Here is a 115,343-nt window from a genome sequence, read left to right as displayed (position 1 = left end):
CGCCACCTCCAGTTCCCCCGTGTGATGCCCCCACTTTCGCCGGAGGCCGTTTCCCTGGTGTTACCCACAGGTGTCGACGCGAGAAAACGCCGTCGTTGCCGGTGCTGGAATGGCGGGTACAGGTCAAACTAGAGTCCAGTGAAGGTCATCAGCAGGCCTATCGCCTCACGTCGCCCAGCATTAAGGTAACTCCACGTGTCGAGGGACGGGGACCCCCCAGTCAACGAGGACTCCGGAGCCGAGCCGGACCCGGTGCCCGCCGGGGACGACGCGGCGTCCGGCGACGAGGCGTTCCGCGCCGACGTCAGGGACGCTCTCGCCGGGCTGGCCGCGCGGCTCGACCGCGAGCACGAGCGCGCCGCGCACCGCGAGGCCGTCATCGACCGGCTGCACGAGGAGAACCAGCGGCTGCGGCGCGGGGAGCTGCAGGCGATGCTGGAGCCGGTCCGGGCCGCGCTGTACCGGCTGCACGACCAGGCCCGCCGCGAGTCGTGCCGGCTCTCCGCGCCGGACATGACCGAACCGCCGGATCCAGAGGGGACGGCGCTGCTGCTGGGGGCGATGGCCGACGACGTCGCCGACGCGCTGGCGCGGCTCGGCGTGGAGAGGTTCACGGCCGAGGCGGGCGCGCCCTACGACGCGTCCCGGCACCGGCCGGTCGCGGTCACGCCCGTCGACGACCCGATGCGGGACGGCACCGTGACGACCGTCCAGTCCGACGGGTTCGAGCAGAGCGGGAGGGTACTGCGCAAGGCGGCCGTCAGCGTCGGGAAGCACCGCGCCGGCGCCGGCGGGCACGACGAGGCGGACGACCAGGTGGGCGACAAGGCGGACGAAGCCCCCGAGACCGGATCGAACGGGGCCGGTCACTCGGTCAGGGCCGGCTCAAATCGCCTGCGCGGGACCGGGCGCGGCGAGACGATGAACAGCGGACTCGGTACCGATAGGTGAGAGGGACATGGCTGTCTACGGGATCGACCTCGGAACCACGTACTCCTGCATTGCCTCCATCGACGATGTCGGGCGGCCGGCGGTCCTGCGCAACCTGGAGGGCACCGACACCACCCCGTCCGTCGTCTACTTCGAGAGCGGCGAGAACGTCGTCGTCGGCGCCACCGCGAAGGACACCGCGGTCCTGGAGCCCGACAACGTCGTCAGCCTGATCAAACGGGACATGGGCCGGGAGGTGGCGCGTCCCATCCACGGGATCGACTTCACCCCCGAGGAGCTGTCGGCGTTCATCCTGCTGAAGCTCGCGACGGACGCGCGCACCACGACGGGCGAGGAGGCCCGCGACGTGGTCATCACCGTCCCCGCCTACTTCGGCGCGGCCGAGCGCGACGCGACCCGCAAGGCGGGGCGGATCGCCGGGCTGAACGTCATCGACATCGTGTCCGAGCCGATCGCCGCCGCGATCACCTACGGCGTCCTGAACCCCGAACAGGACAGGACGATCCTCGTGTACGACCTCGGCGGCGGGACGTTCGACACCACCGTCATCTCGCTGCGCGGCGGGCACATCGAGGTGGTGTGCACCGACGGCGACCACGAGCTCGGCGGCGCCGACTGGGACGCGCGGCTCGTCGAGCACCTGGCCGAGCGGTTCCGCGCCGAGCACCCGGACGCCGGCGACCCGCTCGACGACAAGCAGACCGAGCAGCAGCTCCGCCGCGACGCCGAGGACGCCAAGAAGGCCCTCACCACCCGCACCGCCCACACCGTCCGCGTGATGCACGCCGGGCGGGTCGCGTCGGTCGAGGTGTCGCGGGAGAAGCTGGAGGAGCTGACCAAGGACCTCCTCGACCGGACCGTCGAGATCACCGGCCGGACCCTCGCGACCGCCGCCGACAAGGACGTCGACGACTACGACGACCTCGTCCTCGTCGGGGGGTCCACGAAGATGCCGGTCGTCGCGGCGCGGCTGGAGACCGAGCTGGGCCTCACGCCCCGGCTGCAGGACCCCGACCTCGCGGTCGCCAAGGGCGCGGCGCTGTACGCGTTCGAGGAGACCTACCGGCGGCTCGTCCGGGAGGGCGCCGCCGAGCGCGCCGAGGAGATGGCGAGCCGCGCGGGGCTGTCGGCCGAGCAGCAGAAGCAGATCGCCGGGCGGCAGATCAAGACGGTCGCCTCGCACGCGTTCGGGATCGTGGTGGTCGACCGGGAGACGGGCGCCGAGAACGTCGCGCATCTCGTGCACGCCAACGACGAGCTGCCCGCCTCGAAGACCGAGGACTTCTTCACCGTCTACGACGACCAGACGTCCGCGGACGTCCGGGTGATGGAGCAGGCCGGGGTCGTGGAGTCCACCGACCTGATCGACAACACCGAGATCGCGACCGGGGAGATCCGCGTCCCGCCGGGCAAGAAGGCGGGCTGGCCGATCGGCGTCACGTTCGCGCTCGACTCGTCCGGCCTGCTGAACGTCACGGCCGTGGAGAAGGAGACCGGCGAGCGGCTGGAGCTGAAGGTGGACGTCGGCGGAATGTCGGAGGAGGAGGTCGAACGCTCCCGGAAGGCCCTCTCCCGGGTCCAGGTCAGCTAGCGGCCGGAGGGGCCCGTGGCGTTCGACGACGACTACCGGCGGGAGGTGCTGGAGCCCGCGCGGGCGGCGGGCGATCACCCCCCCGAGGACCTGCGCGTCCGGTACGCGCTGGCCGATCCACCGCCGTTCGGCGGACGGGCTCCGCTCGACGGTCTCACCGGGCCGGAGGTCGCGGCGCGGGTCAAGGAGGTCCGGCAGTGCTGGCGGCGGGCCCGCGGGCAGCTGAAGTACCGCAAGCTCATCGACCGGCTGGAGGCCGAGCACCGGGAGCTGACGCCGCTGTTCACCGCCGCCGAACGCGGTGACCTGCGGCCGCTGGACGCGCGGCTGCGCGGCGGGCGGGAACGCGGCGAGCGGCGCCGCGCCCAGGCGCGCGCCCGGCTCGCCGACGCGGCCGGGACGCTGAAGATGGCGGCGCCCGCCGAGGTCGAGGGCATCGCCCGCACCGCCGGCGTGTCCCGCGCCGAGCTGGAGAGCCTCGCCGCCGGCGACGGCATCGAGATCCGCGAACCGGACCCGCTGCCGTCCGCCGCGCCCTATCCGGCGTACCGGAAGGTCCAGGAGTCGCTGGACGTCCTCGGCAAGCGGCACCTGGCCGACTTCCTGTTCGGGGCGCGGCTGACCGGGCCGGTCCGGCTGCTGGGCGGGTTCGCCGCGCCGGGCGGGGACCTGCCGCTCGACAAGGACGCGGTCGCGGCGGCGGGCGCGGAGTGGGCGCGCCGCAGCCGCGACACCAGCACCACGCACGCCGACACGATCCTCGCCGCGCTGCGGTCGGGGGCGGACCTGTCCGAGCTGGTGCTCTACGACGTGGTGGAAAGGCTCCGCGAGCGGCTGCGGCAGCGGGCGTCGGAGCGGGCGCTGCTGCGGTACGCCGCGGAGGACCTCGGCATCGACCAGGGCGACGCCCGCCGCATGGTGTTCGCCGTCGTCCGGGAGACCGGGCCGGGCGGCGGCCTCGCGGGGCGGCTGCGCGCGCTGCTGGACGCGGGCGAGGTGTTCGCGGCGGCGGAACTGGCGGACGCCGCCGGCGTCCCGCCGTCCTCCGTCGCCCCCCGGGCTTCCGGGGACGCGGAGCCGCCGGAGGAGGAGGTCCTCGCCGCCGAGGCCCGGCACCGCCTCGACACCGCGCTGCGCCTCCGCGAGACCGCCGCCGCCGACCCCGACCCCGACCGCGCCCACCGGCTCCTTGCCGACGCGCTCCGCCTCGTCCGCGACCTCCCCGGCGCCGCCGCCCACCAGCGCCGCCTCCCGCCGCGCCCCGTCACTTCGCTGCGCGCGGACGTGGACATCGCCCCGGCCTGCGCCGGGCCCGCCGATGGCGGACGCCGCGGCGGGGCGTCGGTGCGGCTGTCGTGGGACGGCTCGCCGTCCCCGGGCGGGGAGATCGTCTACCAGATCGTGCGGCAGGTGGGGCGGGCTCCGCGTGATGTCAGGGACGGCACGCCCCTCGGCGGGGCGCTCGACGAGCGGCCGCCCGTGAACGTCCCGGTGTACTACGGCGTGGTCGCGGTGCGCGGGGAGGCGGCCTCCGCGCCCGCCGTGGCGGGGCCGCTGCTGGTGCGGCCCGATCCCGGTGAGGTGGAACTGCTGGCCGGGGACGGCCAGGTGACGGGGCGGTGGCGCTGCCCGGCGGAGGCGGCGCGGGTCGTCGTCGTCCGCGACGGGCAGGCCGTTCCGGCGGGCCGCGACGGGTTCCGCGAACAGGTCCCGAACGGGCGGACGCACCACTACCGGATCTGTGCGGTGTACCTCGACGCGTCCGGCCGGGAGGTCGTGACGGGCGGGGTGCGGGCGTCGGTCACGCCGAGCGCGCCGCCCGAGCCGGTGTACGCGCTGTCCGCCGAGACCGACGCGTCCGACCCGGGGCTCGTCCGGGCCCGGTTCGACGCGCCCGGCAGCGGGACGGTCGAGCTGGTGCTGTCGGAGGGGCCGCCGCCGTGGCCGCGCAGCGCGCTCGTCCCGCTGGAGGAGGTCCGGCGCGAGACGCGGCGGCTGGCGTGCACACCGGTCCCCGGCGGGCTCGCGGCACGGCCCGGCTCCAGCGGATGGCTGCTCGCGGTGACCGTCGCGGAGGGCACCGCCGCGATCGGCGCGTACCACCGGCACGTGAACCTGCCGCCGCCGCGGCGGCTGGTCGCCGAGCGGCGCGGCGACTACGTGCACGTCGGGTTCGACTGGCCGGCGGACGTCGCGGAGGTCGACCTCGTGTACCGGATCGGCGCCGGGCCGCCGCACCTCGCCGAGCCGCCCGCAGGCGAGGTCGTGACCCGCGCCGCCTATGACACGCAGGGCGGGATCCGGCTGCCCGTCCCCGAGGACGAGCCCGTCGAGCTGTCGGTCGCGGCGGCAGGGACCGTGGGCGGCGCCCGGGTGACCGGCCCGCCGGTGACCGCCGAGGTCGCGGCCCGCACGATCGTCCGCTACGACGTGCTGCGGTCGGGTCCGCCGTGGCGGCGGTCGCTGACGGTCCGGTTCACCTCGTCCCGCCCGCTGCGGGTGGCACGGCTGTCGCTGGTGCTGCGGGCCGGGCGCGTCATGCCGCACCGCCCCGCCGACGGGGAGACGCTCGGCAGGTGGGAGCAGGTGCCCGTGCCGGGTGAGCTGTCCCTGGCGGCGCCGCACGTCTCCGGGCCGTACTGGCTGCGCTGCTTCGCCGACGACGCCGCCGTCGAGCTGAGCGACCCGCCCGTCCGCCGGCTCCGGGTCCAGTGATGGCGAGGCCGCTCGCCCGGACCGGGATCCCCGGTGTGCCGTCCCGGCAGCGCACGTCCAAGCAGGGCGTCACCTGCCCGTACTGCTTCGCGTCCGTCGCGCCGCAGCGGATCCTGTTCCGGTGCCGCGGGCAGGCCGGGCGGCGGCGGGGCTGCGCGCCCGTCCTCGACGAGGAACTCGCCGCGTACACGGGGTCGACGGCGGGCGCGTCGCTGCCGCCGGTGTTCTCCGCGTCCGGGCGCGGGGGCCGCGCGGACTGCCCGGACTGCGGGCTCCCGACCGGCAGCCGGGCCTGCCCGGAGTGCCACAACCCGCTCCCGTCCGCGTACTGCGACTCCCCCGGCCGGATCGTCGCGCTCGTCGGGGCGAAGAACGCGGGCAAGAGCACCTACATCGCCGTCCTGCTGCACGAGCTGATGAACCGCGTCGGGACGGAGCTGGACGCGTCGCTGGTGGCGTGCGACGACCGCACGATCGAGCGGTACAAGCGCGACTTCGCGCGCCCGCTGCTCGAGGAGCGGCGGCTGCTGCCGACGACGGCCAGCGCCGCGACCGGCCCCCGCGAGCCGCTGGTGTACCTGCTCACCCGGACGCGGCGGGGGCGTTTCTCGCGTCCCCGCAACGACTCGCTCGCGCTGGTGCTGTTCGACACCGCGGGCGAGGACCTGCGCAGCCGCGAGGTCACCGACCTGCACCTGCGGTATCTGGAGGCGGCCGACGCGGTCATCTTCCTGGTCGATCCGCTGGAGCTGCCCGGTGCCCGGACCGGCGTGCGCGACGCCGTCCCGGGGCCGCGCACGGCCGGTGAGGACCCGGGCAGCGAGCCGCTGAACATCATCGCCCGCGTCACCGACACGCTCCGGCAGCGGCACGGCACCCGGCCCGGCGTGCCGCTGCCCGTCCCCGTCGCGGTCGCGCTCACCAAGATCGACGTTCTGCGGCCGGGTCCGCTGGAGCAGTCGGCGCTGCACCGGTCCCGGTCCGGCCGGGGCGTTCTCGACCTGGACGACAGGGACGCGGTGAACGAGCAGGTCCGGGCGCTCCTGCACGAGTGGCAGGCGGGCCAGCTCGACACCTATCTCGGGCAGCAGTACGCCGAGCACGGGCTGTTCGGCCTGTCGGCGCTCGGCGCCGTCCCGGACGGGGAACGCGTCGGCGCGGGCGGTGTCCGGCCGTACCGGGCCGAAGATCCGCTGCTGTGGCTGCTGTACCGGTTCGGGATGCTCGACGGCGTGCGTCCCGGAGGGTCGTAGCCGTGGCCTGGCAGCTGCACTACACCTCCGCGCGGCGCGGCCCCACCGGCCGGGCGGGTTTCCAGTTCGTCGCGGAGACGCCCGGGCTGCCCGACGGGGTCCGGGCGGGCGTGACGCCGTACCTGTCATACCGTCCGCCGCCCGACGCGCCGCCGTCGCCCGACGACTCCGAGCTGGGCCTGTTCCCCGTGTCGCTGCTGTACGACCGGGTGGACGGCCGTCCGCTGCTGCTGCGCTGCAGCTACCTCGGCCGCGACTACTCGGGCCGCTACGGCAACTTCTTCGCGCACGCGGTGGTGGCCGAGCCGGACGAGCTGGAGGGCGTGCGGCCCGCCGAACTCTGGCACGCGCCGCACTGGACGCACCGCCCGGAGCCGGAGACGCCGGTTCTGGAGTCCCTGGACGAACTGGTCCCCGGCGCGGCGCTCGATCCCGAGGCGCTCGCCGCGTGGCTGTCCGCCTCGGGCCCCGGCGACCCGTACGCGCTGCTCGGCCGTCTCGTGGACGCCGTCGCCGGCGTCCTCGGCCGGGGTCATGGACGGGTCGTGCTCGTCGCCGACGACGTCGAGCTGGTCGCCCGCTGGATCGCGGTCGTGTCGTACTCGCTGCCGGTCGCGGCGGCGGCCCGGCTGTCGTTCGTCACCTACACCGCCGACCCGGACGGCGCGGCGCAGCGCCTCGTCGGCACGACCCCCGCGATCTGGGCCTCCGCGCAGCACCACGCCTCGCACGCCTCCGCGTTCGACCTCCGCAAGGGCGTCCGGGACGGGGACGCGAGCCGGTTCGCGCGGACCGTCGCCGGCTGCTGGCGCGGCCCCGACCTCGCCGGGCTCGACGCCCTCGGCGAGCTGGCGCCGCTGAACGATCCCGCGCAGGAGGCCGCCGCCGCGCTGCTGGCGCTCTGCCGGGGCGACGCGACCGTCACGGCGGCGGAGGAGGGCGCGGCCGCGGAGCTGCTGTCGCGGCGCGGGCCCGGGATCCCCGAATGGGTGTGGCGCGACCTCGTCCCGGGCGTCCCGTCCATGGGCCTGGATCTGGCGCTCGCCCTGCATGAGCGGGCGCGGGCGGCGGGCGCGGCGGAGGTCGCCCGGCAGTGCTCGCTCCGCGTCACCGAGGGGGTGTCGGACGCGCTGGCCGGGGCGTCCGCGCTGGCCGAGATCGCGGCGGCCGCGGGTGTCGCCGGGCGGGCGGGCGTGCCGGTCGACCCCGCGGAGGTGTCCGCGGCGGCGGCGCGGTGCGCACGGCGCGGCGGCGGTGATCTCGGCGCGGCCCTCGCCGGATGCCCCGGCGGGTCGCGCGACGCCCTGCTGGACGGGGTCGTCGCCGGGCTCGCCGGGGCCCGCGAGCGGGAGCGGGCGGCGGTGCTCACGCCCGGGAACTGCGACCTGCTCTACGCGCACGCCGGCCGGCTGCGCGCCGTGCCGGTGATCGCGTGCGCGGTGCTGGCGTCCGTCGGGCGCCGCCGTCCGGGACACCGGATCCCGGTCACCGGCGAGCTGCTGCGGCTCGACGGCGAAACCGGCGGCGAGGTCGACGCCGCGCTGGGCGAGGTGTGGTCGGAGCCGCCGTCCGCCGGTGAATGCGCCGACCTGCTGGACGCGCACGGCGACGCGATGGCCCGGCGTCCCGCGCTGGCGGAGCTGCCGTCCCGGACGTTCACGCGGCTCGCGTTCCCCGGCGGCGACGGCCTCACCGAACCGGCGGCGCTGCGGCTCGCCGAGCGGGTCCGCGAGGTCATGCCCGGCGGCCGGGCGGGACGCGACGCGGCCCTCGTCCGGGCGTACGGGAAGGCGATCACCGCCGGGCCGGCCGGCGCGGCGCGTGCGCTGGCCGACCTCGCGGACGCGGACGGCGCCACCCCGCAACTCGCGGGCGAGGCGTTCGTCGGGGCCGCGCGGCGGCTGTGCCCGCGGCCGCCGGCGTTCCGGGCGGAGCTGCTCGCGGCCCTGTCCCCGTCCGCCCGCGCCCGGCTCGGCGCGCGCTGGACCGCCGAGCTGCCGGGACGTGCCCGCGCCGGGCGCGCCCCGCTGCGCGGCGCCGAGGTCGGGCAGCGCAACGAGCTGGTCGAGGTCGTCCTGCGGCTCAGGGAGCGCGGCGTCACCGAACCCGCCCTGGAGGCATGGGCGCGGGCGGCGGCCACCCGGTGGCTCGCGGCCAAGCAGCTCGACGTCCACCTGGCGCGCAGCCCGCGGTTGCGGGCCTCGCTGCGCGACCTCCTCGGCGACGGCCCGCCCTCTCGCGGGGGGAGGTGAGCCGGTGCATCCCATCCTCGTGCTGCTGCTGATCGCCGTGTGGGGCGCGGCCATGTGGCTCGGGTTCATGTACGTGTTCCCCGTGCTGTTCGCCGCGACGCTCGTCGTCGCCGGGGCCGCCGCCCTGGGCCTGTACTACCTGCACGCGTGCCGGACGCTCGCGCCGTCCACCCTGGAGGGGCCCTCGCCGGTCGCCGAACCGAAGATCGCGTTCCGGCACTACCTGCTGGGGCAGGTGTGGCGGGACTGGTGGACGATCAGCCGCACGGTCGTCCCGCAGGTGTACCGGACGGCCAGGGGCGTCATCGTCCGCCTGACCCGGCTGCTGCTCGGCGGGCTCTGGGGCTTCTTCGTGTTCCCCGTCTGGCTGGCGCTGTGCGCGGGCATCGTGGCCGCCGCCGTCCCGGCCGGCGTGTTCGTGCTGGCGCTCACCTTCCTGTACGGGGTGGTCGCGGCGATCGGGCTCGCCGTGTGGCTGCTGTGCGTGCTCGTCCTGGCGGCGGTGGAACGCGTCTTCATGACGTACGGCCGGATCCTGCAGACGTGCCCGCACCCCTTCTGCTACGAGCGGATCGGCCTGCCCGAGTACGAATGCCCAGGGTGCGGGGCACGGCACGCCCATCTCGCCCCGGGGTCGGGCGGCGCGTTCCGGCACGTGTGCCGGTGCGGGGCTCGGCTGCCCACGACCGTGCCGCTCGGACGGTTCCGGCTGGCCGCGTACTGCCCGCATTGCGGCGGGCGGCTGCCCGAGCGGATCGGGCGGGTCCGCGTGGAGCCGCTGCCGTTCGTCGGCGGCCCGGCCGCCGGCAAGACCACGTTCATGGTCCTCGGCATCCGCGCCCTGCACGCGCGCGTCCGCGCCGTCCACGGGCGGCTCGCGTTCGTCGAGCAGCGGCACGCGCAGGCGTACGCGGGCGCGATCCGCGAGTTCCAGCGCGGCGGGCGGCTCGCCAAGACCGGGCCGGAGCTGCCCCTCGCCACCATGGTGGACGTGGAGCTGCCGGGACGCGCTCGGCGCATCCTCTACCTGTTCGACCCTGCGGGCGAGCACTACACGGGCGCCACGGAGGTGGAGTCACTGCGCTACCTCGACCACAGCGAGGCGCTGCTGTTCGTCGTGGACCCGTTCGCCCTCCCCCAGCTGCGCGGATCCCTGACCGGAGACGAGCGGGAGTTCGTCGACCGGTCCGCCGCGTCGTCGGAGGAGGACCCCGCCGACACGTTGCAGCGGGTCCTGAACGAGCTGCGCTCCCGTCCCGACCAGGGACATCAGAAGCGCGTCGCCGTCGTCGTCACCAAGACCGACCTGCTGGCCCGCACGGAGATCGGCCGCTGCCTGGACACCGAGGCCGGGCTGCGCGAATGGCTCGGCGACGTCGGCCTCGGCAACACCGTCCGGACCCTCGACCAGGTCGCGGGCCAGGTGCGGTACTTCGCGTCCGGTCTGGCCACCGAGCCGGCGGACGTCGCGGACCTGCTCGGCTGGGTGACCGGGCTGGCCCCGGCGGGCGGCGGGGGCGGGCCGGCCGCCGACGCGGCCCAGGAGCTTCCCGGGACGGCGCCGCTGCGCGCCCCGTGGCCGGTGCGCGGCCGCGGCCCGAGCCGCGTCCCCGTCGGCTACCAGGTGGGGCGCTGGGCGGTGCTGTCCGGGCTGTCGGTCCTCACCGTCGCCACCGTGACCGGCGCGGTCGTGGCCGCCGCCGAACGATTCCCCTTCTGAGCGACTGTGACCGACCCCACTTCCTGACATGGAAGATAACGGACCGTCGCCTGATTGAACCCTCTCAGAGCCCCTACCCCGCGGCTCCCTTCCCGACCGAGAGGCGACGATGACGCAGACGGCCGATCCGGCCGCCGGAACGTCTCACGGCCGTGCGCCGGACCGGCGGCTCTGGCTGGTCGTCATGCTCGGGGCGCTGACGGCCGTGGCGCCGCTGTCGATCGACCTGTACCTTCCGGCGCTGCCCGCGCTGACCTCCGACCTGTCGACGGGCGCGGTGCAGGCGCAGCTCACGCTGACCGCGTGCGTCGCCGGCCTCGCCGCGGGGCAGGCGGTGGCGGGGCCGCTCAGCGACACGTTCGGGCGCCGCCGGCCGCTGCTCATCGGCGTCGCCGCCTACGCCGCCGCGTCACTGCTGTGCGCCGCCGCACCGACCGTGGAGACGCTCATCGCGCTGCGGCTGGTGCAGGGCTTCGCCGGGGCCGCCGGGATCGTGATCGCGCGGGCGATCGTCCGCGACCTCTACGACGGCGTGGCCGCCGCCAGGTTCTTCTCGATGCTGATGCTGGTGACCGGGCTGGCGCCGATCCTCGCGCCCGTCTTCGGCGGGCAACTGCTGCGGGTCGTGCCGTGGCCGGGGCTGTTCGCCGTCCTCGCGGGGGTCGGCGTGGCGCTGTTCTTCGCCTCGCTGCTCTGGCTGCGGGAGACGCTGCCGCCCGTGCGGCGCGCGACGGGCGGGCTGCGCGCCACGCTGGGAACGTTCCGGGCGCTGGCGGGCGACCGGACGTTCGCCGGGTACGCGCTGACGATCGGCCTGGCGTTCGCCGCGATGTTCACCTACGTCTCGGGGTCGCCGTTCGTGCTGCAGGACATCTACGGTCTTTCGCCGCAGGCGTTCAGCATCGCGTTCGGCGTCAACGCGCTCGGGCTCGTCATCGCCGGGCAGATCGGCGGCCGGCTCGCGGGGCGCGTACCGCTGCGGCGGCTGCTGGGCATCGGGCTCGGCATCGTGGTCGCGGGCGGGGCGGGCCTGCTCGTCGCCGTCCTCACCGGCGCGGGCCTGTACGCGGTGCTCCCCGCGCTGTTCCTGGTCACCTCCGGGCAGGGGCTCGTGCTGCCGAACACGACCGCCCTCGCGCTGTCGGGCCGCGCGCCCCGGGTGGCGGGCAGCGCGTCGGCGCTCCTCGGCGTCGCGCAGTTCTCGCTGGGCGGGGCCGCCGCGCCCCTGGCGGGGATCGCCGGGCCGGACACCGCCGTCCCGATGGCGGTGTCCATCGCCGTCCTGGCGGTGCTCGCGGCCGCCGCCACCGCGGCCATCACCCGCCCTCCGAGGGTTGCGTCAAAGAACTGATGCCGCGTACGGCCGGCGGTGTGATCGACAGCGAACACAGCGCCGCAGCTTCAGACGCGGCGCTGATCCAGGGCCGCCAGGACGAAGCCGGCGACCTCGTCGGCGAGCTGCTCGGCCGTCTTCGGGCCGTCCGCCCGGTACCAGGACGGCATCTGGTTGACCATGCCGAGCGCGACGATCGTGACGGTCTCGGCGGGCGTCGCGTCGCTGAACACCCCGTCCCGCTGCCCCTGCTCGACGAGACCGCGGAATGTCACGTGGTAGCGGCGGCGGTCGGCGCGGACCGAGCGCATCCGGGCGCTGTCGAGGCGGTGCATCTCGCGGGAGAACACCTTCGCCTCGTCGATGTGGCCGGCCGTGCTCCGGACCAGCCCGGCCAGCACGGCGCGGACGGCCTCGCGCGGCGGCAGCCCGCGCGCCAGCACCTCGCCGAGGTCGGCCAGCTGGCGGGCGATCAGCGAATGGTAGATCTCGTAGAGGAGATCGTCCTTGGAGTCGAAGTAGTGGTAGAGGGCGCCTTTGGTCACCTCGGCGGCCTCCACGATGCCCTGCACGGACGTCCCGTCGAAGCCGCGTTCGGCGAAGAGCGTGAGCGCCGCGTCCAGGATCCTCCGCTCGACCGCGCTCGCCCGCACGGGCGCCGCCGACTCGGGCGCCGGCGGCCCCGGGTCGAGCGTGGGTTCGGTCTTCGCCACGTCGGGCACCTCCCATGGAAAGCTGGGCGTTGACTCCGTGTGCGCCACGCCATAGCTTGCCAGAAAACCGACCGGTCGGTATGCCCCCCGCTGCCCACAGAGCCCGCCGCCTTACAGAGGGAGAGCCCATGCCCGCAGTAGAGACCGTCCGCGGCCCCGTCGACGTCGCCGGCCTGGGACGCACCTTCATGCACGAGCACGTCTTCGTCCTCAGCACCGAGAACGTCCAGAACTACGGCGCGGGCGACTGGTGGGACGAGGACGAGAAGGTCGCCGACGCCGTGGCCAAGCTCCGCGAGCTGGCCGGGCGCGGAATCACCACGATCGCCGACCCCACCGTGTGGGGGCTCGGCCGCTACATCCCGCGGATCCAGCGGATCAACGAGCAGGTACCCGACCTCAACATCATCGTCGCCACGGGGATCTACACCTACCACGACATCCCGTTCCAGTTCCTGCACCGGGGCCCCGGCACGATGGTGGACGAGGGCCCCGACCCGATGATCGCCGACTTCACCCGCGACCTCACCGAGGGCATCGCGGGCACGGGCGTCAAGGCCGCGTTCCTCAAGTGCGCCGTCGACGCCCCCGGCCTCACCTCCGCCGTCGAGCGCATCCTGCGGGCCGTCGCCGCCGCGCACCGCGAGACGGGCGCGCCGGTCACCGTGCACACCGAGAGCTCGATCCACGCCGGGCGGACGGTCGTCGACCTCCTCGGCAAGGAGGGCGTGGATCTCGCCAAGGTGGTCATCGGGCACGCCGGCGACAGCAACGACCTCGACTACCTGATGGAGCTCGCCGACACCGGCGCGATCCTCGGGATGGACCGCTTCGGCCTCGACATCATCAACCCGACCGAGAACCGGGTGGCCACGATCGCGTCGCTGTGCGAGCGCGGCTACGCCGACCGGGTCGTGCTCAGCCACGACGCGAGCTGCTTCATGGACTGGTTCGGCCCCGACCCCGCGACGGTGCCCGCGATGCAGCCGAACTGGCACTACCGGCACATCACCGACGACGTCCTGCCCGCCCTGCGCGCCGCGGGCGTCACCGACGCCCAGATCGACCAGATGCTGGTGGACAACCCCAAGCGCTACTTCACGCGCTGAGGGCCCGGGCGCGGGACGGCGCCCGTCCCGCGCCCGTCCGGCGCCCGCCCGTCCGGCCTCCTCGTGCGACCACCCGGTCATGACCCGCCCGGGGTATACGACTAATCCCCGGAAATCGGGAATCATGGGAGGAACAACGAGGAGGGGCCAGGTGAGCGAGGACACCGTGCGTCGCGGCGCCCGAGCCGCGATACCGATACTCCTGGTCACGCTGCTGTCCCTGCTCGCCCCCGGCTGCCGGATCGTGGAGGGCGGCGCGACCCGGGACGTCCCGCCGCCCGTCACGGCCGCGCCCACCACCACGCCGGCCAAGCCCAGCGGCAGGCGCCCCGGTGTCGTCAACATCAAGACCGAGCAGGACCTGAACGGCACCCGCGCCGCCGGGACCGGCATCGTGCTCGACCCGTCCGGCCTCGTGCTGACCAACAACCATGTGATCCGCGGCGCCACCGAGATCGTGGGCACCGACACCGACGACCGCCGCACCTACACCGCGCAGGTCGTCGGCTACGACCGGGCCGGCGACATCGCGGTGATCCGGCTGAAGGGCGCCTCCCGGCTCAAGGCCGCCGTGTTCGACTCCGCGTCCGGCGTCAACGTCGGCGACCCGGTCACCGCCGTCGGCAACGCGGGCGGCAAGGGCGGCACGCCCAGGGCCGTCACCGGGAAGGTCACCGCCCTGGAGCAGTCCGTCACCGCCCGCGACGACAGCAACGGCACCACCGAGCGCCTCACCGGCCTGATCGAGACCAACGCGCCGATCAAGCCCGGCGACTCGGGCGGCCCGCTGCTGAACACCGCGGGCAAGGTCATCGGCATCAACACCGCCGCGTCCGCCGGTCTGTCGGTGGACGGGGCCGAGGAGAAGAAGAACCACCGCGGGTACGCCATCCCGACCGACCGGGCCCTGGACATCGCCCGGCAGATCCAGCGCGGCGAGGCGTCCACCACCGTGCACATCGGCCCGACCGCCCTGCTCGGCGTCAAGGTCCGCTCCAACGCCAACTCCCCGGGCGCCCGCGTCGCCGAGGTCGTCCCCGGTACCCCCGCCGACACCGCGGGCGTCCCCGTCGGCGCCGCCATCGTCACCTTCGACGGCCGCGCCGTCGACTCCCCCACCGCCCTCACCACGCTGATGATGGCCCACCACCCCGGCGACGTCGTCCAGATGCAGTGGACCACCGCCCAGGGCGCCCACGTGTCCGCGACCGTCCACCTGGGGGAAGGCCCGCCCCAATAGCGCCCGGCGGCACGCGAGCCCGTCCGGCATGCATTGCATTTCCATCCTGCGGATTCGGTCGGGTCCCAGAGGGCGTCCTCATGCGACAGTGGGAGGAATCCAGGCGACCACGAGGATGTGCATGCCATGAGCCGCAAGGCGCCCTCCGGCGACTTCGACGACGCGGGCCTTGAAGTCTCGAAGCCGAAGACGTGGGCCGCGGGCGTGCCCGGTGTCACGGCCGCGCTGCGCCGGTCGTACGAGCAGATGGGGGTGCGGCGCACCGCGCTGACGCTGCTGCGCGTCAACCAGAAGAAGGGCTTCGACTGCCCGGGGTGCGCGTGGCCGGAGGGCGACCACCGGCACACGGCCGAGTTCTGCGAGAACGGCGCGAAGGCCGTCGCCGAAGAGGCGACGACGCGGCGGATCACCCGGGAGTTCTTCGCGCGGCACACCGTCGCCGAGCTGGCGGAACGCTCGGACCACTGGCTCGGGCAGCAGGGGCGGCTGACCGAGCCGATGCTGAAACGCGCCGGGTCCGAGCACTACGAGCCGGTCTCCTGGGACGAGGCGTTCGGGCTGCTCGCGTCCGAGCTGAACGCGCTGGAGTCGCCGGACGAGGCCGTCTTCTACACCTCGGGCCGGACCAGCAACGAGGCCGCGTTCGCCTACCAGCTGTTCGTGCGCTCGTTCGGCACGAACAACCTGCCGGACTGCAGCAACATGTGCCACGAGTCGTCCGGGTCGGCGCTGAGCGAGACGATCGGGATCGGCAAGGGCTCGGTGCTGCTGGAGGACCTCCACCAGGCGGATCTGATCTTCGTCGTCGGGCAGAACCCGGGGACGAACCATCCGCGGATGCTGTCGGCGCTGGAACGGGCCAAGAAGGAGGGCGCCCGGATCATCGCCGTCAACCCGCTGCCCGAGGCGGGGCTGATGCGGTTCAAGAACCCGCAGCGTCCGTCCGGCGTGACCGGGCAGGGCACGGTGCTCGCCGACCGGTTCCTGCAGATCCGGCTGAACGGCGACCTCGCCCTGTTCCAGGCGCTCAACCGGCTGCTGCTGGAATCGGACGCGCCCGACGCCGTCGACCGCGGGTTCCTCGACGCGCACGCCCACGGGTTCGAGGCGTTCGAAGAACACGTCCTCGGCCTGGACTGGGACGACGTGCTGGAGGCGACCGGGCTGACCCGCGACGAGATCTCCGCGGCGCTCGGCGACGTCCTCGGCGCCGGGCGGATCATCGTCTGCTGGGCGATGGGCCTCACCCAGCACCGCAACTCGGTGCCGACGATCCGCGAGATCGTCAACTTCCTGCTGCTGCGCGGCAACATCGGCCGTCCCGGCGCGGGCGTCTGCCCGGTGCGCGGCCACTCCAACGTCCAGGGCGACCGGACGATGGGAATCTGGGAGAGGCCGAAGCCCGAGTTCCTGGACGCGCTCGCCGCCGAGTTCGGGTTCGAGCCGCCGCGCGAGCACGGCGTCGACACCGTCGACGCGATCCGCGCCATGCGGGACGGCCGCGCGAAGGTGTTCCTCGGGATGGGCGGCAACTTCGTCCGCGCCACTCCCGACTCGGCCGTCACCGAGGCCGCGCTCCGCAACTGCCGGCTGACCGCGCAGGTGTCCACCAAGCTCAACCGCTCGCACGCCGAGGCCGGCGAGCTGGCGCTGATCCTGCCGACGCTCGGCCGCACCGAACGCGACGAGCAGGAGTCCGGGCCGCAACTGGTGTCCGTCGAGGACTCGATGGGCATGGTGCACGCCTCCCGGGGCCGCCTCGCCCCCGCGTCCGGGCATCTGCTGTCGGAGGTCTCGATCGTCTGCCGTCTCGCGAGGGCGACGCTCCCCGGCTCGGGCATCGGGTGGGACGCGATGGAACGCGACTACGACGTGATCCGCGACCACATCTCCCGTGTCGTTCCGGGCTTCACCGACTACAACGCCCGCGTCCGCGAGCCCTCCGGCTTCACCCTCCCCCACGCCCCGCGCGACGAGCGCAGGTTCCCGACCGCGACCGGCAAGGCCAACCTGACGGTCAACGAGCTGGAGGTCCTGCGAATCCCGGAGGGGCGGCTGCTGCTGCAGACCGTCCGGAGCCACGACCAGTTCAACACCACCATCTACGGGCTGGACGACCGCTACCGCGGCATCAAGGCCGGACGCCGCGTCGTGTTCGTCAACCCCGCCGACCTGTCCGCCCTCGGCCTGGACGACGGCGCGGCGGTCGACCTCGTCTCCGAATGGTCGGACGGCGTCGAACGCCGCGCGCCGTCCTTCCGCGTCGTGGCCTACCCGACCGCGCCGGGCTGCGCGGCGGCGTACTTCCCGGAGACCAACGTCCTGGTCCCCCTCGACAGCACCGCCGAGGTGAGCAACACCCCGACGTCCAAATCCGTCGTCGTCCGCCTCGAACCGGCACGGCCCTGACCGGGTCCGCCTGGTTTAGGCTCGGTGCATGACGAACCTCCCCGAGCGCGCCGGATCCCCCGCGACGCCGGAGATGCGCGCCGGCGACGCCGACCGCGAGCGGGTCGCGCAGGTGCTGCGCGACGCGGCGGGCGACGGGCGGCTGACCCTGGCCGAGCTGGACGAGCGGCTGGACGCGGTGTACGCGGCCAAGACGTACGGGGAGCTGGAGCCGATCACCCGGGACCTGCCCGCGCCGGGCGCCTCCCCGCCGCCCGCCCCGCTGTCCGGGGCGCCGGACTGGCGCCCGCTGGAGGGCGCGCCGACGTGGAAGAGCGGCATCGGGATCATGAGCGGGTTCCGGCGGGCGGGCGTGTGGAACGTCCCCCGCAGGTTCCGCGCGTTCGCGTTCTGGGGCGGCGGCAAGATCGACCTGCGGGAGGCGCGGTTCGACGAGCCGGAGACGACGATCCGGGCGCTGGCCGTCATGGGCGGCTTCGAGATCATCGTGCCGGACGACATCACCGTGCACGTCAAGGGGCTCGGGATCATGGGCGGTTTCGACCAGCGGGCGAGCGGACCCGGCGTGCCCGGCGCGCCCACGGTCGTCGTCAAGGGGCTGGCGTTCTGGGGCGGCGTCGGGGTGAAGCGCCGCAGGTCGAGCCGGCAGAAGAAGCGCGACAAGGAACTCAAGGGGCCCGAGACCGACTGACTAGCCGTCGGCGATCCGGTCCAGCCATTCGTTGAGCAGGGCCGCCTCCGGCGCGGACAGGCGCGTCGGCGGGTCGGCGGTCAGGGCGGCGCGCAGGGCCACGGCGTGTGCGGCCGCCGGCGCGGCCGCGTTCTCCTGCCCGCCGGGTGAGACGGTGATCGCGCCGAGGATCGCCTCCCTCGTCCGGACCGACAGCTCGCCGTCGTCCCCGCCGGAGATGATCGCGAAGGTGACGCCGACCCCGGCCGCGTGGATCATCCGGGCGGCGGTGCCGACGGGGACGCGCAGGCGCCCGGCGCGGGCGACGGCGCCGACGAGTCCGAGCAGGATGCCGTGCGCCTCGTCCGCGACGGGCGGCGTGCGGGACGTCCCGTACATCAGCGTGTAGAACGCGGGGTTCGTCCGCCCGTACTCGATGTGCAGGTCCCAGCCGCGGCGCAGGTCGTCGACCGGGTCGCCGGTGCCGTCCTGGGCGCGCTTGCTCGCCAGGTACTCCTCGAACCCGTACGCGGCGACGGCGTCGAACAGGCCGCGCTTGTCGCCGAAGTGGTGGTAGAGGGTCGGCGCCCCGACGCCGGCGGCCGTGCAGACGGCGCGTGTGGAGACCGGCTCGCCGCCGGCCTCGGTGAGCAGCCGGACGGCCGCCCGCAGGATCCGGTCCCGGGTGTCGGGGTCCTTCTGAGCAGTCACAACATCGATGTTACAGAAAATTGCCGAGCATCGCTATGCACAGCGATATAGCGACGCTATGTTGGGTGATGTATCGATGCTATGGACGACACACGAGAGGGAGGCTGCCATGCGCAGCGCGCTTCTGTCCGCACCCGGCAAGCCGCTGGAGATCGTCGAGCGGGAGGTGCCCGAGCCGGGCCCCGGCGAGATCCTGGTCGAGGTCACCGCGTGCGGGATGTGCTACTCGGAGGTCAACCACCTGCGGGGCCACTATCCGTTCGGGACGTTCCCGACCGTCCCCGGGCACGAGATCAGCGGCGTCGTCGCCGCGCTCGGCGAGGGCGTCGCCTGGCCGGAGGTCGGCACGCCGGTCGGCGCCGCGTGGCTGTACGGGTCATGCGGCCACTGCGACCAGTGCGTGCGCGGCGACCAGATCCTGTGCACCGGCGCGCCGAGGCCCGTCACCGGGGTCAACCGCGACGGCGGCTACGCCGAGTACTTCGTCGGCCGCGCCGGGTTCGTCACCCCGCTGCCGGACGGTCTGGACCCGGTGGCGGGCGCGCCGCTGATGTGCGCCGGGATCACCGCGTTCAACGGACTGCGGCAGGCGGGCGCGGTCCCCGGGTCGAAGGTCGCGGTCCTCGGCACCGGCGGCGTCGGGACGCTCGCGGTCCGGTTCGCCGCCGCGATGGGCGCCCGGGTCGCCGTGGTGTCCCGGTCGCGCCGCGCCGAGGACACCGCGAAGGGCTTCGGCGCCGAACTGTTCGTGGCGACCGAGGAACAGGACCCGGCCGAGGCGCTGCAGAAGTGGGGCGGCGCGGACGTGGTGATGAACACCGCGCCCGACACCGCCACGGGGCTGGCCGCCTTCGGCGGCCTGCGCCCGGACGGCACCCTGCTCTTCCTCGGCTTCGACGCCGCCAACGTGGACGTGCCGCCCCTCGCCCTCGTCGCCAACCGGCTGCGGGTGATGGGAAACCCGTCCGGCTCCCCGCACGACCTGCGCGACACCCTCGCCTTCGCGGTGGCGCACGGGATCGTCCCCGAGGTCACGCCCGTCACGCTGGACGACGCGCCGCGCGTCCTCGCCGAGATGGACGAGGGCGTCCACCGGAGCCGCGCGGTCATCACGTTCGGGTGAGGCGGCGCTCCTTCCGGAGGACGACGGCCCCCAGCCCCCCGCCGGGCGGCCTCCCCTCCGCTACGGACGCCGCTTCGGCCAGGGACGGGCCTGCTCGTAGGCGTGGCAGGCGGCCATGACCAGGGCGTCGGCGTGCCGGGCGCCGACGACCTGGAGGCCGATGGGCAGGCCGCCGGAGGTGAAGCCGCAGGGCAGGTTCGCGGCGGGCTGCTGGGTCATGTTGAACGGGTAGGTGAACGGGGTCCAGCTCGTCCAGCGCGGGGACGGAGAACCCGGCGGGACCTCCAGACCCGCCTCGAACGCCGCGATCGGCATCGTCGGGGTGAGCAGCAGGTCGTAGCGCTCGTGGAACAGGCCCATGATGCGACCCAGCTCCATGCGGCGCGCCGTGGCGGTCAGGTACTCGCTTGCGGAGTAGCGGTCGCCCTGATCGCAGATCTCCCGCAGCCCTGGGTCGAGCCGCGCGCGGGCCTCGGGCGGCAGGTGCTCGACGACCTTCGCGGCGCCCGCGAACCACAGCACCTCGAACTCCTCGACCGGGTCGCCGCCGAGACCGGGGTCGGCCTGCTCGACCTTCGCGCCGAGCTCGGCGAAGAACTCGGCGGCGGCCGCGACCGACGCCGCGACCTCGGGATCGACCTTCGCGAACCCGAGGTCGGGGCTGAACGCGACGCGCAGGCCGGTCAGGTCGTCCAGGCCGCCCTCGCTGAACGGGACGTCCGGCGGCGGAAGCGACGACCAGTCGCGGCCGTCGTGGCCGCAGATCGCGTCGAGCAGCAGCGCCGCGTCCGCGACCGTGTTCGTCATCGGGCCGGTGTGCGCGAGCGTCCCGAACGGGCTCGCCGGGTAGTGCGGGATGCGGCCGTAGGTCGGCTTGATGGTGAAGATGCCGGTGAACGCGGCGGGGATGCGCACCGAGCCGCCGCCGTCGGTGCCGAGGGCGAGCGGCGCCATGCCCGCCGCGACCGCCGCCGCCGCGCCGCCGCTCGACCCGCCCGGTGTGCGGGACGGATCCCACGGGTTGCGGGTGACGCCGGTGAGCGGGTTGTCGGTCACGCCCTTCCACGCGAACTCGGGCGTGGTCGTCTTGCCGACGAACACCGCGCCCTGCTCGCGCAGGCGCGCGACGGACGGGGCGTCCTCGTCCCACGGGCCCGCCGGGTCGATCGTCGTGGAGCCGCGCAGCGTGGGCCAGCCGCGGGTGAGCAGGATGTCCTTGATGGAGACGGGCACGCCGTCCAGCGGGCCGAGCGTCGTGCCGCGCCGCCGCCGGTCGGCCGCCTCGCGGGCCATGGCGAGCGTGGTCTCCTCGTCGACGAGGCAGAACGCGTTGAGCCGGGGGTCGTCCCGCTCGATCCGGGCGAGGACCGCCTCGGCGGCCTCGACCGGGGAGAGCGTCCCGGCCTCGTACTGCTCCAGCAGCTCGGTCGCGGTCAGATCGGCCGCGTCGGTCCCGGTCGCCTCTGTCTTGGTCACGGTCACTGCTACCCCCTCTGTGTCACAGGTGAGCCGACGTAGCCGAGCCGCTTGTCCACGACGTTGTGGAGCCCGCGGCCGGTCGCGTAGCGGTCGAAGTTGCCCGCGAACAGCCGGACGAGCTCGTCCCGCCAGCCGATCACGTCGCCGGACATGTGCGGGGAGACGACGACGTTCGGCATGTCCCACAGCGGCGACGACGCCGGGAGCGGCTCGTCCTCGAAGACGTCGAGCGCCGCGCCCGCGATCCGGCCCGCCCGCAGCGCCGCGACCAGGTCGGCCTCGGCCACCAGCTGCCCGCGCCCCACGTTGATCAGCCGCGCGGACGGCCGCATCCGGTCCAGCGCGGCGGCGTCGATCATGCCGCGGGTCTGCGGGGTGAGCGGCGCCGCCAGCACGACGTAGTCGGCCCCGGCGAACGCCTCGTCCAGCCGCTCCACCGGGTGGACGAGCCCGAAATCGGGGTCGCCGTCGCGGGCCGTGCGGCCGGCGCCGGACACCGCCAGGCCGGCGGCGGACAGGCGGCGCGCGATCGCGCGGCCGATCGGCCCGGTGCCGACGACCAGCGCGCGGGCGCCGGTGATCCGCTCGGTCTCGCGGTGCCGCCAGTGCCGCTCGCCCTGCAGCCGGACGGTCGTGTGCAGGTCCTTGGCGAACGTCAGGACCAGCCCGAGGACGTACTCCGCGATCGGCTCGTCGAAGACGCCGCGCGAGTTGGTGACGACCGCGTCGCTCTCGACCAGGCCAGGGAACAGCAGCCGGTCGACGCCCGCGCTCGCGATGTGCACCCAGTCGGGGCCGCCGTCCCGCGGCCACGCCCCGGCGAGGGCGTCGGAGAGGAAATCCCACATGAACAGGACGTCGGCGCCGGGAAGGGCCTCCGCGAGCTCCGGCTCGCGCACGTAGCGGACGCGGGCGCGGCGCTCGACGCCGGCCATGCCGCGCGGCGGGACGTCCCCTACGAGCACCACCACGTCGGGCGGCCCACCGGGTGCGGGCGGAACATGCTCCATCGGCGCCACTTTCAGGGAGTCCGGAGTTTACGTGAAGGGAACTCGGGGAGGCATTGACACGCTAGGATCGGTTCGTAGGATTGTCAACAATCAGCGCGGTGCACCGCGGCCCTGGTCACCGCACTGAGATCTCGTGTGCTGCAAGACCGTCGCAACCTGCCCATGCAAGGCCAGGACGGATCCCAGAGCGCTCTAACGGAAGAGTCCTTCGGGTGGCGACGCTCTCGCCCACCCCTGTTCACGGGGAGGTCCGGCATGCCCAAGCTCATGACCATCACTCTGGAGCACCGCGGCGTCTCATGCGTCGCGGAACTGCTGGAGAAGGACGCGCCGCGCACCTGCGAGGCGGTGTGGAACTCGCTGCCCCTCGGTGGCGACGCCTACCACGCCAAGTACGCGCGCAACGAGGTCTACACGATGGTCGAGCGGTTCTCCGAGGAAGAGGTCGGCCTGGAGAACCCCACCGTCACGCCGATCCCGGGCGACGTCGTCTACTTCTCCTTCGCCGGCGGCATGCTCGACCGGCGTTTCAAGGAGGAGAAGGGCATCCACGCGCTGCCCGGCGTCATCGACCTGGCGATCTTCTACGGGCGCAACAACCTGCTGCTCAACGGAGACGTCGGATGGGTGCCCGGCAACGTGTACGCGACGATCGTCGACGGGCTCGACCGCATGGCCGAGGCCTGCAACGACGTGTGGCGCTCCGGCGGCGTCGGCGAGCGCCTGGTCTATGACCGTGCTGAGTCCTAGAGCGGTGGGCGCGCAGATGACGTTCGACCCAACGCTGGTCGTCGGCCCCGAGCTGCTCGCCCAGCACGGCATCGGCGTGGTCGCGCCTTTCGACTTCGCCCTTGACCGCGAGCTGTGGCGGTGGACGCCCGACGACGTGTCCCTGTTCATGACCCGGCTGCCGTACGTGCCGGTGCCGGTCACCGTCGAGATGGCGTCCGCGCTGTCGGACCAGTCCATCGTCCGGCAGGCCACCCGGGACGTGCTCTCCCCCGAGCCGCTCGCCGTCGCCTACGCCTGCGCGTCGGGGAGCTTCATCGGCGGCAAGGCCGGCGAGATGCGGCTGCACCAGTCGATGACGATGGCCGGCGCACCCGTGTCGACGACGACCTCGGGCGCGCTGGTGGAGTCGCTGCGGCTGCTCGACATCAGCCGTATCGCGGTCGTCACGCCCTACATAGACGCCGTCACCGAACGGCTGGTGTCCTTTCTCGGCGAGTACGGCATCGACGTGGTGTCGTCGGTCGGGATGGGGCTCCTCAGCCACATCTGGAAAGTCGGCTACGGCGAGATCGTGTCGGCGGTGTCGACGGTCGACGCCCCGGAGGCCGAGGCGGTCTTCATCAGCTGCACGAACGTGCCGACCTACGACATCATCGCCCCGCTGGAACAGATGATCGGCAAGCCGGTCCTGACCGCCAACCAGGTCACGATGTGCGCGGCGCTGCGCTCGATGGGCCGCTCCGCGGCCGGTCCCGGGCAGTCGCTCGTACAGCTGGCCCCGTCCACCGCAGCCTGATCGCCGATGATCCGCAAAGGTAGGATTGACGACTCCATGCTTGAGAACGGGTTGCGCGCCGGGTTCCTCTACCCCGGCTACAGCGCTGAGGACGACTACCCCGCCATCGAGCGCGCTCTCGGCGGCGTGAGCCTCCCGGTCGTGCACACGCTGATGCGCGAGGACGCCCACAGGGTCGACGCCCTGCTGGACATCGGCGGCGCCGACGTACTCGGCGACGGCGCCCGCGCGCTGCGCGGCATGGGCGTCCGGTCCGCCGTGTGGGCCTGCACCAGCGGGAGCTTCGTGTTCGGCTGGGACGGTGCCGCGCAGCAGGTCGAGGGCGTCCGCGAGGCCGCGGGCGTCCCCGCGTCCAGCACGTCGTTCGCGTTCGTGAACGCCGCCCGCGCCCTCGGCGTGACGCGGGTCGCGGTCGCGGCGACCTATCCGTCCGACGTCGCGGAGCGGTTCGCCGCGTTCCTCGGCCACGCCGGCATCGAGGTGGTGGCGCTGTCCTGCCGGGGCATCGTCACCGCCGCCGAGGTCGGCACCCTGGGCCGCGAGGAGGTCCTCGCGTTCGTCGCCGCCAACGACCATCCGGACGCCGAGGCGGTGCTGGTGCCCGACACCGCACTGCACACCGTGTCCTGGCTCGACAAGCTGGAGGCACGGGTCGGCAAGCCCGTGCTGACCGCCAACCAGGTGAGCGTGTGGGAGGGGCTGCGGCTCGCGTCCGGTCCCGGGGGACTCTCACCGCGCACCGGGCTGGGCCGGCTGTTCGCCGTGCCCGCCACCGTCCCGCCGGGCGTCTTCGAGCACGAACGAGATACCCGGCAGCTATGAGGAAAGGACCCGCGGCATGGGCCGATTGGGTGAGCTGGAACCCGTCCCCCGCAAGTCGACCGTCGAGATCGTCTCCGACGAGCTGCGCGCGGCGATCATGTACGGGTCGCTGGAACCCGGCGCCCAGCTCGGCGAGGTCGAGCTGGCCGGCCGGCTGGGCATCAGCCGCGGCCCGCTGCGCGAGGCGATGCAGCGGCTCGTCCAGGAGGGACTGCTGGTCAGCGAGCCGCACCGCGGGCTGTTCGTGATCACGCTGGACGAGGGGGACGTCGAGGACGTCTACCTCGCCCGGCTCGCGATCGAGCGGGAGGCCTGCCAGCTGATCATGGAGCGGAACCGCGGTGAGGCCGTCGCCCGGCTCACCGAGGCCCTGGAGGCGCTCATCGACGCCGCGAGCGAACGCGACCGGGTCGCGATGAGCGACGCCGACCAGGCGTTCCACGAGGTGCTGGTCAGCTCGTCCGGCAGCCGGCGGCTGGAGCGGATGGCGCACACCCTGCTGGTGGAGACCCGCATGTGCCTGAACGCGCTGCAGGACACCTACCCGGAGCCGTCCGAACTGGTCGAGGAGCACTCGCGGCTGGTCGACGCGATCGGCGACGGCGAGGAGGAGCGGCTGCTGACCCTCATCGAGGAGCACATGACCGACTCCATCGACCGGCTCCGCGTCTCCTAGCCGCGGCATTCGCGGCGGCGCCCCCTCGGCGCTGGACATCCGGGCCGAGGGCCACCTACATTGCAGATTGTCGACAATCTACGAAGGCACCGGAGGGACGACGCATGGCGAAGCTGTCACCCCTGCTCAAGCAGGCCACCCCCGTCCTGGCCGAGCGCGGCGAGGGCGTCTACCTGTACGACACCGACGGCCGCCGGCACCTGGACTTCACCGCGGGCATCGGCGTCACGGGCACCGGCCACTGCCACCCGCGCGTGGTCGAGGCGGCGCAGCGGCAGGTCGGCACGCTGATCCACGGGCAGTACACGACGGTCATGCACGAACCCCTGCTGCGGCTCACCGACGCGCTCGGCGAGGTGCTGCCGTCCGGCCTCGACTCGCTGTTCTTCCTCAACAGCGGCAGCGAGGCCGTCGAGGCGTCCATCCGGCTGGCCCGGCATGCCACCGGCCGGCAGAACATCGTCGTCTTCCACGGCTCGTTCCACGGCCGGACGATGGGAGCCGCCGCGCTGACCACCGCGGGCACCAAGTTCCGCGCCGGGATCGGCCCGCTGATGCCGGGCGCCGCCATCGCGCCGTTCCCGCAGGCGTACCGGTACGGCTGGGACGAGCAGGAGGCCACCCGGTTCGCGCTGCGCGAGCTGGACTACCTGCTCGTCACCGCGAGCCCCGCGTCCGACACGGCGGCGTTCATCGTCGAGCCCGTCCTCGGCGAGGGCGGCTACATCCCCGCACCGGACGGGTTCCTGGAGGGGCTGCGCGAGCGCGCCGACCGGCACGGCATCCTGCTGATCATGGACGAGGTGCAGACCGGGTTCGGCCGGACCGGCCGGTTCTGGGGCCACGAGCACTCCGCCGCGCGTCCCGACGTCCTCATCACCGCCAAGGGCCTGGCCAGCGGGTTCCCGCTGTCGGCGATCGCCGCGCCCACCGAGCTGATGGAGAAGGCCCGTCCCGGCTCGCAGGGCGGCACCTACGGCGGCAACGCCGTCGCCTGCGCCGCCGCGCTCGCCACGCTCCAGGTCATCCAGGACGAGGACCTCGTCGGCAACGCCGCCCGGCAGGGCGCGCGGCTGAACGACGGCCTCCGCAAGGTCGCCGCCGACCACCCGGAGATCGGCGACGTCCGCGGGCTCGGGCTCATGCAGGCCAGCGAGTTCACCACGCCCGGCGGCGAGCCCGACGCGGCCGCCGCGCAGCGGGCGCACCAGGCGGCGACCGAGCGCGGGCTCCTGCTGCTGACCTGCGGCGCGTACGGCAACGTCGTCCGGATGATCCCGCCGCTGATCGTCACCGAGTCGCAGATCGACGACGCCCTCGGCCTCTGGTCGCAGTCCGTCGCGGACGCGGTCGGCTGAGCCGCCTCGGACGCGGAACGGCGCCCGGCGGGAGGATCCGCCGGGCGCCCGTGTTCAGGACTGCGCGACCGCGCCTTCCTTGAGGAGGGTCTCGGCGTCGTCGAAGCCGAGGTCGTCCAGGACGGCGCGGGTCTGGCCGCCGGGGAGGGCGGGGACGCCGTCGGTCTCGGCGGCGGTCCGCGAGAAGCGCGGGGCGGGGGCGGGCTGCGGATGGCCGGCCATCTCGGGGAAGACGTCGCGGGACGTGTTGTACGGGTGTTCGGCGGCCTCGGTCAGGGACAGGACGGGCGCCACGCAGGCGTCGCTGGGGACGAAGATCTCCGTCCATTCGTCGCGGGTCTTCGTGCGGAAGACGGCGGCGAAGCGGTCGCGGAGGGCGGGCCAGCCGGACTGGTCGTGCTGGGCGGGGAGGTCCTCGCCTTCGAGGCCGATGAGGCGGAGGAACTCGGCGTAGAACTGGGACTCGATCGCGCCGACGGCCATGTGGCGGCCGTCGGAGGTCTCGTACACGTCGTACCAGGGCGCGCCGGTGTCGAGCATGTTGACGCCGCGGCGGTCCTCCCACATGCCGCCCCGGAGGAAGCCGTGGATGAAGGTGGACAGGTGCGCGGCGCCGTCCACGATGGCGGTGTCGACGACCTGGCCGCGTCCGCTGGTCTTGGACTCCAGTAGGGCGGACAGGACGCCGACGACGAGGTACATACTGCCGCCGGCGAAGTCACCGAGGAGGTTCATCGGGACCTGCGGCGGGCCGCCGGCGCGGCCGATGGCGTGCAGGGCGCCGGTGATGGCGATGTAGCCGACGTCGTGGCCGGCCGTCTGGGAGAGGGGGCCCTCCTGGCCCCAGCCGGTCATCCGGCCGTAGACGAGTTTCGAGTTGCGGGCGAGGCAGTCGTCCGGGCCGAGGCCGAGGCGCTCGGTGACGCCGGGCCGGAACCCTTCGAGGAGGACGTCGGACTTCTCGACCAGGCGGAGGACGACCTCCTTGCCCTTCTCGCTCTTGAGGTCGATCGCGATCGAGCGCTTGCCGCGGTTGCTGAAGTCGGTGCCGCCGGTCGCCTGGCCCGCCCTGACCGCGGAGGCGCGGTCGACGCGGATCACATCGGCGCCGAGGTCGGCGAGCAGCATCGCGGCGAACGGCCCCGGCCCGATCCCGGCCAGCTCGATCACCCGTACTCCGGACAGCGGCCCCTGGCCCATGTGCGACTCCCTGAATCTCGTTCGGTGACCCTAGTGTGCACGATGAACGTAAGCGCATGCTGACCCGGCCCGCAGCTATCGGGCGGTGAGTTCCACAGGGGTGTCCTTCGAGCCGGTGGCGATGAGGAGACGCTTCCTCGTGGTGGGGCGGCGGACGCCCTCCGCGTGGGGGACGAGGCCGCGCCCGGCGGCGGCCAGATAGTACCGGCGGCCGGACGGGGACCGCCACCAGGTTCCGCTCACCGGGCGGCGGGCGTCGCACAGGCCCGTCGCCCGGTCCTGCGCGGCGAGCAGCGCGGCGCGGGCGGTGGTGGCGCCGCCGGGGTGGGTCAGCCGGGTGCAGACCCAGTCGGCGGGCTTCCCGCCGTGCGGCAGTCTGCCGGACCAGAAGTTCCACGCCATCGCCTCGGAGACCGGGCGGTCCGGCCGGGGCGTCAGGCAGGCCACGCGGTCCCAGAGATCCCGGGCCTTCTCGCCCAGGCGGGCCGGCGGGCCCGCCCGGCCCGGCCGGTAGGCGGGCGAGTGGTAGGTGAGGACGGTGGCGCGCGGGCCGCCCAGGTCGCCGACCGTCCTCGCCCCGAGGTGGAAGAGCGGGCCGCGGCCGCAGCCGGAGCGGGCGCGGGTGGGTGCGGTCACACCGTCCGAGGTCGCGAGGCGGTCCCCGGTGAGGGTCTCGGGGCGGGTGTCCCAGGGGGCGAGAAGGTAGCGTCCGCCGCCGAGCGCGATCGGGGCGGACGGGTCCTGCCCGGCTTCGAGGACCGTGAGGGCGCCGCCGGGCGTGTAGCGGGCCAGCCGGCCGCCGTGCCGCATCAGGGCGACGGGTGTGCCGCCGACGTGGCCCGCGTAGAGGAGCTGCGCGGTGCCGCCCGGGCGGCGCCCGGGCGGCGCGGCCGCCCAGGCGCCGGCGGCCCGTCCGGTGAACGCCCGGTCGCGGGCCAGGTCGCCGCGGGCCGGCCAGGCGTCGAGGGTGCGGGCGCCGCGCGTCCAGGCTTCGGGGGCGGCCGAGACGAGCCGCGGGCCGGGCACCCGGGGGTCGCCGCGCTCCGTCATGACCAGCGCGCCGACCAGCGCGGCGGTGAGGACGGCGGCGGTGGCGAGCGGCAGTACCGAGCGGTTGCGGACGGGACGCAGCAGCGCGGGCTCGAACCGCACGGGGCGCCGGACGGCCGGCGGGGCGACCGCGTCCGCCGCACGGATCACCGGCCACGGATCGCGGACGCGCAGCTCGACGAGCTGGTCGTGGACCGCGTACCGGGGCAGGCCCTCGACGTGGCGCAGGACGTAGGCGACGCGGACATGCGGGTGGAGCTTCGCCAGGACCGCGGTGAGCGCCGGGTCGGGCGGCCGCGCCGGCAGCGCGCGCAGCCACGGGCCGAGCCCGATCTGCAGCCGGCGGGAGGGGCGCAGCGCCCGGCGGAGCACCCGGGTGCGGCGGCGGGCGAGCCCGGCGGGCGAGCGGTCGCGGACGCCGCGCGCGGTGGTGTCCACGATCCGGCGCGCGATCGCCAGCCGGTAGCCGCGCTTTCCCGTGCCGGGGAGAACGAAATATGCCAGCCGGACAAGGTCGCCATAAGCCGATTTCGAGATCGGCGATTCCGTCCGCGTATTCGTCAGGACATCTTCCGTCACGGCGGGCCACTCCCTCTGGGCCGTTCTCTCGTCGCGAACCCCGAGGTTAAGCCGCATCCCGGCGGGAGCGGGGCGAAGTTGGAACAACGATTAATCAGCCGATTGGAAATGTCCCCCTATTTCCATACAGGAGGCGGCGCGGGGCGGGAGGCCGCGGCCGTCGGCCGAGACCACCCGCGACCGATTCCTCCCCGTACTACGCTGTTGACCTCCGGGGGAACCTCCCCGGACCGCAGGACATCGAATGATCGCGCCCCCCGCCGCGACCCGGACGAGCAACGGAGAAGGATCCCCCCACCCATGACCGAGGACGTCCCCGGCTACCGGGTGCTGGAGCAGGTCGGCGAGGGCGGCTTCAGCGTCGTCTACCGCGCCCACCAGGAGCACCTCGACCGGATGGTCGCACTGAAGGTCCTGTCGATCGCCTCGGTCGACGACGCGGCGATGCGGCGCTTCCAGCGGGAGAGCAAGATCACCGGCCGGCTGTCCGGCCACCCCAACATCGTGACCGTGCTGGACACCGGCATCACCCGTTCCGGACGTCCCTACATCGCGATGGAGTACTTCGAGCACGGCGCGCTCACCGACCGGCTCGCGCGGGAGGGGCCGCTGCCGTTCGAGGACGTGCTGCGCATAGGGGTGAAGATGGCGGGCGCGCTCGCCGCCACCCACGAGACCGACGTCCTGCACCGCGACGTCAAGCCGCAGAACGTGCTGCTGTCGCGGTACGGGGAGCCGGCGCTCGCCGACTTCGGCATCGCCCGCCTGGTCGACTCCTTCGACGCGACGCACACCCAGGCGTTCACGCCGCACCACGCGGCGCCCGAGCTGCTGGAGGGCCGGACGCCCGGCGTCGGCGCCGACATCTACTCGCTCGGCTCGACGCTGTACCAGCTGCTGGCCGGGCAGCCCGCCTTCAAGGGCCCGGCCGGCGAGGGCATCGCGCTGCTGATGCTGCGGATCCTGAACGAGCCGCCGCCGCCGATCCCCCGGCCGGACGTCCCGCAGCAGGTCTCCGGCGTCATCGGGCGCGCGATGGCCAAGACCCCCGAGATGCGGTTCGCGACCGCCGTGGAGTTCGCGGAGACGCTCCAGCGCGTGCAAGCCGAGCTGGGGCTGCCCGTCACGGACGTGGCGCACAGCAGCGGCTCGGTCCGGCCCGTCCCGCGGGCCGACGGCGGCGCCGGCTCGCCGTCCTCGGGCCACTCGTCCTCGGGGCACTCGTCGTCCGGTTCCCTGCCGGGGCCGCGGATGTCGTTCCCCGACGCCTCCGGTCCGCCGCGCGTCCCGGAGTGGGCACCGACCGCCCAGGCGCCGCCCGCGCCGGTCTCGCCGGCCGTCGCGCCGCCGTCGCCGTGGCATCCGGACGCGCTCCCGCCGCGGACACCGGACGCCCTCCTCCCGCAGGACGGCCCGCGGCCGCAGCAGCCGCCCGCCGCCCCGGACGCCGCCACCTGGGGGGCGGCCCGGACGCCGGCCGGCGCGCCACCGCAGGCCGGCGACCCGCGGGCGAGCGGCTCGCACACCACCCCGCACACGAACCCGTACCGGCTCACCCATGACCGGCCGGACGACGGGCCGCGCCGCGGCCTCATCGTCGCCGCGGGCGTCGCGCTCGTCGGCGGGCTGGCGCTCGGCATCGGGGCACTCGCCCTGACCCGCGGAGGGGACGACGGCCGGCAGGACGCGGGGGCGGCCGTGGCCTCCACACCGGCGCCGCAGGGGCAGGCCACGGGCGTCCCGCCGGAGCCCATCACGTCCGCGCAACTGGCCGCCACGCGCCCGCGCAAGCTCGCCGCCAAGCCGGTCGGCCGCACCGCCGCGCTCGCCTGGGTGCTCCCGCCCGCCGCGGCGGACCTGCCGCTGCTCATCCAGCGGCACCCCGCCGGCGCGGAGCCGCTCATCACCGTCAGGGCCGGGTCCCGCGCGGCGACCGTGCCGGGCCTGCGGCCGGGCACCCGCTACTGCTTCAAGGTCGGCGCGGTGCTGCGCCTCAACCCGGGCCAGGCACCGGACGTGTCGTGGTCGGCGCCCACCTGCATCCCCAAGAACAAGAAGAAGCGGGGCTAGCGGAGGCCCACCGGCGGGCTAGAAGCTCGGGCTAGAAGCTGTTGGACGGCTCGCACTTCCAGATCGACGGCCCGACGAAGCTCTTCCAGCTGCCGGGCGTGGAGATCAGGTAGGCGGGCACGTAGCCGCGCTTCCCCTTCCACGTGATGTTGGTGTACATGTCGCCGCTGAGGTTGGGGTCGCTGGAGTGCTCGAACCGGAGGCCCTGCTCCTGGCAGTTGACGGTGACCTGCTCGCCGTTGTTGTCGTTCATGGTGACGACGACGGTGCTGCTGGTGCTGGCAGTGGCCCTGATGTAGGCGTTGGAGTTGCCGTTCATGCGCACGGCGTAGGTGCTGGTGGGGCCGGTCAGTTTGGCGTTGATCGTCGTGCCCGAGCCGGTTCCCGCGCCGTTGGCGGCCGCGACGGTGAAGGTGTAGTTCCCGTTCGACCACACGTCGCCGAGCGTCGCGGACGTGGCCGAGACCGTCTTGCTCCCCGAGACCGGGCCGCTCCACGTGAGCTTGTAGGAGGCGGAGCCGCCGCCGGGCGGGGCCGTCCAGGAGACCTTCGCCCCGGACTTCGTCGCCTGCGCCTTGAGGCCCGTCGGCGCGCCCGGCGTCACGCAGGGGCGGACGGGGTCGCTGGCGGTCGACAGCACTTCACGCGTCCTGCCGTTGGCGTCCTTGTACCGCACCGCGACGCGGAAGCGGTACTCCTGCCCGCAGTCGCCGCCCGTCACGGTGAACGTGAAGGGACCCGCGCCGGGGCCGATCGCGGACGGGGCGGCCGACAGTCCGGCCGGGACGTCCTTCAGCGCGTATCCGACGATCCCCTCACCCTGCGACGGCTGGAAGCCGATCCGCATGGTGCCGGCGCCGGGCGTGACCGACACGTTGGCCGGCGCGGTCGGCGGGTCACCGGGGCGCGGCGGTGAGGCCGGCCGGTTCGTCGGGGGCGTCAGCGGCGGGGACGACGGGTTCCTGCGGGCCGGCGGCGGGGCGTCCCCGTCGCCGGGCAGCGGGATCGTCCGGCGCTTCGGGCCGCCCGCGACCCTGTCCTTGTACTTGTTGATGCCCTTCTGCACGCCCTGCCGGTCGATCACGACGGCGCGGGGACCGGCCGGGTCGTTCGCCCAGATCATCCCGTCCTTGACGAAGACGTCGAGCGTGGACCGCGGGTTCGTCACCGGGATCGGCTTCTCGAACCGGTTGGCCGCCGAGTTGTACACGATCAGGGCGCCGGCGGTCTCGTCCGGGATGTAGACGTTCGCGCCGAGCATCTGCGGCGGCCGGTACCGGTGCTTCGGCATCGGCAGCCGGGTGCTGGAGTACCGCCCGGTGTCGGTGTCGACGGTCACCAGGGATCCGGTGCCGGGCACCAGCAGCGGAACGGTCTTGCCGTCGGTGTGCGCGGGGGCCAGCACGCCGCCGCGGCCGGCCTGCCGCACGGTCGTCGGCAGGCTGATCTTGAGCGGGGACCCGGACGAGGTGACGACCGTGGCGGTGGAGGAGGTGGAGTCGGTGACGACCGGGGCGCCGGCCGCGATGGTCAGCGCCAGGTCGTCGCCCGGCTCACCGACGCGGACGGGCGGCTGGACCTCGCCGTCCTTGAACGCCGCGACCTCGCCCTTCTGCGACACCGGGACCCAGAGGGCGCCCTTGCCGTCGATCCCGGCCTGGCCGAGGACCGGCGGCAGGTCGGCGGCCGCGCCGACGGGGGTCAGGCCGACGGGGTCGATCTGCTGCACGACGCCCTTGACCGAGTCGACCGTGTACGCCTTCCCGGCGCCGGCGAGGACCTGGATGCCCTTGCCGAGCGAGCGGCTCTGGCCGATGCTCAGCTGGGACGGGTCGAGCCGGCTGACGACGCCCGTGTCCAGGTCGATGATCAGGATCGTGGCGCCGTCCTGGACGATCTTGATGTTGTGGCCGCGCATCTGCGGGATCACGCCGGCCTTGCCGTCCACCTTGGCGGCGGGGCCGTTGACGTGCACGACGGCGCCCTTGCTCTTCGCGGACAGCCAGGCGCCGACGTCGGCGAGGCGGTACTGGGCGCTCGCGACTCCCACCCCGTACACGGCGGCGGCGATGACGAGCACGCCGACGAGGCCGACCGCGACCTGCCCCGTCAGTCGGTCACGTCGGATCCAGCTCAGGCCAGCAACCCGCACGACTACGATCACCTTCCCCCGGTTCGAGGAGCACCGTAGTGGGTTCCGACCCGAGTTGCCGGTGTTTTCCCGGATAAAGAATGGTGGTCAGCTGTCGCCAATGGCGTCAGTGAATGTCGGGACTGTAATATTACGTCCGGTAATGATCACTATAAGGCGGCCGGTGACCTCGATCTTCCCGGCGAGGACGGCGGCGACGCCGGCCGCGCCCGCCCCCTCGGCGACCAGCCCGTGCTCGCCGAACAGCCACCGCATCGCCGTCCGGATCCGGTCATCGGTCACGGTGGTCAGCTCGGCGGTCCGGCCGATCACCTCCGGTGTGACGCTGCCGGCCTCCAGGTTGCCGGGAAGGCCGTCGGCGAACGTCTCACCGACCTCGACCCCGACGACCCGCCCGGCCGCCACCGACGCGGACACGCCGCGCGACACCGCCGACTCCACGCCGACGATCCGCACGTCCCCGCGTTCGCGCGCCCACAGGCACAGCCCGGCGAGGAGACCGCCGCCGCCGACCGGCGCGACGACCGTGAGCGGGCCGTCCGCCTGCCGGTCGAGTTCCCGCCCGATGGTGCCCTGCCCCGCGATGACCGCCGGGTCGTTGTACGGCGAGACGTAGTGACCGGGCAGGGTCATCGCGTGCGCCTCGGCCTCGTCGTAGGTCGTCCCGTGCTGGACGAGCCGCACCGGATACGCCCCGATCTTGTCGACCTTCACCGGGGACGCCCGGGTCGACACGACCACGGTGACGTCCGCGCCGGACCGGGCCGCCGCGTAGCCCATGCCGAGCCCGTGGTTGCCCGCGCTCGCCGTGACGGCGGGCTCCCCCGCGGGAAGCGCCGCGACGGCCGCGAGCGCGCCGCGCACCTTGAACGCGCCGGTCGGCTGGAAGGTCTCCAGTTTCAGCAGGGCGCCGGGGGCCAGGCCGGACGGCACCAGCGGCGTCGGCTCGAGCTCGGCGGAGACGGCCCGCCAGGCGCGGTCCAGGTCGCCGGGGCCGGGCGGGCGGACGGCGCGGACCGTCACGGGCGTTCCCCGGGCGCGTCGTCCAGCCGTTCGTGGAGGCGCTGCCTGATCTCCTCGGGCGTGTAGGCCCGGCGGCGCCGCTCCGCCCGGACGATCACCGCCCCGGTCGCGGCGACGCCGAGGAACCCGGCGATGCCCAGCGCCTTCCAGATGCCCAGTGCTTTCCAGACGCCCAGTGCTTTCCAGACGCCCAGCGGCTTCGTCCATCGCATGCGGCTACCGTATCGATCATGCCTGGTACGAGCATCTCCCTCGACGAGGCCGCCGACCTGACCCGCACGGGGGACGTGTGGCTGTTCCGCGGCCGGACGGTCGCGGACCGCGCCATCCAGATGACGACGAACAGCCCCGTCAACCATGTCGGCATGTCGCTGGTCATCGACGACCTGCCGCCGCTGATGTGGCACGCCGAGCTGGGGCGGTCGCTGCGGGACATGTGGTCGGGCGGCCACCATCGCGGCGCGCAGCTGCACGACCTGCGCGACGCCGTATTGGCGTGGGGGTCCCCACGCCGTCCGGGGGGTGCGGGGGGTCGGCCCCCCACAAGGCACGGGTACGGGCAGCGAGCGTGGCTGCGGCAGCTCGAACCACCGCCGACCGCGGGGATGGAGGACGCGGCGCTGCGCGCGGTGGCGCGGCTGAACGGCACCCCGTTCCCGTCGACGTCGAAGCTGGCGACGCGGTGGGTGCGGGGGCGGGTGCCGATCCGGCGCCCCGCCGGGCACGACGCGCGCCGCGGCGCCGACGTCATGGAGACGGCGTTCTGCGCCGAGATCGTCGCGGTGACCTACCAGGCGATGGGGCTGCTGCCGAAGGGGCGCCGCCCGAACTGGTTCGACCCGGGGCGGTTCTGGAGCGGCGACGACCTGGAGCTGGAGACCGGCGCCGTGCTGGGCGGCGAGATCGCGGTCAGCCTGCCCGTCTCCTGACGGGCGCCTCGGCCGGGGTCTTCTCGGCGGGTGCGCGGCGGTCCTTCAGCGAGCGGGGGTGCAGGCGGCGCCGGAGGCGGCGCAGGCGGCCGGCCTTGGTGGTGACCAGGCGTCCCAGTGCGTCGGTGTGCTGCCAGGCCTGGTCGGCGGCGCGCGGGTCCGGGCGGGACGCGGCGAAGCGGCTCCGGTTGACGAGGTCGGCGAGCGGGCGCAGATGCCCGTGGGCGTCCTCGCCGACGCTGGACGCGCCGAACCGCGCCACCTCGTGCGCGGTCAGCGTGAGGGCCGTGGACAGGCCGACGTCCGACAGGTGGTCGAGGGCCTGGTGCCAGGCACCGGTGATGCGGGCGGCGGGCGATCCGGCCCGGCGGCGCCGCTTGCGCAAGGCGGGGGCGAGCAGGACGGCGAGCACGTATCCGATGACCAGCACGGCCCCCGTGATCGACGCGAACACCCACCACGGTGTGGGCGAGTCTTCGGCGACGGGCTTCTGCGGCCCCTTCTGCGTGGTGTTGCCAGGCCCTTCCCCGCGCTCCTGGGACACGGCGTTCTTCTGCGCCTGTTCGAGTTTCTGTTCCGTCTCGCCCGCGGCGACCGAGTCGTTCCCCTTGGAGGGGCGTCCGGTGTCCGGGAGCGGGTTGAAGCGGATCCAGCCGAGACGCTCGAACTTGATCTCGGGCCACGCCATCACGTCCCCGGAACGGACCTGGACGGTGTCGCCCACGCGGTTCCCGCCGTCGAAGCCCACCACGACCCGCGACGGCAGGCCGAGCGTGCGGGCGAGCAGGGCGTAGGCGGTCGCGAAGTGCTCCGGGGTGCCGCGCCGGCCCTCGGCGAGGAAGTAGTCGAGCTGCCGGTAGCCGTGCCCCGGCGGCGCGGTCACGTCGTACTTGGCGTAGCGCTTGAGGTACTGAGCGAGCAGTGCGGCCTTGTCGATGGGCGACACCGCGCCCTGCGTCGCCGCCTCCGCGAACCTGCGGAACTCGGCGAGCTGGACGGGCGGCTCCTTCGCGCCCGGCCCCCAGGGCAGTTCGAGCGCCGCCCCGGCCTCGGCGTCGGTCGCGACGGCCGCGGCGGCGAGGTCCTCGGCCGTCCATTCGGGGACGACGGAGGCCACCCGGTACGTCTGGCCGGGGCGGAGCGGCTGCGCGGCGGCCAGCGCGCCGCTCTCCGGGTCGACGACGACGGGCAGCCCGTCGACCTGCCGGGGGCGGTCGGGGGCGGGCACCCACACGCCGGGCAGGTCGCGGATCGTGATGCGCTGCTCGACCTCGTGCTCGCGTTCCGGCCGCGGGCCTTCCGGCACGCGGCTCCCGGTGGGGACGAACCGGGCCGTGGACGACCAGGTCACGCCGTTGAACCGGTCGAGGACCGCGAGCCGCTCGATCTCGTTCCGGCGGCCGGACTGGACGGTGAACATGACCTGGCCGGGGTTCAGCAGCCAGCCGCCCACGCGGTCGAGGGGGCTGACGCCGTCGCGCTGCTGCGGCGGCGGGGCCCGCACCTGCTCCCGCGGGTTGTACGGCTCCGCGCTGACCGGGACGACCGGCGCCGCCGCGAACGCCACCGCCCCCAGCACGACGGCGGCGGGCGTCCCGATGGCGAGCGGCCGCCGCGCGACCCCGGAACCGGGGCCGTCGGCGCGGACGAGGACGAGGACCGCGACCAGCACGACGGTCGCGGCGGCGAGGGGCGCGTTGGAGCCGGGGCCGTCCACGCCCAGCAGGAGCGCGACCGCCCACACGCCGAGCGCGGGCAGGCACGGCGCGGCGCGCAGCGAGGTCCGCAGCGCCAGCTCGGCGGACGCGAACGCCGCCAGCCACACCACCACGTTGACCAGGACGAGGAACTCCGGCGTGGCCGGGGCGGGCAGCAGCGTGGTCAGGATCGCCTTCCACGAGCCGAGCACGCCCTCGCGGAGCGTCTGCGGCAGCGTCCCCGCGCTGAGGGCCGGGCGCAGGACGGTGACCGACACCGTGCCCGCCCAAGCGACCACCGTCAGCACCAGCGAGATCCACAGCGGCCACGGGTCACCGCTCCTGCCCGGCCCGCCCTTGCGCGGTCCGGACAGCAGCCCGCACAGCGCCGCCGGCACGACCGCGGCGACGACGGCGACCGGGACCACCGGGCCGAAGCCGAAGACCCGCTGGAACGACAGGCCGGCGACGGCCGCAAGGCAGGCCGTCACGGCGAGCGACACGTACCGGGTCACCGGACGCGCCCCAGCCACCGCCACGACTCCGCCAGCCCGTCCAGATCGGCGAAGTCGATCACCTGGACGCCGGGCGGCGCCGGCGCCGCCTCGGGCGGCCGGACCCGCAGCACGACGACGCGGTCGAAACGGTTCCGGACGGCCGCGACCTCTCCCAGCTCCACGGCGCCGGACGTGACGACCACGAGCGACCCGCCCGCGCGCACACGGCGCACGGCGTCCATGGTGGACTGCGGGCCCTCCTGCGTCGCGACCGAGGTGAGCCGGTCGAGCAGGACCTCCGCGTCGTCGCGTCCGCCGCGCGTCTCGGCGAGCTGCCCGTCGCCGGTCAGGAGCCGGACGGGGAAGCTCGCCGACGCCGCCGTCATCGCGACCGACGCCGCCGCGTCCACCGCCAGCTCGAAGTCGTCGGGCTCCGGCCACGACACGGGCCGCGCCTCCAGGACGATCGTCGTGGTCGGCAGGCTGGCGTCGACGAGCTGGCGGACCATGAGGGTGCCCGTCCGCGCCGAGGACTTCCAGTGGATGTGGCGCAGCTCGTCGCCGATCACGTATTCGCGCAGCGCGTGGAACGTCGCCGTCCCGGCCGGGGACCGGTCGCTGGTCGGCCCGTCCAGGTGGTGAGCGCGGCCGGACGGCAGCAGCGACAGCGGCACCGTCTTCGGCCGGACGAGCAGGACCTCCGGCCTGCCGTACTCCCGGGTCCGGCGGGCCAGCCTGAGCGGATCGGCGCGCACCAGCCGCAGCGGCCCCACCGGGATCTCGCCGCGCCGGCCGGTCGGCAGCCGGTAGGTCACGGACCGCGTGCCGCCGGCCCGCAGCCGGGGCACGTCCACCGCGACGGAGTCGGCGCTGGCCGCGTCCCGCGCGCTCACCCCCCGCGCTCCGCGTCCCCTGTTGGTGACGTGAAGGACGCCCACGGCCGGTTCGCCGCGCTCGACCTTCTTCGGCGCGATCTCGCGGCTGACGTCCAGCTTCGCCTGCGGCAGCGTCCACAGCGCCGCGCCCGCCACCGCGGCGAGCCCGGCGAGCCCGAACATCGCGGGCTCCGGATAGCCGAGCCACCAGCCCGCCGCGTACAGCGGCGCGCACACGGCCGCCGTCCCCCATCCCAGCGGCGTCAGCACGTCACACCCCGGCGGCCTGCGGAGTCGGCACGTTCTGCAGGGCTTCGCCCACCACGTCCGCGCCGGAACGCCCGCGCAGCTCCGCCTCCGGCGTCACGATCAGCCGGTGTGCGATGACCGGGACCGCGAGCGCCTTCACGTCCTCGGGGACGATGTAGGACCGGCCGGCCGCCGCCGCGCGCACCCGCGACGCCCGCAGCAGCGCGATGCTGGCCCGCGGGCTCGCGCCGAGCCGCAGGTCGGGATGCGTGCGGCTGGCCGCGACGACCCGCACGAGGTAGTCGAACAGGGGCGGCGCGACATGCAGCCGCTGCGCGAAGTCGATCATCCGGGCGAGGTCCTCGCGGCCCATGACGGGCGACATCTGGTCGAGCATCGCGCCGGTCGGCGCGCCCGCGAGCAGCGCCACCTCGGCCTGGTGGTCGGGGTAGCCCATCGAGATCCGCATCAGGAACCGGTCGAGCTGCGCCTCCGGCAGCGGATACGTGCCGTCCATGTCGACGGGGTTCTGCGTCGCGATCACCATGAACGGGCGCGGCACCGGATGCGGGGTGCCCTCCACGGTGACCCGGCGCTCCTCCATGACCTCCAGCAGCGCCGACTGCGTCTTCGGGGAGCCGCGGTTGATCTCGTCCGCGACGGCGAGGTTCGCGAAGATCGGCCCGGGGTGGAACTCGAACGCACTCGTCCCCTGGTTGAAGATCGAAACGCCGGTGATGTCGCTGGGCAGCAGGTCGGGCGTGAACTGGATGCGCGTCCACTCCGCCTCCACCGACGCCGACATCGCCCGCGCCAGGGTCGTCTTGCCCACGCCCGGGACGTCCTCGACGAGCAGGTGGCCCTCGGACAGCAGGCAGATGAGCGCCAGCTCGACCTTCTCCCGCTTGCCGCGCACCACCCGCTCGATATTGCCCGCCAGCGCCGCGAACATCTGCGCGAACCGCCCGGCCAGGGCGTCCGCGTCCACCCCCGCGTTCTCGTTCATTCAGCTGCCCCCCAGCCGCGCGGGGCCGTGTCCCGCGCGGGGGATCGGTCCCCGGTCAATCCCCGTCACCCTCTCGTCGCGCCAGGTTCGGAGTCGGGAGCCGCGACCCCCGGCGCGAAGGGCACAATAACGGTTTTCAGCGCCGTCCCGTGCCGGTATTCACCGAATGACCGCCGCGAACCGAACGCGAACGTTATCCGTGACGTCCTAATGTTGGGCTTCGCGACGACGACTTCGAGGTGGACGTGGACGACATCAGCATCACCGACCTGTGGGACCGCGTGACGGGAACGCAGCCCGATCCCCCGTGGTGGCTGGTGGCCTTCGTCGGCCTCGTGGCGCTCGCCGCGGTGCTCCACGGCCCCACCTGGCGGGTCGCGCGCAACACCGTGACGATCGCGCACGAGGGCGGGCACGCGCTCATCGCCCTCGTCACCGGCCGCAAGCTGGACGGCATCAAGCTGCACTCCGACACCTCCGGGGTGACGGTCTCGCGCGGCAAGCCGCACGGCCCCGGAATGATCTTCACGGCGCTGGCGGGCTACATCACTCCCCCGCTGCTCGGCCTGTTCTTCGCGCTGCTGCTCGCCGCCGGCCGGATCACGCTGATGCTGTGGTTCTCGCTCGCGCTGCTCGGCGCGATGCTCATCATGATCCGCAACGCCTACGGCGTGCTCTCCGTGGTGGCCACCGGCGCGATCATCCTCGGGGTGTCGTGGCTGGGCAGCGCCGAGGTCCAGGCCGGCTTCGCCTACCTGGCCGCGTGGTTCCTGCTGCTCGCCGCGACCCGCCCGGTGATCGAGCTGCAGCGGATGCGCTCCCGGCGCATGGCGCCGAGCTCCGACGCCGACCAGCTCGCCCACCTCACCGGCGTCCCCGGCCTGGCCTGGGTCAGCCTGTTCGGCGCCACCGCCCTGCTGGCGCTCCTGGCGGGCGGCGCCCTCCTCGTCCCGGACGTCGACCTCCCCGACCTGTCCACCCTCCCCGGCTACTGACCACCGGACCGGATGCGGTCACCGCCCTGCCCATCGGAGCGCCACATGCTCTGATGGGTCATGGCCGACGGTATCGCGCGTGGCGGCACGGCAGCCGGATCGGCGGCGTCCGCCTTCTGGCCGAAGTTCAGCCTGCTGGGCGGCCTGCCCGAGACGTCCCGCCGCCGGATGCTGGAACTCGGAGCCGAACGCCGTTTCGAACGCGGCAGGAGAATCTTGGAGGAGGGGGAGATATCGACCTTTGTCGTCCTCCTCCGGGCAGGCTTCGTGAAGGTCTCGGCGCGCTTGGACGACGGGCGGCAGGCACTGCTCGCGATCCGCACCCGCGGCGACCTCGTGGGCGAGTTGGCCGCCATCGACGACCACCCCCGCTCGGGTACGGTGACCGCCTGCAGCCCGGTCGAAGCGACCATCATCGCGCAGGGGGAGTTCCTCGGCTATCTGAGCCGCCATCCGCAGGCCAATCTTCAGTTCAACCGAATGCTGGCCTATCGGCTGCGCCAAGCGAACCGGCGGCGGCTCGACTTCACCGGCTGCACCGCACCGGTGCGGGTCAGTCGCGTTCTGACCGAACTGATCGAGACATACGGACGCCGTACGCCCAGGGGCTGGGTCTGCGACGTCCCGTTCACGCAGCACGAACTCGCCGACCTGAGCGGGACGTCCGTGGAGACGGCGCAGATCACTCTCCGCGGGCTGCGCAACGCCGGAGTTCTCAACACCGGCTACCGCAAGCTCACCGTCCTCGACAGCCGAGCCCTTCATGATGCCGCACATCTGACGCCCTGATTCCGTATTGGCACGGATAACCGCCCGCCGGCCGGAGGGACGCTCGTCTCGACAGCCACTACCGGGCAGGTGACCGTGATGGACCCAGACACCCCCGTCCGCAGAACCGTCGTCGCCGCGGACGTCCACCACTACAGTGAGGCGGCGCCACTCCAGCAGGTGGACATTCAGAAAACGCTGATCGACGCGCTGGACTCGGCGGCCACGCTCTCCGGGCTCGACCGCTCCCGCTGGTACACGCAGGCACAGGGCGACGCGGAGCTGGCGGTGCTTCCGGCGGACGCCCCCGAGCCGATCGTCATCGCCGACCTCGTCCGCGAGCTGACGAACCAGCTCGCCCGCGTGAACCACGCCGCCGACCCGGCGCTACGCCTCCGGCTCCGGGTCGCGATCCACTCCGGGATAGTCCATTTCGGGCACAACGGGCTTCCCGGCCCGGCCGCCATCGAGACGTGCCGGCTGCTGGAGGCGCGCCCGTTGAAGGAGGCCCTCTCCGCGAGCACCGCCGACCTCGCCCTGATCGTTTCGGACCGCCTTTTTCACGACATCGTGGAGGCCGGCTACCGAGGCCTGCGCGCGGCGGACTTCACATCCGTCGAGGTGGCGGTGAAGGAGTTCGCCGGCACCGGCCACGTGCGACTGCTCGGCGGTCCGGGCGCCCCCGCGGCCGCCGGGGACAAGATCCCCACCGACCCGGTCCGGGAAGACGGCCGCACCCGCGCCGTGCGGGACGAGACGACCTTGCCAGTGGAGCTCCCGCATCTGGGCGCCTGGGCGTCCGGCGACCACGGCATCGCCATCGGAGGCGACCAGATCAATTACGGGGACCACTATGGCCAATGATCAGCCGCCCGCGGAGAAGCCTCTGGAAGACCAAAACGCGAAAAACCCGCCGTCGGCGACGGAAGACGAAGCTCGGGGGAAGGACGCGCCGAGGGACAGGGACCGCGAAGGAGCCGCCTCGGGGACCGGCGAAGCGGAACCCGGCCTCCAGGAGGAGCCGGACGCGGCGCTCAGCCAGGAGGAATTTCGCCGTCAGCAGGCGGAGATCCGCAGGATCCGCGCGATGTCGGAATCGGGCGACGCAATCGGACGCGACCAGATCAACATAACGATCCACGGGAGCGGCGACGGGAAAGGGTGGGAGGTGCACAGCCGCAGCGAGACCGATGGCGACCTCGCCGACCACTGGCGGACGTTCGCCGCCACCCCCTCGCGGGCCCTGCTCGCCGAGGTGCTGTCCCGGCAGCGGGTCGCGGTCCTTCGGGCCCGCCGGCGTTCGGGCGCGACGACGACGGCGCTCGCGGCGCTCGCGATGTTCACCGTCCGGGTACGGGAGGTGAGCGGGAACCGTCCGCCGGCATCCCTCCCCGCGACGGTCATCGAGCCGGGCTGCGGCTACGTCTTCGACGCGGTGGGGGCCGCCTGGACGGCTCGTCCGCGCGGCTCCGCGGTGCTGGGCTGCCGCCGGCTGCTCGAACAGCACGGAGCCTGGCTCGTCGTTCTCGTCGACTCGACCGCGGACACCGAGAACGTCCGTGAGTTGCTCGTCGAGCATGAGCCGCCGGACCCGCGCGACGTCCTCGCCAATCATCTGCACGCCGCCCTGCCGGGTGAGAGCGCGTTCGTCACCGAGGTCCTGCGGGAGGCCCAGCCGCCGCCGCGGACCCCCGGTGAGGCCGCCGACCTCGCCAGGGCCCTGATCCGCGGGCACCGGGCGGGCCGACCGATAGGCGCGGTCATGGCCGGACGTCCCCATCCCCTGCGGGAGGAGGCGCGGACCAGGCTGCGCCAGAACCGGGACGGCCCGCCGGAGGAGCGGGATCTCGCCCGGCGCGCATTTCTCATCGCGCAGGCGGTCCTGCACGACCTTCCCGCGGCGCACGTCTGCCGGGCCGCGCACCACCTAGCCGAGCAGCTCTACGAGGTCGAAAAGCAGAAGACTAACGCCAAACTGGGCCAACTGCCCTTCGGCGACATCCTGGAGAGCTGGCTCGACGCGCCCCCGGCCGACACAGGCGGGGACGGACCGGGCGACCCCGACATCGATCGCCGCCTCCCCATGCCGGAAGGGTTCGCCGAGGCCGTTCTCCATGTCGTCTGGTTCGACTACATAGTCGCGCACGAGGCGCTCTTGCACTGGCTCAGCGGTATGGCGGAGAACGACCCCGACCGGCGAGTGCGGTTCCGCGCGGCGCTCGCGCTCGGACGGCTCGCCGTCTACGACTTCGACTTCATGGTACAAACCTGCTTCGTCCCCTGGTCTCACGACCGTCGGCAGTCGCTGCACCAGGTGACGGCGTGGGCGCTGGAGGAGACGGTCAAGCGCGACCCCGCCAAGCTCACCCGGGTCTTCGCTGCAGCAGATGCCTGGTCCAGGGGCAGGAGCATCACCCAGCGATCCACCGCACTGCGCATGTACGGCACCTACCTCGGCGTCCAAAACCCCGAAAGAGCATTGCGTGGACTCCGCCACATCGTCCTAAAGGGCGACGCGGCGGACCAGCGGCGCTGGGTGACGTTCTCGTTGGTGGAGATCTTCGCTGGGGGGCGGCGGACGACCGTCGCCCGCACGCTCGTGGACTGGGCGTCCTCACCGCAAGTGCGCATCCGCCGGACGGCCGCCGACAGCCTGGCAGAGCTGGCCGAACTGGACGATCCGTCCGGGATGCCAGAGCTGATGACGATGTTCGAGGCAGAGCCCGAGTTGGTCGGCCGACTGTGGCGTCTGGTGCTTACGTCCCGTCTCTGCGGCCGAAGGCCATGGGACGCCCTCCGCACCTGGCGTAAGCGCGGAGTGGACATGACCGAATTGCGCGGCCGGCTAGAGAGCGATCCCCGGCTACGCCGCCCGCTCGCCTTTTACCTGGGTCCGCACGTCGCGAATGCGGCCCTACCCGCACCGGCCCCCTGCACTGAGGAGGCGACACGATGACATATTTGAAAACAGCCTGCGACCACGGAGCCCTGGACAAGACACCACCGGACCAACGGCTCTCGGCCCGGCTCCGGCGCTTCTTGCTCGACGGGCGGGACCGCGAACGCGCCATCCACCGGCCGGACGGTTTCTCCTTCTCCACCCCCGCGGAGGGCGACGGCTACGACTTTTCAGTGAACGTGCAGTTCACATGGTGCTCCACGGGGGTGGCCAGCGCGGAGGAATTGGTCACGAGGGCCAAGGAGGGGTATCCCGCCCTGCGCGACAAACTTCTTGACGGGATCCGGCTGGCCTCCCGAAAGTTCCCGCCCTACGAGGCATGGAAAGCCGAGACCGAGATCGCCAGGCTGGTGACAAACGTGTTCACCAAGACCCGATTCGAGTATGTGACGGCGGACGGGCCCGACGGGCGGGTCCGGCCGATCGAGGCCCGGACGACCGTGAAACCGGATGAGACTGTCCGGAAGGCGCAGCAGGCGGCCTGGAACCTCCGGCTGGCCGCCGAGAACGATCACGCGCTCGCCGAGCGTCTCGTCCCGCTGCTCACCCGGCGCCGCGAGCTGTGGCAGGCGTTCCTGGAGAGCGGCCAAGGGCGATGGACCACTCCGTACGCGGCGAACCTGGCCGAGAAGCCCCAACACGTCGGGGAGACCGTCCAGGCCATGTTCAGCGACCGGCGCAAGCAGGCTAAGGAGCTGAGCGAACAGATCAACGAACAGACGGAGGATTACGGGGAGCTGAACGCCTACGAGCTGATGATCCGCAACGACACCGTGCTGCGGCGGCTGATGGACCTGATGGGAATCGACCATGCGCCCGAGCCGGCCACGGGACCGTTCGGCTCCAGCGAGCGGAACACGTGGAACGGTGAGGGGCGTCCGTGAGCGCGGACCACGCATGGCGAACGCTGGCGGAAGTGAACGGCTGGATACGACTGGCTGACACCAAGGCGGCGGCGCTGCTGTCGCTGAGCGGGCTCCTCGGAGGCTGGATGCTGCTGACCATCCCGGCCGGGCGGGCACCGGCGCTTCGCACGGTGACGCTGATGATCGGCCTTACCCTCACGGTGGCGACGGCCTGTCTCGCGCTCAACGCCCTGCGGCCGAGCACTCGGCACACAGCACTGCCGTCGACACTGCATTTCGGCGACATCGCGCGCGGCTATGCGAGAGCAGCGACCGCCTTCGCCGACGAGTGCTCGGACCTGTTCGCGGACGAGGAGCGGCTCACACGTGCGCTGTGCGACCAGGTGTGGGTCAATAGCATCATCGCCGCCCGTAAGTTCAGGGATGTCGACCGGGCGCTGCTTATGCTGACCGCCGCCATGACCGCGACGGCCGCGGCCTTACTGATGGGCGGGTGAACGACACTCAACGGACGCCTGTCTGGGCGCATGGGATGTCCGAGGGCAGCGATAGTTTCGGCTGTGTGAGCGAACGATGGGATCGGGACCAGGTGCTCGGCCTCGCACCCGACGCCGCGTCCGCGAAGGCGGCCGGCGGCATCGCCGCGCCGGGCAGGTGGGCCCGGACTGGGTGTGACGACGAGGCGGTCTGGGGCGAGTGCCAGGGCAGCGGCAAGTCCGTCTACCGGGCGTGCGCCGATCTGACCGAGCCCGCGTTCCGGTGTTCGTGCCCGAGCCGGAAGTTCCCGTGCAAGCACGCTCTCGCGCTGCTGCTCCTGTGGGCCGACGGCACCGTCGGCGCCGAAGGCGGACCGGGGGGCGCGGGGGGCGGGCCACCCTCGACGAGCACGGTGGAGAGCGGGCCGCGCCCGGGGTGGGCGGCCGAGTGGATCGAGGAGCGGCGGGAGCGCGCCGACCGCGCGGGACGGCGGCGGGCCTCGGCGGCGGCCAAGACCCGGGACCCGAAGACCGTGGAGCGGCGGGAACGGCGCGTCGACGACGGCCTCGCCGAACTCGACCAGTGGCTCCGCGACCAGGTCGCGCACGGGCTCGCCCAGGCGGACAAGGCCCCCTACCGGCTGTGGGACGACGCCGCGCGGCGGCTCGTCGACGCGCAGGCGGGCGGCCTGGCGGGCCAGGTCCGGGGGCTCGCCGCCATCCCGCGGACACCCGGCTGGCCCGACCGCCTGCTGGAGGAGTACGCGCTGCTGCGGCTGCTCGTCCGGGCCTACCGGCGGCGGGACGAGCTGCCGGAGGGCCTGCGCGACACCGTCCGTTCCCGTGTCGGGTTCACCGTCCCGCAGGACGAGGTCGTCGGCGGCGGGGAGCGCGTCAGGGATCACTGGTGCGTCACCGGGTCGCGTGACACCGCGCAAGACCTGCTGACGACACGGCGGGTATGGCTGCGAGGGCGCCGGACGGGCCGTCCCGCGCTCGTGTTGTCGTTCGCCGCGCCGGGCACGTCGCTGGACGCATCGCTCATCGTGGGTACGGAGGTCGATGCGGAGCTGGTGTTCTTCCCGGGGTCGCAGCCGTTGCGGGCACTGGTCGCCGAGCGGTTCGGGACCGCCGCCCCGGGGGCGCCCGCCGGGACGTCCGTCCAGGGGTTCCTGGACGAGCACGCGGCGGCGCTCGCGCTCGATCCGTGGCTGGACCGCTGGCCCGTGACGCTGGGGAACGTCCGCCTGGCCCGTGACGGAGGAGGCGACCTGTACGTGGTCGACGCGGCCGGGGACGCGCTGCGGCTCCGGCTGGCGGATCCGTGGCGGCTGCTCGCGCTGTCGGGCGGCGGGCCGGTCACGATGGCCGGCGAGTGGAGCACGCGCGGCCTGTACCCGCTGGCCGCATGGCACGAGGACGAGGGGACGGTGATCCTGTGACCGCGTGGAACGAGCACGTCACGGCGGCTCTGCTCGGCACCGAACGCCGTGACCCGCCCGTCCTGCCCGGTGCCTCCGAGGAGCCGGGCGACAGGGCGGGGCGGCTGCTCGACCAGGCGGCGGTGCTGGCCGTCCGGCGCCGGGCCGGGCGCGTCCCGTCCGGTGCGGCGGCCGTGCCCGTGGCGCTCGCGCCGGTGGAGGACGCCCCGGTCGTGGCGGCGCCCGCGGCGGCGCGGCTGCGGCGGATTCTGCGCGGGGAACAGATCCGGGTGCTGCCCGAGTGGCTGGAGGCGGCGGCGGCACGGGGTCTGCGGGTGCCCGCCCAGCTGCTTCCCGACCTGCTGGAACGCGGGCGCGGCGACCGGATGCTGCGGCCGTCGATCGCGCGTGCGTCCGGCCGGCGCGGCGTGTGGCTGGCGTTGCAGAACACCGACTGGGCGTACCTGGTCGGCTCCGGCGACGATCCCGGCGGCGGCCCGGAGGTGTGGGAGACCGGCACGCGCAACCGGCGGGTGGCCTACCTGACCGGGCTCCGCCGCACCGAGCCGGGGCGCGCGAGGGAACTGCTGCTCGGGACGTGGGCCAAGGAGCCCGCGCCCGACCGCGCGGCGTTCCTCGCCACGTTCGGGGACGGGCTGTCGGCGGACGACGAGGAGTTCCTGGAGGCCGCCCTGGAGGACCGGGGCAAGGACGTCCGGCAGCTCGCGTCCGACCTGCTCGCCCGCCTGCCCGGGTCCGCCTACGGGGAGCGGATGGCGGCACGGGCCCGCGGCTGCCTGACCCCGAGGGTCCGGACGGTGCGGGGGCGCGAGCAGACGTGGATCCAGGTCGATCCGCCGCAGGCCCACGACGAGGAGATGGCGCGTGACGGCGTCCCGTTCCATCCGAGCGGGTCGTTCGCGCCGAGAAGCGGCGGCGGGCCGGTCGGGACGAGGGCCGCGTGGCTGCGCGAGATCCTCGCCCGCACTCCCCTGTCCACCTGGACGGACCTGTTCGGGCTGCCGCCGATGGAGATCGTGTGCCTTCCGTTCAGCGCAGGTGCCGGAGGGTCGCCTCCTCAGAACGACTCCGAGGCCGACGGGCGTGACGTCCACATCGGGTGGGCCCGCGCCGCCCTCGCCGGGCGCGACCCCGAATGGGCGCGGGCGCTGCTCAAGGGCGGCGTCATGGTGGACGAGCCGGAGGCGCTCGCCGACCTGCTGTCCGTCGTGCCCGAGGGGGAACGCGACGCGGCGGCGGCCGACCTGATCCGCTGGGTGGAGGGGCGGCCCGATCTGCTGCGGGTCCTCGAACGGGTGCCGGGGCCGTGGACGGGCGCGCTCGCGTCGTCGGTGGTCGCGACCCTGACCGCGTCCGCCGAACGTCCCACCCGCCGCGACGAGCACCTGATCACGCAGCTGTGCCGGCTCGCCGACCAGCGGCTCGACCCCGCCGCCGCGCCCCGCCTCGACGTGCTCGTGGCCGAGCAGGGTGCGGCCGTCCCGCGCGCCGTGACCGAACTGATCGCCACACTGCGATTCCGCGACGAGATGCTGAAGGAGCTTGCTCTGTGACCGAGAACGCGGTTCTGCGTCCGCATGCCGAGCAGGAGCACGCCGGTGAGCTGGCGCGGCTGGCCGAGCACGACGACCGGCCCCGGCCGCCCGGCTGGCGGCTGTCCCCGTGGGCCGTCACCACGTACCTGCTCGGCGGCGAGCTGCCCGACGGCACGGCGATCAGCCCGAAGTACGTGGGGCCGCGCCGGCTGATGGAGGTCGCGGTCGCGACGCTGGCCACCGACCGGGCGCTGCTGCTGCTCGGGGTGCCGGGGACGGCGAAGACGTGGGTGTCGGAGCATCTCGCGGCCGCCATCAGCGGCGACTCCACCCTGCTGGTGCAGGGGACGGCGGGCACGGCGGAGGAGGCGATCCGCTACGGGTGGAACTACGCGCGGCTGCTCGCCGAGGGCCCGTCCGAGCGGGCGCTGGTGGAGAGCCCGCTCATGCGCGCGATGCGGCGGGGCGCGGTCGCCCGCATCGAGGAGCTGACCCGGATGCCGTCCGACGTCCAGGACTCGCTGATCACCGTCCTGTCGGAGAAGACGCTGCCCGTCCCCGAACTGAACACCGAGGTGCAGGCGCGCAAGGGCTTCACGGTCATCGGGACGGCCAACGACCGCGACCGGGGCGTGAACGAGCTGTCCAGCGCGCTGCGCCGCCGGTTCAACACCGTCGTGCTGCCGCTGCCGGAGTCCGCCGAGGAGGAGGTCGGCATCGTGGCGCGGCGCGTCGACCAGATCGGCGCGGGGCTGGAGCTGCCGGAGTCCCCGGCGGGCCTGGAGGAGATCCGCCGTGTGGTGACCGTGTTCCGTGAGCTGCGCTCCGGGGTGACGAGCGACGGGCGCACCAAGCTCAAGTCGCCGAGCGCGACGCTCAGCACCGCCGAGGCCATCTCGGTGATCACGAGCGGGCTGGCGCTGGCCGCGCATTTCGGGGACGGTGTGCTGAGGGCCGCGGACGTGGCCGGCGGGATCGTCGGCGCCGTCGTCCAGGACCCGGTGTCCGACCGGGTGGTGTGGCAGGAGTACCTGGAGGCGGTCGTCCGCGACCGGCCGGAGTGGCGTGACTTCTACCGCGCGTGCCGGGAGGTGTCTTGAGCGACGTCGAGGTCTACGGGATCCGTCACCACGGGCCCGGCTCGGCGCGGGCGCTGCGCGGCGCCCTGGAGGAGTTCAAGCCGGACGCGGTGCTGATCGAGGGTCCGCCCGAGGCGGACCCGATCGTGGAGCTGGCCGGCGACCCGGGGATGGTGCCGCCGGTCGCGCTGCTGGCCTACTCCCCGGCCCCGGCCCCGGCCCCGGGCGACGGCGACGGCGGGCGCAAGGCGGCGTTCTGGCCGTTCGCCGGGTTCAGCCCCGAATGGCAGGCGGTCCGGTACGCGCTGGGGGCCGGTGTTCCCGTCCGTTTCTGCGACCTGCCGGCCGCGAACCAGCTCGTCCCGTCTCCCGGCGAGGAGGAGGCGGACGAACCGGAGGAGGGCGGGCCTTCCGCCTCGGAGGCCGCGGAGGGGATCCGGCTCGATCCGCTGGGGTGGCTGGCGAAGGCGGCCGGGTACGACGACGCCGAGCGGTGGTGGGACGACGTCGTCGAGCATCGCGGCGGCGGGCCGTCGCCGTTCCCGGCCATCGCCGAGGCCATGGCGGAGCTGCGCGAGCAGCTGGCCGCGCTGCCGGAGGGGTCCGCGTCCGGCGGGCTGCCCGCCGGCCATCTGCTGCGGGAGGAGCAGCGCGAGGCGCACATGCGGCGGACGCTGCGCCGCACGCTCAAGGAGGGGCACGAGCGGGTCGCCGTGGTGTGCGGGGCGTGGCACGTGCCCGCCCTCCGGGCGAAGGTCCCGGCGGCCCACGACGACCGGACGCTGCGCGGGCTGCCGAAGGCCAAGGTCGCGATGACGTGGGTGCCGTGGACGCACGGGCGGCTCGCCGGGCGCTCCGGCTACGGCGCGGGCGTCCGGTCGCCCGGCTGGTACCACCACCTGTTCACGGCCGCGGATCGTCCCATCGAGCGGTGGCTCACCGCCGCCGCCCGCGTCCTGCGCGACGAGGACCTGCACGTCTCGTCGGCGCACGTGATCGAGGCGGTCCGGCTCGCCGAGGCCCTGGCCGCGCTGCGGGGGCGTCCGCTGGCCGGGCTGGACGAGGTCACCGAGGCGACGCGGGCCGTGCTGTGCGAGGGCGCCGACCTGCCGGTCGAGCTGATCCAGCGGCGCATGGTGGTCGGCGAGCGGCTCGGCGCCGTCCCGGAACGGACCCCCATGGTCCCGCTGCAGCGCGACCTGCAGGCGGAGCAGCGGCGGCTGCGCCTCAAGCCGTCCGCGCTCGACAAGGAGCAGGATCTCGACCTGCGCAAGCCCACGGACCTGGACCGCAGCCGCCTGCTGCACCGCCTCCGCCTCCTGGACGTCGACTGGGGCGTCCCGTCCGACACGGGCCGCTCCAAGGGCACGTTCCGGGAGACGTGGACGCTGGCGTGGCGCCCCGAGTTCGACGTCGAGCTGATCGAGGCCAGCGTGTGGGGCACCACCGTGCGCGGCGCGGCCACGGCCCGCGCGGAGGCGATGGCCGCGCACGCCACCGCGCTCGCCGACCTGACGTCGGTTGCCGAACGCTGCCTGCTCGCCGACCTCGGCGACGCGCTGCCGACGGTCATGGACGCCCTCGCCGACCGCGCCGCGGTCGACACCGACGTGGCACAGCTGATGTCCGCGATGCCCGCCCTGGTCCGCGCGCTGCGCTACGGCGACGTCCGCGGCACGTCCACGGGTCCGCTCCGCACGGTCGTGGACGGCCTCGTCGTCCGGATCTGCGTCGGGCTCCCGCCGGCGGTCTCCGGGCTGGACGACGACGCCGCCCACGAGTTCCTCACCCACGTCGACGCCGTGCACGGCGCCCTGGCGCTCCTGGCCGAGGAAGGCCACATCGAGCGGTGGCGCCGCACCCTGGAGAGCCTCCTCGCCCGGCCGGACGTCCTGCACGGCCTGATCGAGGGGCGCCTCACGCGCCTCCTGCTCGACGCGGGCCGCCTGCACGACGTCCCCGACCGGATGGCGCGGGCGGTGTCCGCCGGCGCCGCGCCGGACCGCGCCGCCGCCTGGGTGGAGGGCTTCCTGTCCGGCGGCGCGCTGATCCTCATGCACGACGACGCCCTCTTGCGCCTCGTCGACGACTGGATCTCGGGGCTGCCGGGCGACTCGTTCACCGACGTGCTCCCCCTGCTGCGCCGCACCTTCGGCGCCTACGCCGACGCCGAACGCCGGTCCATCGGCGAGCGGCTCCGCCGCCGGGGCGAGTCCCCCGCCCATTCACCCGGCGCCGAGGAGGCCTTCGACGAGTCCCGCGCGGCCCCGGCCGTCGACACGGCCCTGCGGATCCTCGGCTGGCCGGGCCCATGACCACACCACCGTCGGTCCGTGTTCATGGCGGGCACCGGCGTGTTCCCGCCCCGCCGACGCCGCCCACCGGCGGGCGGGGCGCACGGATGACGAGGAGGGATCGGCGTGAGCGGTGAGAGTACGGAAGACCGGGACGACCGGCTGCGGCGGTGGCGGCTCGTCCTCGGCGGCGAGCAGGCCGACGGGACCGGGGTGTCGCTCACCGGCGACGACGCGCGGATGGACGGGGCCCTGGAGAAGCTCTACGGGGCCGGCGGCGGCGGGGGCCGGCCGCGTCCGGGGCGGCGCAGCGCCGGGCTCGGGGATTCGGCGCCGTCGGTGGCGCGGTGGCTCGGCGACATCCGCGCGTACTTCCCGTCGAGCGTCGTGCAGGTCATGCAGAAGGACGCGATCGAGCGCCTCGACCTCACCCGGCTGCTGCTGGAGCCGGAGATGCTGGACGCCGTCGAACCGGACGTCCACCTCGTCGGGACGCTGCTGTCGCTGAACCGGGTGATGCCGGACCGGGCCAGGGAGTCCGCGCGGGCGGTGGTGCGCAAGGTCGTCCACGATCTGGAGGGGCGGCTCGCGCAGAAGACGCGGTCGGCGGTCGGCGGGGCGCTGGACCGGTCGGCGCGGGTGCTGCGGCCGAGGCGGCTCGCCGACGTCGACTGGGAGCGGACGATCCGCGCGAACCTGCGGCACTACCTGCCCGAGCACGGGACGCTCGTCCCGGAGCGGCTCATCGGGTACGGGCGGCGGCAGCAAGCCGTGAAACGGGACGTGGTCCTCGCGATCGACCAGAGCGGGTCGATGGCGGCGTCGGTGGTGTACGCGAGCGTGTTCGGCGCGGTGCTGGCGTCGATGCGGTCGCTGCGGACGTCGCTGGTGGTGTTCGACACGAACGTCGCCGACCTGACCGGGCAGCTGCACGACCCGGTGGAGGTGCTGTTCGGGACGCAGCTCGGCGGCGGGACCGACATCAACCGGGCCGTCGCGTACTGCCAGGGCCTCGTGGCGCGGCCGGAGGACACGATCCTCGTGCTGATCAGCGACCTGTACGAGGGCGGTGCGCGGGAGGAGCTGCTGCGCCGCGTCGCGGCGCTGACGTCGGCGGGCGTGCAGGTCGTGGTGCTGCTCGCCCTGTCGGACGAGGGCGCGCCCGCCTACGACCACGAGAACGCGGCGGCGCTCGCGGCGATGGGCGTGCCCGCGTTCGCGTGCACCCCGGACGCGTTCCCCGACCTGATGGCCGCCGCGATCGAGCGCCGCGACCTGCGGGAATGGTCGGAGCGCCGCGACCCGGGAGCCGCGTCAGCGGGGTGATCTCGTCAGGCCGCGGGCGAGGAGGACCACGACGACGGTGGTCACGGCGGCGTGCCCGGCGAGCGCGGTCGGCTGGATCTCGACGAGCGCCCCCCACGCGCCCCACATCGCGACGCGCACGACGCGGGCGGCCATCACCGTCCACGCGGCGGGGCGGCTGCCGCGCCACGCGAGGATCACCGCCACCAGCGTGACCACCGCCACCACCGCGAACGAGGACGCGACCACGGGCAGCAGCCCGCCGCGGGCACCCTCGCTGAGCGACGGCCTGGCGATCAGGATGGCGAGTGCGGCCACGTCCAGCGCGGCCAGGAAACCCGCGAGGAGGAGCCCGGTCAGAAGCGCCGGTCCGCGCGGGAGGGACCGGTGGGTCCGGGGCGGCGGGTGCGGTGGCGCCGCCGGGCCGGACGCGCCGCCGCCCTGCGGCCATGGTGCCTGCGCCGTCTCCGGTGCTCCGGGGCCGTGGACGAACGGCGAGCCGCCGTCCGGAGCCGGCTGCCGGATCGTCACCGGGTCCGCGTCCTGGCCGTATCCGGCCGTGGGGCCGGGTGCGGGCGCCGTGGAACCCGGTGCGCGGAGGGTTGGGCCGGGCTCCTGGACGGTGGGGCCGGGGAGTCGCGCGGTCGGGGTCTCCAGCCGGGCGCTTCCGTCGCGGTCGCCGAGGAGCCACAGCAGGACGTCCTCGGAGGCCGGGCGGGCCTTCGGGTCCTTGGCGAGGCAGGCGGCGGCGACCTCGGCGAGCGGGCCCGGCAGGACGCGCAGATCGGGCGTCTCGTGCATGATCTTGTACATGACGGCGGGCAGCGGGCCGCCCGCGAAGGGGTCGCGGCCGGTGGCGGCGTACAGCAGCGTCCCCGCCCAGGCGAACAGGTCGGTGGCGGGCCCGACCCGGCCGGAGAACTGCTCGGGCGCCATGTAGGCGGGGGTGCCGACGACCTGGCTGGTCAGGGTGGAGCCGGCGTCGAACGCGCGGGCGATGCCGAAGTCGATCACGCGCGGCCCGTCCGGCCCCATCAGGACGTTCTGCGGCTTGAAGTCGCGGTGCACGACGTTCGCGCGGTGGATGGCCGACAGCGCCGTCACCGAGCTGATCGCGAGGCGGTCGAGGTCGGCGCCGGCGCGCGGCCCCTCCTCCTGGACGAGCGCGCGCAGCGACCGCCCCGGAATGTACTCGCTGACGATGTAGGGGCGGTCGCCGGCCATGTCGGCGGCGAGCATCTGCGCGGTGCAGAACCCCGCGACGCGCTGCAGCAGCGCCAGCTCGCGGACGAACCGCTCCCGCGCGCCGGCGTCACCGAGCAGCTGGGTGTGCAGGAGCTTGACGGCGACGCGGGACGGCTGCGCGCCGGGCTCCACCGGGCGGCCGAGGTACACCACGCCCTGGCCTCCGGTGCCGATCCGGCCGAGCAGCTCCCAGCCGCCGAGGCGCGCCGGGTCGGCCGCGGTGAGGGGAATCGGGCTCGCCATTCGTACCCCCGTCGGGTCCCCCGATACCGGCCGTGCGGCCGGCGAAAAAATTCCGGTATTCACCGGGCACAAATCCACTCCGCCCGGCATCAAAGAGTATAGGTACGGGGAGCCGGGATCGGGAGAGACGAAGCATGGCTGAGATCCATTCGATAATTGCCCGGCGCAGGGGGACGGCCGGGCCGCTGGCGGGGTCGGTCGCGGCCCTGGTGCTGGCGGCGGGCACGCTTTCCGGGTGCGGGGACGCGGGGGCGACCATCACCCGGCTGACGGTGGGGACGCCGGGCCCGGACCCGTACACGATGGTGTCCGACACCGACAAGATCGACGTCAAGGAGCGGCCGCAGGCGGGCGGGACCACGACGGGCGACTCGCCCGGGCTGTACGGCGGGACGCGGCAGGAGGCGTCGTGCGACCCGCAGAGGCTGATCGCGTTCCTGCAGGCCAATCCCGGCAAGGCGAAGGCCTGGGCGGGTGTGCAGGGCATCCCGGTGAGCGACATCCCGCGGTACGTGTCGCGGCTGACGCCGGTGCTGCTGCGCACCGACACGCTGGTCACCAACCACGGCTACCGCGACGGGAGGGCGACGAGCGAACCCGCCGTCCTCCAAGCCGGAATGGGCGTTATGGTCAATGGCTACGGCGTGCCCGCGGTGAAGTGCAATTGCGGGAATCCCTTGACCCGTCCGGAGAAGAAGATCTCCCCGGACGACGCGTCCTACACTGGCCGGTCCTGGCCGGGATTCGAGGAGCGGAATGTGACCAGGATCCGCCCCAGCGATTCCAAGAAGGGCACGATCGTCACGTTCGTCCTCGTCGATCCGGAGGGCACGATGGGGTTCGAGCGGCCCCGCGCCACCGAGGGCGAGGCCGACGGCCCGCCGACCGAGCTGCCGGCGACGGAGACCGAGGTTCCGACGAGCGACTCACCGTCGCCGGAAGACTCGGGTGTGGAGTCCCCCGGGACGGGCTCGCCGGGCATGGAGACGCCCGGCACCGGCCCGACGGGCACCGGTACGCCATCGCCCGGCACGGGGGACGACTCCCCCGCCTCACCGGGTATGACCTCGAACGATCCGGGTACGGGCACCGACGGAGATCCGTCGGGCGAGCGCACCGGGGGCTCGGAGTGGCCCGGCGGCACACCGGACGGCCCGATCTCGCTGCCGCCGTCGGAGGAGCCCGCCCCGCCGATCTCCTGAGACCGCCTGCGGTATATTTGCTCATATGAGCAGTGCTTCAGACGTCGCATCTCCCGCAACGCCTGCCGCCGCGTCCGCCGAGGCGTGCGCGGTCCGGGTGGTCGATCCCGAGAAGGTCGCCGTCGTCACCGCCGCCCTGCCGGACGCGGAGACGGTCGCCGAGGTGGCGCAGGTGTTCGGGCTGCTGTCCGACCCCGGACGGCTACGCGTGATCACCGCGCTGCTCGAAGGGGGAGAGATGTGCGTGTGCGACATCGCCGCGTCCTGCGGGCACTCGGAGTCGGCGGTCTCGCACGCGCTGCGCCTCCTGCGCGCCAACCGCGTCGTCCGCGTCCGCAGGGACGGCCGGATGGCCTACTACCGGCTGGACGACGCGCACGTCCGGATGCTGCTCGATCTCGCCCTCACCCACGTCGGCCACGGGGAGGAAGGCACATGATCGGGGACCGGGAGGGCGAGCAGGGCCGCCACGGACATGGGCACGGACATGGGCACGGGCATGGGCACGGCGTGTCGGCGGGCGCCGACCGGCGGCTGCTGGGCGCCGCGCTGGCGCTGATCCTCGTCTTCATGGCCGGCGAGGTGGTCGTCGGCTTCATCGCCGGGTCGCTGGCGCTGATCACCGACGCGGCGCACATGATGACCGACGCGTTCGCGATCGCCCTGGCCCTGGTCGCGATGCGCATCGCGGCGCGTCCGCCGAAAGGCGGCTTCACCTACGGCCTGCGCCGCAGCGAGATCCTGTCGGCCCAGCTCAACGGGCTGACCCTGATCCTGCTCACCGTCTATTTCGTCTACGAGGGCGTCCGGCGGCTGATCGAGCCGCACGCCGTCGAAGGCCAGTTCGTGTTCTGGACGGCCCTGGCCGGCATCGCGGTCAACGTCGCGGCGACCATGCTGATCAGCAGGGCCGACCGGCGCAGCCTGAACGTCGAGGGCGCGTTCCAGCACATCCTCAACGACCTGTTCGCGTTCATCGCCACCGCCATCGCGGGCCTGGTCGTGTGGACGACCGGCTTCGCCCGCGCCGACGCGATCGCCTCGCTCGTGGTGGCCGCGCTGATGCTCAAGGCCGGGTACGGGCTGCTGCGGGACGCCGGCCGGGTCCTCATGGAGGCCGCGCCGGCGGGCATCGACCCGTCCGAACTCGGCACCAGGCTCGCCGGACGCCCCTGCGTGGAGGAGGTCCACGACCTGCACGTGTGGGAGGTCAGCTCCGGCTACCCGGCGCTGTCGGCGCACGTGCTCGTCGACACGGGAGGCGACTGCCACGCCGTCCGCCGCGACCTGCAGGAGCTGCTGCGCACCTCGTACGGGATCACCCACACGACCCTGGAGGTCGACCATGTGGACGACCCCTCCGGCCCCGGCGACGGCCACTGCGACGACCCGCACGGCCCCCGCCACGTAGGCGACCCTGCGAGGCCCCACGAACACGCCGGCCCCACCCCCTGCGACCACTGACACTCGCGTCCCTTGAACATCGGGGCCTCGAACCGTTGCTCGTCCTCCATTCAGCGCTCTTGGGAGACGAAACCACGATGTGAGGGCCGCAACGTCGTGTGAGACGCGTGCCCGGCAGCAGGTGCCCGATTTCCGTATGTGCAAAGTCCGCACGTACGCGGTTACATGGTGGCCGGTGTGGCCCCACGTCAGCCCCGCGCGTCAAGGGACACCCCGGCGAATTCCGTACACACCGCCGCCGGACAATCCCGGGTCGCCCGGCCGACCGTCCCGCCGGGAAAGCCTCGCCCGCGCCCGCGAAGCCCAGCAGGCCCGTGCCGCGCAACGGATCGAGGCCGGGGACACCGGCGGCGAACCGCCCGACATCTCAGACGACCAGACGGACGGCCCGCAACCGGCCACCGACACCGGCACCGGCACCGGCACCCCGGGCGACGCGTCAGACGACTGGGAGAGAAGGATCTCGGGCGAGGGACTGCCCGATGACGAGGCCCGCATGGCCGACCTGGACGAGGAAGCCCTCCAACGCGGCGTGGCAGATCGCCTCAAACGGGTCGCCGCCAGGCTGGAGCGGGGCGATGAGCCCAAGGAACTCGCGGAGACTGTCGACCGCCCGGACTTCCAGGACCCCACGGAGGATCCACAGTACGTTCCCGACCGTTACGGCACTCCACTTGAGCGTCGCGACGGCACCCGTACACCACTCTTCGATGGTGAGCCCACGCGGGAACAGTCGGAACAAGGGGCCCTCGGCGACTGCGGCATCATCGCCACCCTGGGCGCAGTCGCCGAACACCACCCCGAGGCCATCCGCGAGTCCGTTCGAGAGGGCGAAAACGGCAATTATCAAGTCCGTCTGCATGAGGCGGAGTATTCGATTTCAAACCGGCGCTACCAGCCGACCGGACGGCCCATCACACTGACCGTCACACCCGACCTTCCTGTCTTTGATCAACGTCCCGACACGCCCGCATTTGCTAACTCGACCTCCATGTCTACGAGGTCACCAAAGTCGACGACAAGGGCGATATCCACCTACATAATCCCTGGAACAGAAGGCATCCAGAGGCAATGTCGGTTCAAGAATTCAAGGCCAATATCCGGCCGCGCTACAGCACACTGGAGTGACCTTGGCAATCGAAGAGATCAGCTTGAAGGGCGGCACTCAAGCCCACCTCGATGCGGGAATGAAGATCGGATTGGTCTCCATCCGCGAGGAACAGGACGACACCGCCGCCACAGTTGTCATCGCCACCTTGGACCACAGCGAGCATGACTTCCTACTGCACCCGGGTGACACGTTTCCGCTGGGCGACCAAACTTGGGAACTCACCCGCGTCGAGAGTCCGAGTGGGCGCAGCCTGACAGCCGTGTTCGCCAGGATCGAATGACAGCCACCGGGCGCACCAAGAGCCTGCTGGAGCGAGCCCGCAGGATTCTGCTCGGCCACCTCCGTGGTTCCGCCATTGCGAGATCGAGTGCGCCACGAATCCGACATATTCGAGTAAGTACGGCTTTTGATTGGACGTCGTCAACGGACCGGGCGAGCGAATCTCTCGCGTGCATGACGTGCACGTACGGATATTGGCTGCGGTGTCGCCGAGTCGTGCGTTTAACTGAGCGTGACCAGAGGATTGCCCGATAGCGTCGAACACGAAGAGTCAACGATCCGAACGGATCGTGACCGACGCGATCGGGAGGACGGTCATGCCGAGCCCCTACGTCCGCCGCCGGCGACTGGCGGCCGAGATCCGCAAACTCCGCGAGAGCCGTGGTCTCACCACCGATGCCCTCGCCCAGCTCATGTACTACTCCCGCACGAAGATCTCCCGGCTGGAGAACGCCCAGGGGCGCCCGGACCTGGCCGAGATCGTGAACATGCTCAACATCCTCGAAATCACCGGCAGCGAGTACGACAGACTCCACAAGCTCGCCCACGAGGCCGCGCAGAAGGGCTGGTGGGACCGGTACGGCGTCTCCATGGGGCCCAGGCAGAGGCTCTACGCGGACCTCGAGTACAGCGCCAACTCCGTGCGTGACTACAACCAGACCTTGATGCCTGCGGTCTTGCAGGCTCCCGAGTTCATCGCGGCGCTCGTGCAGCTCGACGAGTGCCAGGGAAAGCTCGACTACGTCCCGGAGCGTATGACCGAAGCACGCATGCGGCACCAGCGTGAACTGCTCCGGTCAGACGGCCCGTCCTACGAAACCGTCCTGGACGAGTGTGTCATTCATCGACTCGTCGTACCGCCACAGGCCATGATCGCCCAACTGCACCACATGATCAAGGTGGTCTCAGAAGAGGAGCGGATCACCGTCCGAGTTCTGCTGCACGACGCCGGCATCCCGGGAGGCTTCCTCCCCATGTCGTCGTTCTGCCTCTACACGTTCGCCGAAGCAGGCGACCCTCCGATGGCTGTGCTCGAAACCGTCACCACCGATGTCGTACTCACTCAGCGACGCGAGGTGGAGCGGTACGCCACGATGTACGACCGCCTCCGACAGGCCGCGCTGTCCCGCGAAGACAGCCTCGCCTTTCTCGAACGGGTAGCCAACCAGCGCACCGACGAGTCAGGATCGGGGACATGACCAACGAATTTCACGGCTGGCGGAAGTCACGCTACAGCCAACCGAATGGCGGGTGCGTCGAGGCTGGCCGCGCCATCGACGGCACGGTCGGCGTGCGCGACACCAAGCTTCACCACAGCCCCATCCTCGAGTTCTCCCCCACCGAATGGGCGCGGCTTCTCGAACGCATCCGCCACAACACCTGATCCCGACGACCAGCGAGCGTCCAGCCTGCACCTTCGACGGGCCGGACGCTCGGTTCATGTCAGCCCTCGATCATCGTCTCTGTGGAGATGCCGATTTCGGTGGCGACCTCGACGATGACGGCTTGGTGGTGAGCAGGTGACTGAGGCGTGTCGGTGTGGCGCGAATCTAGTTCGCGCGTTCGGGAATCTCAGGTCCTGGTCGACCGTGCGCAGACCGAGGTCGGACGCGGCGCTGGGGTCCTTCCTCAGGCCCTTGCCCCCGGAGGGCACGGCGAACCGGACCTCCCACCACCGCTCCTCCTCCCCCAGGGAAGTCGCCGGCTTCCTGACAGATCTCGCGGAGAATCGCGAGACGGATCTCGTGGAGTTTGTGGGAGGGCAACTTGACCTTCGGCGCCAGCCCCATGTGACCGCCTTCGCTCGGGCGGTGCGAATGGTCTAACATTCACATGCTTTGAACATCGGGGCCTCGAACCGTTGCTCGTCCTCCATTCAGCGCTCTCGGGAGACGAAACCACGATGTGAGGGCCGCAACGTCGTGTGAGACGCGTGCCCGGCAGCAGGTGCCCGATTTCCGTATGTGCAAAGTCCGCACGTACGCGGTTACATGGTGGCCGGTGTGGCCCCACGTCAGCCCCGCGCGTCAAGGGACACCCCGGCGAATCGCCCGACCGATGCCCTGATGGAGTGGTTCGCCTCCTCCCGGGGGAAAGGGCTGCGAGCGTGGGCGTGGAAGACAACACCAAGGCCGACGCTCGCGCGGAGACCACCGGCGAGCCCACCTCCCACGAGCGCCCGTACACACCGCCGCCGGACAATCCCGGGTCGCCCGGCCAACCGTCCCGCCGGGAAAGCCTCGCCCGCGCCCGCGAAGCCCAGCAGGCCCGTGCCGCGCAACGGATCGAGGCCGGGGACACCGGCGGCGAACCGAGCGGGGAACACGACACCACGCCCACCGCACAAGGCCCAGAGAACGGTGGCGAGAAACCACAAGCCGACGATCAGCGCACGGACGAGCCCGGCGACAACGACCAGCCAACGACGCAGGCCGCTGAGGGGCCGGCCGACCCTCGCACGCTCGGCACCGACCAGGCGAAGGCGCGGGACCACGAGGCGCTCCCCCGCCGCCCCGGCACCGAACCGCCCGACATCTCGGACGACCACACGGACGGCCCGCAACCCGCCACCGACACCGGCACCTCCGCTGACGACCCGGGCGACGCGTCAGACGACTGGGAGAGAAGGATCTCGGGCGAGGGACTGCTGCCCGATGACGACGCCCGTGTGGCCGACCTGGACGAGGACGCTGTCGAGCGAAGCGTGGCGGATCGGCTGAGGCAGGTGGTCGGCAAACTTGATCGAAGCGATCAGCCCAAGGAACTCGCGGAGACCGTCGACCGCCCGGACTTCCAGGACCCCACGGAGGATCCACAGTACGTTCCCGACCGTTACGGCACTCCACTTGAGCGTCGCGACGGCACCCGCACACCGCTCTTCGACGGTGAGCCCACGCGGGAACAGACGGAACAAGGGGCCCTCGGCGACTGCGGCATCATCGCCACCCTGGGCGCAGTCGCCGAACACCACCCCGAGGCCATCCGCGACTGCGTACGGGAAGGGCGCCGACGGCAACTATCAGGTCCGTCTGCACGAGGCGAAGTTCTCAACATCGAACCGGCGCTACGAGCCGACGGGACGGCGTATCACGCTGACCGTCACACCCGATCTGCCGGTCTACGGTCAACGACCCGATAAGCCCGCATTCGCCGACTCGACATCGACGGGAGCGGCTTGGGCCCCGGTTCTGGAGAAGGCGATCGCCGGGACGGACCAGATCTGGAACGATGAACGGCGGGACAAGGAGACCAGGATCTGGAATGCCCGGGGCAAGCCCGGCGACGCACCGACCGGCTACGTCCGGTTAAACCAGGGGAGCAACGCGGGGGAACGCGCCGAGTTGCTCACTCAACTCACCGGCCGTCCCGCCAAGACGGTGGAGTTTCCCGCCGGTTACGATAGCCGGGGCCGCAGCGCTGACCACCGGCTCCGTGACGAGATCGCCGGTCAACTCTCCGGCGGCAAGCCTGTGTTGTCGGCTCCCGTCCACTACGCAAGGGCGAATCCGCCCTTCCCAAGAACCTCCGAAAAAGCCACGTCTACGAGGTCACAGAGATAGATGCCAAGGGTAATCTCCACTTGCGCAATCCTTGGAATAACCAGCATCCTGAACCCATGACGATCCAAGAATTCAAGGCCAATATCCGGCCGCGCTACAGCACAGCGGAGTGATTATGGCGATCGAAGAGATCGGCCTTCGAGATGGCCGTCAGGCCCACCTCGATGCAGATATGAAAATCGGAGTGTTCAACATCCACGCGGGAGGCGAAGGAGGTCCTCTCGAAGTTGTTGTCGCGGTCAAAGACGACAACGAGCACAAGTTCACTCTGCGTCCTGGAGACACCTTCCCTGTCGGCGATCAAACCTGGCGGCTCGACCGCGTCATCGACCCCGGTGGGGACGGATCGACCGCCGTGTTCGCCAGGATCGAATGACAGCCGCCGGGCGCACCAAGAGCCTGCTGGAGCGAGCTTGCAGCATGCCGCTCGACCGACCCCGTGGTTGCGCCTTGCGGGATCGAGAGCACCGCAAATCCAGAGTCAGCTCCCACGGCTGGCGCAAGTCGCGTCACAGCGAACCGAACAGCGGATGCGTCGAGGCGGGTCGGGCGGTGGACTGCACGGTCGGCGTGCGTGACACCAAGCTTCACCACAGCCCCGTCCTCGAGTCCTCCTCCCGTATGGGCGCGGCTTCTCGAACGTATCCGCGCGGCCCGAGCAATGTTCGCCTGCGGCGGGCCGCCCGGGGGGCCTGGACGGGCGGCACGCCGCAGGTCGGCGGGGCCGCGGCGGGCCGGCGTCGTGAGGGCCACGGGGACGGCGGCCCGCCGCGGGTCGTCGGACGGCGTCAGGTGCAGGCGGCGCCGTTGACCCTGAAGGCGGACGGGGGCGGGTTCGCTTCCGCGCTCGAACCGTTGAAGCCGATCGTCACCGAGCCTCCCGGCTGGATCGTGCGGTTCCAGTCCAGGTTCCGGGCGGTGACGTTCTCACCGTCCTGAGCCCAGGAGGCGTTCCAGCCGTGGGTGACGCGCTGGCCGGCGGGGAAGGCGAACTCCAGTGCCCATCCGGAGACGGGTGAGGTGCCCGTGTTCGTGACGGTGACCTGCGCTGTGAAGCCCGTGCCCCACTCGCTCTGCACGGAGTAGCCCACCGTGCACGCCGAGGCGGCCGGGCCGTCGTCCGCCGGGACCTCGACCAGCGTGACCGAGGACGCCGGGAACGTTTCGGTGAACCCGCCGGAGCCCACGGTGACGTCGTCGTCCCGCTCGATCGCCGACAGGTCGTCCGCGCCGTAGCGGTAGACCTCGGCGTTCGCGGTCCCCGACCGTCCGGCGATCGACACCGTGCTGGTGAGGTCGTCGGTCGGGGACTTGTTGACGACCATCAGGGTGAGCGCCTCGTCGGACGTGCGCTTCGCCGCGTAGACGGCCAGTTCGCCCTGGTCGGCGCTGGCCGCCTGGACGGACGTGTCGCCGAACGCGGAGCCGGCGCCGTCGTAGTCCAGGTACATGCGGAAGGCGAAGGCGCCGGGGTCGGTCGCGCTCGGCGGGCTCCACAGCGTCGCCAGGTCCAGGCCCTCGCGTCCGAAGATGCCGAGGATGTCGGCCTGAGCCAGTGCGCCGTTGATGTGGCCGAGGGCGCCCCAGTTGTACTCGGTGATCGCGAGTTTCGTGCCCGGATAGTTCTCGTCCACCAGCTTCTGCATGCGGGGGATGTATTGGATCGGCTCGTTGATCCAGCTTTCGTCCACGTACGTCGGGTCCCAGAGCTGGCGGGTCGAGCGGAGCCGGAGCTCCTGGGTCGCGGCGTCGCCGGGTGCGCTGAGCGCCACCCCGCTCTGCTGCGGATACAGGTGCTCGTCGAAGTAGTCGAGGATGCGGACGCCGTGTTCGTCCTCGTAGGCCTTCATCTGCTGGAGGTACCAGGCCGCGAACGGCACGCCGCCGTGCGCGGCGCGGTCGGGCGGGTCGGACCAGCAGTCGCCGCCCTCCCGGTCGCAGGTCTGCTTGTCCAGCCCGGACAGCGTCAGCGATTGGTAGCCCCAGCCGACCGGCCCGAGCGTCTCCGCGCCGGGGTCGGCGGCCTTCACGGCGGAGGCGATCGCGTACGTCTGCGCGCGCATCTCGTCGTAGCCCGCGCCGCCGGGGTGGACGTCGCGGTGCGTGTGGTGCCAGAGATCGGCTTCGTTGTCGAGGTTGTAGAAGCGGACGCCGCCGTCGGCGGCCTTGCCGTACTTGCCGGTCAGGTGGGCCAGCCAGTCGGTGACGTACTCGGGGCCGGCCGGGACGCTGGTGTCGTGCGGGTCGTTGCCGGTGACGTTCGTGCCGTCCGGCTTGACGCCGTTGCCGCAGTCGGGGCGCCACTCGGTGTCGGCGGCCTCCTGCGGGCCGTACTTCTCGATGCCGAACCCGCAGGTGTAGTCGCGGGCCTTGGGCGTCCAGCCGATCAGCGGGACGGTCAGGATCGTGCCGGTGCCGGTGCGGCGGTCCTGCTCGGTGAACTGGTCGGTCTCGGAGCCGTCGGGGAGCTGCGCGGGGTCCGGCGCGGGGCCCGGCACGTTCTCGAAGTACCAGTCCGAGCCCCGGTTCGTCGTGTCGTACAGGTAGTTGTAGCGCGTGGTGGCGTTGCCGCCCCACCGCCGGACGGGGAGCCGCAGGTCCGCGGCGAGTTCCTCGTCGGCGAAGTTCATCCCGTAGATGTAGGGGCTGATGGCGTGCCGCCCGGCGGCGGGGTCGACGGTCAGGGCGGGGCCGTCCGCGGCCTGCGCCGGGGGTGCCCCCAGCGGCAGCAGCGCCGCGGACAGGACGGCGGCGAGCCATGCTCGTCGGGCCCCATGGGATTTCACGCGCATGTCACACCTCGCACGGCTGGTCGTTGAGGTCGAACGCGGCGGGCGCGGCGGCCGAGGGGCCGGTGGCGCTGAAGCCGATCGTGAGGGAGGCGCCGGGCGCGAGCGCGTCGTTCCAGTCCAGGCTCGTGGCGGCCACGTCGTCGCCGTCCTGCGACCACGTCGCGCTCCAGCCCTGGCTGATCCGCTGGTCGCCGGGGAACGCGAACGCCAGCGTCCAGCCGTCCACGGCCGCCGAACCGGTGTTGGTGATGGTTACCTGGGCGTTGAAACCGCCGTCCCAGCTGCTCTGGACGGCGTAGCCGACCTCGCAGGAGACTCCCGGCGTGCCCGGGTCGCCGCCGCCGGGATCGCCGGCGCCGAGGAGGTACGGGTCGAGGTAGGACTGCTTGCCGGTGTCGACCGTCGTCCAGTCGCCGTTGAGGATGCCGCCGGTGTCACCGGAGTTGGGGTTCCACGACCAGAAGGTGAAGGAGATCCCGCCTGCGCCCTCGCCGAGGTAGGCCATCAGCGTGCGCAGCCAGGTCTGGTCGCGGGGGTCGGTGAGCGTCGTCCCGAATTCGCCGAGCAGGACGGGAGCCACGTCGTTCTTGTGGAGGTAGCCCCAGTTCCTGTCCCAGATCGCGGCGAGGTTGGACGGGAAGGCCGGGTCGTCGAACCACGGCTGCCGGTGCACGGACGTGGCGTAGTCGTGCGCGGAGTAGACGAGCCGGCCGGGGACGTCCAGCCGCACCGGGTACCGCGCCGCGCCCTGCAGGTTGCCGCCCCACCAGTACGGGTCGTTCTCGTAGCTGTCGACGCCCTCGACGATGATCAGCCAGTCGGGGTTGGCGTCGAGGACGGCGTTCCCGGCCCGTTCGGCGGCGAGCCGCCAGTCCCGCGCCTGGTCACCGCAGCCCCAGCAGGCCGGTTCGTGGGGCTCGTTGTGCAGGTCGGCGCCGATGACCGTGGTGTTGCCCGCGTAGTGCTCGGCGAGCATCGTCCAGTCGGAGATCCAGCGCGACTCGGGGTAGGCGTCGGTGTACCAGAGCGCGGACTGGCCTGCGGCGCCGGGGCGGTGCCGGTCGAGGACGACCTTGAGCCCCGCCTCGCCCGCGTACTCGATGATCTCGTCGAGGATCTGGAGACCGTTCAGCCCGCTGAGGCCGGGGTTCTCGGTGTAGTCGATGCCGTTCGGCGTGCTCCCGGAGTCGAGGAGCTCGTTGGAGTACGGCAGCCGCAGCGTGTTGTACCCGAGGTCCTTGATCTGGTCGATCATGTCCTTGTAGTTGCGGGTCCAGAGCCCGTGCGGCGTGTAGTTGGACGTCTCGGCGCCGAACCAGTTGATGCCCGTCATGCGCACCTGCTGCCCGTTCGCGTCGAGCAGCCGGCGGCCGTCGGTGTGCCAGTACCCGGTGCCGGCGGCGCGGGCCGTCCCCGGCAGGGCGGGGACGAACACCAGCGCCAGCAGCGCGGCCAGGATGAGCGGGACGAGTCGGTGCAGTCTCTGAGGCAGGATCATGGGTCGCTCTCCTCCGCCCGGCCGTCAGCCGGCCGTGCAGGTGACGGCGGGCGTGCCGGGCGCGGGTCCGCTGCCCTGGAAGCCGAAGCTCGCCGAGCCGCCTTCGGGGACGGCGCCGTTGTAGCCCGCGTTCTCGGCGTGGACGCCGGCGCCGTTCTGGGTGACGGTGGCGTTCCAGCCGTTCACGACCTGCTGGCCGCCGGTGAACGTCCAGTCGGCGGACCAGCCGGACAGCGGCTCGTCCCCGGTGTTGGTGACGGTCACGGTCGCGGTGAATCCGCTGTTCCAGGCGTTGTCCGTGCGCAGGCTCGCCGAGCACGCCCGCCCGTCCCCGGGCGGGTCGGTCGGCGGGTCGGTGGTGCCGCCGACCTCGACGGAGAACGAGTTCGTCGTCAGGCCGGCCCCGCCCTGCCAGATCTCGAATCCGGCCTCGACGTCGATGAGGTGCCAGTCCTCTTCGACGGAGCCGCGCGACACGGCGTCTCTGGTGAAGGCCCGCAGATCGATGTCGTCGACGGACGTGGTGCCGCCGGTGCGCACGTAGGCGATGTAGCGCCAGTCCATCTGGGTGGTCCACACGTCCCAGGTGGCGCCGGAGATCTGCACGCCGCTCGCGATCCGGGACCCGGCGGGCTGGACGGGGCCCTGGTGGTCCAGCCAGATCATCATCTCGGCGCCGTCCGGGGCCTCGGTCGTCGCGGGGGTGGTGTTGTACCAGAGGTCGTACGCCACGTTGTACGCGCCCGAGCCGGTGACGGTCGTGCTCCAGTCGCTCGTGACGGAGGGCATGTCGCCGTCGACCTGGACCGGCAGGCCGCTGCCGGAGGTGCACTGACCCCAGTGGCAGCCCTTGAAGAGGGACGGGTACGCGGCCGGGGCGCCGCTGGTGTCGTTGGCGTGGCCGGACGAGTCGACCGTGAAGGACGTGCCGTCCACCGTGATGCACTGCGGGGTCTCCGCACCCCAGATGTTGTTCTGGGCGATGTACTCGCCGCCGCCGACGGAGACCGAGTCGGTCGCTCCGCACAGCTGCGTCGCGGCGCCGGCGGGCGCGCCGAGGGAGACCAGCGACAGCGGAACCGCGAGCAGGGCGGCGGCGAGGGCGGTACTGCTTCTGAGTGCGGTACTGCTTCTGAGTGCGGCTCGGCCTTTCAGACGCGCTTTCATGCGGGGACCTCATTCGGTGAACGCGCAAGTGGGAGCGCTCCCAAAGTCTCGGCCGCCGCCGGAACTGTCAAGAATGCGTATCGCGGTCCGCCGTGGAATGTCCGATGACCAGCCGTCCGGCATGAAAACTCATGAAACGGCGGCTTTTCCGGTCACTGCAGGCCGAAAAGCGCGGCGGGGCCGTGCCAGCAGACGGCGCGGAGCCAATCGTCGCCGAGGTCGAGCGCGGCCAGCGCCTCCAGCTGGTGCGCGTACTGGTAGGGGATGTTGGGGAAGTCGGTACCGAGCAGGATGCGCCCGGCCAGGCCGAGGTCGCGGAGGCGCGGCATCAGCGCCGCGGGGAAGGCGCCCAGTTCACCGAAGCTGGTGAAGGTCATCGTCGTGTCCAGGTGGACGCGCTCGTACCGGTCGGCGAGGGCGAAGAAGCCGTCGAACTCCGGCGCGCCCAGGTGCGCGACGATCGAGGTCAGGCGCGGATGGCGGGCGAGGACCTCCCCGAACGGCCCCGGGCCCGTGTACCCGTTGGCGACCGGACCCGACCCGGCGTGGACGAGGGCGGGAACCCCCGCCTCGGCGAGCATCCCCCACACCGGGTCCAGTTCCTTGGCGCGGGGGTCGAACCCGCCGACCTGGAGGTGGACCTTGAAGATCCGGGCTCCGCCGTCCAGGGCGCGGGCCACGTACTCCTCGACGCCGGGCTCGGGGAAGAACGCCCCGGTCTGGATGCACTCGGGGACCCGGGCGGCGAACCGGGCCGCCCACTCGTTCAGCGACTCGGCCATGCCGGGACGGTGCGGGTACACCAGGGAGGTGAACGCGCGGACGCCGAGGCCGCGCAGGAACGCCAGCCGCTCCTCCTCCGAGTCCCGGTACCGGATGGGCCATTCGGTGCCGATCAGCGGCCCCGCCTCGTCGAAGTACTCCCAGACCGCGCTCATCAGCCGCTGCGGCATGAAATGGACGTGGACGTCGATGATGCCGGCCAGCCCGAGCGCCCGCCAGAACGCCGGGACATCTGAATCAGAACGAGGTTCGGTCACGTCCCGACCCTAGCCGGAGGTCATGTGATCTCCGCCATGAGGGCGGGCAGGGCGGCACGGAGTTCGCGGCGCCAGTAGGGCCAGGTGTGGGTGCCGCGGTAGAAGTGCGTCGAGACGGGGATGCCGAGTTTCCCCAGCTTGCCCGCGAACCGCCGCGACACGGTGTGCGCCAGCGCCTCGACCGCGTCCGGGCCCGTGCCGGGGCGCGGGTCGTACGGTCCGGGGCCGCCGTCGCCGGCGCTCACGTGGACGCGCACCCCGGCGAGCCGGTCCGCCAGGTCGTACGGGTTGTGCTGCCGCCACACGACCCGCTGCTCCTCCGGGTCGCCCCACACGTCCGTCCAGTCGAGCGACGGCGCGCCGATCGCGACGCCCAGTTCCACGAGGTCGGCGACGTCCAGCCCGGACGGGTCGCGGTGCAGCGTGTGGAGGGGCCCGCTGAACGACGCCGCCGCCCGGAACAGGCCGCGGTGCCTGGCCGCATACGCCAGCGCGCCGAGTCCGCCCATCGCGTTGCCGGCGACGGCGCGGTCCGGCCCGGCGCGGTATCCGCGCTCCAGGATCTGCCGCAGTTCCGCGAGATGAAACGTCTCCCACTGCGGCGCTCCGCCGTCCCCGCGATTCCACCAGTCGGTGTAATTGCCGCACGGGCCGCCGTCGGGCATGACCACGATCACATCGGCGTCCTCGGTCAGTTCCTCGATGTCGGAGTGGTCGCTCCAGGAGGTGTGGCCGCCCGGCCCGGCCATGGCGCCGTGCAGCAGCCACAGCACCGGCCAGGTGCGGGACGCGTCGCGCGACCAGCCGCGGGGCAGCAGCAGGCGGACGTGGCCGACGCCCGCGAGGACGGGGGACCGGATCGCCAGGTCGAGCACCCGGCGGCGGGACCGGCGTTCGCCGACGACGGTCGCGCCGTCGTCGGCGAGGGCGGCGGGGCGTGCGGCGCCGCCGGCGGCGATGGACGCCGTGAGGCCCGCGATTCCGACGATGAAACCCGCTCCCGCCAAGCCGCGCAGCCGCATGTTTCCGCCCCGCTCATTCAGATGTGGTCCTTCTCCTTAAGGGTCCCCACTCACGGCCATGTTTCAACGGCGGGTTATCGGTTTATAAAATATCGGGCCGGGAGTTCCGGTCCACGTTTCTTGTAGGGTGACGCGGACGAAGGGGGCGACCGGCCGAGATGCGGAGCGCCGAGATGCGGAGCAAGACGGAGCTGGAGTCGGCGATCGCGGGCGGCGGACGAGCCGCACTGGTGATCAACTCCCGCTCGCGGCGGGGCCGCCGGCTCTTCGGCAGGGCCCGCCGGATGCTGCGCGAGGCGGGCGTGGAGTTCGTGCACGTCTTCCCCGTGACCGACCCGACCCGGCTGCGCGAGCTGTTCGCCGACGTCCTCGCCATGGAGCCCGACCTCATCATCGTCGGCGGCGGGGACGGCACGGTCGCCGAGGCGGTCGGGCATCTGGCGCACCGCGACATCGCACTCGGCGTGATCCCCCTCGGCACCACCAACAACTTCGCCCGCAGCCTGGAGCTGCCGCTGAATCTGGACCGCGCGGTCCAGACGCTGGCCGTCGGCCGGCCGGGCGGCGGGAAGGTCGCGGACGTCGACGTCGGCTGGTTCGAGAGCACCGGCGACCCGCAGGGCGAGGGGCCCGGCGGCGACCGCGAGCACATCTTCGCGAACATGGTGAGCCTCGGCCTGTCGGTCCATGTGGCCGAGAAGGTCCCGCACACGCTCAAGCGGTTCGTGGGACGTCCCGCCTACGCGCTGACGGCGGCGAGGCTGCTGCCGTCGCACGAGGCGTTCACCGCCCGGATCACGATCGACGGCGAGACCGTCGAGCTGGCCACGCACCAGCTCAACATCGCCAACGGCGCGCACCAGAGCGGGCAGCGCATCGCCCGCGACGCCAGCCCCGACGACCGGCTGCTGGCCGTCTACCGGCTGGGCGACGAGCGGCGGCTGCGGCTGGCGTCGGCGACCGCCCGGCACGTCCTCACCGGCCAGTGGCGCAGCCTGAACGACGACGCGTTCCTGACCACCGGCCACGTGGAGATCGAGACCGATCCGCCGCTGCGGGTGGACGTGGACGGAGAGATCCGCGGCCGTACCCCGGTGTCGATCCGGCTGCACGGCAACGCCCTGCGCGTCATCGTCCCGCAGACGTTCGTCGACACCTGATCACACGGCGCCGCGGGCGCGGGCGTCCTCGCCCGCCGGTCCGTCCGACGGTCCGCCCGCCGTTTCGCCCGCCATGACGTAGGCGCCCGACTCCAGCCGCTCGATGACGCCGAGCGTCCACCGCGTGGCGGCGTCGGCCGAGTGCACCCACCACCCGAGCAGCTCGCGCCGATGGTCGGACGGGTCCTGCTCCGCCAGGTGCGGGGCGACGGACGCGCGCCAGGCGGCCAGGCCGTCCAGCCGCTCGCGCAGCAGCCCGATCGCCTCGGCGCGCGGCAGTTCGGTGAGGAACCCGAGCCCGGCGGTCAGCATCTCCGGATGCCGGATGTCCACGGTGGCGAGAGCGCCGCGCAGCAGCCGCAGGAACTCGGCGCGGCCCGCCCCGGTGATCTCGTAGTCGGTGTGCGGCGGGCCGGCGTCGCTCTCCACCACGTCGTGCGCGAGGAGAAGGCCCTCCTTGGCGAGCTGCCTGAGCGCGTGGTAGATCGAGCCGGGGTTGACGTGCGCCCACTCGTCCAAGCCCCACGAGAGCAGCTCGCGGCGGACCTCGTACCCGTGTGCCCGCCCGGACCGCCGCACGCCGCCGAGCACCAGCAGCCGCGTCGCCGACATCCCACCTCCTGATCGTCTGTGTTCAGGCTAGGCCCTCACACCGGCGCCGGGGCTGTGCGTCAGGTTCTCAGCTCGGCCAGGTCCTGCGGGGTGAGGACCAGGTCGGCGGCGGCCATGTTCTCCTCCAGGTGGTCCGGGGAGCCGGTGCCGGGGATCGCCAGCATCACCGGTGACAGCGCGAGCAGGCCCGCGAGGAGCACCTGCGGGACGGTGGCGCCGTGGCGTGCGGCGACCGCGTTGACGCGCGCGTCGTCGGGGATGCCGAAGCCGCCGAGGGGGAAGTACGGGACGTACGCGATGTCCTCCCGCTCGCAGACGGCCAGGAGTCCGGTGTCCTGCGGCTGCGTCACGTCGAACCGGTTCTGGACGGCGGCGACCGGCGCGATCCGCCGGGCCTCCTCCAGTTGCGCCACGCCCACGTGGCTCACACCGAGGTGGCGGATGAGGCCTTCCTCGCGGAGCCCGGCCAGGACGGCGAACCGCTCCCCGACGGGCTCGTCGCCCGGGGCTTCCAGGCCGCCCGGCCGCAGGTAGACGAGGTCGAGGTGGTCGCGTCCCAGCTCGGTCAGGTTCCTCTCCACCTCGGCGCGCAGCCGGGACGCCTGGAGCTCCCCGGTCGGGAGCGGGTCGCCCGGCCCCCGGTACGGGCCCACCTTCGTCGCGATGACCAGGCCGGACGGATACGGGCTGAGCGCGGCGCGGATCATCTCGTTCGCCGCGAGGCCGTCCTGGTGGAAGTAGAACGCGGCGGTGTCGATGTGGTCCACGCCCAGCTCGACGGCCCGCTGAAGGATCTTCAGCCCGGTGTCGCGGTCGTTCGCCGGGCCGTGCAGGGTGCTCACGGGCAGCCGCATCGCACCGAAGCCCATCCGGTTGATCCGCAGGTCGCCGCCCAGATCGAAATGTCGTGTCATGTGCTCCACTGTGCTGCGCAGCCGCGTCCGGGACGAGCGGCTGGCAGCTTGCTGCCACCCGGCGTCTCCTGCGTGGCAGACTGACAGGCGATGAGCGTCGATCTGGACCGGAATGTCGTGCTGCGCGGTGAGGCGGAGCTGATCGAGCGCGCCGGGCGGCTGTTCCTCGCGCGCGGGGACTTCGCCTGCGCCGCCAAGGACATGAACACGTGGGCGCTGCCGGGCTTCCGGGAGCGGATCGTCGCCGAGCGGCGCCGGACCCGGCCGGCGCCGCTGGCCCACAAGCTGTACAGCCCGGAGGCGCTCGCCGACGAGGAGTCCGAGCGGCGGCTCGTGGAGATCGCGAAGGCGGGCGCGCGGGTGCGGATCTGCCCGACGCCGCTCCCGCACGAGACGATCATCGTGGACTGGAAGATCGCCATTCTGGCGGGCCCGCCGGAGGGCGGCGTCCGCGAGTACACGGTCGTCCGGTCGCCCGGCGTGGTGAAGGGCGTCGTCTCGCTGTTCCGGGCGACCTGGGAGACGGCGGCCGACCTGGCCGACTTCCGCCGTGACCGGCCGCCCGCGCTGACCGGGGAGAGCCGGCGCATCCTGCGGCTGCTCGGCGGCGGGCTGAAGGACGAGGCGGCGGCCCGGCAGCTCGGCATGCCGCTGCGCACCTACCGGCGCCGGGTCGCGGAGATCCTCACGCTGCTGGACGCCGACTCGCGGTTCCAGGCGGGCCTGCGCGCCCACGAGTTCGGCCTGATCGGATAGGGCCGTCAACCGCCTGCGAGCGGGACGAGCTTGACGAACACCAGGTCCAAGCCGGTGGTCAGGTCCAACTCCTCGTCCAGGTCCTCGACCTGGCGGTCGCCGGCGAGGACGAAGAACCCGTTGCCGGTGAACGCGCGTTCGGCGATGCCGGCCTGCCGCTCCCAGTCGATGCGGCGGGGTTCGCGGAGGCGGTGGCCGTTCGGTCCGGTTTCGGCGCCGTCCGGGCGGACGAGGCCGTTGAAGCGGTCCGCCGGGCCGGCGTTGTGCCGGGCGACCTCCTCGCGGACCCGGAGCCTGATCAGCTCCCGGACGGTCATCCGCCCGGGGAGCCCCTCCACCTGGAACTCGGCGACGGGCCTGCCGGCCGCGGTCTCGTCCCGGAACGTCACGGCGGCCATCAGGCACCTCGCTTGATCTGCATGAGGATCGACTCGTCGGTGATCTTGTCGTCGGCGGCGAGCAGGAACGCCTTGCTGAGGATCAGCGAGAGCCGCTCCTCCTCGAACGGCAGGAACACCTTGGCGCCGGCGCCCCGGCGGTCGGGGACGATGCACAGGAACGTGTCGTCCGGCTCCATCACGATGTTGGCCGACCCCAGATGGATCTTGTAGGTCCGCAGCTCGCCCTTCACGACCAGGTACCGGCCGTCGATCCGGCAGCGGTCGGCGATCTTCGTGCGCGGCAGGACGCGCTCCAGGGCGTCCTTGCGGGTCCGCGCGGATTCGCCCAGGTCCGCGTTCCACTCGCGGACCCGGTAGTCATGCGCCCCGCCGTCCTCCCATACGGGGTCGGCGGCGATCGAGGTGACGCCGACGAACAGGTCCACGTCCCGCATGGCCTCGCTGAACACGAGCGGCGGCACGTCGGCGAGCGGCGCGTCGCGCCAGGCGCCGTCCCGGCGGCGGGCGAAGCGTACCTGATCGGTTCCGGCGATCTCCCGCCCGTCCTCCCAGTCGGCCAGGACGTGGGAGAAGCGGACCCGCCACTCCCCCGCCGCGAGGACGCGGACCGCCTCGTCCTCGCCGCCGCCGTCCCACGGACCGAGCAGCCGGCTCGTCCAGCCGCGCGCGCGGAACAGCGCGAACATGCGCCGGTAGTGGACGAGGTGCGCGGCGAACCGGTTGGAGTAGACGCGGGTCTCCTCCTCGGCCGGGGTGAGGAGGTAGATCTCGCGGAACGCCTGCTTGAACGGCTGCCGGATCCGCCGGTCGATGAGCACGTCGCGCCACGCCCGCACCTCGTCCGGTTCCGACCCGATCGGGTGCCAGAGCCTGACGTTCGCGTCGTCGGCGGCGTCAGGGAGGTCGTCCACCTCGGGCAGGACGGCCCGCCGGTCGCCGGGCGCCGTCTCGACCTCCCAGATCAGCGCGCGGACCGTCGGCCCGGCGATCGGGTGGCGCAGCAGCGCGTCCCGCCACCATCCGAACGGGTGCGCGGCGCCGGCGGTGTAGCCGCCCTCCAGCGCCCGCGCGAGCGTGACGAGGTGCGCGGCGGCCCGCTGGGTGAGCTCGCGCAGCTCCTTGACCTCGTCCTTGTGGTCGCGGCGGACGGGCGCGGGGACGCCCTTCAGGGCCTTGCCGTCTCGCTCGAAGGTCAGCTCGGCCTTGCCGGTGACGGTGACGACGGCCGTGTAGCCGCCGAGTTCCCGGCGGAGCACGCCGTCCGGGCCGAAGCCGAGGCCGGGGAGGCGGAGGGCGACCTCGGTGCGTTCGGCGAGGGCGGCGTCGACCTTCTTGAGCATCTTGTCGAGCCGCTTGGGCACGCCCGCGTGCCGGATGTCGCGGCGGACGGTCCGGATCGCGGTGACCAGCTCGGGGGTCGGGAGGTCCTGCGCCGCTCGGACGATCTCGTACAGCAGCGCCTGCGACGGCAGCGTCCTGGCGGACGTCGGCGCGATCGAAATGCCGGGCAGCAGCCCGTCGAGCAGCTCCGGCAGCCACGGCTCGTCGGACGCCAGCGCGACGCGCACGGCGTGCCCCAGCACGTCGACCTCGCTCGGGGTGAACGCCTTGTCCGGGCGGTAGGCGACGTCCCCGGCCTGGATCGCTCGGGCGCGCCCGGCGGCGGTCTCCAGGGCGCGCCGGGCGAACGCGCGGTAGCCGGGGATGCCGGCGATGCGGCGCCACACGTCTGGGAGCGGGGGCGGGGAGGTGTAGGAACGCGCGGTGTCCACCTCGCTGAGGAGTGCCTGTTCCTCCGGGGGGAGCCGCGTGATGACGTCGTACTCGTCCGGCACGATCGGGCCGGGTTCGGTGCGGAGCCGCTTGACGACGGCGCGCCGTGTCCTGTCCCCCGCGAGCGCGCCCACGGTGAGCAGGGCGTAGGGCTGTCTGAGGTCACCCTTCTTCAGCAGGTACCCGACCAGCGTGCGTGCGGGCTCGGAGACGTCCGGCCACGGGCCCGTGCAGCGGAGCAGCGCGCCCACGCCGAGGGTGAGGTCCGCCCATTTCCGCCTGTCCAGCCCGCCGACGAGGGCCGCGAACATCCGCTCGCACGCTTCGGGGGTGCAGCGCGGCTGCCGTTCCCGGCACTCGTCCTCGACCATGAAACGGATGGAGGTCGACACGTACGGTGCGCCCACCGCCGCGTAGGCCGCCGGCATGAGGGTGCCGAGATCCTCGTCGGAGATCTGCGACATGTCGGGGCGGTATCCGCGGAACTCCTCCTCGTCCTCGGGGGACGGGTCCGTCATCGTGCGCAGCAACCGCGCCGTGAGGTTCATCAGGCGCCCTCCCGATCCGCCGCAGCACGGCCTCGTCAGTGATCTTCTGGAGTGATCTTTCCAGAACGGTCCGACATCTGTTCAGTGACCTCGTGGTCACCTACGCTCGGTGGATACCGCAGCAGAATGAGATTCGGGACGGCCATGACGCACAGCGTGGTGATCATCGGAAGCGGGTTCGGCGGGATCGGGATGGCGATCCGGCTCCGGGAGGCCGGGATCCACGACGTGGTGATTCTGGAGAAGGCCGAGGGCCTCGGCGGCACCTGGCGGGACAACACCTACCCGGGCGCGGCGTGCGACGTCCCGTCGCACCTGTACTCGTTCTCGTTCGAACCCAAGACGGACTGGTCGCGGCGCTTCCCGCCGCAGGCCGAGATCCTCGACTACCTGCGGCACTGCGCCCGCAAGTACGGCGTCCTGGAGAAGGTGCGGTTCGGCACCGAGGTGACCGAGGCGCGGTTCGACGAGGACGGGGCCGTCTGGCGGATCTCGACCACGGCCGGCGAGCTGGAGTCGCGGGTGCTGGTGTCGGCGTGCGGGCAGCTCAACCGGCCCGTCCTGCCCGAGATCGCGGGGCGCGAGTCGTTCACCGGCACGAGCTTCCACTCCGCCCGCTGGGATCACGGCGCCGACCTGCGGGGCAAGCGGATCGCGGTGATCGGGACGGGCGCGAGCGCGATCCAGATCGTCCCGGAGATCGCCGAGGAGGCGGCGGAGCTGCGGCTGTTCCAGCGCTCCGCGCCGTACGTGATCGACAAGCCGGATCGGCTGTACCGGGGCTGGCAGAAGGCCGCCCTGAAGAACGTGCCGGGGCTGTACGAGCTGAGCCGCGCCCGCATCTACGCGCTGTACGAGGCGCGGGCGCTGGGGTTCATCAAGTACCCGAAGCTGATGTCGCTGCTGGAGAACCGGTTCCGGAACGCGCTGAAGGACGGCATCGAGGACCCCGCCCTGCGGGAGGCGCTCATCCCCGGTTACCCCATGGGCTGCAAGCGGATCCTCATCTCCAGCGACTACTACCCGACGCTCGCCCGGCCGGACGTCGACCTGATCACCGACCCGATCGAGGAGATCACGCCGTCCGGTGTCAGAACCGCGGAACGGGAGTACGACGTGGACGTCATCGTGTACGCGACCGGGTTCCAGACGACCGAGTTCCTGTCCCCCATGAAGATCGCCGGGCGGGACGGGCGGGAGCTGAACGAGGCGTGGCGCGACGGCGCGCAGGCGCATCTCGGCATCACCGTCAGCGGCTTCCCGAACCTGTTCCTGCTGTACGGGCCGTACACCAACCTCGGGCACAACTCGATCATCTACATGCTGGAGTCGCAGTTCCGGTACGTGCTCGGCTGCGTGGAGGCGCTGCGCAAGCACGGTTTCGGCTGGATCGACGTCCGGACGGACGTGCAGGACGCGTTCACCCGCGAGATGCAGGAACGGCTTCGCTCCACGGTGTGGCAGGCGGGCTGCCAAAGCTGGTACATGCGGGCCGACGGCAAGGTCGTCAACAACTGGCCCGGGTTCACCTTCGCCTACCGCCGCGCGACCCGCCGGCCCGATCCGCGGCACTTCCACGCGCGGAAGGCCGTCACCGGGTGACCCGTCTGCGCGCATGACGCATCGGCCCGGTCACCCACGGCGTCGGCTCCCGTCCCACGGCATAGGCTCGGTCCCATGCCGACCGCCTTCATCACCGGTGCGACCGCGGGGATCGGTGCCGCCTTCGCCCGCCGCCTCGCCTCCGACGGTTTCGACCTCGTCCTGCTGGCCCGCGACACCGAGCGGCTGGAGCGCACCGCCGCCGAGCTGGCCGGCGGGTACGCCGTGCGCGCCGAGACGCTGACCGCCGACCTGTCGACCGAGGAGGGCCTGGCCGCGGCCGAGGAACGCGTCCGCACGGACGTCGACCTGCTCGTCAACAACGCCGGATTCGCCAACAGGGGCGTGTTCCTGGACGTCCCTGTGTCGGACGAGCTGACGATGCTGAAGGTGCACTGCGAGGCCGTCCTGCGGCTCACGCACACGGTGCTGCCGGGGATGCTGGAGCGCGGCCGGGGCGGCGTCATCAACGTCTCGTCGGTGTCGGCGTTCGCGACGCGCGGCACGTACGGGGCGTCCAAGGCGTGGGCGGTGGCCTTCAGCCAGGGCGTCGCCGCCGACATCCGGAAGCGCTCGCAGGGCAGGGTGCGCGTGATGGCGCTGTGCCCGGGTTTTGTGCATACCGAATTCCACGAGCGCGCCCAGATGGACATGTCGGACGTTCCCGGCTTCATGTGGCTGGACAAGGACGACGTCGTGGACGCCGCTCTGCGCGATCTGCGGCGCGGAGTGCAGGTCAGCGTCCCGAGCCCGCAGTACAAGGCGATCGTCGGCGTCAGCCGCCTGATCCCGCACGGGCTGGTCGCCCGGCTGTCGTCCACTACCGGCCGTAAATACAAGTGATCTTGTAGTCAGGGTTCTCGGTCTTGTTGTTGGCGGTGCGACAAGGCAGGCTGGCGGTAGGTCGATTCGAGGCGCGCCGAACGACATCGCCCACCGTCCCCCACCCGCCCCATTCAATCGACGAGCTCCGCTCGGGCCAGTCCGTCGAGAGGTACATCCCGATGGGTCACGAACTGGGTCATGCCGCCCTCGCCTTGATCGCGACGACCGTCTACTACATCGCGTTCCTGATCTTCCGGATCTCCGCGCGCCGCATGGAGCCGCTGCGAGGCAGCCGCCCGATCCGCGTCGCCCGGCTGATGCTCACCGACCCCATCTGGCTGGCCGGCGGGCTGCTGCTGTTCCTCGGCCTCGGCTACGAGGTCGTCGCGTTCTCCGCGTTGCCGCTCGCGCTCGTGCAGCCCGTCTTCGCCGCAGGCCTGGTCTTCCTCGTCACGTTCGCCGTGCTGTTCCTCGGCGAGCGGATGAGCGTGCGGGAGTGGACGAGCGTCGCGCTGTTCGTCATCGCCACGATGCTGATCGGGCTGTCCGCGACGTCCGGCGGCGAGCCGCGCGCGGACGCCACCCTCGTCGGCACGCTCGCCCGGCCCTGGATGATGATCGCCATCTGCGCCCCGGCGGTGATCATCGCGGCGCTGGTGTGGCTGGTCGGGGACCGCCGCGCGGGCGGCCGGCACGCCCGCAAGCTGGCCGGCGTCGCCTACGGCATCGGCGCCGGGGCGTGCGCCGGGCTGGCAGAGGCGGGCATCCGGGGCATCTCGCTCGTCTACCAGGACACGGGCAGTTACCGAGCGGTGCTGGAGTCCCCGTACCCGTACCTGACGATCGGGCTCGCCGCGATCGCGCTCGGGCAGCTGCAGGTCGCGCTGCAGCGCTGCCGGGTCGCGATCATCGCGGTCGTCCTGACCGTCATCGGCAGGACGTACCTGATCCTCAGCAGCACCGTCCTGTTCGACGAGGAGTGGCCGCGCGAGACGCTGCCGCTCATGCTGCGGACGGGCGGTTTCCTGCTCGCGCTGGTCGCGCTGGTCACGTTCCCTCGGTACGAGGAGCGGGGCGCGTCGGGCACGGCGCCCGCGGCCTTCCCCCTGGAGAGCATGCGCACCATCCGCTGACATGGCCGACCGTGCCCGCCGACCGTGCGGACCGCCCCGTGCGGACGGATAAACTCCCAGCGTGTCCGAGCCGAAGTTCGAAGTCCAGATGCTCCACGACCGCGTCATGATCAAGGTCGAGAAGGACAGCGGCGAGCGCCGCAGCACCGGCGGGATCGTCATCCCGGCGACGGTGGAGCAGAGCAACCGCCTGGTGTGGGGCGAGGTCTGCGGGGTCGGCCACCACGTGCGCATCGTCAAGCCCGGCGACCGTGTGCTGTTCCACCCCGGCGACCAGTACGAGGTCGAGATCCAGGGCGAGAACTACCTCGTCATGCGCGAGCGGGACCTGCACGCCATCGCCAGCGAACGCCCCGAGCACGGGACCGGCCTGTACCTCTGAACAGTGCCGCGGGGGGACGTACGCAGGACCGCGGCCCCCTGTCGGGGTCCGCGGGCCTGCGGGTCGGGCCGAGCCGCGTCAGTCGCTCTGTTCGGCGGATTCCGCGGGAGTGCCGGCCTTGCGCCTCGGGCGCAGGGCGAGCAGGATCGCGCCGGTCACCGCCAGTTCGGCGGCGGCGCTGAGCACGTCGAGGACTCCGAACGCCTCGGCCTCCCCCGAATCGGGGCCGAAGGGCAGGCCGGCCGTGCGGCTCACCACCCACAGCGCGAGGACTCCGACGTTGACCGCGAGCCCGAGCAGCAGCACCGGCCGCTCGTTCCCGGTGTGCACCAGCACGGCCCAGATGAGCTGGAACATGCCGACGGCGCTGAAGAAGACGGCGTACGCCCACCATTCGCTCAGGTGCTCCGGCACGACGGCGTAGTGGACGAGCGCGGCGAGGACGGAGCCGATCGCGGCCACGCGCCTGGCCGAGGGCACGGACGAGGTCGCTCGGGCGGCCGTCCCGGCGCCGGTCTCAATGGTTGTCATGGTCACCTCCATGGTGCGGGTCAGCCGACCTGAAAGACGCCGACGCCGCCGGCGGCCATGTTCCGCATCTTGTGGCCGAGGAACGCATAGGTGCCGGCGTCGGGGAGGGTGAACTCGACGAAGCCGCCCTGCGTGGGCTGCAGGTCGAGGACCTGCGCCCCGCCCTTCTCGGCGTTGTCCTTGCGCACCCGGTAGGCACCGTCCTTCCAGACCGTGTCGAAGATCGTTCCGACGACGTGGAAGGCGATGTTCTCGTTGGGTCCGCCGTCATCGAGCCACACCCGGACGCGGTCCCCGGGCTTCACCTTGATGGGGGCGTGCACGTACTGGTTGTGGTAGCCGTTGAAGACGACCGCGTCGTACTGGCCGGACATCATCTTCTTCAGGTCTCCGGGCCCGCCCTGCGGCCCGAGGTACAGCTCGGACTGCACGAGCACCAGCTCCTTGTCGACCTTGTCCAGCTTCGGCGGGTCGACGATCACGGCGCCGTGCATGCCGTTGCCCATGTGGTAGATCATCGGGTCGGAGCCGCAGTGGTAGGTGAAGATGCCGGAGAACCGCGCCTTGAACTCGTAGACGAGCGTCTCGCCGGGCTTGATCGTCCTCATCTCGACGTTCGGCGCGACCTTCGAGGCGTGGAAGTCGATGGAGTGTCCCATCGACCCCTTGTTGACCAGCTTGATCCTGAAGGTGTCGCCGACGTCGCCGCGCAGTGTGGGACCTGGGGCGGTGCCGTTGTACGTCCACCGGGTCTGCTTGACCCCGGGGGCGACTTCGATCTCCTTCTCGGTGACGGTGAAGGTGACCTCGTGGACGTCCTTGCCGTCGTTGACCGGTGCCGTCGGGTCGAAGGCCTTCCAGCCGTCCCCGGGCTTGGCCGCCGGGTCGATCTTGGCGTTCCCGCCGTCGGCCGCCGCGGCCGCCGGAGCGTCGGCGCCGGCCGCGGCCGTCGTGCCGCTCTCACCACCGGTCACGGTGATCTCGACCAGCATGCCGGCGTCCTTGTGACCGGCGACGACGCACCACGCCTGGGTGGACTCGGTGAGAACCCCCCAATGCTGGGTCTCGGACTCGCCGGGCTGGAGCTGCTTGTTCGTCTTGCCCAGGAGGCTCAAGGTGTGCGCCATGCTGCCCTTGTTGACGACGTTCACCGTGACGTCGGCGCCGGCCGGGACGGTGACCTTGTTCGGCTTGATGTACATGTCGCCCTCTTCGAAGTCGAGGGTGATCTTCTTGCCCTTACCGGGCAGGGCCGCGCCTCCGGCGGAGGACGAGGCGCCTTCGGCGGACGCCAGCGTGCCGCTGTGACCGCCGGGCGAGACGCTGACCATGAGCAGCCCGACGATCAGGCCCAGCGCGAGCGCCGCGCTGATGGCGGGCAGGAATCCGTTCAGGGCCGCGGTCCAGCGGCCGAGCCGGAAGCCCGGCCGTCTGCCCGGAGCCGGATGATCCGGCGCAGGGGTCGTTGACATTGACTCACTCCAAAAGTGTGAAGCGGGGGGGATGGTCGGGTCGTGCGGGCCGCTACCGGCGCCCGCGCCCGGCTCAGGTGATGTCCATCTCCATGACCAGGCCGAACATGCCCTGCGGGCCTTCGGCGTGCGTGAAGATGTGGCAGTGCCAGATCCACTTGCCGGGCTGATCGGCGTGGATCAGCACGGTGTAGCGTTCCCCGGGCGCCACGTTGACGGTGTCCGCCTTGTACGTCGACTCCAGCGGGAATCCGTCCTTGGCGATGATCACCTGGTCGACACCGTGCAGGTGCATCGGGTGGGCCATGGTGCCCGCGTTGACGTAGGTGACCTGCACCCAGTCGCCCAGCTTGGCCTTCAGCGGGCTGGTGGCGGGGAACGCCTTGCCGTTGAGCGTCATTCCGACGGCACCGGAGTCCTGGATCTGGATGATGTGCTTCTGCGCGACCTTCTCGTTGTTCGGGTTGGGGATGTCACCGAACTGGATCGCGCCCCACAGCCCGCTGCTCACCTGCTTGACGCCGTTGTAGTGCGAGTGGTACCAGGTGTCCTGGATTCGCGTCACCGGGAACGCGTAGGTGAACGAGTCACCCGGCTTGATCGAATCCTGAGTGACGTTGGGGACGCCGTCCATCTTGTTGGGCAGCTGAATGCCGTGCCAGTGGACGCTGGTCGCCTCGGGAAGCTCGTTCTTCACCACGATGCGGACCTTGTCCCCGACGTCCGCGCGGATCGTCGGGCCCGGCACCATGCCGTTGAAGGCCCAGGCGTCCACGACCTTCCCGGGCTCGACCTCCCACTTGGTGGGCTTGGCGGTCATGTGGAACTCCTTGGTTCCGTCCGCCAGCACCTTGGGGACGAGGTCCTGGCCGCCCTGGCCCTTGGTGGCCGCGGGGAAGCTCTTGTCCCGCTTGGCCATGTTCTCGTCCATGGTCTTCCAGTCGGTCCCGCCGTCGTGCGTCGCCCCGCCGTCCTCCGTGGAGGGCGACTCGGCGACCTGGGACGATTCCGCCGCATGCGAGGACTCGGCCGCGCCGCTGCCGCGTGGAATCGTCCACAGCGCCACGGTCAGCGCGACCGCGAACGCGACCGCCGCGACCAGCATCCTCGTTCTTGCACCATCCATCCTGGTGACCCCTTCCGGGTCATGATTTTTACTAGCGAGGCTAGTTTTTATTGGTAAATCCCCAATAAGTCCAGCGATCGCGCGTGTGAAGCAACACACAGCCGCGACGCACCAGGAATGCGCTGGTCAGCGCTGTGCCCTGCGGCGACACTCGTCCCACGCCCTCCGCAACCCGCACCCCGCTGCGGCCCGCGAGATTGAACCAATTACACTAGTTTTTTTAAGAGAAACTCGTACGAGGTCGAGATCACCGTCAGATGCCGCGGACGGCGGCGATGGTGAAGGGGATCTCCGGTGTCCCCTCGCCGAGCGGTCCGCCCTTGTCGAACTGCGAGCGGACCACGTACAGCGTCCCGTGCCGGCGGACCAGCGTCGTCGGCACCTGCAGTGACGCGTCCGCCAGGGTGCGCTCCAGGCGGGCCCGGGTGCCGTCGCGCGCGACCCGCCAGCGGTTGATGACGTTGTCGAGGTTGTGGGCGCTCCACAGCCGTCCGTGCTGGAGTTCCAGCCCGTCGGCGTAGTGCATGTCGCCTCCGTGCAGGGCGACCTTGCGGACGGCGCCGGACGCGATGTCCAGCCGGTACAGGTCGGCGCCGAGCAGGTCGGCGGCCAGCAGGAAGCGCCCCCGCGGGTCGGCGACGATGCCGTTCAGGGTGAAGTCGCCGGGGCCGTGCGGTTCGAGGGCGTCGTTCAGGTCGAAGTACGGGACGAGTTCGGCGCGTCCTCCCCATGCCCGCGCCAGGTCGCGGGGTGTGACCCGGTAGACGACGGAACGGAGGCTGTCGGTCAGGTAGGCGGTGCCGTCCGGTGCGATGGCCAGATCGTTGACGAACCGTGCCTCGTCCCCGGGGACGTCGAACCGGGCCAGCAGACGGCGGTTGCGCGTGTCGTACACCGAGACGCCGGCCGAGGAGTCGGTCACCCACAGCCGTCCGGCCCTGTCGACCTTCAGCCCGTTGGCGGTGCGGCGCCCGTCGGCGCCCGCCGGGAGGAACACCTCGGCGACACGCCGTCCGGGCCGCATCGTGTAGACGGTGCCGTCCTGGAACGACCCGGCGTACATGGCGCCGGTGCGGGGATCGGCGGCGATGCCCTCCGGGTAGACGCGGTCGCCCGGCAGCACGAACGCCGCGGAGATCTGGGCCCGGGACGGCGCCTGCTGCGCCGTGGCGGCGGCGGGCGGGGCCAGGGACACGGACGCGGGCAGCACGGCCACGGCGGCGGCGAGGGCCGCGGCGGTGGTGGAGCGGTGAAGGCGGGACATGATTCTCCGTTCGAGGCCAATGATTAATACGCGTCCATACGATAGTTAGAGCTCTAATACTCGTCAACAGGCTTCCGTTCGTTGGCTGGATACCATGCGGGTATGACCTCGATGCCCGGCCCGGAGCGGATCGGCTCGCACCTCAAGCGCGCCGAGCAGGCGCTCAACGGGGCCAAGCACGCGGCGCTGAAGCCGAGCGGGCTCACCGTGCCGCAGTACGCGGCGCTGCTCCACCTCGCCGACAACCCCGGCATGTCGGCCGCCGCGCTGGCGCGGGCGTGCACCGTCACCCCGCCGACGATGAACACCGTCCTGAAGAACCTTCAGGAGCGCGGGCTCATCGAGCGGACCCCGCACGAATGGCATCGCAACATCCTGGAGACCCGGCTCACCCCCGAGGGCGCGGCGGTGCTCGAGAACGCCGACGCCCGCGCCGTGCGGGTCGAGCGGGGCCTCGCCGCCGAGTTCACCGAGGACGAGCGGGCGACGCTGATCGAGCTGCTGGGCCGCTGCACCGGCTTCCTCGAAACCGCCCGCCCCACCCGCGGCGGCTGACCCGCCGGGCCGCCGGGGCCGCCGAAGGAATCGCCCCTCAGACGGTGATCGCGGTGGTGGAGCCGGCGCGGTCCTTGGTGACGCGGAGCTGGGCGGGGATGCGGGCGCGCAGTTCCGCGACGTGGCTGACGACGCCGACCGCGCGGCCGCCGTCGCGCAGGCCGTCCAGGACGTCCATGACCTCGTCGAGCGTCTCCTCGTCGAGGGTGCCGAAGCCCTCGTCGACGAACAGGGTGCCGATCTCGGTGCCGCCCGCCTCGGCGGTGACGACGTCGGCGAGGCCGAGGGCCAGGGACAGCGAGGCGATGAACGACTCGCCGCCCGACAGCGTCACCGGGTCGCGTTCGAGGCCGGTCCAGGCGTCGGCGACGCGCAGGCCGAGACCGCCGGCGCCCTTCGTGCGGTCGCCCGCCGCCTTGTCGGTGGTGTGGACGAGGGCGTAGCGGGCCCCGGACATGCGTGAGAGCCGCTCGTTCGCGGCGGCGACGACCTGCTCGAGCCGCGCGGCCAGCACGTACGCCGACAGCGACATGGCGTGCCGGTTCGCGGCGTGCTTGCCGGAGGCCAGGCCGGCGAGGCGTTCGGCGACGTCGTGGCGTTCCGCGGCGGGACGCCACGCGCGGACGGCGCCGTCGAGCCGTGCGCGCAGTTCGGCGAGCCGGTCGCAGCGGTGCCGGGCGCGGTCGGCGGCGCTGGCCGCCCGGGTGCGCGCCGCGTCCGCCGCCCGCAGCGCCGCGTCGAGGGCCGGCAGGTCGGGGGCGGGCTCGGCGGCGGCCTTCACCAGCGCCGGGTCCTTGAGGAGGTCGCGGACGGCGGCCTCCTCGTCGTCCAGCCGGCGGATCCTGTCGCGCAGGACGCCCTGCTCCTCGTCGGGCAGCGCGGCCTCCAGGACCTCGTCGGGGCTGCGGAACCCCTCGGCCTCGGCGGTCGCCATCGCGTTCGCGCGGGCGGCGGCCAGCTCCTCGGCGGCGCGATCGGATCGTCGCAGCGCCTCGACCGCCTCGGCGAGCGCGTCCGCCTCGCGTCCGAGCCGGGCGATGCGCGCTTCGAGCGACGCGTCCCCGCCACGCGCCTCGTCCAGTTCGGCGGCCAGCCTGGCCTGCTCGGCGGCCAACTCCCGGTCCCGGGCGCGGTTTCCCGTGAGGGCCTGGGCGACCTCGCTCCGCGCGTCGCGGACGCGGTCGAGTTCCTGCTCGTTGCCGTGGAGGGCGGCCTCCAGGCGTTCGGCGTCGGCGGCGCGGGCCACCGCCTCCTGGAGCATCCGCTCGGCATCGGCGAACTCTTCGGCGAGGACCCCGGCGGTCATCTCACCGGCGGTCTCCAGGAGATGGTCGCGTTCGGTGCGCAGCGCCTCGACGTCCCTGCCGGTCTGCTCCCGGACCGCCTGGACCTGGTCGGACTCGGCCTGCGCCCGGTCGATCCGCTCCTCGGTCGGGATCGGCGCGAGGGACGCCACGGGCGCCGGATGCTCGGGGGAACCGCAGACCCGGCAGGGCTCGCCGTCCACGAGGTCCCCGGCGAGGACGGCCGCCATGCCGTCCAGCCGGGCCTGGCGGAGGTCCAGCACCCGCTGGCGGGCGTCCTGCGCGGCGTCGACCGCGTCGCGGTGCGCGGACTCGGCCTCGGCGAGGAGATGCTCCACCTGGTCGCGGCGCTGCGCGGCGTCGAGACGGCGGCGGGCGCCGGTGACCGCCGCTTCGGCTCCGGGGCGTCCGGCCGCCGCGGTGCGGGCCTCGTCCAGCTCGGCGCGGCCCGCCTCGACGATGCCCGGCAGGTCGGCGAGGGCCGCGGCGATCCGCGCCTCCTCGGGTTCCAGCCGGGCCAGGTCGCGGGCCAGCGCCGCGCGCTCGTCCTCGATCTGCCGGATCCGGGCGGCGGTGGCGCGCCTGCCCTCCAGCGTCGCGATCTCGTCGCGGCGGGCCCGCTCGGCCTTGACCAGCACGTCCTCCGAGGCGTTCGGGGGCAGGACCGCCGCGGCCCCGGCGCGCGTCTCGTCGGCCCAGCGGCGCGCCCGCCGCGCCTCGTCGTGCCGGGCCTGGACGGCGCGCACCAGCGGGACGACCCGGTCGGCGCGTTCCGCGGCGTAGAGCCGCGACCCCATCCGGGACCTCTCCTCGGCGCGCTCCCCCAGGGCCTCGCGGCGGGCGAGCGCCTCGGCGTGGCGCCGCTGCCGGTCGGCGAGCGTCCTGGCGTCCTCCATCGCCGCGCGGGACGTCTCCAGCGCCGCCGTGACCTCCCGGCGCAGCTCGTCGACGACCGCGCGGACGTCCTCGTGCCCGGCCGCCAGTTCGGCGGCCCACGCGGGCAGGGTCTCCACCTCGGCGAACGGCTCCGCCGCCGGTTCCGCGCGGCGCGGCGCCGGGACGGACGGGTGCCCCCCGCGCGGCGGCGCGGCACCCGACGTCTCGGCGATGCGGTCGGCGATCGAGGCCGCCGCCGCGCCCAGTTCGGCCGCCTCGCGCCCGGTGGCGGCCCGGCGGTCGGCCAGCCATTTCTCGACCTGCGTGAACACCTCCGTCGCGAAGAGCCGCTCCAGGACCTTGCGGCGATCGTCGGCGCCGGCGCGCAGGAACCCGGCGAACTCGCCCTGCGGCAGCAGCGCGACCTGGCAGAACTGGACGGCGTTCATCCCGAGCAGCCGCGGCACCAGGTCGCCCGCCTCGTCCAGCCGCGTGGTCAGCCCCACCCAGGCGCCGTGCTCGAACTCCTCCAGGATGACCTTGGCGTGCTCGGCCGTCGTCCCGGAGCCGCGCAGCTTCGGCCGCTCCCATGCGGGCGACCGCGTGATGCGCATCCGCCGGCCCCGGATCGTCGTCTCCAGGACGACGCGCGGGCCGGTGCCGGGGGCGGCGTGGTCGCTGCGCAGGCCCTTCACGGCGTTGCGGGCACCGGGCACCTGGCCGTACAGGGCGAAGCACACCGCGTCCAGGATGCTCGTCTTGCCCGCGCCCGTCCGGCCCTGGATGAGGAACAGCCCGGCGTCGGACAGCGCGTCGAAGTCGATGTCCTCGGTCTTCGAGAACGGCCCGAACGCGGTGACCTCCAGCCGGTGGAGCCTCACACCAGCGCCTCCTTCCGGCGGCAGGCTTCGAACGCCTCGTGCAGGAGGGCGCGCTCGGCGCCGGTCGCCGGGCCGTCGGTGACCTCGGCGACGAAGTCGCCCGCGATGTCGAGGGGGGAGCGTTCGCGGACGCGTTCGGACCAGGTGCGGGCGCCGTCCGTCCCGCCGCCCTCGGGTTCGAAGCCGAGGACGAGCGCGTGCGGGAACCGGCGGCGCAGCCGTTCCATCGCCTCCGACGGGCGGCGCGGGTCGGTGAGCGTGATCTGGAGCCAGCGGTCCTCGACCTCGTCGTGGGACGCGTCGGAGAGCAGGTCGTCGATGCGTCCCCGCAGACGGGCGAGTCGGCGCGGGACGGGCGCCTCCACGAACCGCGAGTCGATGCCGTCCTCGCGCAGGTCGATCAGCCACGAGCCCTTGACGTGCCCGTCCTCGGAGAACGAGTACGCGAGCGGCGAGCCCGAGTAGCGGACGCGGTCGGTGATGCGCCAGGCGCCGTGCAGGTGGCCGAGCGCCGCGTAGTCGACGCCCTCGAACACCGACGCCGACACCTGCGACGACCCGCCGACCGAGATGTCGCGTTCGCTCTCACTGGCCGCCCCGCCGGTCACGAACGCGTGCGCGAGCACCACCGACCGCTGTTCACGGCCCGCGGCGTCCTCCCTCACCCGGCGCATGGCCTCGGTCAGCGCGGCGGCGTGGCTGCGTTCGTCCAGATCCCAGGGGTGCCGGACGAGTTCGGGCTCCAGATACGGGATCCCGTAGATCGCGGCGTCCCCGACGATGACGGGTTCCCCCACGGACGCGAAGTCGGTGCGGACGTGCACGCCGGCGGCGTCCATCAGCGCCGACCCGAACCCGAGGCGCCGCGCCGAGTCGTGGTTGCCCGCGATGAGCACGACCCTGGCCCGTTCGGAGAGCCGCCGGAGCGCCTCGTCGCACAGCCGGACGGCGTCGACGGCGGGCAGCGCCCGGTCGTAGACGTCCCCGGAGATCAGCACACAGTCGACCCGCTCCGCCGCGACGGTCTCGACCAGATGGTCGACGAACGCCGCCTGCGCGGCCAGCAGGTCCTCGCGGTGGAACGATCTGCCGAGATGCCAGTCGGAGGTGTGCAGGATTCGCATGTCGCAGCAACCATAGGCACCCCCTCCGACACATCCCGCGCAGAAACGCCGGGTCACCCCAAACGATCTTCAACGGCCGCGCGGCCACCGCCATCGGCGCTCCCGTAGGGTTGCGGCGTGAGTGATCGTCCCTATGTGCTGCTGAGCTGCGCGATGTCCGCGGACGGCTATATCGACGACGCGACCCCGGAGCGGCTGCGGCTGTCCAGCGCGGCGGACTTCGACCGCGTCGACGCCGTGCGCGCCGGCTGCGACGCCATCCTCGTCGGCGCCGGGACCGTCCGGGCCGACGACCCCAAACTGCTGATCCGCTCCGAGGCGCGGCGGGAGAAGCGGATCGCGCGCGGTGTGCCGCCCGACCTCACCAAGGTGACGCTGACCTGGAGCGGCGACCTCGATCCCGCCGCGCGGTTCTTCACCACGGGCGAGTCCCCGAAGCTGGTGTACGCGCCGTCCCCCGCGGCCGGTGACCTGGCGCCGCGGCTGGACGGCCTCGCCGAGGTCGTCGACGCCGGCGACCCCCTCTCCCTGCCGGCGGTGCTCGGCGACCTCGCCGCACGGGGCGTCCGGCGGCTCATGGTCGAGGGCGGTGGCGGCATCCACACCCTCTTCCTGACCGGCGACGTCGTGGACGAGATCCAGCTCGTGGTCGCCCCGTTCTTCATCGGCGACCCTTCGGCACCGCGCTTCGTCCGGTCCGGGGTGTTCCCGCAGTCGCCGGACCGCCCGATGCGGCTGGCGGAGGTCACCCGCATCGGCGACCTGGTGCTTCTCCGCTACCTGACGGGGCACGCGCGTGGATGACCTGGCCGCCGGCGACCGGGCCTGGCTGGAGCTGGCCTGCGACCTGGCGAAACTGTGCCCGCCGTCGCGCACCGCGTTCTCCGTCGGCGCGGTCGTCGTCGGCGCGGACGGGCGCGAGGTCGCGCGCGGCTTCTCCCGCGAGGGCGACCCGCACGACCACGCCGAAGAGGCCGCTCTCGCCAAGACCCGGGGCGACCTCGCCGGCGCGACCGTCTACAGCTCACTCGAACCGTGCGGGCACCGCGCGTCCCGCCCCCGCACGTGCGCCGAGCTCATCGTCGCGTCGGGCGCCCGCCGCGTCGTGTTCGCCTGGCGGGAACCGGCCCTGTTCACCGAGGGAACGGGCGCGGAGATCCTCGCGGCGGCCGGCATCGAACTGACCGAACTGCCGTCCCTCGCCGCCCGCGCCCGGGAACCCAACGCCCACCTGCTCTAGCCACTGGCCGTTCGCGTCGTGCGCCGGACGCCGGATGAGACGCGAGTCTCATTGGTCTTCCACCGCGCCGGGACGTCATGCGATGCTGTGCCCAAGCAAGCATTCGGTTATCTATTCGGCCCGTCGGGCAGGAGGCGGCAGCATGCGTGAGCACGATCGGCTGTTCATCGGCGGCGAGTGGACCGCACCGGCCGGCACCGGCACCATCGACGTCATCTCCCCGCACACCGAGGAGGTCATCGGGCGGGTGCCGGAGGGCACCGAGGCCGACATCGACGCGGCGGTCGCGGCGGCGCGCCGCGCGTTCGACGACGGCCCCTGGCCCCGGATGACGCCCGCCGAACGCGCCGAGATCGTCGGGCGGCTGTCGGCGATCTACGCCGAGCGGCAGCAGGCGATGGCCGACCTCGTCACCGCCGAGATGGGCTCCCCGATCATGTTCTCGATCTTCGGGCAGGCCGCCATCCCGCAGATGGTGCTGCAGTACTACGTGGACCTCGCCGCCACCTACGCCTGGGAGGAGGAGCGGCAGGGCATGCTGGGCCCGGTCACCGTGACCCAGGAGCCGGCGGGCGTCGTCGCCGCGATCGTCCCGTGGAACGTCCCCCAGTTCACGCTCATGCTCAAGCTCGCCCCCGCCCTGATCGCCGGCTGCACCGTGGTGGCCAAGCCGTCCCCCGAGACGCCCCTGGACACCTACCTCCTCGCCGAATGGATCAAGGAGGCCGGGATCCCGGACGGCGTCGTCAACATCGTCCCGGCCGGACGCGAGGTCGGCGCGCACCTCGTCGCGCACCCGGACGTCGACAAGGTGTCCTTCACCGGCTCCACCGCCGCCGGACGCAAGATCGGCGCGGTCTGCGGCGAGCAGCTCAAGCGCGTCACGCTGGAACTCGGCGGCAAGTCCGCCGCGATCATCCTGGACGACGCCGACCTCGCGTCCACCATCGAGGGCTTCAAGCTGGCCTCGCTGATGAACAACGGCGAGGCCTGCGCCGCGCAGACCCGCATCCTCGCGTCCCGCCGCCGCTACGACGAGGTCGCCGACGCCCTCGCCGCCATGGTCGGCGGCCTCGCCGTCGGCGACCCCGCCGACTACGGCACCGAGGTCGGCCCCCTCGTCGCCAAGCGGCAGCAGGAACGGGTGGAGAACTACATCCGGATCGGCCAGGACGAGGGCGCCAAGGTCATCACCGGCGGGCTGAACCGCCCGCACGACCGCGGCTGGTACGTCGCCCCCACCGTGTTCGGCGACGTCGGCAACGACATGCGCATCGCCCGCGAGGAGATCTTCGGCCCCGTGCTCGTCCTCATCCCCTACGAGGACGAGGCCGACGCCATCAAGATCGCCAACGACAGCGACTACGGCCTCGGCGGCTCGGTCTGGACGGCCGACGCCGCCCACGGCGTCGAGGTCGCCCGCCGCATCCGCACCGGCAGCTGCGGCGTCAACATGTACACCCTCGACCCGAACACCCCCTTCGGCGGCTACAAGAACAGCGGCCTGGGCCGCGAACTCGGCCCCGAGGGACTGAACGCCTACCTGGAGCACAAGTCCATCCCGCACCCCGCGTGACACCGGCCCGCGCATCCCCGCCCGGTGGATGCGCGGGCGTCGATCCCCTCGGGGCCCGGACGGTCAATGCGGGTGAAGCGGGACGGCGGATCCGGCAGGATTGCGCGTTATGCGCGTCGAGGAACTGCTGACCGAGATCGAACCGCTGCCGTTCAAGGCCCGCTGCCGCCGGCTGGCGGACCTGCGCCGCCTCGCCGGCGATCCCGCCCTCGCCGCCCTGCTGGACGGCCTGGCCCGCCGCGGCCACTACGAGCGGTCGCTGGCGCTGTTCGTCGCGGCGGCGGTCCGGGACGAGGCGTCGCTCGCGCACATCGTGACCACCATGCGCGATCCCGACGCGGAGCTGGCATGCCAGGCGATCCGGCTCGCGGTCCGGTACGGCGCCGGCCCGGAGCCGTTCCTCGCCGGGCTGGAGGACGCCCCCGCGGCGGTGCGCACGGCGCTGTACGACGCCGTCCGGGCCCGGCGGCGCGGCGACCTCGCCGAAGCGCTCATCGGACGGGTCGCGGAGCGGTGGGGCGAGGAGGAGGCGGCGAGGCTGCTGCCCGCCTGCGGCCCGGACGTCGTCGCGGAGCGGATCGACGCGCTCGGGCACGCCGTCGTGAACTGGGCGTCGCTGGGCCGCTCCCTCCCGGACGCCGTGCTCGGGTACGCGGAGCGGAGCCTCGCCGGACTGCCCGAGGCGATGCGGGACTCCTGGTGGTTCCGGCACGCGCCCGGTGTCGCGGCGGCCCTGCGCCACGACCCCGCACGGGTCGTCGGCCTGCTGGAGCGCCACTGCGCGACCCGGGCGCTGCCGCACCCGCTGCACCCCGCCGCCGGGGCGCTGCTGGACGCCGAGCCGCGCCGCATGCTCCGCCTGCTGCTGTCCGAGGCGCACCGCGGGGACCTGCGGATCCTGCTGTACCGCAGGTCCGTCAGGGACCGGATGGCCCGGCTCGGCGACGACGACCTGACCGCCGTCGCGCGTGCCGTCCGCGAGGACGAGAGCATGCTGCGGCTGCTGCTGGGGGCCTTCCCGCCGAGCCGCCGCGAGGCGGTGTTCGAGGCGGCGACGGACGGCGTCGACCGCGGCGTCGCCGAGCCCGGCGAAGGACTGCTGGAGGTCCTCCCCCGCGCGGTCCGGCACCGGGAGGCGCGCCGGATGATGGGCCTGCGCAGCGTCACCGGGACGCCGGCGCGGATGTGGGCCGTGGCGGCGTTCCTGCCCTACGAGGAGGGGTCGCCGGTCCTCGCCGAGCTGACCCGCAGGGCGGACGCCGACGAGCGCGGCACCGGGTACGCCCTGCTCATCGGATGCGCGGGACGCTCCCGCGACCCGGCGACGCTGACGGCGGCGCTGGAGTCGCTCGGGCGGCTGCGCAACGAGCAGGACCCCGTCCGGTACCGTGCGCTGAAAGCGCTGGCGTCCGTCCCGGAGGGGATGCTGCGCGACGAGCACGCGACGGCGATCGGGCGGCTCGCCGACGACGCGCTGAACGCCCGCGACCTGTCCTACGCGACCCGCCACGAGCTCGGCAGGGTCGCCGCCGCGCTGTGCCGCCAGGGCGCCGTGCGCGACGACGCCGCGCTGATGGTGTCCGGCCTGGAGCTGGTCGAACGTCTCGTCGGCGGCACGGGATCGTTCGCCTTCGGCCGGCTCGACCACGCGCTGCGGCGCGGCCAGGAGCACCGGCTGGCGCAGACTCTGGCGCCCCATCTGGAGGCGGGCGCACGCCGCGACGACCACCGGCTGGCGCTGCTGCTCGTCCGGGCGCTGCGCCGCCGCGCCCACCACGTCCCGATCCTGCAGGACGCGCTGGAGGCGGCGCTCGACGCCCGCGACGACGCCGTGCTCACCCAGGCGATCACGCTGTGGCTCGCCGCGCCCGGCACCCGCGCCGAACGGGCCGGGCGGGCCGTGGCGCGGGACCCGTCGGCGGTCGCCGTCCCGGCGGTGCTCGCCGCCATCGCCCGCGAGCGCACCGACCTGCTGCACCTCGTCCTCGCCGAGGACACCCCGGCGGGACGGTTCCACCGCCCCGGCGTGACCTACGTGCGCCACATCGCCCCGGTCTGGATGCGCCGCTGGACGGCCCGGCAGCGCGACGCCTACCGCGCCCTCCTCGAACGGGTCGCGGCGGACGAGACGGCACCCGGCACCGGCCGGGCGGGCGCCGTCGCGGCCATGGCGCGGATCCCCGGCACGGAAGCGGCACTGCTCCGTCCCTACTTCGGCTTCGACGACGCCTACATCAGGCGTTCCGCGCTGACCGCGCTCCCCTGGACCGCCGCCCCGCAGGACGTCCTGCCCGGCCTGCTCGCCCACGCGAACTCCGACGACGCCCACGTCGCCGTCTACGCGGCGGCCCGCGCGGCCCGGTTCATCCGGCCGTCGGCGCTGTCGGCGATGCTCCGGCCGGTCCTGGCCGACGGCAAGATCACGGCGCAGAAGGAGGCCGTCCGGATCCTGCTCCGCAACCGCGCACCGGACGCCCTGGACATCGTCGCCGCGGCCTGGGACGACCCGGACCGGCACCGGGACGTGCGGGCCGCGATCGCCTCGGCCGCCCGCGACCACCTCGACGAGCCCGTCGCGCGGCGCATCCTGGCCGAAGCCGCCGAGGGCCCCCGCGACCTCGCCCGGCAGGTGCTCGGCACGCCGCCCATGTACGTGGAGGAACGGTTCCGGGGCCGCTACGCCGCGCTGGTGCTACGCGTGGCGCGCTCCGCCGACCCGGAGGCCCGCGCGGCGGCGCTGCCCGCCGTCGCCACCTGGGCGCCCTGGGCACCGGACGCCCCCGCCCTGCTGGCCGGTCTCGTCACCGACCTCGGCGAGACCCGCGCCTGGCAGGCCGCGCTGCACGCCCTCGTCCGCTGCGCCGCGACCGGCATCGGCGCGGCCGAACTCGGCGCGGCCGCCGCCGGACTGGCCGCCGCCCCCGCCGAACCCGACGCCGAAGCCGAACGCGACCTGCCCGCGTTCCAGCGGCTCACCGCGCTGGCCGGCGCCGTCCGGGACCAGGCCGCCCGCCACCGGACGCTCGGGGAACGCGCCGTCCGCGCGGTCGACGGCCACCTGCCCGAGCCGATCGCGAGCGAACTGGCCGCCGCGACCCTCCGGTGGGACGACCCCGGCGCCGCCTCCGCCCTCGACGCGCTGGCCGACCGGTGCGCCGGTCACGGCGTCCTGGCCGTCGCGGACGTCGCGGACGCCCTCGCCGCCGGCCCCTCGGAGTTCACCGCGCTCAACGGGCAGGGCCTGCCCGACCCGGAGGACGCGCACCCGCACGCGGCCCGGCTCGCGGCGCGCGGCGACCTCGCCGGCGGGCTGTTCGCCTGCGCGCTCACGGAGGCGCACGGCCCCCGCGCCGGGTGGTCCGCGGACTGGCGTGACCTGCTGCGCGGCCTGCGCGCCCACACCGAACCCGATGTCGCGTTCACGGCCCGCAGAATCCACACCGCGGACGAATGACCGCCGGCGGGCGGACGACCGTCAGGAGGCGGAGGTGCGGGCGGACATGCGGTCGAGGGCGAAGCGGCGCTGGAAGGCGACGGCGACCACCATCAGCGCGGCGGGCACCACCGTGACGCCGATGCGGAGCGCCAGCAGCGCGGAGTCGGACTGCGCGATGGCGTGGCCCTCGGTCGTGGAGACGAAACCGCCCACGGCGAGGGTCGCCGAGTACACGTAGGGGCCGATCGCCGTGCCGGTCGCCTCGGTCGCCGTCCACACGCCGGTGTAGGCGCCGGCGCGGGCCGTCCCCCGCGATTCGGCGGCGGCCACGATGTCGGGGATCAGGGAGAACGCGAAGAGCTGAAGGCCGGCGAACGCGGTGCCCAGCACGGCGATCACGGCGACGGTCGGCCCGACGCCCATCGCGTCGCCGCCCCACAGGGCGAGGGAGCCGACGACGAAGACGGCCTGGCAGAACAGGAGCGAGCGCTGCTTGCCGGTCCGCTCCGACACCTTCTTCCAGACGGGCCCGGCGACCACGGCGGGGACGAGGAACGCGCCCATGAACACGGCGGTCAGACCCTCGTCGTCGAGGACGTACAGGGTGTAGAACGGCACCGCCGCCAGGAACAGGTGGGTGGTGATGCCGGTGAACAGGTACGACAGCGCCAGGGCACGGAAGTCGCGGTCCCGCAGGGTGATCCGGAGGTCGTCGATGACGGAGTGCGCGTTCCCGCCGTCCGGGATCCGGAAACCGGAGCGGTCCGTCAGCCGCCGGATGAACACGATCGCGAGGAGGCCGGTGACGACGAGGACGCCGGCGAGCATGACGGCCATCCGGGTGTAGTCGCCGCGGCCGCCGCCCGACACCAGCGCGGGGGCCGCGACGCCCGCGCCGAGCAGGCCGATGGTCAGCAGCAGCATCCGGTACATGAACACGCGGGTGCGCTCGTGGTACCCGATCTGCAGGTCGGACGGCGTCGTCAGGTAGGGCACCTGGAAACACGCGTACAGGATGTTCCCGGCGATGTAGAAGGCACCGACCCACAGCGCCGCCGACCAGCCGGACAGGCCGCCCGGCACCGAGAACAGCCCGATCCAGGCGATGGCCAGCAGCAGCCCCCAGCGCAGCATCCCGCGCCGGTGCCCGGCGCGGCGCGCCTGCCGGTCCGACACCGACCCGAACCACGGGTGCACCACCGCGTCGATGATCTTCGGGAGCAGCAGGGTGAGGCCGGCCAGGAACGGGGACACGCCGAGCGTGTGCGTCATGAAGTAGAGCAGCAGCAGCCCGGGGATGGTGACCCAGACGCCCATCCCGAGCGAGCCGGCGGCGTAGCCGATGAGGTCGCCGGCGCGGGGCCGGGTCGGGGTGTCCGCCCGCGCCGTCTCGGCGGTGCTCATGAGCGGCCCGCGTGCCGGCGCACGACCCCGGCGGCCATCTCCGCGCCCTGGAACGCACCGTCCCGCACGCGGCCGGCGAACGTCCGGGCGACGATCCGGTCGGTCAGCGCGGGCAGGTGCCTGGCCAGGAAGAACTCGACGGCGCCCCGGCGGGTCGTCGTCACGTCGCGGCGCGGGCGGCGGGACAGTGCGGCGTACAGCACCGCGTCCACCACGCCGTCGAGCGGCTCGTAGCGGCTCACGCCCTCAAGCGAGAGGCCGGCCGCGGCGGTCGAGTCATGAATCGGGCTCCGCACGGCCGAAGGGTACACGCACGTCACGCCGACATGGGTGCCGATCTCCATGCGGAGCGCGTCCGCGTACGCCACGAGCGCACGTTTGGACGCGCCGTAGGCCGCGGCCAGGGGAAGCTGCATGACGGCCATCCGCGAGGACAGCATCACGACGCGTCCGCGCGACTCCACCAGGGCGTCGACGCACGCGGCGGTCACCCGCCAGGTTCCGAGCAGGTTGATGTCGAGCTGGCGGCGCACCTCGTCGCCCGGCGGCAGCTCCGCCGGGGCCGGGCCCCCGATCCCGGCGTTGTTGATGAGCAGGTCGAGGCCGCCCAGCCGCTCGATCGCGGCGGCGACCGCCGCCGGGACGGCGTCGTCGTCGGTGACGTCGCAGGCGAGGACCTCGACGGGGTCGTCCGGGCCCGGCGCCACGTCCAGGCCGACGACCCGCGCGCCGAGTCCGGTCAGCCGAGCGCCGATCGACCTGCCGAACGTTCCCGACGCGCCGGTGACGATCACCCGCAGGCCGCTCGCGTCACGGCGGCCCCAGCGCGGGCCGGCCGGGTGTGGACGGTCGTTGACCATGTCATTTCCCTGCGGGGCCGGACCCTGGTCCGCTTCGCTCATGTGGAGGTCTCCTCGCGGTGCGTCGGGGTGAACGGGCGGGCGCCGCCGCGCGCGAGGCGGGCCCGGCCGGCCTTCATCTCGCGGGGCAGGTCGGCCACGTACTGGTCGAAGTCCACGCGCATCATGGGCCGGCGGTCGCCCCACCGCCGGGTGGCGGCGCGCAGGGCCCGCGCGACGGCGCGCCGCCGCTCCGGCGGGGGCGGCAGCGCGTACGTGCCGGAGAAGTAGGCGGCGGCCAGCTTGGCCTGCGCCTCCACGATGGGCAGCGCCGCGCCCGTCGACTGCATCAGGCCGACGAAGGCCAGGCTCGGGTCGTCGAGGTGGAACACCCGCTTGAACAGCGGCAGCCGCTCGGGATCGCCGCCGGTCAGCCCGGACGGCAGGAACGGAACGCTCACCCGGTAGCCGGTCGCCCAGACGATCACGTCGACGGCGTCGGCGGCGCCGCCGTCGAACACGACCTTCTCGCCGTCCAGGCGCTCGATGCCGGGCCGCGCCTCGACCTCGCCGTGGGTCAGGCGGTGCAGGATCGTGTCGCTGATCGTGGGGTGGTTCTGGAAGAGGCCGCCCGACGGCGCGGGCAGCCCGTAGTCCCGCGGGTTCCCGACTGCAAGCCGCAGCATCGTCTCGGCGATGCGCTGGCGCATCCGCCACGGCAGCACGGCCAGGGCGCCGCCGGTCGCGTCCGACGGCCGCCCGAACAGGTACTTCGGGACGATGTGAACGCCGCGCCGCGCCGACAGCAGGACCGGTCCGTGCGCGACGTGCGAGGCGTCCACGGCGATGTCCATGGCCGAGTTCCCCATGCCGACGACCAGTACCCGCCGGTCGCGGAAGACGTCGGGCGCCCGGTAGTCGTGCGCGTGCATCTGCGTCCCCGTGAACTCGCCCGGGTACGCCGGTTCGGGCCACCGCGGATCCCAGTTGTGGCCGTTCGCGACCACGACCGCGTCGAACCGCTCGACGTCCCCCGCTTCCGTCGTCACGGCCCAGGAGCGTCCCTCGCCGCGTTCGACGGACGCGACCGCCGTGTGGAAACGGATGTGCGGGACGACGCCGAACCGCTCCGCGTAGTCGGCGAGATACCCCGCGATCATGTCGGCGGACGGGTAGTCCGGCCACCGCCGCGGCATCGGGAAGTCGGCGAACTCGGTCCGCCCCTTGCTCGTGTTGAGGTGCAGGGACGCGTAGGCGGGCGACAGGCCGCTGCTGTTGCCGCGCGCCCACAGCCCGCCGGGCCGGTCGCCCTTCTCGTAGAGCACGACCTCCAGACCCGCGTCGCGCATCGCCTTGCCGGTGGCCAAACCGGCCGCCCCGGCGCCGATCACGGCGACACGACAGGCAGAGGTCATGCGGGCACTTCCCCTCAACGAACGTCCATTGTGGCGAAGTCCAACCCTAGGGGCCCGCTGACGTGCTTGACATGGACGTAGCCACGCATTTGGCGCCTCAAGCTGTAGTGCACCACAATCGTCACCATGAACCAGGGTGACACCGACTGGGCCCCGGTGATCGATCTCATCGAGCGCGTCACCGTCGAGAAGGACCTGCTGCCGTCCGTGGTCGCCGGCGTCTCCTCGATGGTGCGGGAGGTGTCGGTGCTGCCGCCCGCCGACATCGCCGGGCACACCCGGGCCCTGCTCGCCGCCGCGACCCGCGCGATCGCGGCCCGGCGCGGCCCGACCGAGGCGGAACTGTCGTTCGTGGCCGAACTCGCCGTCACCCGCGCCCGCCAGGGCGTGCCCATCGAGGCGGTGCTGAGCGCCATCCACGTCGCCGAACGCGCGATCTGGTCCCGCGCCCGGGAGGTGGCCGCCGCCGAGGGCATCGGCGCCGGGCTCCTCCTCGACGCGCGTGAGCTGTACGACGACTGGGTCGAGGCCGTCCGGTCCCGGCTGATCAGGGCGCACCGCGAGGCACAGGCGACCGGCGAGCCGGGCCCGGACGAGCGGGACGCGGCGATCCTGCGCCGCCTCCTCGACGGCGGCTCCGCCGCCGCCCTGGCCGCCGCCGAAGCGGGCCTCCCCACCAACACCCCGCTCTGGGTCATGGCCACCCGCCCCACCTCCACCGTCACCACCGCCACCCGGGGTCCGGGGGTGTCGGCGCTGGTGGACGGGCTGGTGATCGCGGTGGTCGTGCGGGCGCCGGCGTCCCACGACGCCGGGGTCCCCGCCGGGGTCGCGGGGCCGGTGGAGGCGGAGAACCTGGCCGCCGCGCGCAGGCTCGCCGTGTCCGCGCTCACCGCCGCCGAGGCGACCGGGCGGACGGGCATCGCGCATGTCGCGGATGTCGCCGTCCTCGCCGCGGTCGCCGGCCGCTCCGACCTGGCCTCCGTCCTGCTCGAACGGCACCGGGCGGCCTGGCGGGAGCTCGGCGCGAACGCCGAGCCGGTCGCGCGCGCGGTGTGCGCCTGGCTGGAGGCGCGGCGTGACGTCACCTCGGCCGCCGGGCACCTGTTCGTGCACCCCAACACGGTGCGCAACCGGGTGCAGCGCTTCACCGACGTCACCGGGATCGACCCGTCCGACACGTTCGGCGCCGTCAACGCCTGGTGGCTGTGCCGAACCTGGCTCGCCCCCGGCTGACCGGCGCCTCCCGCCGCGAACCGCGGACGGCCGAGCCCCGGGGCCGCCGCCGCGGTGGGGGCCACCCGACGCCCCGGACGGCCGCCGGCCGCCCGCCCGCGGAAGCCCGCTGTGTCCGAAGAGTGATCAACTTGCCGGCCGCCCGCCGCGTCACACGGGTGCAGACTCCGGAACGAGCCTTGAGGAGCGGCCTGTGACGCAGTGGAGGGTGTCGGGATTCGAGGAGGTCAGGGAACTCGGGCGCGGCGGGCAGGGACGTGTCGTCCTCGCGCGGCACGCCGAACGCGGTGTCCACGTCGCGATCAAGTACCTGCCCGAAGGAGCCGACCCGGACGCGCGGGAGCGGTTCCGGCACGAGGCGCGGATGCTGGGCCGCGTCGACGACCCGCACGTGGCGCGGCTGTACCGGCTCGTCGAGCACGACGGGGAACTGGCCATCATCATGGAGGCGGTGAACGGCGTCTCGTTCAAGGAGATCCTCGGCCGGTACGGAACCCTGGAGCCCGAGGCGGCGCTCACCGTTTTGAAGGGCTCGCTTCTCGGCCTCGCCGCCGCCCACGCCGCGGGGGTCGTGCACCGGGACTACAAGCCCGCCAACGTGATCGTCCCCGCCGACGGACGCAGCAAGCTCATCGACTTCGGCGTCGCCACGGCCGAGGGCACCGCGTCGGGGGCGGGCACGCCCCTCTACATGGCGCCCGAGCAGTGGCGCGGCGAGCCCGCCGGGCCCGCCACCGACGTCTACGCCGCGACCTGCGTGTTCTTCGAATGCCTGACGGGGCGCCGCCCGTACGGCGCCGGCGACCGGGCGTCGATCATGGCGGGCCACCTGTCCGGGGACATCCCGGCCGACCAGGTCCCCGAGGCGCTGCGCCCGCTCATCACCGCAGGCATGGCCAAGGAGCCGGCGTCGCGGCCACCGGGCGCGGCGGCGTTCGTCCAATGGCTGGACGAGCTGGCGCGGGCGGCGTACGGGACCGGCTGGGAGTCCAAGGGGGTGCGCGTCCTCGCCGGGAGCGCCGTCGCGCTCACCGCGCTGTTCCCGCTCGCCGCCGCCGGCCTCGCCCCGGCGGGCGCGGGCGCGGCGGGCGCGGGCGCCGGCGCGGGATCGACCGGTGTGCTCGCCGCCATCGGCACCAAGACGGCCGCCGCCATCGCGGGCACCGCCGTCGTCGGCTCGGCGGCCGGCGGCGTCGGCGCATACCAGGCGTCCAGGCCGGAGCCGCAGCACACGGCCGCGGTGCGGGCGACTCCGGCCCCGTCCGGTGATCCGCTGCGCATCGGGAAGATCACCGTCCGCGCCCCCGCCACGTGGAAGACCCACCCGATGCGCAACCGGGACACCTCCTCCCCGGACGACTCGCCACCGCCCGACAGCTACTACGTGGCGACCGCGAAGAACTGCGACTACATGCGGCGATGGGGCGGGGCCGGTCCCAGCTCGTCCTCGTGCCGGGGGTTCTTCGTGCTGGGCCCCAGCTTCTTCGCCCGGCCCTCCGCGTACATCGCCAACCCGTACAAGACCACCGACACCTACGGCGTGCTGTTCGGCCAGGACGAGGGGATGAACTGCCCCCGGCACGAGGACCTGCGGGCCGTGGGCGTCGGACACGGCGCCACGCGAACGGCGAACCGGCTCGCCGCCATCGGCTCGAAGAAGGCGGAATACCACCAGTGGCGCGTCCCCTGCTACACGCGCGCCCCCTCCCCTGACGACCCGCACGGCTACGGCCCCACCCGCAGGACGGGCTCCGCCTACACCGAACGCCTCTGGTACCTGCCGCAGTCGCGCATTCTGATCGTCGACCTCTGGGACACTCCGAACCTCGAACGAATCCTGGCGGACGCCGAATGGGCGTGACCCCACTGACGGAACCGCCACGGCCCGCACCATCGCGCGGCCAGGAGGGCCGGGGCGGGCGGGCTGTGGCGCCGGGTGTTCAGTCGTCGGTGAGGCCCAGGGTTTCGGCCTCCTTCGTCAGGCGGGCGGCGGCGGCCGATGAGCCCGCCGCGTCCAGTTCGTGAGCGAGTTCCTCGAGTTCGCTGCCTCCGGCCATGAGGGCGGTCAGTTCCTCGCGGGTGATCTCGTCCTTGGGGTGGTAGCCGATGCTCTGGCCCCGGTTGAGGATCAGGAAGCGGTCGCCGACCGGGTAGGCGTGGTGCGGGTTGTGGGTGATGAAGATGACCGCGAGCCCCCGTTCGCGCGCCTGGACGATGTAGCGCAGCACGACCCCGGCCTGTTTGACGCCGAGGGCGGCCGTGGGCTCGTCCAGGACGAGGGCCCTGGCGCCGAAGTAGACGGCGCGGGCGATGGCCACGCACTGCCGTTCGCCGCCGGAGAGGGTGCCGATGGGCTGGTTGACGTCGCGGAGGTCGATGCCCATCGCGGCCATCTCACCGTGGGTGGTGGAGCGCATGAACTCGACGTCCATGCGGCCGAAGCCCTTGCGCTTCTCCGACCCGAGGAAGAAGTTGCGCCAGACCGGCATCAGCGGGACGACCGCGAGGTCCTGGTAGACGGTCGCGATGCCGTGGTCGAGGGCGTCGCGGGGCGAGCTGAACGCGACCTGCTCGCCCTGCACCTCGTAGGTGCCCGTGTCGTGGCGGTGCAGACCGGCGACGATCTTGATCAGGGTCGACTTGCCCGCGCCGTTGTCGCCGAGGACGCAGGTGACCTCCCCGGCGGACGTCTCCAGGCTCACGTCCCGCAGCGCGATGACGTTGCCGTAGTTCTTGCCGACGCCGCTCAGCCTGATCAGCGGCGCGTCCTTCGCGGTCACGAGGCGCGCTCCACTCTGCGCCGGACGATCAGGTTCACCACGGTGGCGATGAGCAGCATCGCGCCGAGGAAGAACCGGAACCAGTCGGGGTTCCACTCGGCGTACACGATGCCCTTGTTCGTCATGCCGAAGATGAACGCGCCGATCGCCGCGCCGATCGCCGATCCGTAGCCGCCGGTCAGCAGGCACCCGCCGATGACCGCGCAGATGATGTAGAGGAACTCGTTGCCGACGCCCTCCCCCGACTGGATGGTCGCGAACGCGAACACCAGGTGCATCCCGGAGAACCAGGCACAGAACGCCACGCCCATGAACAGGCCGATCTTGACGCGGGCGACCGGGACGCCGACCGCGCGGGCGCTGTCGGCCGAACCGCCCACCGCGAAGATCCAGTTGCCGATGCGGGTGCGCAGCAGGATCCAGGTCGCGACCGCGACGAACAGCAGCCACCAGAACACCGTGATCTTGATCCGGAAGTCGAGGACGCCGATGTCGGAGGCGAAGATCGCGCGGGCGGTGTCGAAGCCGTCCATGTCGCGGACGGAGTCGCTGGCGACGTTGCCGGTGAGGGCCTTGGTCACGCCGAGGTTCAGGCCCGCCAGCATGAAGAACATGGCGAGCGTGATGATGAAGCTCGGCAGCTTCGTCCAGTTGTAGAGCAGCCCGTTGATCATCCCGAGCGCCAGCGTGAGGACGAGCGAGATCACCACGCCCGCCCACACGTTCAGCGTGAACTGGTAGGCGGTCAGCGCGGCGATCAGCGCCGCGGACGTCACCATCACCCCGGCGGACAGGTCGAACTCGCCGCCGATCATGAGCAGCGACACGCCGACCGCCATGATCCCGAACGTGGAGCTGGCGTACAGGACGGTCGAGAACGACCCGGCCCGCAGGAACGCGTCCGCGATGACCGCGAAGAACGCGAACAGCGCCACCGCGCCGAGCAGCGCGCCGAGCTCCGGGCGGCCCAGCAGCCGCCGCAGCGGCGACTGCCGGGCCAGGCGCTCGTCGGGGCCCGGGTCGGCCACCGGCGGCTCGGTGACCGCGTGGGTCACCGGGTCCCCCGGTTGGCGAACTCCTCCAGCCCGGCGGCGTTGTCCTTGGTGACGATCGCCGGGCCGGTCAGCACGGGACGGCCCCCGCCGAGGACGTTGCCGTTGTTCTTCAGCAGCCACAGGGCGTCGACGGCCTCGTAGCCCTGCAGGTACGGCTGCTGGTCGACGGCGAACTCGATCGCGCCCGACTTGAGCGAGGCGATGAGGTCCTTGTTCAGGTCGAACGTGCCGATCTCGGCCTTGCTGCCGGTCTCCTCGACGGAGTCGACGGCCGTCGCGGCGAAGGGCGCGCCCAGTGTCAGGATCCCGTCGATGTCCTTGTCGGCCTGGAGCTTGGCCGTGATGGACGACTTGACGTCCGGCATGTTCGAGCCCTGGACGAACAGGTTCTCCAGGTCGCCGCCGAACGTCTTCCTCGCCCCGTCGCAGCGGGCCTCCAGGCCGACGTTGCCCTGCTCGTGGATCACGCACAGCGCCTTGGAGGCGCCGATCTCCCCGAGTTCGGTGCCGGCCGCCTCACCCGCGATCGACTCGTCCTGCCCGAAGTGCGCGACCACGCCGAGCTGCGCCGACTCCTCCTGTCCGGAGTTGATCGACATCACCGGGATCTTCGCGGCGGCGGCGCGGGCCAGGACGTCCTTCATCGCGTCGGGCTTGGCGAGGGTGACGATGATGCCGTCGACCTTCTTGTCGATCGCGGCCTGGACGAGCTGGGCCTGCTTGCCGCCGTCCGGGTCGGCCGAGTACAGGAACTCGACGTTGTCCTTGGCGGCGGCCGCCTTGGCGCCCTTCTGGACGATGTCCCAGAAGGTGTCGCCCGGGGCGGAGTGCGTCACCATGGCGATCTCCAGCCGGGGGCCGGCGCCCTGGGTGTCCTCCTCGGACTCCTTGCCGCCCGAGCCGCTGCAGGCGCTCAGCGCCAGCATTCCCGCGGCGGCCAGGACCGCCAGGCTCGTGGACGATCCACGCGCGAAAACGCCTCTCATCGGATGTGTTCTCCGTTTCTCCCCGAATGGTCGGTCTGAGGGAGTTGATCACAGATGGTGGCGGCGTGCGCGCCGATCCCCCTCATAACGGGCACGAGCCTCCCTGGTGGCGTCGAGCGCCGCCACCTCCGCGACCGGGACGTCCCACCATGCCGCACTGTCGGGGGTGCCTGCCAAGGGGTCCGTCTCAATGTGGATGACCGTCGTCCGTGCGGCCTTCCTCGCCTCGCCGAGCGCGTCGCGAAGGCCGGCGGCGGTGGACGCGCGGATCACGTCGGCGCCGAGGCTGGCGGCGTTGGCGGCCAGGTCGACCGGGAGCGGGCCGCCGTCGAGGCCGGTGCCGGTCCGGGCGCGGTAGCGGGTGCCGAACCGCTCCGCGCCGACCGATTCCGACAGGTTCCCGATGGAGGCGTAGCCGTGGTTCTGGACCAGCACGACGATCAGCTTGATCCCCTCGGCGACGGCCGTGGTCAGCTCCTGGGCCATCATCAGGTACGACCCGTCCCCGACCAGGACGAACACCTCGCGGTCCGGGGCGGCCATCTTCACGCCGAGGCCGCCCGCGATCTCGTAGCCCATGCAGGAGTAGCCGTACTCGACGTGGTAGCCCTTGGGGTCGCTCGCCCGCCACAGCTTGTGCAGGTCGCCCGGCATGGATCCGGCGGCGCACACGACGACGTCCTGCGGGCCGCCGGCCTCGTTGACGGCGCCGATCACCTCGGACTGGGCGGGCAGCCTCCCGTTCCGGGACGCGTACGCCCGGTCGACCTTCGCGTTCCAGTCGGCTGCGAGGGCCTGGGCTTCGTCTCGGTAGGCGCCGGCGACTCCGTAGCCGTCCACTGCGGCGTTCAGGCCCCGGATGCCTTCCCGGGCATCGGCGACGACGGTGATGCCGGCGAGTTTGGCGGCGTCGAACCTCGCGACGTTGAGGTTGACGAACTTCACGTCCGGGTTGGCGAACAGGCTGTGGGACGCGGTGGTGAAGTCGCTGTAGCGGGTGCCGACGCCGAGGACGACATCGGCCTCGCGCGCGAGAGCGTTCGCCGCGGTCGTGCCCGTCGCGCCTATGGCACCGACTGAACAGGCATGGTCCCAGGGCAGAGCGCCCTTTCCGGCCTGGGTTTCGGCCACGGGGATGCCGGTGCGTTCGGCGAAGGCGCGCAGGTCGTCGGTGGCCCGGGAGTAGATCACGCCGCCGCCCGCGACGATGAGGGGACGTTCGGCGCCGTGCAGGACGGCGGACGCCTCCTCCAGCGCGGCGGGTTCGGGCACAGCGCGCGGGATACGCCACACACGGCGGGCGAACAGGTCGTCCGGCCAGTCGTGCGCCTCCGCCTGGACGTCCTGTGGCAGTGCCAGCGTGACCGCGCCCGTCTCCGCCGGGTCGGTGAGGACGCGCATCGCCGCCATCAGCGCACTGGGGAGTTGCTCAGGACGGTTGACGCGGTCCCAATACTTCGAGACGGGCTTGAAGCAGTCATTGACGGAAACGTCGTATGACCGGGCGTCTTCCAGCTCCTGCAACACCGGGTTGGCTGGACGCGTGGCGAAGACGTCACCCGGCAGAAGCAGAACGGGCAGCCGGTTGATGGTGGCGAGGGCCGCACCCGTCACCATGTTGGTCGCCCCAGGCCCGATGGACGTCGTACAGGCGAAGGTGGCGAGCCGGTCGTTCATCCGGGCGTATCCCGCCGCGGTGTGGACCATCGCTTGTTCGTTGCGGGCCATGTAGTAGGGGACGTCGTCGGCATGCTCCAGCAGCGCCTGGCCGACGCCCGCGACGTTGCCGTGGCCGAAGATGCCGAAGCAGCCCGCGAAGAACCGCCGCTCGTCCCCGTCCCGCTCGCTGTACTGGGCCGCCAGGAACCGCACCAGCGCCTGCCCCGCCGTCAGCCTCATGGCCGTCCCTCCGGTGAGGTCAGCGGCAGCCGCGGATCGACGGGCCGTCCGGCCCAGGTGTCGCGGATCCAGGCGTGCGCGGGGTCGTCGCAGATCCGCCACGCCCGCTCCGGCGACGGCCCGGCCATCACGTTCAGGTAGTACAGGTCATGGCCCGGCGGAGCCATCGACGGCCCGTGCCAGCCGTGCGGGATCAGGACCGCGTCGCCGCTGCGCACCTCCGCGAGCACGTCGATCGGGCGTCCCGGCGACCCGTAGACGCGCTGGTAGGCCATGCCGCCCCGGGCGACCTCGAAGTAGTAGATCTCCTCCAGGACGGCCTCGTCCGGCGTCTCCTCGTCGTGCTTGTGCGGCGGGAACGACGACCAGCAGCCGCCCGGCGTCAGCACCTCGCACGCGATGAGCTTCTCGGCGAACGGGAAGCCCTCCGGCGTGCCGAAGTTGTTGACCTGCCGGCTCGCCGGCCCCGCGCCGCGCAGCTCGACCGGGACGTCCCGGGCGGGGCCGTAGCGCGGCGTGAGCCGGGCCTCGCACCGGGCGCCGGCCAGCGCGAACCGGCCGCGTCCGCGCACCGTGACCCGCGCGTCCCGCGGTACGTAGGCGAAGTCGCTGACCCGGCTGAAGACGTCGTCGCGGCCGTCCAGCCCGAAGCGCTCGCCGTCGCACTCGACGGCGCACGACCCGGCGAGCGGCAGCACGATGGTCTCGAAGTCGCCGGTCTCGAACTCGTGCGAGCCGCCGTCCGGCAGTTCGAGGACGCGCAGCGCCGAGTGGATCCATCCGGCCGACTCGGGGGTCACGACGAGCCCGTACGGCTCCTCGGCGGCCGTCCCCGCGGGCAGGTGGTACTTCATCGCCGCTCCTCAAGGAGGTCTTCCACTTCGTCCGGCGTGGGCATCGCGGCGGAGCAGGCGATGCGGGACGCGACGATCGCGCCCGCGGCGCCCGCGAACTCGATCACCCGCCGCAGTTCCCAGCCCGCAAGGAGGCCGTGGCAGACCGCGCCGCCGAACGCGTCGCCCGCGCCGAGCCCGTTCACGACGTCGACCTTGACCGGCGGCACCTCCACGACCTCGCCGGCCGTGGCGGCGAGGACGCCCTCCGGCCCCATCTTCACGATGGCGAGTCCGGGGCCGCGGTCGAGGATCGCGCGGGCGGCGGCGCGCGGCTCGCGCTCCCCCACCGCGACCGCGCACTCGTCCAGGTTCCCGACCGCGACGGAGGCGTGTTCCAGGGCGAGCCCTGCCCAGTGCGGGGCCTCAGCGGGGTCGGCCCAGAGCATCGGCCGGTAGTCGAGGTCGATGACGGTCTGCCCGGGATGTTCGGCGAGCGCGGTCAGCGTCGCCTCGCGGCTGGGCTCCTGCGACAGCCCGGTGACGGTCGCCCACATGATGCGGGCTTCGCGGATCGCCCCGAGGTCCAGTTCGTCCGGGTGGATCTCCAGGTCCGGGGCCTTGGGATAGCGGTAGAAGTACAGCGGGAAATCGTCCGGGGGAAAGATCTCGCAGAACGCGAGCGGCGTGGGCAGCCCGGGGACGGCGGTGACGAACCGGTCGTCGACGCCGTACCCCTTGAGCGCCTTGTGCACGAACCGTCCGAACGGGTCGTCTCCGGTGCGGGTGATGACGGCGGCGCGGCGGCCGTGCCTCGCCGCGGCCACCGCGACGTTGGCGGGGCTGCCGCCGAGGTACTTCCCGAACGTCTCGACGTCCTCCAGTGGCACGCCCACCTGGTCCGGGTAGACGTCGACGCTCACCCGTCCCATCGTGATGAGGTCGAAGGTCATCGGGCCACTCCGGCGAGGAAGTCCAGGCTCCTGCGGACGTCGTCGAACGGTCCGCCGCCTTCTGGGGGCTCTTCGGTCAGGACGGTGTCCTGTTCCATCACGTACCAGCCTTCGTAACCGGCGCCGTCCAGAGCACGGATGATGCCGGGGATGTCGATGTCGCCCTCCCCCAGTGGCCGGTACAGACCGTCGCGTACCGCGTCCGTGTAGGCGACGTCGCCGTTGAGCACCCGGTCGGCGAGCCCTGCGTCCACGTCCTTCAGATGGACGTGCGCGATCCGCTGCGCCGCGAAGCGCGCCAGCCACACCGGGTCGGTGCCGCCGACGAGCAGGTGCCCGGTGTCCAGGCACAGCGGGACACTGCTGCCGCCCAGCACCCGCTCGACCTCCGCGCGCGACTCCACGACCGTCCCGACATGCGGATGCAGGGTGACCGGGCGGCCACGGGCGGCGGCGCGCAGGGCGATCGCGTCGAGGTTGGCCAGCAGCGTCGACCACGCCTTGGTGTCGAGGGCGGGCCGCCCGTCGTAGCCGTCGAGACCGGTGGCGGCGGCCAGGATGAGGACGCCGTCGACGCGGTCCAGCGCACGGTCGATCTCCGGCATCGGGTCGTACGCCGGATCGTGCAGCACGACCGGGACGAACGCCCCGACAAGCCCCAGCCCGTGGGAGGCCAGCAGCTCGTCCCTCGCCCGCGTGCCGCCGGGCAGGAAACCGTCCGGCCCCAGCTCCGTCGCCGCGAGGCCGAGAGCGCGCATCTCGGCGAGGACCCGTCCCGGCTCCATCTGATGGCCCCACCCGGGGACCTCGCACACGCCCCAGGAGATCGGCGCGGCCGCGATCCTCATCGCCGCACCTCCTCGGTCCCGACGATCCGCCCCTCCCGCAGGGACAGCTCGCACGCCTCGGCGAGGTAGAAGGCCTCCAGCGCCTCCTCGGGCGGGCACGGGTTGCCGCGGCGGCCGGCCACCACGTCCACGAAGGCGCGGAGCTCGGCGTCGTAGGCGTCGGCGAACCGCTCCATGAAGCCTCCGTAGACGTGCCTGGGCTCACCGCCCGGCCCCGCTCCCGGCCCGGCTCCCGGCCCGGCTCCCGGCCCGGCCGCGGCCTTCGGTTCCTCGTGCTCGGGCAGGACGGTGACGGGCGTCCGGTCGTCCATGCCCGCGACGATGCTGTCCTTGGACCCGAACAGCTCCAGCCGCGAGTCGTACCCGGCGGCGTTGTAGCGGGTCGCCGACACGAGCCCGAGCGTCCCGTCGTCCAGGACGAGCAGCGCGGACCCGGTGTCGATGTCGCCGCACTCGCGGAAGAAGTCGTCTCCCCGGTTGGCCCCGGAGGCCATGACCCGGACGATCTCGCGCCCGGTCACGAACCGGATGAGGTCGAGGTCGTGGATGACGCAGTCGCGGAACAGCCCTCCGGACGTCGGGACGTACTCGGCGGGCGGCGGCGCGGGGTCGAAGCTGCACGAGCGGACGGTGTGCAGCCAGCCGAGCCGTCCCGACGCCAGCGCCTCGCGCGCCGCCGCGTTCCCCGCGTCGAACCGGCGCTGGAACCCGACCTGCACCGGAATTCCGGAGGTGGCGGCCGCGGCCACGGCTTGGAACGTTCCATCAAGATCCGAGGCAAGCGGCTTCTCGCAGAACACGGGGACCCGCGCGGCCACGGCCCGCTCCACCAGGCCCGCATGCGCGTCGGTGGCCGCGGCGACGATCAGGCCGTCGAGGCCGCTGGAGAACAACTCCTCGACCGCGTCCAGCGCCGCGACGCGGGAAGAGCGGGGCAGGCGGGCGGCGAGGTCGCGGGCGCGGCCGGGATCCGCGTCGGCGACGCAGAGGGCCTCCACCTCGGGCAGTTCACACAGGGCGGCGGCGTGGCGCGCACCGATGCGCCCCGCGCCGGCCAGTCCGATCTTCATTGATCCCTCCCGGTCGGCGGTCAGGTGACTCACGAGTGTGATGGAGCGTTCCAGGAGCGTCAACGATCGGTTGTGCGCGTTCCCGGTATTGGAGGTGTCCGAAATCGAACCGGTTACTCTTGGGAGGTGAAGTGCAAGGACTGTCGTCCGGACGTGACCAAGCGCTAGTTTGTCCTCCATGCGGGTCTTCGTCACCGGCGCCTCCGGGTTCGTCGGTTCCCACACCGTGCGCGCGCTGCTCGCCGCCGGGCACCGCCCGCGCGCGCTGGTCCGCGACCCCGGGAAGGCGGCCGAGGTCCTGCAGGCGATCGGCGTCGCGGCCGGGGACGTGGAACTCGTCACCGGCGACATGCTGGACGAGGACGCCGTGGCCGGGGCACTCGACGGCACCGACGCCGCGATCCACGCCGCCGCCGCGATCGGCGTGACCGGCTCCGCCGGCGACCTGGTCGACGTCAACGTCCGGGGCACCCGCAACGTGGTCGGCGGAGCCGTCGCCCGCGGACTCGACCCGGTGATCCACGTGTCGACGATCGGCGTGTTCGTCCCGCCGTCCGCCCCGGTCATCACCGCGAACGGCTCCCTCGCGAGCCCCCGCACCGGTTACGGCAGGTCGAAGCTGGCCGCCGAGGAGTACGTACGCGGACTCCAGTCGGACGGCGCGCCGGTCACGATCGTCTACCCGGGCGGCGTGTTCGGCCCGAACCAGCCCACCCTGGACGCGCTGATGGAAGGGCTCGCCGCCGCGCTCGGCAAGGTCTGGCCGCTTCCGGGCGGCGGCGTCTCCGTGATCGACGTCCGCGACCTCGGCGAGGCGCTGGCACGTTCCGTGCAGGCCGGGCAGCCGCCGAGCCGCTGGTTGCTCGGCGGCCACTACCTGACCTGGCCGCAGTACGCGGACCTCTGCGACCGGCTCACCGGCGTGAAGTGCCGCCGCGTGCCCGTCCCGAGCCGCGTCATGCTGGGCCTCGGCTCGGCGCTGGACGCGGCCAAGCGGGTCCGCCGCTTCGACTACCCGCTCACCCGCGACGCCGCCGAGTTCATGGTCACCCTCGTCCCCACCGACGACCGTCCCCTCCTGGACGCGCTGAACCTCACCCTGCGCCCGGTCGAGGAAACGGTCGCCGACGGCCTCCGATGGCTGGCCGAGACCGGCCATCTGAAACCCCACCGGGCCGGACGGCTCGCCCCCAAGGAGAAACCGATGCCGACACTCATCCAGCGCACCTTCGGACCGGTCTTCCAGCGGGTCTCCGGCGCCGAATGGTTCTCCAGGGTGGGGCCCAAGGTCGTCCCGCCCGTCGACCGGGCTCTGCACAAGGCGACCGGCGGCCGCCTCCTCCTCGGTCAGCTCCTCGTCCCGAGCATCGTGCTGACCACGACCGGCGCGGTCAGCGGCCTCCCCCGCCGCACGCCGCTCGCGTGCCTGCCCGGCGACGACGGCGGCTTCGTCGTCGTCGGCTCCAACTTCGGCCGCGAGAAGCACCCCGCGTGGACCGGCAACCTCCTTAAGAACCCGGAGGCCGAGGTCAGCTTCCAGGGCCGTTCCGTCCCCGTCACCGCCCGCCTTCTGGACGACGCCGAACGCACCGAGATCTGGCCCCGGCTGACCGCCGTCTGGCCCGTCTACGACCAGTACGTGGAACGCACCACCCGCCAGCTGCGCGTCTTCCGCCTGACCCCCCGCTGACCCCTGCGTCCCCCTCGCCGAGCGCCGGCGGGCGGTTCGCCCCGTCGTCTCAGTCGCCGCGGACGCCCTTGGAGAGGCGGCGGCCCAGGAGGAGATAGGCGATCACGACGCCGGTGACGTTGAGGATGACGTCGTCGACGTCGAAGGCGCGGCCCATGACGAGGGCTCCCTGCACCATCTCGATGGCGAAGGAGAACATGCCGGCGAGGAGTGCCAGGCGGATCGGGCCGCGGAGGGTCGTCCAGACGATCGGAAGAAGCACGCCCAAGGGCGCGAGAAGCGCGAGGTTGCCGCCTATCTGGAGGAATGCCTCCTTGGTGGGACGGTCCAGGTAGAAGCGGAGCGAGCGGCCGGGATCGGTGTTCCCGCCCGCCTGGCCGTTGTCCTGGACGGGCGTCAACGTCAACTTGAAAGCGAAGAGGAAAAAGACGCCGAGCGCGCCCAACGCGATGGCCACAACGACCACGCGCAGAGCGATCACGTACCAGGGGACCTTCTTGCCCTTCGCTGCGGGCTGCCACATCTCCGTCAACACCCGGCGCATGGTCCCCCGCCCGTCGCCGCCCATGCACGACCGGTGATACGGCAGGACCGAAACTCGGGTTGACGTCGAACGCCCGCGCCGGGACGAGCCCGGCGCGGGCGTTCCGTGCGTCAGACCGCCACCGGCGTGGTGGCCGGCTCCAGGGCCAGGTCCAGCACTTCGCGGACGTCGCTCACGGCGAAGACCGTCAGGTTCTCCAGCACCTCGGCCGGAACGTCCTCAAGGTCCGGCTCGTTGCGCTTCGGGACGATCGCGGTGGTGATGCCGAGCCGGGACGCGGCCAGCAGCTTCTGCTTCAGGCCGCCGATCGGCAGCACCCGCCCGGTCAGCGACACCTCACCGGTCATCGCCACGTCCGAGCGGACCGGCCGCCCCGACAGCAGCGACGCCAGCGCCGTCGTCATCGTGATGCCCGCGCTCGGCCCGTCCTTCGGGATCGCACCGGCGGGCACGTGGACGTGCACGCCGCGGTCCTTCAGGTCGCCGACCGGCAGCTCCAGCTCGGCGCCGCGCGAACGCAGGTAGCTGAGCGCGATCCGCGCCGACTCCTTCATCACGTCGCCGAGCTGCCCGGTGAGCGTCACGCCCGTGTCGCCGGTCTCCTTGTCGGCCAGCGACGCCTCGATGTAGAGGACGTCGCCGCCCGCGCCGGTGACCGCCAGGCCCGTCGCGACGCCCGGCACGCCCGTCCGCCGCTCGTTCCGGCTCAGCTCGACCTCCGGCGTGTACCTGGGCCGACCCAGATAGTCCCTGAGGTCGTCCGCACCGATCGAGACCGGCAGGTCCGCCTTCTCCATCGCCACGTTCGCGGCGACCTTCCGGAGCACCCGCGCGATCGACCGGTCCAGCGACCGGACGCCCGCCTCCCGGGTGTACTCGGCCGCCAGCAGCCGCAGCGCGTCGTCGCCGAAGCCCACCTCGGACGCCTCCAGCCCCGCCTTGTCGAGCTGGCGCGGCAGCAGGTGGTCGCGGGCGATCGTGACCTTCTCGTGCTCGGTGTAGCCGTCCAGCTCGACGAGCTCCATCCGGTCGAGCAGCGGCGCGGGGATCGCCTCCACCACGTTCGCGGTGGCGAGGAAGAGCACGTCGCTCAGGTCGAGCTCCACCTCCAGGTAGTGGTCCCTGAACGTGTGGTTCTGCTCGGGATCCAGAACCTCCAGCAGCGCCGCCGTCGGGTCGCCCCGGTAGTCGGCGCCGACCTTGTCGACCTCGTCCAGCAGGACGACCGGGTTCATCGAACCGGCCTCGCGGATGGCGCGGACGATCCGTCCCGGAAGCGCGCCCACGTACGTACGGCGGTGGCCGCGGATTTCGGCCTCGTCCCTGACTCCGCCCAGGGCGACCCGGACGAACTCGCGTCCCATGGCCCGCGCGACCGACTCGCCAAGGGACGTCTTACCGACGCCGGGAGGGCCGGTCAGGGCCAGAACCGCACCGCTCCTGCGGCCGCCCACGACGCCGAGGCCCCGGTCCTCACGCCGCTTGCGCACGGCCAGGTACTCGATGATGCGCTCCTTCACGTCATCGAGCCCGGCGTGGTCGGCGTCCAGGATCTCCCGCGCGCCCGCGATGTCGTAGGCGTCCTCGGTCCGGTCGTTCCACGGAATGTCGAGAACGGTGTCGAGCCAGGTGCGGATCCAGCCGCCCTCGGGCGAGGCGTCCGACGACCGCTCCAGCTTGTCGACCTCCTTCAGCGCCGCCTCGCGCACCTTCTCGGGCAGGTTCGCCGCCTCGATCCGGGCCCGGTAGTCGTCCTCCTCGTCGGCGGGGTCGCCGTTCAGCTCGGCCAGCTCCTTGCGGATGGCCTCCTGCTGCTGGCGCAGCAGGAACTCCCGCTGCGTCTTCTCCATGCCCTCCTGGACGTCCTTGCGGATCGTCTCCGCCACGTCCAGCTCGGCCAGATGGTCCCGCGCCCACCCGATCACCAGGGTGAGCCGCTCCACCACGTCCGGGGTCTCCAGGACCTCG

94 protein-coding genes and 1 pseudogene (1 of these 95 cut by a window edge) are annotated in these 115,343 nt (G+C 72.9%); 53 read left to right on the top strand and 42 right to left on the bottom strand.

Going from position 1 to position 115,343, the window contains the following annotated elements:
* Positions 1–195 precede the first annotated feature (195 nt).
* The 7 genes from ACGFIS_RS26740 (at position 196) to ACGFIS_RS26710 (ending at position 11,833) form a co-directional block, all read left to right on the top strand.
* A complete protein-coding gene (locus ACGFIS_RS26740) occupies positions 196–951 on the top strand; it encodes a nucleotide exchange factor GrpE (protein ID WP_392972963.1) in 756 nt (251 codons plus the stop codon).
* A 7-nt stretch (positions 952–958) separates the two neighbouring features.
* Positions 959–2,542 carry an Hsp70 family protein gene (locus tag ACGFIS_RS26735; RefSeq protein ID WP_392898161.1) on the top strand — a complete coding sequence of 528 codons (1,584 nt, stop codon included), beginning with the start codon at positions 959–961 and terminating at the stop codon, positions 2,540–2,542.
* Positions 2,543–2,557: 15 nt separating this feature from the next.
* Positions 2,558–5,257: a hypothetical protein gene (locus tag ACGFIS_RS26730; RefSeq protein ID WP_392898166.1), complete on the top strand. Its 2,700-nt coding sequence runs from the start codon at positions 2,558–2,560 to the stop codon at positions 5,255–5,257.
* Positions 5,257–6,510, top strand: a complete 1,254-nt coding sequence (locus tag ACGFIS_RS26725; RefSeq protein WP_392898169.1) for a hypothetical protein — start codon at positions 5,257–5,259, stop codon at positions 6,508–6,510. The genes ACGFIS_RS26730 and ACGFIS_RS26725 overlap by 1 nt, the downstream gene beginning before the upstream one ends.
* Positions 6,511–6,512: 2 nt before the next feature.
* Entirely contained in the window at positions 6,513–8,762 is a 2,250-nt protein-coding gene (locus ACGFIS_RS26720; protein ID WP_392972961.1) for a hypothetical protein, read from the top strand.
* A gap of 4 nt (positions 8,763–8,766) precedes the next feature.
* The gene (locus ACGFIS_RS26715; protein WP_392898175.1) at positions 8,767–10,482 is read left to right on the top strand and encodes a hypothetical protein; all 1,716 of its coding nucleotides are present in this window, start codon (positions 8,767–8,769) and stop codon (positions 10,480–10,482) included.
* A 109-nt stretch (positions 10,483–10,591) separates the two neighbouring features.
* On the top strand, positions 10,592–11,833 hold the full coding sequence (locus ACGFIS_RS26710; RefSeq protein ID WP_392898178.1) for a multidrug effflux MFS transporter: 1,242 nt from the start codon (positions 10,592–10,594) through the stop codon (positions 11,831–11,833).
* Positions 11,834–11,883: 50 nt separating this feature from the next.
* On the opposite strand, the gene ACGFIS_RS26705 is transcribed toward ACGFIS_RS26710, so the two are convergent.
* Positions 11,884–12,528, bottom strand: a complete 645-nt coding sequence (locus ACGFIS_RS26705) for a TetR/AcrR family transcriptional regulator (RefSeq protein WP_392898181.1) — start codon at positions 12,526–12,528, stop codon at positions 11,884–11,886.
* A 128-nt stretch (positions 12,529–12,656) separates the two neighbouring features.
* Here ACGFIS_RS26705 and ACGFIS_RS26700 point away from each other — a divergent pair, with 128 nt between their 5' ends.
* From ACGFIS_RS26700 to ACGFIS_RS26685, 4 genes are all read left to right on the top strand, one after another.
* Positions 12,657–13,637 carry a phosphotriesterase gene (locus tag ACGFIS_RS26700; protein WP_392898184.1) on the top strand — a complete coding sequence of 327 codons (981 nt, stop codon included), beginning with the start codon at positions 12,657–12,659 and terminating at the stop codon, positions 13,635–13,637.
* A 151-nt stretch (positions 13,638–13,788) separates the two neighbouring features.
* Positions 13,789–14,877: a S1C family serine protease gene (locus tag ACGFIS_RS26695; protein WP_392972959.1), complete on the top strand. Its 1,089-nt coding sequence runs from the start codon at positions 13,789–13,791 to the stop codon at positions 14,875–14,877.
* Between the two features lie 126 nt (positions 14,878–15,003).
* Positions 15,004–17,286, top strand: a complete 2,283-nt coding sequence (locus tag ACGFIS_RS26690) for an FdhF/YdeP family oxidoreductase (RefSeq protein ID WP_392898193.1) — start codon at positions 15,004–15,006, stop codon at positions 17,284–17,286.
* A 28-nt stretch (positions 17,287–17,314) separates the two neighbouring features.
* Positions 17,315–17,977, top strand: coding sequence for a DUF1707 domain-containing protein (locus tag ACGFIS_RS26685; protein WP_392898195.1), 663 nt, complete (start codon positions 17,315–17,317; stop codon positions 17,975–17,977).
* On the opposite strand, the gene ACGFIS_RS26680 is transcribed toward ACGFIS_RS26685, so the two are convergent.
* The gene (locus ACGFIS_RS26680; protein WP_392898197.1) at positions 17,978–18,667 is read right to left on the bottom strand and encodes a TetR/AcrR family transcriptional regulator; all 690 of its coding nucleotides are present in this window, start codon (positions 18,665–18,667) and stop codon (positions 17,978–17,980) included. It abuts the gene before it with no gap.
* A 109-nt stretch (positions 18,668–18,776) separates the two neighbouring features.
* On the opposite strand from ACGFIS_RS26680, the gene ACGFIS_RS26675 reads away from it, so the two are divergent.
* Positions 18,777–19,790, top strand: coding sequence for an alcohol dehydrogenase catalytic domain-containing protein (locus tag ACGFIS_RS26675; RefSeq protein WP_392972957.1), 1,014 nt, complete (start codon positions 18,777–18,779; stop codon positions 19,788–19,790).
* 60 nt (positions 19,791–19,850) lie between these two features.
* On the opposite strand, the gene ACGFIS_RS26670 is transcribed toward ACGFIS_RS26675, so the two are convergent.
* Positions 19,851–21,272 (bottom strand): amidase, encoded by a 1,422-nt coding sequence (locus tag ACGFIS_RS26670; RefSeq protein ID WP_392898202.1) that lies wholly within the window; start codon positions 21,270–21,272, stop codon positions 19,851–19,853.
* 2 nt (positions 21,273–21,274) lie between these two features.
* Complete coding sequence (locus ACGFIS_RS26665; protein ID WP_392972955.1) at positions 21,275–22,279, bottom strand: D-2-hydroxyacid dehydrogenase; 1,005 nt, start codon at positions 22,277–22,279, stop codon at positions 21,275–21,277.
* A gap of 267 nt (positions 22,280–22,546) precedes the next feature.
* Here ACGFIS_RS26665 and ACGFIS_RS26660 point away from each other — a divergent pair, with 267 nt between their 5' ends.
* The 5 genes from ACGFIS_RS26660 to ACGFIS_RS26640 all read left to right on the top strand — a co-directional run bounded on the left by ACGFIS_RS26660 (position 22,547) and on the right by ACGFIS_RS26640 (position 26,663).
* Entirely contained in the window at positions 22,547–23,029 is a 483-nt protein-coding gene (locus ACGFIS_RS26660; protein WP_392899565.1) for a DUF3830 family protein, read from the top strand.
* A 16-nt stretch (positions 23,030–23,045) separates the two neighbouring features.
* On the top strand, positions 23,046–23,807 hold the full coding sequence (locus tag ACGFIS_RS26655; protein WP_392898208.1) for an Asp/Glu racemase: 762 nt from the start codon (positions 23,046–23,048) through the stop codon (positions 23,805–23,807).
* 36 nt (positions 23,808–23,843) lie between these two features.
* A complete protein-coding gene (locus tag ACGFIS_RS26650) occupies positions 23,844–24,629 on the top strand; it encodes a maleate cis-trans isomerase (protein ID WP_392898211.1) in 786 nt (261 codons plus the stop codon).
* 16 nt (positions 24,630–24,645) lie between these two features.
* Positions 24,646–25,305, top strand: a complete 660-nt coding sequence (locus ACGFIS_RS26645) for a GntR family transcriptional regulator (RefSeq protein WP_392898214.1) — start codon at positions 24,646–24,648, stop codon at positions 25,303–25,305.
* A 104-nt stretch (positions 25,306–25,409) separates the two neighbouring features.
* Positions 25,410–26,663 (top strand): aspartate aminotransferase family protein, encoded by a 1,254-nt coding sequence (locus ACGFIS_RS26640; protein WP_392898217.1) that lies wholly within the window; start codon positions 25,410–25,412, stop codon positions 26,661–26,663.
* 54 nt (positions 26,664–26,717) lie between these two features.
* Here the strand turns inward: ACGFIS_RS26640 and ACGFIS_RS26635 are convergent, their stop codons facing one another.
* Both ACGFIS_RS26635 and ACGFIS_RS26630 read right to left on the bottom strand, forming a co-directional pair.
* Complete coding sequence (locus tag ACGFIS_RS26635) at positions 26,718–27,863, bottom strand: CaiB/BaiF CoA transferase family protein (protein ID WP_392972953.1); 1,146 nt, start codon at positions 27,861–27,863, stop codon at positions 26,718–26,720.
* A 75-nt stretch (positions 27,864–27,938) separates the two neighbouring features.
* The gene (locus ACGFIS_RS26630) at positions 27,939–29,492 is read right to left on the bottom strand and encodes a hypothetical protein (protein WP_392972951.1); all 1,554 of its coding nucleotides are present in this window, start codon (positions 29,490–29,492) and stop codon (positions 27,939–27,941) included.
* Positions 29,493–29,792: 300 nt separating this feature from the next.
* Between ACGFIS_RS26630 and ACGFIS_RS26625 the strand changes: the two genes are divergently transcribed.
* Positions 29,793–31,562, top strand: a complete 1,770-nt coding sequence (locus ACGFIS_RS26625) for a protein kinase (protein WP_392898225.1) — start codon at positions 29,793–29,795, stop codon at positions 31,560–31,562.
* Between the two features lie 31 nt (positions 31,563–31,593).
* On the opposite strand, the gene ACGFIS_RS26620 is transcribed toward ACGFIS_RS26625, so the two are convergent.
* The 3 genes from ACGFIS_RS26620 to ACGFIS_RS26610 form a co-directional block, all read right to left on the bottom strand.
* Positions 31,594–33,714: a fibronectin type III domain-containing protein gene (locus tag ACGFIS_RS26620; protein ID WP_392972949.1), complete on the bottom strand. Its 2,121-nt coding sequence runs from the start codon at positions 33,712–33,714 to the stop codon at positions 31,594–31,596.
* Between the two features lie 87 nt (positions 33,715–33,801).
* The gene (locus ACGFIS_RS26615) at positions 33,802–34,737 is read right to left on the bottom strand and encodes a threonine/serine dehydratase (protein ID WP_392898231.1); all 936 of its coding nucleotides are present in this window, start codon (positions 34,735–34,737) and stop codon (positions 33,802–33,804) included.
* Positions 34,734–34,949 (bottom strand): hypothetical protein, encoded by a 216-nt coding sequence (locus ACGFIS_RS26610; protein ID WP_392898234.1) that lies wholly within the window; start codon positions 34,947–34,949, stop codon positions 34,734–34,736. Before ACGFIS_RS26610 ends, ACGFIS_RS26615 begins: the two co-directional genes overlap by 4 nt.
* A gap of 18 nt (positions 34,950–34,967) precedes the next feature.
* Here ACGFIS_RS26610 and ACGFIS_RS26605 point away from each other — a divergent pair, with 18 nt between their 5' ends.
* Positions 34,968–35,666 carry a hypothetical protein gene (locus ACGFIS_RS26605; RefSeq protein WP_392972947.1) on the top strand — a complete coding sequence of 233 codons (699 nt, stop codon included), beginning with the start codon at positions 34,968–34,970 and terminating at the stop codon, positions 35,664–35,666.
* Here ACGFIS_RS26605 and ACGFIS_RS26600 read toward each other — a convergent pair.
* The 3 genes from ACGFIS_RS26600 to ACGFIS_RS26590 are packed head-to-tail and all read right to left on the bottom strand — an operon-like array spanning position 35,647 to position 39,990.
* Entirely contained in the window at positions 35,647–37,896 is a 2,250-nt protein-coding gene (locus tag ACGFIS_RS26600; protein ID WP_392972945.1) for a DUF3488 and transglutaminase-like domain-containing protein, read from the bottom strand. The two genes, ACGFIS_RS26605 and ACGFIS_RS26600, sit on opposite strands and share 20 nt — an antisense overlap.
* Complete coding sequence (locus ACGFIS_RS26595) at positions 37,875–39,005, bottom strand: DUF58 domain-containing protein (RefSeq protein ID WP_392972943.1); 1,131 nt, start codon at positions 39,003–39,005, stop codon at positions 37,875–37,877. Before ACGFIS_RS26595 ends, ACGFIS_RS26600 begins: the two co-directional genes overlap by 22 nt.
* A gap of 1 nt (position 39,006) precedes the next feature.
* Positions 39,007–39,990, bottom strand: coding sequence for an AAA family ATPase (locus ACGFIS_RS26590; RefSeq protein WP_392972941.1), 984 nt, complete (start codon positions 39,988–39,990; stop codon positions 39,007–39,009).
* Positions 39,991–40,235: 245 nt separating this feature from the next.
* On the opposite strand from ACGFIS_RS26590, the gene ACGFIS_RS26585 reads away from it, so the two are divergent.
* From ACGFIS_RS26585 to ACGFIS_RS26535, 11 genes are all read left to right on the top strand, one after another.
* Positions 40,236–40,985 (top strand): M50 family metallopeptidase, encoded by a 750-nt coding sequence (locus tag ACGFIS_RS26585; protein WP_392898246.1) that lies wholly within the window; start codon positions 40,236–40,238, stop codon positions 40,983–40,985.
* A 60-nt stretch (positions 40,986–41,045) separates the two neighbouring features.
* The gene (locus ACGFIS_RS26580; RefSeq protein WP_392972939.1) at positions 41,046–41,774 is read left to right on the top strand and encodes a Crp/Fnr family transcriptional regulator; all 729 of its coding nucleotides are present in this window, start codon (positions 41,046–41,048) and stop codon (positions 41,772–41,774) included.
* Positions 41,775–41,852: 78 nt separating this feature from the next.
* A complete protein-coding gene (locus ACGFIS_RS26575; protein ID WP_392972937.1) occupies positions 41,853–42,617 on the top strand; it encodes a hypothetical protein in 765 nt (254 codons plus the stop codon).
* 223 nt (positions 42,618–42,840) lie between these two features.
* On the top strand, positions 42,841–44,709 hold the full coding sequence (locus tag ACGFIS_RS26570; RefSeq protein WP_392972935.1) for a hypothetical protein: 1,869 nt from the start codon (positions 42,841–42,843) through the stop codon (positions 44,707–44,709).
* Complete coding sequence (locus ACGFIS_RS26565) at positions 44,706–45,596, top strand: hypothetical protein (protein WP_392972933.1); 891 nt, start codon at positions 44,706–44,708, stop codon at positions 45,594–45,596. Before ACGFIS_RS26570 ends, ACGFIS_RS26565 begins: the two co-directional genes overlap by 4 nt.
* Positions 45,593–46,075, top strand: a complete 483-nt coding sequence (locus ACGFIS_RS26560) for a Pycsar system effector family protein (protein ID WP_392972931.1) — start codon at positions 45,593–45,595, stop codon at positions 46,073–46,075. Before ACGFIS_RS26565 ends, ACGFIS_RS26560 begins: the two co-directional genes overlap by 4 nt.
* Positions 46,076–46,140: 65 nt before the next feature.
* A complete protein-coding gene (locus ACGFIS_RS26555) occupies positions 46,141–47,496 on the top strand; it encodes an SWIM zinc finger family protein (RefSeq protein ID WP_392972929.1) in 1,356 nt (451 codons plus the stop codon).
* A complete protein-coding gene (locus ACGFIS_RS26550) occupies positions 47,493–49,049 on the top strand; it encodes a DUF5691 domain-containing protein (protein WP_392972927.1) in 1,557 nt (518 codons plus the stop codon). Before ACGFIS_RS26555 ends, ACGFIS_RS26550 begins: the two co-directional genes overlap by 4 nt.
* On the top strand, positions 49,046–50,131 hold the full coding sequence (locus ACGFIS_RS26545) for an AAA family ATPase (RefSeq protein WP_392898253.1): 1,086 nt from the start codon (positions 49,046–49,048) through the stop codon (positions 50,129–50,131). The genes ACGFIS_RS26550 and ACGFIS_RS26545 overlap by 4 nt, the downstream gene beginning before the upstream one ends.
* Positions 50,128–52,425, top strand: a complete 2,298-nt coding sequence (locus ACGFIS_RS26540) for a DUF5682 family protein (protein WP_392972925.1) — start codon at positions 50,128–50,130, stop codon at positions 52,423–52,425. The genes ACGFIS_RS26545 and ACGFIS_RS26540 overlap by 4 nt, the downstream gene beginning before the upstream one ends.
* A gap of 105 nt (positions 52,426–52,530) precedes the next feature.
* Positions 52,531–53,730 carry a VWA domain-containing protein gene (locus ACGFIS_RS26535; RefSeq protein ID WP_392972923.1) on the top strand — a complete coding sequence of 400 codons (1,200 nt, stop codon included), beginning with the start codon at positions 52,531–52,533 and terminating at the stop codon, positions 53,728–53,730.
* Here the strand turns inward: ACGFIS_RS26535 and ACGFIS_RS26530 are convergent.
* Positions 53,719–55,197, bottom strand: a complete 1,479-nt coding sequence (locus tag ACGFIS_RS26530; protein WP_392972920.1) for a protein kinase — start codon at positions 55,195–55,197, stop codon at positions 53,719–53,721. The genes ACGFIS_RS26535 and ACGFIS_RS26530 overlap by 12 nt on opposite strands.
* 134 nt (positions 55,198–55,331) lie before the next feature.
* Here ACGFIS_RS26530 and ACGFIS_RS26525 point away from each other — a divergent pair, with 134 nt between their 5' ends.
* Genes ACGFIS_RS26525 through ACGFIS_RS26515 form a run of 3 tightly spaced genes read left to right on the top strand, consistent with a single transcriptional unit; the run spans position 55,332 to position 57,863 of the window.
* Entirely contained in the window at positions 55,332–56,399 is a 1,068-nt protein-coding gene (locus ACGFIS_RS26525) for a DUF6777 domain-containing protein (protein ID WP_392898261.1), read from the top strand.
* Between the two features lie 25 nt (positions 56,400–56,424).
* Entirely contained in the window at positions 56,425–56,838 is a 414-nt protein-coding gene (locus ACGFIS_RS26520) for an ArsR/SmtB family transcription factor (protein WP_392898264.1), read from the top strand.
* Positions 56,835–57,863 (top strand): cation diffusion facilitator family transporter, encoded by a 1,029-nt coding sequence (locus tag ACGFIS_RS26515; protein WP_392898267.1) that lies wholly within the window; start codon positions 56,835–56,837, stop codon positions 57,861–57,863. The genes ACGFIS_RS26520 and ACGFIS_RS26515 overlap by 4 nt, the downstream gene beginning before the upstream one ends.
* A gap of 439 nt (positions 57,864–58,302) precedes the next feature.
* Here ACGFIS_RS26515 and ACGFIS_RS26510 read toward each other — a convergent pair whose 3' ends face one another.
* Positions 58,303–58,725, bottom strand: coding sequence for a hypothetical protein (locus tag ACGFIS_RS26510; RefSeq protein ID WP_392972918.1), 423 nt, complete (start codon positions 58,723–58,725; stop codon positions 58,303–58,305).
* Between the two features lie 268 nt (positions 58,726–58,993).
* Here ACGFIS_RS26510 and ACGFIS_RS26505 point away from each other — a divergent pair, with 268 nt between their 5' ends.
* The 6 genes and pseudogenes from ACGFIS_RS26505 to ACGFIS_RS26480 all read left to right on the top strand — a co-directional run.
* A complete protein-coding gene (locus ACGFIS_RS26505; RefSeq protein WP_392972916.1) occupies positions 58,994–59,254 on the top strand; it encodes a DUF6406 domain-containing protein in 261 nt (86 codons plus the stop codon).
* 289 nt (positions 59,255–59,543) lie between these two features.
* Positions 59,544–60,452, top strand: a complete 909-nt coding sequence (locus ACGFIS_RS26500; RefSeq protein WP_392972914.1) for a helix-turn-helix domain-containing protein — start codon at positions 59,544–59,546, stop codon at positions 60,450–60,452.
* Positions 60,449–60,637, top strand: a complete 189-nt coding sequence (locus ACGFIS_RS26495) for a DUF397 domain-containing protein (protein WP_392972912.1) — start codon at positions 60,449–60,451, stop codon at positions 60,635–60,637. The genes ACGFIS_RS26500 and ACGFIS_RS26495 overlap by 4 nt, the downstream gene beginning before the upstream one ends.
* Positions 60,638–61,360: 723 nt before the next feature.
* Positions 61,361–62,392, top strand: coding sequence for a hypothetical protein (locus tag ACGFIS_RS26490; protein ID WP_392972910.1), 1,032 nt, complete (start codon positions 61,361–61,363; stop codon positions 62,390–62,392).
* A gap of 536 nt (positions 62,393–62,928) precedes the next feature.
* Entirely contained in the window at positions 62,929–63,189 is a 261-nt protein-coding gene (locus tag ACGFIS_RS26485) for a DUF6406 domain-containing protein (protein ID WP_392898273.1), read from the top strand.
* Positions 63,186–63,368: pseudogene (locus ACGFIS_RS26480) on the top strand (DUF397 domain-containing protein); the annotation flags it as partial. The gene ACGFIS_RS26485 and the pseudogene ACGFIS_RS26480, both read left to right, overlap by 4 nt.
* A gap of 233 nt (positions 63,369–63,601) precedes the next feature.
* On the opposite strand, the gene ACGFIS_RS26475 reads toward ACGFIS_RS26480, so the two are convergent.
* From ACGFIS_RS26475 to ACGFIS_RS26455, 5 genes are all read right to left on the bottom strand, one after another.
* Entirely contained in the window at positions 63,602–65,605 is a 2,004-nt protein-coding gene (locus ACGFIS_RS26475) for a glycoside hydrolase family 44 protein (RefSeq protein ID WP_392972908.1), read from the bottom strand.
* A 1-nt stretch (position 65,606) separates the two neighbouring features.
* Positions 65,607–67,103, bottom strand: coding sequence for a cellulase family glycosylhydrolase (locus ACGFIS_RS26470; RefSeq protein WP_392972906.1), 1,497 nt, complete (start codon positions 67,101–67,103; stop codon positions 65,607–65,609).
* A gap of 24 nt (positions 67,104–67,127) precedes the next feature.
* Positions 67,128–68,270: a cellulose binding domain-containing protein gene (locus ACGFIS_RS26465; RefSeq protein WP_392898283.1), complete on the bottom strand. Its 1,143-nt coding sequence runs from the start codon at positions 68,268–68,270 to the stop codon at positions 67,128–67,130.
* 152 nt (positions 68,271–68,422) lie between these two features.
* Positions 68,423–69,310: an amidohydrolase family protein gene (locus ACGFIS_RS26460; RefSeq protein WP_392898286.1), complete on the bottom strand. Its 888-nt coding sequence runs from the start codon at positions 69,308–69,310 to the stop codon at positions 68,423–68,425.
* 20 nt (positions 69,311–69,330) lie between these two features.
* On the bottom strand, positions 69,331–70,332 hold the full coding sequence (locus tag ACGFIS_RS26455) for an alpha/beta hydrolase (RefSeq protein WP_392898289.1): 1,002 nt from the start codon (positions 70,330–70,332) through the stop codon (positions 69,331–69,333).
* Positions 70,333–70,505: 173 nt separating this feature from the next.
* Here ACGFIS_RS26455 and ACGFIS_RS26450 point away from each other — a divergent pair, with 173 nt between their 5' ends.
* The gene (locus tag ACGFIS_RS26450) at positions 70,506–71,492 is read left to right on the top strand and encodes a diacylglycerol/lipid kinase family protein (protein ID WP_392972904.1); all 987 of its coding nucleotides are present in this window, start codon (positions 70,506–70,508) and stop codon (positions 71,490–71,492) included.
* Here the strand turns inward: ACGFIS_RS26450 and ACGFIS_RS26445 are convergent, their stop codons facing one another.
* The gene (locus ACGFIS_RS26445) at positions 71,493–72,104 is read right to left on the bottom strand and encodes a PadR family transcriptional regulator (RefSeq protein WP_392972902.1); all 612 of its coding nucleotides are present in this window, start codon (positions 72,102–72,104) and stop codon (positions 71,493–71,495) included.
* 59 nt (positions 72,105–72,163) lie between these two features.
* Positions 72,164–73,018: an aldo/keto reductase gene (locus tag ACGFIS_RS26440; protein WP_392898298.1), complete on the bottom strand. Its 855-nt coding sequence runs from the start codon at positions 73,016–73,018 to the stop codon at positions 72,164–72,166.
* A 90-nt stretch (positions 73,019–73,108) separates the two neighbouring features.
* On the opposite strand from ACGFIS_RS26440, the gene ACGFIS_RS26435 reads away from it, so the two are divergent.
* On the top strand, positions 73,109–73,774 hold the full coding sequence (locus tag ACGFIS_RS26435; RefSeq protein WP_392972900.1) for a DNA-binding response regulator: 666 nt from the start codon (positions 73,109–73,111) through the stop codon (positions 73,772–73,774).
* Positions 73,775–73,779: 5 nt separating this feature from the next.
* Here ACGFIS_RS26435 and ACGFIS_RS26430 read toward each other — a convergent pair whose 3' ends face one another.
* On the bottom strand, positions 73,780–74,172 hold the full coding sequence (locus ACGFIS_RS26430) for a hypothetical protein (RefSeq protein ID WP_392972898.1): 393 nt from the start codon (positions 74,170–74,172) through the stop codon (positions 73,780–73,782).
* On the bottom strand, positions 74,172–76,496 hold the full coding sequence (locus tag ACGFIS_RS26425) for a DUF4132 domain-containing protein (RefSeq protein WP_392898306.1): 2,325 nt from the start codon (positions 76,494–76,496) through the stop codon (positions 74,172–74,174). Before ACGFIS_RS26425 ends, ACGFIS_RS26430 begins: the two co-directional genes overlap by 1 nt.
* A gap of 144 nt (positions 76,497–76,640) precedes the next feature.
* Here ACGFIS_RS26425 and ACGFIS_RS26420 point away from each other — a divergent pair, with 144 nt between their 5' ends.
* From ACGFIS_RS26420 to ACGFIS_RS26405, 4 genes are all read left to right on the top strand, one after another.
* The gene (locus ACGFIS_RS26420; protein WP_392972896.1) at positions 76,641–78,098 is read left to right on the top strand and encodes a flavin-containing monooxygenase; all 1,458 of its coding nucleotides are present in this window, start codon (positions 76,641–76,643) and stop codon (positions 78,096–78,098) included.
* Positions 78,099–78,173: 75 nt separating this feature from the next.
* Positions 78,174–78,941, top strand: coding sequence for an SDR family NAD(P)-dependent oxidoreductase (locus tag ACGFIS_RS26415; protein WP_392972894.1), 768 nt, complete (start codon positions 78,174–78,176; stop codon positions 78,939–78,941).
* A gap of 161 nt (positions 78,942–79,102) precedes the next feature.
* Complete coding sequence (locus ACGFIS_RS26410) at positions 79,103–80,056, top strand: DMT family transporter (RefSeq protein WP_392898316.1); 954 nt, start codon at positions 79,103–79,105, stop codon at positions 80,054–80,056.
* Between the two features lie 61 nt (positions 80,057–80,117).
* Positions 80,118–80,438, top strand: a complete 321-nt coding sequence (locus ACGFIS_RS26405) for a GroES family chaperonin (protein WP_392898319.1) — start codon at positions 80,118–80,120, stop codon at positions 80,436–80,438.
* 78 nt (positions 80,439–80,516) lie between these two features.
* On the opposite strand, the gene ACGFIS_RS26400 is transcribed toward ACGFIS_RS26405, so the two are convergent.
* The 4 genes from ACGFIS_RS26400 to ACGFIS_RS26385 form a co-directional block, all read right to left on the bottom strand.
* Positions 80,517–80,969 carry a hypothetical protein gene (locus ACGFIS_RS26400; RefSeq protein ID WP_392898322.1) on the bottom strand — a complete coding sequence of 151 codons (453 nt, stop codon included), beginning with the start codon at positions 80,967–80,969 and terminating at the stop codon, positions 80,517–80,519.
* A gap of 20 nt (positions 80,970–80,989) precedes the next feature.
* Entirely contained in the window at positions 80,990–82,441 is a 1,452-nt protein-coding gene (locus tag ACGFIS_RS26395; protein WP_392972891.1) for a multicopper oxidase domain-containing protein, read from the bottom strand.
* 73 nt (positions 82,442–82,514) lie between these two features.
* Positions 82,515–83,567, bottom strand: a complete 1,053-nt coding sequence (locus ACGFIS_RS26390; protein WP_392898327.1) for a multicopper oxidase family protein — start codon at positions 83,565–83,567, stop codon at positions 82,515–82,517.
* Between the two features lie 253 nt (positions 83,568–83,820).
* The gene (locus ACGFIS_RS26385) at positions 83,821–84,831 is read right to left on the bottom strand and encodes an SMP-30/gluconolactonase/LRE family protein (protein ID WP_392898330.1); all 1,011 of its coding nucleotides are present in this window, start codon (positions 84,829–84,831) and stop codon (positions 83,821–83,823) included.
* Positions 84,832–84,933: 102 nt separating this feature from the next.
* Between ACGFIS_RS26385 and ACGFIS_RS26380 the strand changes: the two genes are divergently transcribed.
* A complete protein-coding gene (locus ACGFIS_RS26380; RefSeq protein WP_392898333.1) occupies positions 84,934–85,386 on the top strand; it encodes a MarR family winged helix-turn-helix transcriptional regulator in 453 nt (150 codons plus the stop codon).
* Positions 85,387–85,423: 37 nt separating this feature from the next.
* Here the strand turns inward: ACGFIS_RS26380 and ACGFIS_RS26375 are convergent, their stop codons facing one another.
* Positions 85,424–88,447 carry an AAA family ATPase gene (locus ACGFIS_RS26375; protein WP_392972889.1) on the bottom strand — a complete coding sequence of 1,008 codons (3,024 nt, stop codon included), beginning with the start codon at positions 88,445–88,447 and terminating at the stop codon, positions 85,424–85,426.
* Positions 88,444–89,571 (bottom strand): exonuclease SbcCD subunit D, encoded by a 1,128-nt coding sequence (locus tag ACGFIS_RS26370; protein ID WP_392898338.1) that lies wholly within the window; start codon positions 89,569–89,571, stop codon positions 88,444–88,446. The genes ACGFIS_RS26375 and ACGFIS_RS26370 overlap by 4 nt, the downstream gene beginning before the upstream one ends.
* Positions 89,572–89,688: 117 nt before the next feature.
* On the opposite strand from ACGFIS_RS26370, the gene ACGFIS_RS26365 reads away from it, so the two are divergent.
* From ACGFIS_RS26365 to ACGFIS_RS26350, 4 genes are all read left to right on the top strand, one after another.
* Entirely contained in the window at positions 89,689–90,375 is a 687-nt protein-coding gene (locus ACGFIS_RS26365; protein ID WP_392898341.1) for a RibD family protein, read from the top strand.
* Positions 90,368–90,811, top strand: coding sequence for a dCMP deaminase (locus ACGFIS_RS26360; RefSeq protein WP_392898343.1), 444 nt, complete (start codon positions 90,368–90,370; stop codon positions 90,809–90,811). Before ACGFIS_RS26365 ends, ACGFIS_RS26360 begins: the two co-directional genes overlap by 8 nt.
* A 142-nt stretch (positions 90,812–90,953) precedes the next feature.
* Positions 90,954–92,387: an aldehyde dehydrogenase gene (locus tag ACGFIS_RS26355; protein ID WP_392898346.1), complete on the top strand. Its 1,434-nt coding sequence runs from the start codon at positions 90,954–90,956 to the stop codon at positions 92,385–92,387.
* 109 nt (positions 92,388–92,496) lie between these two features.
* Positions 92,497–95,841: a hypothetical protein gene (locus ACGFIS_RS26350; protein ID WP_392972887.1), complete on the top strand. Its 3,345-nt coding sequence runs from the start codon at positions 92,497–92,499 to the stop codon at positions 95,839–95,841.
* A 21-nt stretch (positions 95,842–95,862) separates the two neighbouring features.
* Here the strand turns inward: ACGFIS_RS26350 and ACGFIS_RS26345 are convergent, their stop codons facing one another.
* Genes ACGFIS_RS26345 through ACGFIS_RS26335 form a run of 3 tightly spaced genes read right to left on the bottom strand, consistent with a single transcriptional unit; the run spans position 95,863 to position 99,481 of the window.
* Positions 95,863–97,227 (bottom strand): MFS transporter, encoded by a 1,365-nt coding sequence (locus tag ACGFIS_RS26345; RefSeq protein ID WP_392972885.1) that lies wholly within the window; start codon positions 97,225–97,227, stop codon positions 95,863–95,865.
* On the bottom strand, positions 97,224–98,087 hold the full coding sequence (locus ACGFIS_RS26340; protein ID WP_392972990.1) for an SDR family NAD(P)-dependent oxidoreductase: 864 nt from the start codon (positions 98,085–98,087) through the stop codon (positions 97,224–97,226). The genes ACGFIS_RS26345 and ACGFIS_RS26340 overlap by 4 nt, the downstream gene beginning before the upstream one ends.
* A gap of 38 nt (positions 98,088–98,125) precedes the next feature.
* On the bottom strand, positions 98,126–99,481 hold the full coding sequence (locus ACGFIS_RS26335) for a flavin-containing monooxygenase (RefSeq protein ID WP_392898355.1): 1,356 nt from the start codon (positions 99,479–99,481) through the stop codon (positions 98,126–98,128).
* 126 nt (positions 99,482–99,607) lie between these two features.
* Between ACGFIS_RS26335 and ACGFIS_RS26330 the strand changes: the two genes are divergently transcribed.
* Both ACGFIS_RS26330 and ACGFIS_RS26325 read left to right on the top strand, forming a co-directional pair.
* A complete protein-coding gene (locus tag ACGFIS_RS26330; RefSeq protein ID WP_392898358.1) occupies positions 99,608–100,717 on the top strand; it encodes a helix-turn-helix domain-containing protein in 1,110 nt (369 codons plus the stop codon).
* A 193-nt stretch (positions 100,718–100,910) separates the two neighbouring features.
* Positions 100,911–102,578, top strand: a complete 1,668-nt coding sequence (locus tag ACGFIS_RS26325) for a serine/threonine-protein kinase (RefSeq protein ID WP_392898360.1) — start codon at positions 100,911–100,913, stop codon at positions 102,576–102,578.
* A gap of 79 nt (positions 102,579–102,657) precedes the next feature.
* Here the strand turns inward: ACGFIS_RS26325 and ACGFIS_RS26320 are convergent, their stop codons facing one another.
* Genes ACGFIS_RS26320 through ACGFIS_RS26285 form a run of 8 tightly spaced genes read right to left on the bottom strand, consistent with a single transcriptional unit; the run spans position 102,658 to position 111,141 of the window.
* Positions 102,658–103,497, bottom strand: coding sequence for an ATP-binding cassette domain-containing protein (locus tag ACGFIS_RS26320; RefSeq protein ID WP_392972883.1), 840 nt, complete (start codon positions 103,495–103,497; stop codon positions 102,658–102,660).
* Entirely contained in the window at positions 103,494–104,552 is a 1,059-nt protein-coding gene (locus tag ACGFIS_RS26315) for an ABC transporter permease (RefSeq protein ID WP_392898366.1), read from the bottom strand. The genes ACGFIS_RS26320 and ACGFIS_RS26315 overlap by 4 nt, the downstream gene beginning before the upstream one ends.
* Positions 104,549–105,538, bottom strand: a complete 990-nt coding sequence (locus ACGFIS_RS26310; RefSeq protein WP_392898369.1) for a sugar ABC transporter substrate-binding protein — start codon at positions 105,536–105,538, stop codon at positions 104,549–104,551. The genes ACGFIS_RS26315 and ACGFIS_RS26310 overlap by 4 nt, the downstream gene beginning before the upstream one ends.
* A gap of 48 nt (positions 105,539–105,586) precedes the next feature.
* Entirely contained in the window at positions 105,587–107,437 is a 1,851-nt protein-coding gene (iolD, locus tag ACGFIS_RS26305) for a 3D-(3,5/4)-trihydroxycyclohexane-1,2-dione acylhydrolase (decyclizing) (protein WP_392898372.1), read from the bottom strand.
* Positions 107,434–108,291: a 5-deoxy-glucuronate isomerase gene (iolB, locus tag ACGFIS_RS26300; RefSeq protein WP_392898375.1), complete on the bottom strand. Its 858-nt coding sequence runs from the start codon at positions 108,289–108,291 to the stop codon at positions 107,434–107,436. Before iolB ends, iolD begins: the two co-directional genes overlap by 4 nt.
* Complete coding sequence (gene iolC, locus ACGFIS_RS26295) at positions 108,288–109,223, bottom strand: 5-dehydro-2-deoxygluconokinase (RefSeq protein ID WP_392898378.1); 936 nt, start codon at positions 109,221–109,223, stop codon at positions 108,288–108,290. Before iolC ends, iolB begins: the two co-directional genes overlap by 4 nt.
* Entirely contained in the window at positions 109,220–110,071 is an 852-nt protein-coding gene (locus tag ACGFIS_RS26290; RefSeq protein WP_392898381.1) for a TIM barrel protein, read from the bottom strand. The genes iolC and ACGFIS_RS26290 overlap by 4 nt, the downstream gene beginning before the upstream one ends.
* Complete coding sequence (locus tag ACGFIS_RS26285) at positions 110,068–111,141, bottom strand: Gfo/Idh/MocA family oxidoreductase (RefSeq protein WP_392898384.1); 1,074 nt, start codon at positions 111,139–111,141, stop codon at positions 110,068–110,070. The genes ACGFIS_RS26290 and ACGFIS_RS26285 overlap by 4 nt, the downstream gene beginning before the upstream one ends.
* A gap of 178 nt (positions 111,142–111,319) precedes the next feature.
* On the opposite strand from ACGFIS_RS26285, the gene ACGFIS_RS26280 reads away from it, so the two are divergent.
* Positions 111,320–112,831, top strand: a complete 1,512-nt coding sequence (locus ACGFIS_RS26280) for a nitroreductase/quinone reductase family protein (protein ID WP_392972881.1) — start codon at positions 111,320–111,322, stop codon at positions 112,829–112,831.
* Between the two features lie 49 nt (positions 112,832–112,880).
* Here ACGFIS_RS26280 and ACGFIS_RS26275 read toward each other — a convergent pair whose 3' ends face one another.
* Positions 112,881–113,366, bottom strand: a complete 486-nt coding sequence (locus ACGFIS_RS26275) for a VanZ family protein (RefSeq protein WP_392898389.1) — start codon at positions 113,364–113,366, stop codon at positions 112,881–112,883.
* 119 nt (positions 113,367–113,485) lie between these two features.
* Positions 113,486–115,343, bottom strand: partial view of an endopeptidase La gene (lon, locus tag ACGFIS_RS26270; RefSeq protein ID WP_392972879.1) — the 3' portion only. 539 nt of this gene lie beyond the right edge of the window; only the last 1,858 of its 2,397 coding nucleotides appear in the window; the start codon falls outside the window, past its right edge — the gene reads right to left on this strand; its stop codon occupies positions 113,486–113,488.

Origin of the sequence: Spirillospora sp. NPDC048824, from assembly GCF_043198455.1 — a bacterium.
In the GTDB taxonomy this organism is placed as follows: domain Bacteria; phylum Actinomycetota; class Actinomycetes; order Streptosporangiales; family Streptosporangiaceae; genus Spirillospora.
This window is presented reverse-complemented; position numbering and strand designations above follow the sequence as displayed.

Excerpts from the sequence above, each read along its gene's own strand:
- ACGFIS_RS26370 (WP_392898338.1), bottom strand. The coding sequence starts at position 89,571 with ATGCGAATCCTGCACACCTCCGACTGGCATCTCGGCAGATCGTTCCAC.
- ACGFIS_RS26710 (WP_392898178.1), top strand. The coding sequence starts at position 10,592 with ATGACGCAGACGGCCGATCCGGCCGCCGGAACGTCTCACGGCCGTGCG.
- ACGFIS_RS26450 (WP_392972904.1), top strand. The coding sequence starts at position 70,506 with ATGCGGAGCAAGACGGAGCTGGAGTCGGCGATCGCGGGCGGCGGACGA.
- ACGFIS_RS26660 (WP_392899565.1), top strand. The coding sequence starts at position 22,547 with ATGACCATCACTCTGGAGCACCGCGGCGTCTCATGCGTCGCGGAACTG.
- ACGFIS_RS26435 (WP_392972900.1), top strand. The coding sequence starts at position 73,109 with ATGAGCGTCGATCTGGACCGGAATGTCGTGCTGCGCGGTGAGGCGGAG.
- ACGFIS_RS26310 (WP_392898369.1), bottom strand. The coding sequence starts at position 105,538 with ATGAGAGGCGTTTTCGCGCGTGGATCGTCCACGAGCCTGGCGGTCCTG.
- ACGFIS_RS26330 (WP_392898358.1), top strand. The coding sequence starts at position 99,608 with ATGAACCAGGGTGACACCGACTGGGCCCCGGTGATCGATCTCATCGAG.
- ACGFIS_RS26605 (WP_392972947.1), top strand. The coding sequence starts at position 34,968 with ATGCCTGGTACGAGCATCTCCCTCGACGAGGCCGCCGACCTGACCCGC.
- ACGFIS_RS26725 (WP_392898169.1), top strand. The coding sequence starts at position 5,257 with ATGGCGAGGCCGCTCGCCCGGACCGGGATCCCCGGTGTGCCGTCCCGG.
- ACGFIS_RS26415 (WP_392972894.1), top strand. The coding sequence starts at position 78,174 with ATGCCGACCGCCTTCATCACCGGTGCGACCGCGGGGATCGGTGCCGCC.
- ACGFIS_RS26290 (WP_392898381.1), bottom strand. The coding sequence starts at position 110,071 with ATGAGGATCGCGGCCGCGCCGATCTCCTGGGGCGTGTGCGAGGTCCCC.
- ACGFIS_RS26520 (WP_392898264.1), top strand. The coding sequence starts at position 56,425 with ATGAGCAGTGCTTCAGACGTCGCATCTCCCGCAACGCCTGCCGCCGCG.
- iolD (WP_392898372.1), bottom strand. The coding sequence starts at position 107,437 with ATGAGGCTGACGGCGGGGCAGGCGCTGGTGCGGTTCCTGGCGGCCCAG.
- ACGFIS_RS26340 (WP_392972990.1), bottom strand. The coding sequence starts at position 98,087 with ATGGTCAACGACCGTCCACACCCGGCCGGCCCGCGCTGGGGCCGCCGT.
- ACGFIS_RS26655 (WP_392898208.1), top strand. The coding sequence starts at position 23,046 with ATGACGTTCGACCCAACGCTGGTCGTCGGCCCCGAGCTGCTCGCCCAG.
- ACGFIS_RS26350 (WP_392972887.1), top strand. The coding sequence starts at position 92,497 with ATGCGCGTCGAGGAACTGCTGACCGAGATCGAACCGCTGCCGTTCAAG.
- ACGFIS_RS26410 (WP_392898316.1), top strand. The coding sequence starts at position 79,103 with ATGGGTCACGAACTGGGTCATGCCGCCCTCGCCTTGATCGCGACGACC.
- ACGFIS_RS26735 (WP_392898161.1), top strand. The coding sequence starts at position 959 with ATGGCTGTCTACGGGATCGACCTCGGAACCACGTACTCCTGCATTGCC.
- ACGFIS_RS26380 (WP_392898333.1), top strand. The coding sequence starts at position 84,934 with ATGACCTCGATGCCCGGCCCGGAGCGGATCGGCTCGCACCTCAAGCGC.
- ACGFIS_RS26635 (WP_392972953.1), bottom strand. The coding sequence starts at position 27,863 with ATGGGCCAGGGGCCGCTGTCCGGAGTACGGGTGATCGAGCTGGCCGGG.
- ACGFIS_RS26470 (WP_392972906.1), bottom strand. The coding sequence starts at position 67,103 with ATGATCCTGCCTCAGAGACTGCACCGACTCGTCCCGCTCATCCTGGCC.
- ACGFIS_RS26570 (WP_392972935.1), top strand. The coding sequence starts at position 42,841 with ATGTCGGAATCGGGCGACGCAATCGGACGCGACCAGATCAACATAACG.
- ACGFIS_RS26400 (WP_392898322.1), bottom strand. The coding sequence starts at position 80,969 with ATGACAACCATTGAGACCGGCGCCGGGACGGCCGCCCGAGCGACCTCG.
- ACGFIS_RS26420 (WP_392972896.1), top strand. The coding sequence starts at position 76,641 with ATGACGCACAGCGTGGTGATCATCGGAAGCGGGTTCGGCGGGATCGGG.
- ACGFIS_RS26425 (WP_392898306.1), bottom strand. The coding sequence starts at position 76,496 with ATGAACCTCACGGCGCGGTTGCTGCGCACGATGACGGACCCGTCCCCC.
- ACGFIS_RS26700 (WP_392898184.1), top strand. The coding sequence starts at position 12,657 with ATGCCCGCAGTAGAGACCGTCCGCGGCCCCGTCGACGTCGCCGGCCTG.
- ACGFIS_RS26645 (WP_392898214.1), top strand. The coding sequence starts at position 24,646 with ATGGGCCGATTGGGTGAGCTGGAACCCGTCCCCCGCAAGTCGACCGTC.
- ACGFIS_RS26685 (WP_392898195.1), top strand. The coding sequence starts at position 17,315 with ATGACGAACCTCCCCGAGCGCGCCGGATCCCCCGCGACGCCGGAGATG.
- ACGFIS_RS26285 (WP_392898384.1), bottom strand. The coding sequence starts at position 111,141 with ATGAAGATCGGACTGGCCGGCGCGGGGCGCATCGGTGCGCGCCACGCC.
- ACGFIS_RS26495 (WP_392972912.1), top strand. The coding sequence starts at position 60,449 with ATGACCAACGAATTTCACGGCTGGCGGAAGTCACGCTACAGCCAACCG.
- iolB (WP_392898375.1), bottom strand. The coding sequence starts at position 108,291 with ATGAAGTACCACCTGCCCGCGGGGACGGCCGCCGAGGAGCCGTACGGG.
- ACGFIS_RS26525 (WP_392898261.1), top strand. The coding sequence starts at position 55,332 with ATGGCTGAGATCCATTCGATAATTGCCCGGCGCAGGGGGACGGCCGGG.
- ACGFIS_RS26465 (WP_392898283.1), bottom strand. The coding sequence starts at position 68,270 with ATGAAAGCGCGTCTGAAAGGCCGAGCCGCACTCAGAAGCAGTACCGCA.
- ACGFIS_RS26485 (WP_392898273.1), top strand. The coding sequence starts at position 62,929 with ATGGCGATCGAAGAGATCGGCCTTCGAGATGGCCGTCAGGCCCACCTC.
- ACGFIS_RS26390 (WP_392898327.1), bottom strand. The coding sequence starts at position 83,567 with ATGGATGGTGCAAGAACGAGGATGCTGGTCGCGGCGGTCGCGTTCGCG.
- ACGFIS_RS26665 (WP_392972955.1), bottom strand. The coding sequence starts at position 22,279 with ATGGAGCATGTTCCGCCCGCACCCGGTGGGCCGCCCGACGTGGTGGTG.
- ACGFIS_RS26335 (WP_392898355.1), bottom strand. The coding sequence starts at position 99,481 with ATGACCTCTGCCTGTCGTGTCGCCGTGATCGGCGCCGGGGCGGCCGGT.
- ACGFIS_RS26640 (WP_392898217.1), top strand. The coding sequence starts at position 25,410 with ATGGCGAAGCTGTCACCCCTGCTCAAGCAGGCCACCCCCGTCCTGGCC.
- ACGFIS_RS26280 (WP_392972881.1), top strand. The coding sequence starts at position 111,320 with ATGCGGGTCTTCGTCACCGGCGCCTCCGGGTTCGTCGGTTCCCACACC.
- ACGFIS_RS26675 (WP_392972957.1), top strand. The coding sequence starts at position 18,777 with ATGCGCAGCGCGCTTCTGTCCGCACCCGGCAAGCCGCTGGAGATCGTC.
- ACGFIS_RS26475 (WP_392972908.1), bottom strand. The coding sequence starts at position 65,605 with ATGCGCGTGAAATCCCATGGGGCCCGACGAGCATGGCTCGCCGCCGTC.
- ACGFIS_RS26445 (WP_392972902.1), bottom strand. The coding sequence starts at position 72,104 with ATGTCGGCGACGCGGCTGCTGGTGCTCGGCGGCGTGCGGCGGTCCGGG.
- ACGFIS_RS26510 (WP_392972918.1), bottom strand. The coding sequence starts at position 58,725 with ATGCAGACGGACTTGATAATTGCCGTTTTCGCCCTCTCGAACGGACTC.
- iolC (WP_392898378.1), bottom strand. The coding sequence starts at position 109,223 with ATGACCTTCGACCTCATCACGATGGGACGGGTGAGCGTCGACGTCTAC.
- ACGFIS_RS26430 (WP_392972898.1), bottom strand. The coding sequence starts at position 74,172 with ATGGCCGCCGTGACGTTCCGGGACGAGACCGCGGCCGGCAGGCCCGTC.
- ACGFIS_RS26565 (WP_392972933.1), top strand. The coding sequence starts at position 44,706 with ATGACATATTTGAAAACAGCCTGCGACCACGGAGCCCTGGACAAGACA.
- ACGFIS_RS26355 (WP_392898346.1), top strand. The coding sequence starts at position 90,954 with ATGCGTGAGCACGATCGGCTGTTCATCGGCGGCGAGTGGACCGCACCG.
- ACGFIS_RS26625 (WP_392898225.1), top strand. The coding sequence starts at position 29,793 with ATGACCGAGGACGTCCCCGGCTACCGGGTGCTGGAGCAGGTCGGCGAG.
- ACGFIS_RS26580 (WP_392972939.1), top strand. The coding sequence starts at position 41,046 with ATGGCCGACGGTATCGCGCGTGGCGGCACGGCAGCCGGATCGGCGGCG.
- ACGFIS_RS26575 (WP_392972937.1), top strand. The coding sequence starts at position 41,853 with ATGGACCCAGACACCCCCGTCCGCAGAACCGTCGTCGCCGCGGACGTC.
- ACGFIS_RS26650 (WP_392898211.1), top strand. The coding sequence starts at position 23,844 with ATGCTTGAGAACGGGTTGCGCGCCGGGTTCCTCTACCCCGGCTACAGC.
- ACGFIS_RS26345 (WP_392972885.1), bottom strand. The coding sequence starts at position 97,227 with ATGAGCACCGCCGAGACGGCGCGGGCGGACACCCCGACCCGGCCCCGC.
- ACGFIS_RS26385 (WP_392898330.1), bottom strand. The coding sequence starts at position 84,831 with ATGTCCCGCCTTCACCGCTCCACCACCGCCGCGGCCCTCGCCGCCGCC.
- ACGFIS_RS26455 (WP_392898289.1), bottom strand. The coding sequence starts at position 70,332 with ATGCGGCTGCGCGGCTTGGCGGGAGCGGGTTTCATCGTCGGAATCGCG.
- ACGFIS_RS26530 (WP_392972920.1), bottom strand. The coding sequence starts at position 55,197 with ATGGCGAGCCCGATTCCCCTCACCGCGGCCGACCCGGCGCGCCTCGGC.
- ACGFIS_RS26515 (WP_392898267.1), top strand. The coding sequence starts at position 56,835 with ATGATCGGGGACCGGGAGGGCGAGCAGGGCCGCCACGGACATGGGCAC.
- ACGFIS_RS26690 (WP_392898193.1), top strand. The coding sequence starts at position 15,004 with ATGAGCCGCAAGGCGCCCTCCGGCGACTTCGACGACGCGGGCCTTGAA.
- ACGFIS_RS26395 (WP_392972891.1), bottom strand. The coding sequence starts at position 82,441 with ATGTCAACGACCCCTGCGCCGGATCATCCGGCTCCGGGCAGACGGCCG.
- ACGFIS_RS26440 (WP_392898298.1), bottom strand. The coding sequence starts at position 73,018 with ATGACACGACATTTCGATCTGGGCGGCGACCTGCGGATCAACCGGATG.
- ACGFIS_RS26590 (WP_392972941.1), bottom strand. The coding sequence starts at position 39,990 with ATGAACGAGAACGCGGGGGTGGACGCGGACGCCCTGGCCGGGCGGTTC.
- ACGFIS_RS26610 (WP_392898234.1), bottom strand. The coding sequence starts at position 34,949 with ATGCGATGGACGAAGCCGCTGGGCGTCTGGAAAGCACTGGGCGTCTGG.